Annotated in this window: 96 protein-coding genes (2 of these 96 running past the window's edge); 58 read left to right on the forward strand and 38 right to left on the reverse strand. The window is 59.4% G+C overall.

What is annotated here, in order from left to right; all coding sequences use genetic code 11:
- The 4 genes from ACUZ9P_RS03590 to aprB all read right to left on the reverse strand — a co-directional run.
- Positions 1 to 2,252: the 5' portion of an FAD-dependent oxidoreductase gene (locus ACUZ9P_RS03590; protein ID WP_298996188.1), read on the reverse strand. 13 nt of this gene lie to the left of the window's left edge; 2,252 of the gene's 2,265 nt are visible here — the first part of the coding sequence; it begins with the start codon at positions 2,250 to 2,252; the stop codon falls past the left edge of the window.
- Between the two features lie 5 nt (positions 2,253 to 2,257).
- Entirely contained in the window at positions 2,258 to 3,493 is a 1,236-nt protein-coding gene (locus tag ACUZ9P_RS03595) for a CoB--CoM heterodisulfide reductase iron-sulfur subunit A family protein (RefSeq protein WP_298996191.1), read from the reverse strand.
- A 365-nt stretch (positions 3,494 to 3,858) separates the two neighbouring features.
- On the reverse strand, positions 3,859 to 5,847 hold the full coding sequence (gene aprA, locus ACUZ9P_RS03600; protein WP_449248670.1) for an adenylyl-sulfate reductase subunit alpha: 1,989 nt from the start codon (positions 5,845 to 5,847) through the stop codon (positions 3,859 to 3,861).
- Between the two features lie 37 nt (positions 5,848 to 5,884).
- Entirely contained in the window at positions 5,885 to 6,373 is a 489-nt protein-coding gene (gene aprB, locus ACUZ9P_RS03605; protein ID WP_022658830.1) for an adenylyl-sulfate reductase subunit beta, read from the reverse strand.
- Between the two features lie 492 nt (positions 6,374 to 6,865).
- On the opposite strand from aprB, the gene ACUZ9P_RS03610 reads away from it, so the two are divergent.
- Positions 6,866 to 8,665, forward strand: coding sequence for a 3-phosphoshikimate 1-carboxyvinyltransferase (locus ACUZ9P_RS03610; RefSeq protein WP_449248671.1), 1,800 nt, complete (start codon positions 6,866 to 6,868; stop codon positions 8,663 to 8,665).
- A 306-nt stretch (positions 8,666 to 8,971) separates the two neighbouring features.
- Here the strand turns inward: ACUZ9P_RS03610 and ACUZ9P_RS03615 are convergent, their stop codons facing one another.
- Complete coding sequence (locus tag ACUZ9P_RS03615; RefSeq protein ID WP_298996197.1) at positions 8,972 to 9,409, reverse strand: MbtF; 438 nt, start codon at positions 9,407 to 9,409, stop codon at positions 8,972 to 8,974.
- A gap of 88 nt (positions 9,410 to 9,497) precedes the next feature.
- Here ACUZ9P_RS03615 and ACUZ9P_RS03620 point away from each other — a divergent pair, with 88 nt between their 5' ends.
- The 14 genes from ACUZ9P_RS03620 (at position 9,498) to ACUZ9P_RS03685 (ending at position 23,239) form a co-directional block, all read left to right on the forward strand.
- On the forward strand, positions 9,498 to 10,688 hold the full coding sequence (locus tag ACUZ9P_RS03620; protein ID WP_298996199.1) for a pyridoxal phosphate-dependent aminotransferase: 1,191 nt from the start codon (positions 9,498 to 9,500) through the stop codon (positions 10,686 to 10,688).
- Positions 10,689 to 10,738: 50 nt separating this feature from the next.
- Positions 10,739 to 11,158 carry a rhodanese-like domain-containing protein gene (locus ACUZ9P_RS03625; RefSeq protein WP_449248672.1) on the forward strand — a complete coding sequence of 140 codons (420 nt, stop codon included), beginning with the start codon at positions 10,739 to 10,741 and terminating at the stop codon, positions 11,156 to 11,158.
- Positions 11,159 to 11,407: 249 nt separating this feature from the next.
- Positions 11,408 to 12,898, forward strand: a complete 1,491-nt coding sequence (locus ACUZ9P_RS03630) for a flagellar hook protein FlgE (RefSeq protein WP_449248673.1) — start codon at positions 11,408 to 11,410, stop codon at positions 12,896 to 12,898.
- A gap of 254 nt (positions 12,899 to 13,152) precedes the next feature.
- A complete protein-coding gene (locus ACUZ9P_RS03635) occupies positions 13,153 to 14,034 on the forward strand; it encodes a shikimate dehydrogenase family protein (protein ID WP_449248674.1) in 882 nt (293 codons plus the stop codon).
- A gap of 24 nt (positions 14,035 to 14,058) precedes the next feature.
- The gene (gene aroQ / locus ACUZ9P_RS03640) at positions 14,059 to 14,511 is read left to right on the forward strand and encodes a type II 3-dehydroquinate dehydratase (RefSeq protein WP_298996207.1); all 453 of its coding nucleotides are present in this window, start codon (positions 14,059 to 14,061) and stop codon (positions 14,509 to 14,511) included.
- Between the two features lie 119 nt (positions 14,512 to 14,630).
- Positions 14,631 to 15,212, forward strand: coding sequence for a 4Fe-4S dicluster domain-containing protein (locus ACUZ9P_RS03645; RefSeq protein ID WP_298996209.1), 582 nt, complete (start codon positions 14,631 to 14,633; stop codon positions 15,210 to 15,212).
- Entirely contained in the window at positions 15,209 to 16,141 is a 933-nt protein-coding gene (locus tag ACUZ9P_RS03650; RefSeq protein WP_449248675.1) for a CoB--CoM heterodisulfide reductase iron-sulfur subunit B family protein, read from the forward strand. The genes ACUZ9P_RS03645 and ACUZ9P_RS03650 overlap by 4 nt, the downstream gene beginning before the upstream one ends.
- Positions 16,141 to 18,102, forward strand: a complete 1,962-nt coding sequence (locus ACUZ9P_RS03655; RefSeq protein ID WP_298996214.1) for a CoB--CoM heterodisulfide reductase iron-sulfur subunit A family protein — start codon at positions 16,141 to 16,143, stop codon at positions 18,100 to 18,102. The genes ACUZ9P_RS03650 and ACUZ9P_RS03655 overlap by 1 nt, the downstream gene beginning before the upstream one ends.
- Positions 18,090 to 19,538, forward strand: a complete 1,449-nt coding sequence (locus ACUZ9P_RS03660) for a hydrogenase iron-sulfur subunit (RefSeq protein WP_022658841.1) — start codon at positions 18,090 to 18,092, stop codon at positions 19,536 to 19,538. The genes ACUZ9P_RS03655 and ACUZ9P_RS03660 overlap by 13 nt, the downstream gene beginning before the upstream one ends.
- Positions 19,535 to 20,620: a 4Fe-4S dicluster domain-containing protein gene (locus ACUZ9P_RS03665; RefSeq protein ID WP_449248676.1), complete on the forward strand. Its 1,086-nt coding sequence runs from the start codon at positions 19,535 to 19,537 to the stop codon at positions 20,618 to 20,620. Before ACUZ9P_RS03660 ends, ACUZ9P_RS03665 begins: the two co-directional genes overlap by 4 nt.
- 176 nt (positions 20,621 to 20,796) lie before the next feature.
- A complete protein-coding gene (locus ACUZ9P_RS03670; protein WP_192112813.1) occupies positions 20,797 to 21,657 on the forward strand; it encodes an FAD/NAD(P)-binding protein in 861 nt (286 codons plus the stop codon).
- Positions 21,658 to 21,911: 254 nt separating this feature from the next.
- A complete protein-coding gene (locus ACUZ9P_RS03675) occupies positions 21,912 to 22,001 on the forward strand; it encodes a 4Fe-4S binding protein (RefSeq protein WP_449248677.1) in 90 nt (29 codons plus the stop codon).
- A 78-nt stretch (positions 22,002 to 22,079) separates the two neighbouring features.
- On the forward strand, positions 22,080 to 22,505 hold the full coding sequence (locus ACUZ9P_RS03680; RefSeq protein WP_449248678.1) for a hypothetical protein: 426 nt from the start codon (positions 22,080 to 22,082) through the stop codon (positions 22,503 to 22,505).
- 194 nt (positions 22,506 to 22,699) lie between these two features.
- Positions 22,700 to 23,239, forward strand: a complete 540-nt coding sequence (locus tag ACUZ9P_RS03685; RefSeq protein WP_449248679.1) for a hypothetical protein — start codon at positions 22,700 to 22,702, stop codon at positions 23,237 to 23,239.
- A gap of 132 nt (positions 23,240 to 23,371) precedes the next feature.
- On the opposite strand, the gene ACUZ9P_RS03690 is transcribed toward ACUZ9P_RS03685, so the two are convergent.
- Positions 23,372 to 24,307 carry an AEC family transporter gene (locus ACUZ9P_RS03690; RefSeq protein ID WP_298996221.1) on the reverse strand — a complete coding sequence of 312 codons (936 nt, stop codon included), beginning with the start codon at positions 24,305 to 24,307 and terminating at the stop codon, positions 23,372 to 23,374.
- A 117-nt stretch (positions 24,308 to 24,424) separates the two neighbouring features.
- The gene (gene ilvD / locus ACUZ9P_RS03695) at positions 24,425 to 26,110 is read right to left on the reverse strand and encodes a dihydroxy-acid dehydratase (RefSeq protein ID WP_449248680.1); all 1,686 of its coding nucleotides are present in this window, start codon (positions 26,108 to 26,110) and stop codon (positions 24,425 to 24,427) included.
- A 231-nt stretch (positions 26,111 to 26,341) separates the two neighbouring features.
- On the opposite strand from ilvD, the gene ACUZ9P_RS03700 reads away from it, so the two are divergent.
- Entirely contained in the window at positions 26,342 to 27,889 is a 1,548-nt protein-coding gene (locus tag ACUZ9P_RS03700) for a lipopolysaccharide biosynthesis protein (RefSeq protein ID WP_298996224.1), read from the forward strand.
- A gap of 93 nt (positions 27,890 to 27,982) precedes the next feature.
- Here the strand turns inward: ACUZ9P_RS03700 and proB are convergent, their stop codons facing one another.
- From proB to rplU, 4 genes are all read right to left on the reverse strand, one after another.
- Positions 27,983 to 29,227: a glutamate 5-kinase gene (gene proB / locus ACUZ9P_RS03705; RefSeq protein WP_449248681.1), complete on the reverse strand. Its 1,245-nt coding sequence runs from the start codon at positions 29,225 to 29,227 to the stop codon at positions 27,983 to 27,985.
- 17 nt (positions 29,228 to 29,244) lie between these two features.
- Positions 29,245 to 30,345 (reverse strand): GTPase ObgE, encoded by a 1,101-nt coding sequence (obgE, locus tag ACUZ9P_RS03710; RefSeq protein WP_449248682.1) that lies wholly within the window; start codon positions 30,343 to 30,345, stop codon positions 29,245 to 29,247.
- Positions 30,346 to 30,601: 256 nt separating this feature from the next.
- Positions 30,602 to 30,871, reverse strand: coding sequence for a 50S ribosomal protein L27 (rpmA, locus tag ACUZ9P_RS03715; protein ID WP_022658851.1), 270 nt, complete (start codon positions 30,869 to 30,871; stop codon positions 30,602 to 30,604).
- A gap of 132 nt (positions 30,872 to 31,003) precedes the next feature.
- Entirely contained in the window at positions 31,004 to 31,312 is a 309-nt protein-coding gene (rplU, locus tag ACUZ9P_RS03720) for a 50S ribosomal protein L21 (protein WP_027180826.1), read from the reverse strand.
- Between the two features lie 236 nt (positions 31,313 to 31,548).
- Here rplU and ACUZ9P_RS03725 point away from each other — a divergent pair, with 236 nt between their 5' ends.
- From ACUZ9P_RS03725 to ACUZ9P_RS03760, 8 genes are all read left to right on the forward strand, one after another.
- On the forward strand, positions 31,549 to 33,183 hold the full coding sequence (locus tag ACUZ9P_RS03725) for a class I SAM-dependent RNA methyltransferase (RefSeq protein WP_449248683.1): 1,635 nt from the start codon (positions 31,549 to 31,551) through the stop codon (positions 33,181 to 33,183).
- Between the two features lie 168 nt (positions 33,184 to 33,351).
- A complete protein-coding gene (locus ACUZ9P_RS03730; protein ID WP_449248684.1) occupies positions 33,352 to 33,744 on the forward strand; it encodes an AtpZ/AtpI family protein in 393 nt (130 codons plus the stop codon).
- Entirely contained in the window at positions 33,710 to 34,150 is a 441-nt protein-coding gene (locus ACUZ9P_RS03735; RefSeq protein WP_298996237.1) for a hypothetical protein, read from the forward strand. Before ACUZ9P_RS03730 ends, ACUZ9P_RS03735 begins: the two co-directional genes overlap by 35 nt.
- 158 nt (positions 34,151 to 34,308) lie before the next feature.
- On the forward strand, positions 34,309 to 35,013 hold the full coding sequence (gene atpB / locus ACUZ9P_RS03740) for a F0F1 ATP synthase subunit A (RefSeq protein WP_298996239.1): 705 nt from the start codon (positions 34,309 to 34,311) through the stop codon (positions 35,011 to 35,013).
- A 126-nt stretch (positions 35,014 to 35,139) separates the two neighbouring features.
- The gene (gene atpE, locus ACUZ9P_RS03745; protein WP_022658856.1) at positions 35,140 to 35,463 is read left to right on the forward strand and encodes an ATP synthase F0 subunit C; all 324 of its coding nucleotides are present in this window, start codon (positions 35,140 to 35,142) and stop codon (positions 35,461 to 35,463) included.
- Positions 35,464 to 36,139: 676 nt separating this feature from the next.
- A complete protein-coding gene (locus ACUZ9P_RS03750; protein WP_022658857.1) occupies positions 36,140 to 36,781 on the forward strand; it encodes a redox-sensing transcriptional repressor Rex in 642 nt (213 codons plus the stop codon).
- A gap of 6 nt (positions 36,782 to 36,787) precedes the next feature.
- A complete protein-coding gene (locus ACUZ9P_RS03755; protein WP_449248685.1) occupies positions 36,788 to 37,588 on the forward strand; it encodes an adenosylcobinamide-GDP ribazoletransferase in 801 nt (266 codons plus the stop codon).
- Positions 37,589 to 37,646: 58 nt separating this feature from the next.
- Positions 37,647 to 38,225, forward strand: a complete 579-nt coding sequence (locus tag ACUZ9P_RS03760; protein WP_449248686.1) for a nitroreductase family protein — start codon at positions 37,647 to 37,649, stop codon at positions 38,223 to 38,225.
- A gap of 83 nt (positions 38,226 to 38,308) precedes the next feature.
- Here ACUZ9P_RS03760 and ACUZ9P_RS03765 read toward each other — a convergent pair whose 3' ends face one another.
- The 3 genes from ACUZ9P_RS03765 to ACUZ9P_RS03775 form a co-directional block, all read right to left on the reverse strand.
- Positions 38,309 to 39,502 (reverse strand): glycosyltransferase family 2 protein, encoded by a 1,194-nt coding sequence (locus tag ACUZ9P_RS03765; RefSeq protein WP_449248687.1) that lies wholly within the window; start codon positions 39,500 to 39,502, stop codon positions 38,309 to 38,311.
- 17 nt (positions 39,503 to 39,519) lie between these two features.
- Positions 39,520 to 41,217 carry a cobyrinate a,c-diamide synthase gene (locus ACUZ9P_RS03770; RefSeq protein WP_449248688.1) on the reverse strand — a complete coding sequence of 566 codons (1,698 nt, stop codon included), beginning with the start codon at positions 41,215 to 41,217 and terminating at the stop codon, positions 39,520 to 39,522.
- Positions 41,218 to 41,421: 204 nt separating this feature from the next.
- Positions 41,422 to 42,699: an IMP cyclohydrolase gene (locus ACUZ9P_RS03775; protein ID WP_298996250.1), complete on the reverse strand. Its 1,278-nt coding sequence runs from the start codon at positions 42,697 to 42,699 to the stop codon at positions 41,422 to 41,424.
- A 446-nt stretch (positions 42,700 to 43,145) separates the two neighbouring features.
- On the opposite strand from ACUZ9P_RS03775, the gene ACUZ9P_RS03780 reads away from it, so the two are divergent.
- The 4 genes from ACUZ9P_RS03780 to ACUZ9P_RS03795 all read left to right on the forward strand — a co-directional run bounded on the left by ACUZ9P_RS03780 (position 43,146) and on the right by ACUZ9P_RS03795 (position 48,899).
- Positions 43,146 to 43,511, forward strand: a complete 366-nt coding sequence (locus ACUZ9P_RS03780) for a hypothetical protein (RefSeq protein WP_449248689.1) — start codon at positions 43,146 to 43,148, stop codon at positions 43,509 to 43,511.
- 202 nt (positions 43,512 to 43,713) lie between these two features.
- A complete protein-coding gene (locus tag ACUZ9P_RS03785) occupies positions 43,714 to 44,991 on the forward strand; it encodes an adenylosuccinate synthase (protein WP_449250232.1) in 1,278 nt (425 codons plus the stop codon).
- A gap of 23 nt (positions 44,992 to 45,014) precedes the next feature.
- Complete coding sequence (locus ACUZ9P_RS03790) at positions 45,015 to 45,920, forward strand: DNA polymerase III subunit delta' (protein ID WP_449248690.1); 906 nt, start codon at positions 45,015 to 45,017, stop codon at positions 45,918 to 45,920.
- Positions 45,921 to 46,055: 135 nt separating this feature from the next.
- A complete protein-coding gene (locus ACUZ9P_RS03795; RefSeq protein ID WP_449248691.1) occupies positions 46,056 to 48,899 on the forward strand; it encodes a transporter substrate-binding domain-containing diguanylate cyclase in 2,844 nt (947 codons plus the stop codon).
- Between the two features lie 238 nt (positions 48,900 to 49,137).
- Here the strand turns inward: ACUZ9P_RS03795 and ACUZ9P_RS03800 are convergent, their stop codons facing one another.
- The gene (locus tag ACUZ9P_RS03800) at positions 49,138 to 49,614 is read right to left on the reverse strand and encodes a hypothetical protein (protein WP_449248692.1); all 477 of its coding nucleotides are present in this window, start codon (positions 49,612 to 49,614) and stop codon (positions 49,138 to 49,140) included.
- A 259-nt stretch (positions 49,615 to 49,873) separates the two neighbouring features.
- On the opposite strand from ACUZ9P_RS03800, the gene ACUZ9P_RS03805 reads away from it, so the two are divergent.
- The 6 genes from ACUZ9P_RS03805 to ACUZ9P_RS03830 all read left to right on the forward strand — a co-directional run bounded on the left by ACUZ9P_RS03805 (position 49,874) and on the right by ACUZ9P_RS03830 (position 56,311).
- Positions 49,874 to 50,317: a DMT family transporter gene (locus ACUZ9P_RS03805; protein ID WP_298996260.1), complete on the forward strand. Its 444-nt coding sequence runs from the start codon at positions 49,874 to 49,876 to the stop codon at positions 50,315 to 50,317.
- 105 nt (positions 50,318 to 50,422) lie between these two features.
- Complete coding sequence (asnS, locus tag ACUZ9P_RS03810; protein WP_449248693.1) at positions 50,423 to 51,787, forward strand: asparagine--tRNA ligase; 1,365 nt, start codon at positions 50,423 to 50,425, stop codon at positions 51,785 to 51,787.
- 225 nt (positions 51,788 to 52,012) lie between these two features.
- Positions 52,013 to 53,059 (forward strand): aspartate-semialdehyde dehydrogenase, encoded by a 1,047-nt coding sequence (locus ACUZ9P_RS03815; protein WP_449248694.1) that lies wholly within the window; start codon positions 52,013 to 52,015, stop codon positions 53,057 to 53,059.
- 61 nt (positions 53,060 to 53,120) lie between these two features.
- Positions 53,121 to 54,071: an aminotransferase class IV gene (locus ACUZ9P_RS03820; protein WP_449248695.1), complete on the forward strand. Its 951-nt coding sequence runs from the start codon at positions 53,121 to 53,123 to the stop codon at positions 54,069 to 54,071.
- Positions 54,071 to 55,312 carry a glycosyltransferase gene (locus ACUZ9P_RS03825; RefSeq protein ID WP_449248696.1) on the forward strand — a complete coding sequence of 414 codons (1,242 nt, stop codon included), beginning with the start codon at positions 54,071 to 54,073 and terminating at the stop codon, positions 55,310 to 55,312. Before ACUZ9P_RS03820 ends, ACUZ9P_RS03825 begins: the two co-directional genes overlap by 1 nt.
- A gap of 90 nt (positions 55,313 to 55,402) precedes the next feature.
- Positions 55,403 to 56,311: an ATP-binding protein gene (locus ACUZ9P_RS03830; protein WP_298993815.1), complete on the forward strand. Its 909-nt coding sequence runs from the start codon at positions 55,403 to 55,405 to the stop codon at positions 56,309 to 56,311.
- Positions 56,312 to 56,376: 65 nt separating this feature from the next.
- Here ACUZ9P_RS03830 and fabF read toward each other — a convergent pair whose 3' ends face one another.
- Positions 56,377 to 57,609 (reverse strand): beta-ketoacyl-ACP synthase II, encoded by a 1,233-nt coding sequence (gene fabF / locus ACUZ9P_RS03835; RefSeq protein ID WP_449248697.1) that lies wholly within the window; start codon positions 57,607 to 57,609, stop codon positions 56,377 to 56,379.
- 85 nt (positions 57,610 to 57,694) lie between these two features.
- On the reverse strand, positions 57,695 to 58,123 hold the full coding sequence (locus ACUZ9P_RS03840) for a MarR family winged helix-turn-helix transcriptional regulator (RefSeq protein WP_449248698.1): 429 nt from the start codon (positions 58,121 to 58,123) through the stop codon (positions 57,695 to 57,697).
- Positions 58,124 to 58,287: 164 nt separating this feature from the next.
- Here ACUZ9P_RS03840 and feoB point away from each other — a divergent pair, with 164 nt between their 5' ends.
- Both feoB and ACUZ9P_RS03850 read left to right on the forward strand, forming a co-directional pair.
- Positions 58,288 to 60,600, forward strand: coding sequence for a ferrous iron transport protein B (feoB, locus tag ACUZ9P_RS03845; protein WP_449248699.1), 2,313 nt, complete (start codon positions 58,288 to 58,290; stop codon positions 60,598 to 60,600).
- Positions 60,597 to 61,781, forward strand: coding sequence for a diguanylate cyclase (locus ACUZ9P_RS03850; protein ID WP_449248700.1), 1,185 nt, complete (start codon positions 60,597 to 60,599; stop codon positions 61,779 to 61,781). Before feoB ends, ACUZ9P_RS03850 begins: the two co-directional genes overlap by 4 nt.
- A gap of 87 nt (positions 61,782 to 61,868) precedes the next feature.
- Here ACUZ9P_RS03850 and ACUZ9P_RS03855 read toward each other — a convergent pair whose 3' ends face one another.
- Both ACUZ9P_RS03855 and ACUZ9P_RS03860 read right to left on the reverse strand, forming a co-directional pair.
- Positions 61,869 to 63,062, reverse strand: coding sequence for a mandelate racemase/muconate lactonizing enzyme family protein (locus ACUZ9P_RS03855; RefSeq protein WP_449248701.1), 1,194 nt, complete (start codon positions 63,060 to 63,062; stop codon positions 61,869 to 61,871).
- A gap of 22 nt (positions 63,063 to 63,084) precedes the next feature.
- Complete coding sequence (locus tag ACUZ9P_RS03860) at positions 63,085 to 64,380, reverse strand: MFS transporter (protein WP_449248702.1); 1,296 nt, start codon at positions 64,378 to 64,380, stop codon at positions 63,085 to 63,087.
- A gap of 221 nt (positions 64,381 to 64,601) precedes the next feature.
- On the opposite strand from ACUZ9P_RS03860, the gene ACUZ9P_RS03865 reads away from it, so the two are divergent.
- Positions 64,602 to 65,552: a LysR family transcriptional regulator gene (locus ACUZ9P_RS03865; protein ID WP_449248703.1), complete on the forward strand. Its 951-nt coding sequence runs from the start codon at positions 64,602 to 64,604 to the stop codon at positions 65,550 to 65,552.
- Between the two features lie 100 nt (positions 65,553 to 65,652).
- Here the strand turns inward: ACUZ9P_RS03865 and ACUZ9P_RS03870 are convergent, their stop codons facing one another.
- Positions 65,653 to 65,904, reverse strand: a complete 252-nt coding sequence (locus ACUZ9P_RS03870; RefSeq protein ID WP_022658880.1) for a FeoA family protein — start codon at positions 65,902 to 65,904, stop codon at positions 65,653 to 65,655.
- 254 nt (positions 65,905 to 66,158) lie between these two features.
- On the opposite strand from ACUZ9P_RS03870, the gene ACUZ9P_RS03875 reads away from it, so the two are divergent.
- Positions 66,159 to 66,851, forward strand: coding sequence for an acyltransferase (locus ACUZ9P_RS03875; protein ID WP_449248704.1), 693 nt, complete (start codon positions 66,159 to 66,161; stop codon positions 66,849 to 66,851).
- Positions 66,852 to 66,862: 11 nt separating this feature from the next.
- Positions 66,863 to 70,105 (forward strand): DEAD/DEAH box helicase, encoded by a 3,243-nt coding sequence (locus tag ACUZ9P_RS03880; RefSeq protein ID WP_449248705.1) that lies wholly within the window; start codon positions 66,863 to 66,865, stop codon positions 70,103 to 70,105.
- A 74-nt stretch (positions 70,106 to 70,179) separates the two neighbouring features.
- On the opposite strand, the gene panB is transcribed toward ACUZ9P_RS03880, so the two are convergent.
- The 5 genes from panB to ACUZ9P_RS03905 form a co-directional block, all read right to left on the reverse strand.
- A complete protein-coding gene (gene panB / locus ACUZ9P_RS03885; protein WP_449248706.1) occupies positions 70,180 to 71,013 on the reverse strand; it encodes a 3-methyl-2-oxobutanoate hydroxymethyltransferase in 834 nt (277 codons plus the stop codon).
- On the reverse strand, positions 71,010 to 71,897 hold the full coding sequence (gene speB / locus ACUZ9P_RS03890; protein ID WP_449248707.1) for an agmatinase: 888 nt from the start codon (positions 71,895 to 71,897) through the stop codon (positions 71,010 to 71,012). Before speB ends, panB begins: the two co-directional genes overlap by 4 nt.
- 274 nt (positions 71,898 to 72,171) lie before the next feature.
- Complete coding sequence (locus ACUZ9P_RS03895) at positions 72,172 to 72,708, reverse strand: hypothetical protein (protein ID WP_449248708.1); 537 nt, start codon at positions 72,706 to 72,708, stop codon at positions 72,172 to 72,174.
- A gap of 10 nt (positions 72,709 to 72,718) precedes the next feature.
- Entirely contained in the window at positions 72,719 to 73,486 is a 768-nt protein-coding gene (locus ACUZ9P_RS03900; protein ID WP_449248709.1) for a class I SAM-dependent methyltransferase, read from the reverse strand.
- A 133-nt stretch (positions 73,487 to 73,619) separates the two neighbouring features.
- Positions 73,620 to 74,876, reverse strand: a complete 1,257-nt coding sequence (locus ACUZ9P_RS03905) for a multidrug effflux MFS transporter (protein WP_449248710.1) — start codon at positions 74,874 to 74,876, stop codon at positions 73,620 to 73,622.
- A 117-nt stretch (positions 74,877 to 74,993) separates the two neighbouring features.
- Between ACUZ9P_RS03905 and ACUZ9P_RS03910 the strand changes: the two genes are divergently transcribed.
- The 5 genes from ACUZ9P_RS03910 (at position 74,994) to ACUZ9P_RS03930 (ending at position 80,578) form a co-directional block, all read left to right on the forward strand.
- The gene (locus ACUZ9P_RS03910) at positions 74,994 to 77,324 is read left to right on the forward strand and encodes an ATP-dependent helicase (protein ID WP_449248711.1); all 2,331 of its coding nucleotides are present in this window, start codon (positions 74,994 to 74,996) and stop codon (positions 77,322 to 77,324) included.
- 1 nt (position 77,325) lies between these two features.
- Complete coding sequence (gene thiL, locus ACUZ9P_RS03915) at positions 77,326 to 78,393, forward strand: thiamine-phosphate kinase (RefSeq protein ID WP_449248712.1); 1,068 nt, start codon at positions 77,326 to 77,328, stop codon at positions 78,391 to 78,393.
- 33 nt (positions 78,394 to 78,426) lie between these two features.
- Positions 78,427 to 79,068 carry a class II aldolase/adducin family protein gene (locus ACUZ9P_RS03920; protein WP_449248713.1) on the forward strand — a complete coding sequence of 214 codons (642 nt, stop codon included), beginning with the start codon at positions 78,427 to 78,429 and terminating at the stop codon, positions 79,066 to 79,068.
- 140 nt (positions 79,069 to 79,208) lie between these two features.
- Positions 79,209 to 80,000: a DUF4198 domain-containing protein gene (locus tag ACUZ9P_RS03925; protein ID WP_449248714.1), complete on the forward strand. Its 792-nt coding sequence runs from the start codon at positions 79,209 to 79,211 to the stop codon at positions 79,998 to 80,000.
- An 89-nt stretch (positions 80,001 to 80,089) separates the two neighbouring features.
- Positions 80,090 to 80,578 carry a hypothetical protein gene (locus ACUZ9P_RS03930; RefSeq protein ID WP_449248715.1) on the forward strand — a complete coding sequence of 163 codons (489 nt, stop codon included), beginning with the start codon at positions 80,090 to 80,092 and terminating at the stop codon, positions 80,576 to 80,578.
- A gap of 80 nt (positions 80,579 to 80,658) precedes the next feature.
- On the opposite strand, the gene serS is transcribed toward ACUZ9P_RS03930, so the two are convergent.
- Positions 80,659 to 81,933 (reverse strand): serine--tRNA ligase, encoded by a 1,275-nt coding sequence (gene serS / locus ACUZ9P_RS03935; RefSeq protein ID WP_449248716.1) that lies wholly within the window; start codon positions 81,931 to 81,933, stop codon positions 80,659 to 80,661.
- A gap of 239 nt (positions 81,934 to 82,172) precedes the next feature.
- Between serS and ACUZ9P_RS03940 the strand changes: the two genes are divergently transcribed.
- The 4 genes from ACUZ9P_RS03940 (at position 82,173) to ACUZ9P_RS03955 (ending at position 86,189) form a co-directional block, all read left to right on the forward strand.
- Positions 82,173 to 82,757 carry a hypothetical protein gene (locus ACUZ9P_RS03940; RefSeq protein ID WP_022658895.1) on the forward strand — a complete coding sequence of 195 codons (585 nt, stop codon included), beginning with the start codon at positions 82,173 to 82,175 and terminating at the stop codon, positions 82,755 to 82,757.
- A 13-nt stretch (positions 82,758 to 82,770) separates the two neighbouring features.
- Positions 82,771 to 84,216: a hypothetical protein gene (locus ACUZ9P_RS03945; RefSeq protein ID WP_449248717.1), complete on the forward strand. Its 1,446-nt coding sequence runs from the start codon at positions 82,771 to 82,773 to the stop codon at positions 84,214 to 84,216.
- On the forward strand, positions 84,213 to 84,557 hold the full coding sequence (locus ACUZ9P_RS03950; protein ID WP_449248718.1) for a hypothetical protein: 345 nt from the start codon (positions 84,213 to 84,215) through the stop codon (positions 84,555 to 84,557). The genes ACUZ9P_RS03945 and ACUZ9P_RS03950 overlap by 4 nt, the downstream gene beginning before the upstream one ends.
- Before the next feature lie 369 nt (positions 84,558 to 84,926).
- Complete coding sequence (locus ACUZ9P_RS03955; RefSeq protein ID WP_449250233.1) at positions 84,927 to 86,189, forward strand: diguanylate cyclase; 1,263 nt, start codon at positions 84,927 to 84,929, stop codon at positions 86,187 to 86,189.
- Positions 86,190 to 86,271: 82 nt separating this feature from the next.
- On the opposite strand, the gene ACUZ9P_RS03960 is transcribed toward ACUZ9P_RS03955, so the two are convergent.
- The 4 genes from ACUZ9P_RS03960 to ACUZ9P_RS03975 form a co-directional block, all read right to left on the reverse strand.
- Positions 86,272 to 86,763, reverse strand: coding sequence for a hypothetical protein (locus ACUZ9P_RS03960; protein WP_449248719.1), 492 nt, complete (start codon positions 86,761 to 86,763; stop codon positions 86,272 to 86,274).
- 168 nt (positions 86,764 to 86,931) lie between these two features.
- Positions 86,932 to 87,996, reverse strand: coding sequence for a signal peptide peptidase SppA (gene sppA, locus ACUZ9P_RS03965; RefSeq protein WP_449248720.1), 1,065 nt, complete (start codon positions 87,994 to 87,996; stop codon positions 86,932 to 86,934).
- A 353-nt stretch (positions 87,997 to 88,349) separates the two neighbouring features.
- Positions 88,350 to 90,029 (reverse strand): AMP-binding protein, encoded by a 1,680-nt coding sequence (locus ACUZ9P_RS03970; RefSeq protein WP_449248721.1) that lies wholly within the window; start codon positions 90,027 to 90,029, stop codon positions 88,350 to 88,352.
- 108 nt (positions 90,030 to 90,137) lie between these two features.
- Positions 90,138 to 90,707 carry a helix-turn-helix domain-containing protein gene (locus ACUZ9P_RS03975; protein WP_240825337.1) on the reverse strand — a complete coding sequence of 190 codons (570 nt, stop codon included), beginning with the start codon at positions 90,705 to 90,707 and terminating at the stop codon, positions 90,138 to 90,140.
- Positions 90,708 to 90,882: 175 nt separating this feature from the next.
- Between ACUZ9P_RS03975 and hypF the strand changes: the two genes are divergently transcribed.
- A complete protein-coding gene (gene hypF / locus ACUZ9P_RS03980; RefSeq protein WP_449248722.1) occupies positions 90,883 to 93,384 on the forward strand; it encodes a carbamoyltransferase HypF in 2,502 nt (833 codons plus the stop codon).
- 52 nt (positions 93,385 to 93,436) lie between these two features.
- Here the strand turns inward: hypF and ACUZ9P_RS03985 are convergent, their stop codons facing one another.
- The gene (locus ACUZ9P_RS03985) at positions 93,437 to 94,828 is read right to left on the reverse strand and encodes an RsmB/NOP family class I SAM-dependent RNA methyltransferase (RefSeq protein ID WP_449248723.1); all 1,392 of its coding nucleotides are present in this window, start codon (positions 94,826 to 94,828) and stop codon (positions 93,437 to 93,439) included.
- A 218-nt stretch (positions 94,829 to 95,046) separates the two neighbouring features.
- On the opposite strand from ACUZ9P_RS03985, the gene ACUZ9P_RS03990 reads away from it, so the two are divergent.
- The 3 genes from ACUZ9P_RS03990 (at position 95,047) to purE (ending at position 98,758) form a co-directional block, all read left to right on the forward strand.
- Positions 95,047 to 96,726: an FG-GAP repeat domain-containing protein gene (locus ACUZ9P_RS03990; protein ID WP_449248724.1), complete on the forward strand. Its 1,680-nt coding sequence runs from the start codon at positions 95,047 to 95,049 to the stop codon at positions 96,724 to 96,726.
- Positions 96,727 to 96,912: 186 nt separating this feature from the next.
- A complete protein-coding gene (gene purD / locus ACUZ9P_RS03995; protein WP_449248725.1) occupies positions 96,913 to 98,199 on the forward strand; it encodes a phosphoribosylamine--glycine ligase in 1,287 nt (428 codons plus the stop codon).
- A 61-nt stretch (positions 98,200 to 98,260) separates the two neighbouring features.
- Positions 98,261 to 98,758: a 5-(carboxyamino)imidazole ribonucleotide mutase gene (purE, locus tag ACUZ9P_RS04000; protein WP_449248726.1), complete on the forward strand. Its 498-nt coding sequence runs from the start codon at positions 98,261 to 98,263 to the stop codon at positions 98,756 to 98,758.
- A 177-nt stretch (positions 98,759 to 98,935) separates the two neighbouring features.
- Here the strand turns inward: purE and ACUZ9P_RS04005 are convergent, their stop codons facing one another.
- The 6 genes from ACUZ9P_RS04005 to ACUZ9P_RS04030 form a co-directional block, all read right to left on the reverse strand.
- A complete protein-coding gene (locus ACUZ9P_RS04005; RefSeq protein ID WP_449248727.1) occupies positions 98,936 to 100,525 on the reverse strand; it encodes a histidine kinase N-terminal 7TM domain-containing protein in 1,590 nt (529 codons plus the stop codon).
- A 250-nt stretch (positions 100,526 to 100,775) separates the two neighbouring features.
- Positions 100,776 to 101,984, reverse strand: coding sequence for a saccharopine dehydrogenase family protein (locus ACUZ9P_RS04010; RefSeq protein WP_449248728.1), 1,209 nt, complete (start codon positions 101,982 to 101,984; stop codon positions 100,776 to 100,778).
- Positions 101,985 to 102,211: 227 nt separating this feature from the next.
- Positions 102,212 to 103,576, reverse strand: coding sequence for a histone deacetylase family protein (locus tag ACUZ9P_RS04015; RefSeq protein ID WP_449248729.1), 1,365 nt, complete (start codon positions 103,574 to 103,576; stop codon positions 102,212 to 102,214).
- Positions 103,569 to 103,904, reverse strand: coding sequence for a hypothetical protein (locus tag ACUZ9P_RS04020; RefSeq protein WP_449248730.1), 336 nt, complete (start codon positions 103,902 to 103,904; stop codon positions 103,569 to 103,571). The genes ACUZ9P_RS04015 and ACUZ9P_RS04020 overlap by 8 nt, the downstream gene beginning before the upstream one ends.
- A gap of 100 nt (positions 103,905 to 104,004) precedes the next feature.
- Positions 104,005 to 104,658: a dTMP kinase gene (tmk, locus tag ACUZ9P_RS04025; RefSeq protein ID WP_449248731.1), complete on the reverse strand. Its 654-nt coding sequence runs from the start codon at positions 104,656 to 104,658 to the stop codon at positions 104,005 to 104,007.
- Positions 104,634 to 105,665: a 3'-5' exoribonuclease YhaM family protein gene (locus ACUZ9P_RS04030; RefSeq protein ID WP_298993883.1), complete on the reverse strand. Its 1,032-nt coding sequence runs from the start codon at positions 105,663 to 105,665 to the stop codon at positions 104,634 to 104,636. The genes tmk and ACUZ9P_RS04030 overlap by 25 nt, the downstream gene beginning before the upstream one ends.
- Positions 105,666 to 105,822: 157 nt before the next feature.
- On the opposite strand from ACUZ9P_RS04030, the gene surE reads away from it, so the two are divergent.
- The 5 genes from surE (at position 105,823) to ACUZ9P_RS04055 (ending at position 111,750) form a co-directional block, all read left to right on the forward strand.
- Positions 105,823 to 106,584, forward strand: a complete 762-nt coding sequence (surE, locus tag ACUZ9P_RS04035; protein WP_449248732.1) for a 5'/3'-nucleotidase SurE — start codon at positions 105,823 to 105,825, stop codon at positions 106,582 to 106,584.
- Between the two features lie 287 nt (positions 106,585 to 106,871).
- Entirely contained in the window at positions 106,872 to 107,798 is a 927-nt protein-coding gene (fba, locus tag ACUZ9P_RS04040; protein WP_449248733.1) for a class II fructose-1,6-bisphosphate aldolase, read from the forward strand.
- Between the two features lie 26 nt (positions 107,799 to 107,824).
- Positions 107,825 to 108,826 (forward strand): type I glyceraldehyde-3-phosphate dehydrogenase, encoded by a 1,002-nt coding sequence (gene gap, locus ACUZ9P_RS04045; RefSeq protein WP_449248734.1) that lies wholly within the window; start codon positions 107,825 to 107,827, stop codon positions 108,824 to 108,826.
- A gap of 425 nt (positions 108,827 to 109,251) precedes the next feature.
- On the forward strand, positions 109,252 to 110,139 hold the full coding sequence (locus ACUZ9P_RS04050; RefSeq protein ID WP_449248735.1) for a flagellin N-terminal helical domain-containing protein: 888 nt from the start codon (positions 109,252 to 109,254) through the stop codon (positions 110,137 to 110,139).
- A gap of 723 nt (positions 110,140 to 110,862) precedes the next feature.
- Positions 110,863 to 111,750, forward strand: coding sequence for a flagellin N-terminal helical domain-containing protein (locus tag ACUZ9P_RS04055; RefSeq protein ID WP_449248736.1), 888 nt, complete (start codon positions 110,863 to 110,865; stop codon positions 111,748 to 111,750).
- Positions 111,751 to 111,873: 123 nt separating this feature from the next.
- Here ACUZ9P_RS04055 and rimO read toward each other — a convergent pair whose 3' ends face one another.
- Entirely contained in the window at positions 111,874 to 113,199 is a 1,326-nt protein-coding gene (rimO, locus tag ACUZ9P_RS04060) for a 30S ribosomal protein S12 methylthiotransferase RimO (protein ID WP_449248737.1), read from the reverse strand.
- Positions 113,200 to 113,372: 173 nt separating this feature from the next.
- Between rimO and ACUZ9P_RS04065 the strand changes: the two genes are divergently transcribed.
- A protein-coding gene (locus tag ACUZ9P_RS04065; RefSeq protein ID WP_449248738.1) for a putative bifunctional diguanylate cyclase/phosphodiesterase crosses the window boundary here: on the forward strand, positions 113,373 to 115,343 show its 5' portion. Its footprint extends 273 nt past the window's final position; the window shows 1,971 of its 2,244 coding nt (coding positions 1-1,971); it begins with the start codon at positions 113,373 to 113,375; its stop codon lies beyond the right edge, outside the window.

The raw sequence follows: 115,343 nt of genomic DNA on the forward strand, positions 1-115,343 counted from the left end.
AACGGGTTGGGGCCCATGGCCATGATGCGGTCAACAAAGCCGTCGATCAGGTCGGGTACCTTGTCGTATTCGTCAATGGCCACTTCAAGCTGTTCCACGCGTTCGGGCTGCACGCCAAGGCGGTTGAGCGTCTCGGCAATGTTTTCCTTGCGGCGGGAGCAGATTTCAGAGCCCTTCACAAAGTGGCACTGGTAGTCATCGCCATATTTGCAGCCCAGCAGCATAACGCCGTCGTAGCCCTTGCTCATGGCGTCAGACACCCAGATGGCGTTGACCGAGCCAAGGCAGCGCACCGGAATGATGCGGCAGTAGGGGCTCCAGGGCTTGTTGCGGGCACCGGCCATATCGAGCGCCGGGTAGGCGTCGTTTTCGCAGGCCAGAATCAGCACGCGGGGGCCGTCGGCTTTAAAGTCCTTGGGCACCTGCACTTCGCGGATCATGGAGCCGATCTGGTCGATATTGTAGTTGGCGAAGGAGATAACGCGTTCCGGGCAAGCGCCAAAGCAGGTGCCGCAGCGGCGGCAACGTGCCGGATTGGGCTTGGGCGTACCCTTTTCGTCGTCGTCCAGAGCGCCGAAGGGGCATTCTTCCGTGCAGCGCTTGCACTGGGTGCAACGCACAAAGTTGAACACGGGGTAGGAAAGGTCGCCCGAACGGGGATGCACGGCAACGCCGTGGCTGGCGGCTTCAATGCACTGCATGGCCTTGAGCACCGCGCCCTTGGCGTCTTCTTCGCAGGCGTCCATGGTCAGGGGCTGACGCACGCAACCCGCTGCGTACACGCCGGTGCGGCGCGTTTCGTAGGGGAAGCAGATGTAGTTGGAATCCGCAAAACCATCGAACAGGTTCAGATCCGGGAAGTCCGGGCCCTGGCGATAGTCAAAGCAGACAGTCACGTCCTTGGCCGTGGTGGGCACAAGGCCCGTGGGCAGCACAACCAGATCCACATCCAGATCAAAATCCATACCCAGCAGGGTATTTTTGCAGCTCACAACCATGTGGTCGCCAGCTTCGCGGATGTCGGTCACGTCGGCCTTGGTCATCATGACGCCCAGGCGATCCTGCATCTTCTTGTAGAAGCGTTCAAGAATGCCGGGAACGGTCATGTCCTTATAGAGGATAAAGGTCTGACAGGTGTCATTGGTCTTTTCGCAGACCGTATTGGCAAGGCGGAGCATGCCCACGCTGTTGACCGCGTTGGAATATGCAACATGGCGGAAGCTTTCGAGGTTGGCTTTTACAAAGCCTTTTTCTTCACCTTCCGCAGGCTTGGCAGCTTCGGCGGCTTCAGGAGCGGCTTCGGCTTCTTCAGCAGCCTTGCGCACGGCCTCTTCAGCCATGGTGGTGTCAAGCACAAAGGCTATGCGGCGGGCGTTCACCTGATCGGCCACCAGCATTTTGCCGAAGGTGGCGGCGTCCACAACCTTGGTACTCTGCCCAAGGCCCATGGAGGCAAGGTATTTCTGATCAAGGGGCACCCAGCCGGTTGCCAGCACCACAGCGCCCACTTCAATAGTCTGCGAGCCTGAGGGAGTGGCAAAAGTGGCCTTGAACTCGCCGGGCTGGCCTTCCAGCTTTTCCATGCGGGTATTCAAGTGCACAGTGATCTTGCTGTTGCCAAGCACCTTGCTCGCCTTGTCGGCCACGTTGGTGGGCTGCTTGTCCGTCCACGGGGAGGCCAAGGGCGAACCCATGGGGATGTTGTTGGCAGCGCCGCCGAGCTTTTCGGCCTTTTCAACGAGCACAACTTCATACCCGGTTTCGGCAGCTTCAGCAGCTGCGGTAAGGCCCGTCCAGCCGCCGCCGATCACGAGCACCCTCGGCACGCCGGTAATGGCGGCAGAATCGGGCACTTCGCTCTTTTGCAGTTTGACCACGCCCATGTTCACATAGTCGCGGGCCATGAGCGCCAGCAGTTCGGGCGCGCCGTTGGCCGTATCCACTGGAGTGTGGTCAGGATTTTTATAGGCCTGCACGCACTGTTCGCGCAGGTTTACGTGTTCCACCTGCACGGGCAGGCGGTAGATGTCCGCATCCACGCGGGGGGAAGCGCCGCACAGCAGCACGCCGTCCAGCCCCTGCGCTTCGATGTCGGCCTTGATTTCGCTCACGGCCAGGGCCAGCACAGGAACGACCTTGACTACGGGAACAAGACTGCCCCACTTCTGGCTCGTCTGTTCGGCCAGAGCGGTCAGATCAAGCCCGCCGCCAATGTTCTGCTGGTCAAAATAGACGCCAATTTTACCCGACATGCCGCCTACCTCCCTTTCACCGTTTGTACCGCCTTCAGGGCGGCGGCTGTGCCGGACTGCGCCGAGCGCATCACATCAAGGGGCATGCGCGCGCAACCAGCGGCGAAAATGCCGGCCTCTTCTCCGCCCGCAATAAAGCCGTCTTCGTCCAGCGGCAGGGGCAGGGGCGCGTTTTCGCCAGCCAGCGAGGGCTGCATGCCCGTGGCCAGCACAACAAGATCATAATCAAGGGTCATCTTTTCACCGCGCACGGCGTCTTCAGCCGTAATGCGCACCCTGTTGCCCTCAGCCTGCACGGCGTTGGCAACCTTGCCCTTGACGAACTTCACGTTGGGCAGCGCCTTGACCTTTTCCAGCACCTTCACATAACGGCCCGGGGCGCGCAGGTCGATGTAGTACACCGTGATCTGCGTGTCGGGATTCTGCTCTGCAATGTACAGGCACTGCTTGAGCGTGGCCATACAGCAGATGTAGGAGCAGTAGTTCAGGTGGTTCTGGTCGCGGGAACCAGCGCACTGCACAAAGGCAACCTGGTGGGGAGCACGGCCATCGGAAGGACGGACAATGCGGCCACCGGTGGGGCCAAAGGGCGAAGCAAGGCGTTCAAGCTGCATGTTGGACACGCAGTTTTTCACGTTGCCCGCGCCAAGGTTGGTCAGCTGGGTAACATCGTAGGGCTTCCAGCCTGTAGCAACGACCACAGCGCCGACATTGAGATCAAGCTCGCGCTGCGGTTCATTCACATCAAGGAACTTGGCCCCGGCAACCCGTGCGCTGTCAGACTTGGAAAGCGCATCAAGGTCGAGCGTGTAACGGCTGGGGAAGGCGAAAGGCATATCCTTGTGCAGGGCCTTGCGCGTGGCAAGACCAAGCTCGAATTCGCTTTCCACTTCGCCGGTCAGGCTGGAGGCCAGCAGGCTGAAATCGATGTTGTGCGGGGCGGTGTGACGGGGGCTGATGCGCACCTTCACCTTGTAATCGCCCTTTACACCCATAAACCCGACTACTTCGGCCTGGGTGAAAAATTTTATGCGCGGGTTGTTCCTGATGCGCTGGAACTGAATTTCCAAGCCGCAGGAGGGGGGACAAAGTTTGGGAAAATACTTATTGAGCTGAGCCACGCGCCCACCAAGCCAGGGCGACTTTTCGACGATAAAGACGTCGTGGCCCAGTTCCGCCGCTTCAATGGCGGCTGTGAGGCCTGCAAAGCCGCCGCCCACGACGAGAATGGCATTGGACATCCTGGATATCCTCCTGCGTTGTTGCATAGCGGCTGAAGAAGGAAAAGGACTCCCGCCGCGAAAAAAAAGGAGCGGCCCCGTGGCCGACCTCTGCGAGCGCCAGCGCACAAAACTGCCCGCACCACGCCCGCCGACAAAGGGGGCCTGCTGCCGGTCATCCCCTTGCCGAACATTTGCCTTGTGCTGCGCACCTATGCCCAAACAATCGGCACACCAACAGGCTGGCACGAAAAACCGCTCTTTTTCCGGCAGGGGCTGTCCCGCCGCCGGCACGCGTTTTTCGCCGCTGCATCCCTGGCAAAGCCAGAGCTTGCAGCAGAGGGGGCGGCCTTGCGGCCGCCCCCATTTGGCATCAGTGCCGCCGACTAGTCGGGGATGATCTGGTAGTAGGGCTTCTTGAAGATCTTGGTCTCGCCGGTGGCGGGATTGTACTTCGAGTTCACAAAGCACTTCCAAGCGTCGTCGTCCAGGCCCATGAAGTCCGCACGGTAGTAGAAGCCGGGGTAGCGGGATTCTTCACGGAAGGAGATGTGCTGCATGTGCAGACGCACCGTCCACAGACGATGGTAGTTTTCCCAGCAGCGCAGCAGTTCGTGCAGGTCACGAGCGGCCAGCTTGAAGGAGTCTTCTTCCATCATGGCGAGCAGGTTGAAGCCGGTGTCAAGCAGCGCCTTGGAGGTGGTGTAGTACGTGCTCACGCCACCGCCGTATTCGTCGGTGCACTTCACGAGACGCATCATGAAGTTCTTGGGCGTGATGTAGTTCGGGTTCACCACGGGGTCGGTCGAAGCGGCCTTGCCTTCTTCGAAGTTGTAGAAGGGACGGTAAACGGCCTTCTTCAGTTCTTCGGCGGTTTCAGCGAACTCAGGCTTGAAGTCCTTGTGATCAAGGCACCAGCGGACCATCTGCTTGCCAGCCATGCGGCCTTCAGCATGCGAACCGGAGGAGAACTTGTGGCCGGAAGCGCCCACGCCGTCGGCGCAGGTGAAGAGGCCTTCAACGGTGGTCATGCGGTTGTAGACCTTGCCGTTGGCAGCGTGCACTTTGTAGTCTTCGGGCACCCAAGCTTCGTCGGGACCGGAAACCCAGATGCCGCAGCAACCGGAGTGGGAGCCGAGCAGGTAGGGTTCGGTGGGCATGATTTCGGAACCACGTTCTTCAGGCGCGGTGTTGGTGCAGGCCCAAAGGTTGGCCTGGCCAACGCACATGTCGAGGAAGTCTTCCCAAGCTTCGGATTCAAGATCCTTCTGCTGTTCTTCGTTCAGGGTCGCGAAGGTGTTCTGCAGGGCGCTCTTGGTGTCCATGTAGATGGGGCCGCGGCCTTCGCGCATTTCACGAAGCATCATGTGGTTACGCAGGCAGGTCGGGATGACATGGCCCTTGGCGTAGCCGCGATCTTCGTAAGGCTTCAGCATGGCGCGGTTGGTGGCGCAATAATCTTCACCCTTGGAGTTGGTGGCTTTGGCCTTGAACAGGAGGAACCACGCACCCACGGGGCCGTAACCGTCCTTGAAGCGGGCGGGCACGAAGCGGTTTTCCATCATGGTCATTTCAGCGCCAACCTGAGCGCACATGGTGTAGGTAGAACCAGCGTTCCACACAGGATACCATGCACGGCCCATGCCTTCACCGGTGGAGCGGGGACGGTACACGTTAACGGCACCGCCAGCGGCCACCATGATGGTGTTGGCTTTGAAGATGTGCACTTCGTTGGCGCGCAGGTTGAAGCCCACGGCGCCGGCGATGCGGTTGGGGGTGTTCTTATCGAGAAGCAGCTTCACGATGAAGATACGTTCCATGATGCGGTCTTCACCCAAGGCATTCTTGGCAGCTTCGGCCACGATGCACTTGTAGGATTCACCGTTGATCATGATCTGCCAGCGGCCGGAACGCACAGGGGCATCGCCCTTGCGCAGACTCTTGCCAGCAGCCTTGGCGGCAGCGCCGTTCAGGTTGTGGCCGTCTTCGCCCTTGATCCAGCAGGGAAGGCCCCAATCTTCAAACAGATGCACGGAGTCGTCAACGTGACGGCCTACGTCGAAGATAAGGTCTTCGCGAACCAGGCCCATAAGGTCGGTGCGGACCATGCGGACGTAGTCGTCGGCGTCGTTTTCACCCAGGTAGGTGTTGATGGCGGAAAGACCCTGGGCCACGGCGCCGGAGCGCTCGAGGGTGGCTTTGTCAACCAGCATGATCTTCAGGCCGTGCTTGTCACCCCAGCGCACTGCTTCAAAAGCGGTGCCGCAGGAGCCCATGCCGCCGCCCACGATCAGCAGGTCAACAGCATGTTCCTTAACTTCAGGCTCGGCAATGGCCACACCCTTCGTCGCTTCCTTGACGGGAATCATTGGCATAATTGTTTCTCCTTATCGCACTAGCGGTTGCAATAGCCTAGCGGCCGTGTTCCATGCAGGTGAAGGTCTTGTTAGCGTCCTTAACATCGAACTTCTTGCCAAGGGCGGTCTTGGGAGCGACCAGGGCAGTTTCGGTGAACAGCAGTTCATCTTCGATGTTGGCGCCTTCGGGATGACCTTCAAAGGGCTTGATGGAACCTTCCGGCGTAGTGCGGATGGGGAACTTGAAGCGTTTCACGTTGCCATTGCGGAACTTGACGGTCCACATGATGGAGTCAGCCGAACGCATGGGGATACAGGTCCCGCCCATGGGGGCAAAGTCTGCATAGGGACGGGCCGTAATGGCGCCCTGGGGGCAGATTTTCACGCAGGAATAGCATTCCCAGCAGGCATCGGGTTCCTGGTTGTATGCCTTCATTTCCTCAGAATCAAGAATCATGAGGTCATTGGGGCAAATGTACATGCAGGCCGTCTTTTCGCCACCCTTGCAGCCGTCGCACTTGGACGGATCGACAAACGTCGGCATACGTATCCTCCAACTCTTTTAAAAGTGTTTCAGAAAAACCCGCCGGGTTCGGCGAGGCGCGCGGCAAATCCGTCACGCCGGGGTTAGCCGAGCGCCTCCACAACGAAGGTTGGGCGTATGGCTTGCGCAATTAGTAACAAGCACTTAGCCTTTGAGTCAACCCCCCTCTGCAAAAATTCGTGGAAACTTCACAGAGCCGTCATACGGATTTACAGCAAATTCAGAATGTTAACTGCCTTGTGAAAAAAAATCTCTTTCGCATTTTCGCCCCTCTTGCGTCACAACCATTTCAAAAGTCAACGGATCATGCCACGCAGGGCTGCCCAATGCGCAACCCTTGCAAGAGAAGTCATTTCAAGCTAACACGCTTGGGCAGATAAGGGAAGCCCCCGCGGCAAAACGAGCCATGAGTCGGCAACCTGTTGTTTTTTCAATGCTGCGCCACGGGCGGACCCCTCCTATCCAAATTTCATTATCAGTACAGGACAAGGCATGACCGACAATTCCAACGATTCCCGCGCTCCCCGCGATGCGCGCGAAGCACGGGGCCAACGCGCCCCGCGCGGCCCCCGTAATGGGCACGAAACCGGCGATTCGCGCGCCCGCAAGCCGTTGCGCGAAGTGGTTTGCGAGATCGACCGCGACATTTTGCGGCTGCTGCTCCGCCGCAATAATATTCTTGTCCGCATGCGCGGCGACAAACCCCGGCTCGACTCCACGGAAGAAAAAACCATCCGTGAATCGTGGGAAGCCTCGGTTTCCCACATCAGCCGCGATGCGCGCCTTTCGGGCCACTTTTTTTCGCTCATGCAGGAAGTGGAATTTCAGCCCCGTCCCGCCTCCGCACGCGCAGACGGCGCGGATGAGGGCGGCGAACTCGGCGGTGCAGCAACGCAGGAACCGCCGCGCACAGCCTTTAATCTTGCGCCGCCCGCCAAACACGTGCGCCTGCACATGCCTGCACCCCTGGCCTGCCGGGCCACGCGCGCGTGGCTGATGCTGGCCGCAGCCACGGGCCAGCCCCTGCATATCGCGCCCTGCCTCATGAATGATCCCATTGTTGACTGCGTCAAAATGCTCATTCAGGCAGGCGCCTCGATGACCCGCGAGGATGAAGGCGTTTCTGCCCGCCCGGCTGCTCCGCTTGGCGCGTCTGACAAGGTAATCCACACGGGCGACAGCGCCTGGAACTTCTTCATGCTGCTGGGGCACTATCTTGGCCGCCCCTCGCGCGCAAAGTTTACTGGCGATGCAAGCCTGAAACTGGCTGACTTTTCTTCTGTGCGGCACTTCCTGCCCACCTTGGGAGCGCGCCTCGTGCATGTGGTGCCCAAGAGCGATGGTCTGCCCGCACGCCTTGAGTGCTCCGGCATTCTGCCTGATTCCGTCAAACTGCCTGCCGATGTGCCCGCCGAACTGGCCGAGGGCATCCTGCTGGCGGCTCCCGGCTACGAAAGGGCAATCACCCTTGATCTTGGCTCGCATCCCGAGCACAGGCTCATTGTTGCCCGCATACTGCCCATACTGCGCGCAGCTGGTGCAGACGTGCAGGTGGAAGGCGCCAAAGTACGCGTCAATCCTGGCCCGCTCAGCCTGCCTGCCCAGCCTCAGGCTGGCATGGAGCCGGAACTGGCACTCTTTCTTCTGGCCCTGCCCCTGGCTCTGGGCGGCGAAGCCCTGCTTGGCGGCCAGTGGCCCGCCCTGCCCGCAGCTGAAGCTGGCTGGGATCTTTTGCAGCAGCTCGGCCTTGACCTGCGCTTCGAAGCGGGCAAAAACGGCGGCGAAGTCTGCGCAAGCGCCGCCGCGCCCCTGAAACAGTACGCAAAGGGTGATCTGCCTGCCGGATTCCCCGCTGCCTGGGCCCCGCTGCCGGTGGCTCTGGCCGCCTGTGCAGCCCTGCGCGGCGACAAGGCCGTTCTGCCCGCCCTGCCCTCTGGCACAGACCGCACAACGGTAGAAAGTTTTCTTTCTGCTGTCGGTCTGGATTTGGATGAAAACGGCAGATTGTGCAAAAAAGAACAATCTGGCCCGCGCACGGGCTGGAATGCCCCTGATCCGGTATGGGCAATGGCCCTTGCACTGGTTGCTTGTGCAAGCCCCCACCAGAAGCTGGGCAACCCCGGCATCATGACCGGGCTGTACCCGCCCTTCTGGGCGCTGTACAATACCCTGCCCGAACCGACAGTGCGCCGTTCGGCCGCGCCGGAAGCTCCGGCTGCCGCTCCCAGACGCCGCATTATCACAGGCGCAGTGGCTGTACCGCCGGAACTGAAAGACGAAGACGACTATTAGAAAAGAATAAACAACAGGCGCTGGCGGCGAGATATCGTCCCCAGCGCCTGTTGGCGTTTACGAGGGTAAGGGCAAGCATAAAGGCCTTGGGATGGGACAGAAGTCCTGCGGCAAGCCCCTGCCCTGCACCCTTGCAGTGCTGTGCGGGCCGCAGGCGGCCAGTGGGCCAGAAATTTTCTGTCCGGCAAAGTCTGGGGCAGGATAAAAAAATCCGCCCCGCGCAGCATATCTGCAACGGGACGGAAATTCCGTTTGAACAGCCATGCCCACGCCGCAATAGCGGACAAAAAAGCGTGGCTGGGAAGATTATTCCTGAGTAAAGCGGAACAGCCTCACGGAAAGGGGCTGCATGTTCTGCCGGTTCATGGCCGAAACAATAAAGGCATAGTTTCGGGACTGTCCGGCGGGCGGGCAGGGGCCACGATAGTGGCGCGTCAGGCCTCCCTCGGGGATAATGCCGCTGCCGTCGTTGTTCCACTCGCCACCGCCAAGGAACAGATCCTGGCCATCGCTGGTAAATTCCACCAGGCGCACGTCATAGTAATCGGTGCTGCCGGGGGTCTGTGCCACCTGAATTTCAGGCGATATCCGGGAACAGCGGTGAACTTCGCGCAAGGTAACGGTAACGGCCATGCCGTCCGGAATTTCCTGCGTCTCCTTGGAGGCGCAAGCGGGCAGCAGGGCTGCCGCGCACAGCACCGGGAAGAGCGCACGCCGGGCTTTGCCTAAAATTTCAAAACGCATCAGGGCCTCCAAATGACAATTGCTTTATGCGGCTTTTGGAAGCATAACCAATAGTCAGGTCGAATACAACAACCAGCGGGAGCAGTATATGTCCATTCTTGCAGACAGCGTTACGGGGTATCTGGAACACTCTTCGTGGATCCGCCGCATGTTCGAGGCCGGAGGCCAGCTCAAGGCCCGTTTTGGCGCGGACAACGTTTATGATTTCAGCCTGGGCAACCCCGACCTGCCAGCACCCCCCGCCGTTGTGGACGGCTTGCGTTCTTTCACCGAACACGCTGGCGAACCTTTTGCCTTTGGCTACATGCCCAACGGCGGCTTTGTCTGGGCGCGCGAAAAACTGGCCGCCCACCTCAGCAAGGAGCAGGGCGTGGCGCTTACCGCCAATGATGTGCTGTTGGGCTGCGGCGCTGCCGGCGTGCTCAACGCCTTTTTGCGCGCGGTCATCAATCCCGGCGAAGAAATGCTGGGCTTTGCCCCCTACTTCGTGGAATACGGCTTTTATGTAGCCAACCACGGCGGCACCTTCCGCGCTGTCATGAGCAAGGCCGACACCTTTGCGCCCGATCTTGCCGCGCTTGAAGAAGCCATCAGCCCCAAAACGCGCGTGGTGCTCATCAACTCGCCCAACAATCCCACCGGCGTGATTTACAGTCGCAAAGACCTCAAGGCGCTGACCGAACTGCTGGAAAACAAGAGTCAGGAATACGGCAAGCCCATCTGGCTGGTGGCCGATGAACCGTACCGCTTCCTTGCCTATGACGGTGCGGAAGTGCCTTCGGTGCTGCCGCTCTATCCTTACGCCGTGGTCATCAGCTCTTTTTCCAAAAATCTTTCGCTGCCTGGCGAACGCGTGGGCTTTGCCGCCGTTTCGCCCCTGCTGCACGAAAAGGCCGAGCTCATGGCCGCCCTCACGCTCACCAACCGAATTCTCGGCTTTGTGAACCCGCCCGTGGTGGGCCAACACATCATGGCCGCCGCCCTGGGCAGCCAGGTTGACCTGAACGTCTACGCCGCCCGCCGCAAGGCCATGGCCGAGGTGCTCAAAAACGCCGGATACGAATTCCAGATGCCCGCAGGCGCGTTCTACTTCTTCCCCAAGGCTCCCGGAGGGGATGATGTGGCCTTTGTGAACAGGCTGGTCGAAGAACGCGTGCTGGCTGTTCCCGGCTCCGGCTTTGGCTGCCCCGGTTACTTCCGCCTGGCATTCTGCGTGGGCGAAGAAGTGATCCGCAAGGCTGCCGACGGCTTTGCCAAGGCCCGCGCCTCCGTAAAATAACATCGCAGGCAGGCCCCCAGCCCGATCTCAAACCACTACAGGTAGCAGAAATGACGCAGACCCACTCCGCAACGCCATCGCGCGGCAGGCTTTATGGCCTGATGTCGGCGCTCGCATGCTTCCTCTTGCTTGCTGCCGTTCAGGTTTCCGCCAAGGATATCAGCGTGAAGGACGCCGCAACCCTGTTGCAGACCCCTCCTCAGGGGCTGACCATTGTTGACGTGCGCACCCCGGCTGAATTTCGCGAGGGGCACCTTGCAGGCGCAATCAACATGGACTTTTTCGGCGCATCCTTTGATTCGCAGATACTTGGCCTGCCCAAGGACAAGCCGGTGCTGCTCTATTGCCGCACGGGCAATCGCTCTGCCGGAGCCTACGACGCCATGGAAAAAGAAGGGATAACCAACATTCTCCACATGAATGAGGGCATCACGGGCTGGCAGAAACAAGGCCTGCCGCTGCAAAAATAGCGCGCCGCTGTAGCGCAAGCAGCGTTACCGCTGGCACGGATTCTGCTTCTATTCAGGGCGGAGAGGAAGATTTTTCCTCCCCGCCCTTTTTCTTTGCCTAAACATATGCGCGACTTACGCGCCGCAGGCAAGGCGCGCCGCGCACACGGGCGGCGCAACGGCATGCGTTTTCACAACAGAAACGTCTTGCTGTTTGGGGCATCGTTTCCGGGCAAGGGAAAATTATTCCCTCCCGACAGGAGGCAGAGCATGAACTCGTCATTGTTTATCGGCGCCACAGGCATGAAAACGTTGAGTAGCGGCATGAACGTTATCTCAAACAACATCGCCAATGTGAGCACCATCGGGTACAAGCAGCAAACCGCTCTGTTCTCTGACGTTTTTTACGCGCAGCAAGGGGCCATAGGCGACTGGTGGGATGCGCAGACCAATTCCAAGGTGGCCCTTGGGCAGGTAGGGCAGGGCGTACAGATGGACGCAGTGCTCACGCGGTACAAGCAGGGGGGGCTTGAGTCTACCAACACCGTTACCGATATGGCCATCAGCGGCAAAGGTTTCTTTCAGGTAACGGACAAAACCGGCGAGCAGTATTACACCCGCGCGGGCGACCTCCGGCCCGACAATCAGGGAGTTTGGCGCACACCTGCCGGCATGGCCCTTATGGGCTACAAATACGCGGAGGATGGCACCAAGGGCGGTCTGGCGCAGGTTACAGTTGACAGATTCGCCAAGATGCCCGCCAAGGCCACCACGGCTGTTGATATGCGCTTTAATGTGGGACAGTCCAAAGACACTTCCAGCGACCCCGCAAATCCCTATTTCAGCCTCATTGGTCAGTATAATGCCGCCAACGTGCCTCCCATGAACAGTTCCAGCTACGGCTACGGGCAGAGCATTACCCTGTATGGTGCCGACGGCACGGCCCACTCGGCCACAATCTATTTTGACGGCGCGCCTTCCACAACGCCCGGAACGACCGTGGAGTACCTCATTGCCTCGGATGCCGATGCCAAGGGCGGCAAGGCCCAGCCCCTGATGGCGGGCACCCTCAGCTTCAACGCTAACGGTGAACTCTCCGGCATGTCGGCATACACCCCCAGCACTGCGGGCAGCACAAACCTTGCGGACTGGAACGCGGCCACGCTCTCCAAGGACGGCACCCCCCAGATGACTGTCAACGGTGCGCCTGTCACAGTGAACCTGGGCATCACCGCCAAGAGCGGCTGGCAAAACAGCCCTGGCAATGCTGCCAGCGTGGGTACAGACCCCACGACACTGGCGAGTATGGGCAACGCCTATACCCGCGCTGCGGATGCCACAACCAACTACACATCTTCCTCTCCGGTGACGCGCACACGCACCCAGGATGGATACGCCGAAGGCACACTGAACAACATCAGCATCAGCGCCGATGGCACGGTGGTGGGTAAGTTTTCCAACAACAAGAGCATGAATCTCTGGCAGATTCCTGTATGCCGTTTCACCAGTGAAGACGGCCTGCGCCGCGAGGGCAACAACCTCTTTGCCGCCACAGAAGATTCCGGCAATATGGAGATGGGCGTTGCGGGTACGGAAAACTACGGCAAGATAAACGCGTACAACATTGAAAATTCCAACGTGGACATGTCCCAGGAAATGGTCAACATGATTGTCAACCAGCGCGGCTTTCAATCCAACAGCAAGGTTGTGACCACGGCAGATCAGATGTTGCAAAAGGCCATGGAACTCAAACGTTCATAGCAGGATGGGCGCAGACCCTTTCTTGGTATCATGATTTTCCGGCCCCGGCATAACCGGGGCCGTTTGTATTTCTGGCAGGATACTGATGCGAGTCAGATGCGCTCATATCATATGCAAACACTTTGATTATCCGGGCAATCCTTGCTCCGGAGCATTGCTCCGAACCTCCCCATAGGGTACAGTGTTGCCTCCAGATGTGGATCACCCTGTAAAGAAACACTTTTTTCGCACTTTCTCGCAGGAGAGCACCCCGCATGAGCGTCGCAGCACCTCCCACCAATGGTACCGCTCTCTATGGCGTCACCGGTTGGCCGCTGGCCCAGACACTTTCCCCCCTGTTGCACAATACGGGCTTCCGGACCCTGGGCATCAACGCACTGTACCAGAAATGGGAAGTGCCGCCCGAAAAACTGCCCGCCTTTGTGGAAAGTGTTCGCCTGCTTGATATTCGCGGCTGCTCCGTAACCATCCCGCACAAGGTTGGTCTTTTGCCCCTGCTGGACGAAGTCAGCCCCCTTGCCCGTCAGGTGGGCGCCGCCAATACCATTTACTGGAATGGCGACCGCCTTTGCGGCGAAAATACCGATGTGGCAGGATTCATGGCTCCGCTTGCAGATATGCCCCTTGACGGGGCGGACGTGCTGCTGCTGGGTGCGGGCGGCGCTGCCCGTGCCGTTGCCGCAGGCCTTGCATCGCCGGACAATGCAAAGCGCCCTGCCAGAATCTTTGTGGCCACGCCTTCCGATAAATCGCACCTGCCGCTGGCCGAAGAATTCGGCCTTACGCCTCTGCTATGGAGAGACCGGCACGAGCCTTCGGCCCTGCTGGTGGTCAACACCACCCCCCTTGGCATGCGCGGCAAGGCGGAAGATGACACCCCCTATGATTTTTCACTGGTTGCGCCACTTTCCGCAGAGGGCGCTGCCAAGGCAACACACATTGCCTATGATATTGTGTACAACCCCCTCGAAACCCGTTTTCTGCGCGAGGCCCGCGCTGCTGGCCGCCGCTGCATATCGGGGCTTGAAATGTTTTTTGGTCAGGGCGATGCGCAGTTCCGCCTCTGGACGGGGCAGGGCCTGCCGCCCGAATCACGCCGCGCCCTTGAAGCCGCCCTTGGGCAACAGCCCCAATAAACCGACAGGAAAAGCGAGACTTCCATGCGAATTCTGGTGCTGCACGGCGTCAATCTGAACATGTTTGGCAAGCGCGACCCCTCACAGTACGGCACGGCCACCCTGGCGGACATTGACGCGGCGCTGCAATCGCTTGCACAGGAGCTGGGCGCAACAGTGGAATGCTTTCAGACCAACCACGAGGGCCTGATGGTGGAGCGCATCCACCAAGCGCTTGGCGAGGGCGTTGACGCGGTGGTCATCAATGCGGGCGCATGGACGCACTACAGCTATGCCATTGCTGACGCCCTGGCCATTCTGCCTGTGCCTGTGGTGGAGGTTCACATGTCCAATGTTCACGCGCGCGAGGCATTCCGGCACCATTCTGTGCTGTCGCCAGTGTGTGCGGGCAGCGTGTGCGGATTCGGCGTTGAGAGTTATCTTCTCGGCCTGAGAGCCGCGCAATCGCTGGCGGCTAAAACCGCAAACAAAGCGTAGTAAAGACGCAGTATATAATTTGCTGGGGTGCGAGCCTAGATTTTTGACTTTTTCTGCTGTAGCGTTGTAGATAGTCTTGTCACAGCGGCACCCCATCAGCTTCTAACCAGAGAGTTCCCATGAACGAAGCCATTAACCTGAACCGCCTGCGCGACCCTGCCTTTACGGAGGAAGTGGACGCGCACAGCGGGCAAAAAGTGTCCACCTGCTATCAGTGCGGCAATTGTACTGCCGGCTGTCCCGCAGGGTTCGTTTACGACATGCAGGTCAACCAGATCATGCGGGCGGTACAGTTGGGCTTGAAGGACGCGGTACTTGATTCGCGCTCCATCTGGATGTGCCTGTCCTGTTCCACCTGTAGCCAGCGGTGTCCCAACAACATCGACGTGGCCGGAGTCATGGAGACCCTGCGCCACATGGCCCGCAAGGAAGGCCGCGTGGCCGTTCCCAAGGTGGAAAAATTCTGGTTTTCCTTCCTGGATACGGTGCGCGCCTTTGGCCGCACCCACGAAATCGGCACCATGGCGCTCTACATGATGCGCTCGCTCCGCGTGTTTACCGACGTTGACCTCGCGCCCGAAGCCCTCAAAAAGGGCAAGCTGGGGCTCAAGCCCCACATTCTGCCAGGCGGGGCAGGGCCGGTTACCCGTATCTTTACGCGCTACAAGGAACGCGCCAAGCGCGAGGGGGTGCGCCCATGAATTTTGCCTACTACCCCGGCTGCTCTGCCCGAGGTTCTTCAAAAGATTACGAAATGTCCACCCAGGCTGTGTGCAAAGCCCTGGACATGAGACTTGTGGATATTCCCGACTGGAACTGCTGCGGTTCTACCCCGGCCCATGCCGTGGATACGGAACTTTCCGCCGCCCTGTGCGTGCGCAATCTTGATATTGCCGCCCAGCAAAAGGCCGAAGTTCTGCTCACGCCTTGCCCCAGCTGCCTTTCCAACCTGCGCATGGCTGCCAAGCGCATGGAAAATCCCGCCTTCCGCAGCCGGGTTGACGAGCTGCTGGACGGCCCCTCGGCCAAGGAATTTCCGCCTGTCACCTCCGTCATGCAGGGCATTGCCGCGCAGATGGACATGGCAGCCATCGCCGCCCGCGTGCGCCAGAGCCTCAAGGGGCTCAAGCTTGTGGCCTACTACGGCTGCCTCATGAGCCGCCCGGCCGAAGTGATGAACTTTGGCGACCCGGAAAATCCCACGCTCATGGAAGAAATGATGTCGGCCTGTGGGGCGGAGATGCTTGATTTCCCGCTCAAGACCGCCTGTTGCGGCGCGTCCTTCGGTATCCCCGAACGCCCCATGACGGCCAAGAATTCGGGCCGCATCCTTGAGCTGGCAACCCGCCTTGGCGCAGATGCCATTTTGGTGGCCTGCCCGCTCTGCCAGATGAACCTTGACCTGCGCCAGGATCAGGCCAGCGCGGCCATGGACACCAAGTTCCGCATGCCGGTGCTCTACTTCACCCAGATGATGGGCATTGCCTTTGATCTGCCGGAAGAAGAACTGGGCCTGAACAAGCTGTGCGTCAGCCCCAACGGCCTTATCCGCAAACTGGGCGAGCTGCGCCGCGAGGAAGCGGCCAAACCCACAGAGCAGAAGGCCAAGGCCGCTGAAGGAGGCAGGTAATGAGAATAGGCGTCTTTATCTGCCATTGCGGCAGCAACATCGCCGGAACCGTCGATTGCGCCCAGGTGGCGGCCATTGCCCGCACCTACCCGGACGTGGTCTATGCCGACGACCCCATGTACACCTGCGCCGAACCGGGGCAGGCGGCCATTGAGGCAGCCATCCACGAGCACAAGCTCGACGGCGTGGTTGTGGCCTCCTGCTCGCCGCGCATGCACGAGCCCACCTTCCGCCGCACGGTGGAACGCGCGGGGCTGAACCGCTACATGCTTGAAATGGCCAATATCCGCGAGCATGTTTCGTGGATCGGCAAAGACATGGAAGCCAACACCAACAAGGCTGCCGAACTGGTGCAGCTTGCGGTGGAAAAGCTGCGCAACAACAGACCCCTGCTGGCCAAAAGCTTTGACGTCAACAAGCGCGTGCTTGTCATCGGCGGCGGCGTGGCGGGCATTCAGGCCGCGCTTGACTGTGCCGACGGCGGCATTCAGGTGGTGCTGGTGGAACGCGATGCGACCATCGGCGGCAAGATGGCAAAGCTGGACAAGACCTTCCCCACCGTTGACTGCTCGGCTTGTATTCTCGGCCCCAAAATGGTGGACGTGGCCCAGCACTCCAACATCACACTCTATGCCTATTCCGAAGTGGAAGACGTTTCGGGCTATGTGGGCAACTTTACGGTAAAAATTCGCAAGCGCACCACCTATGTGGACTGGAGCCTGTGCACGGGCTGCGGCGCATGCACAGAGAAATGCCCGGCCAAGAAAACGCCCGACACCTTCAATGAACTTACGGGCAACACCACGGCAATCACCATTGCCTTTCCGCAGGCCATCCCCAAGAAGGCCGTCATCAATCCGCAATTCTGCCGCCAGCTTCTCAAGGGCAAGTGCGGCGTGTGCGCCAAGGTGTGCCCCACAGGGGCCATCAAGTATGACATGGAAGATGAAGTCATTACCGAAGAAGTGGGCAGCATTGTTGCCGCCACCGGTTATGACCTCATGGACTGGACCGTGTACAAGGAATACGGCGGCGGCGCTTACCCCGACGTTATCACTTCCTTGCAATACGAGCGCCTGCTCTCCGCATCCGGCCCCACGGGCGGGCATGTGAAGCGCCCCTCTGACGGCAGGGAACCCAAGAACATCGTCTTTGTGCAGTGCGTCGGCTCGCGCGACAAATCCGTGGGCCGTCCCTACTGCTCGGGCTTCTGCTGCATGTACACGGCCAAGCAGGCCATTCTGACCAAGGATCACATTCCCGATTCCAAGTCCTTTGTCTTCTACATGGACATCCGCGCGCCAGGGAAGATGTACGACGAGTTTACCCGCCGCGCCATGGAAGAATACGGTACGGAATACATCCGTGGCCGCGTGTCGCAGATTTATCCCGATGGCAACGGCCAGATGACGGTCATGGGCGTGGATACCCTGCTGGGCCAGCCCGTGGAAATCAAGGCCGACCTGGTGGTGCTTGCCGTGGGCGTCGAGGCCAGCAAGGGCTCGCCCCAGCTGGCGGAAAAGCTGCGTATCTCCTACGACAGCTACGGCTTCTTCATGGAAAGCCACGTCAAGCTCAAGCCTGTGGAAACCAATACCGCCGGTGTGTATCTGGCGGGCGTATGCCAGGGGGTCAAGGACATTCCCGCCTCCGTGGCCCAGGGTTCCGCCGCTGCGGCCAAGGTGCTGGCGCTCTTCTCCAAGGACAAGCTTGAAAGCGACCCGCAGATCGCCCAGGTGGACATCCGCCGCTGCGTCAACTGCGGCAAGTGCATCCGCTGCTGCCCCTTCGGAGCCATCAAGGAAGTGGAAATCCGGGGCGAGGGCAAGGCTCAGGTCATCGAGACCGTGTGCCAGGGCTGCGGCCTGTGTACGTCCACCTGTCCGCAGGGGGCCATCCAGCTTTCACACGCTACTGACAACCAGATCCTTGCGGAGGTAAACGCCTTATGCCAGTGCTAAACGGCAAAGAACTGAGAATTGTAGGTTTTCTCTGCAACTGGTGTTCGTATGGCGGCGCGGATACTGCCGGTGTGGCCCGCGCCACCCAGCCCACAGACCTGCGCGTTATCCGTGTTCCCTGCTCGGGCCGTATTGACCCGCTGTTCATCGTCAAGGCGCTGCTCAACGGCGCGGACGGCGTGCTGGTTTCCGGCTGCCACCCGCGTGACTGCCACTACGCAGCAGGCAACTTTTATGCCCGCCGCCGCCTTGAGGTGCTTAAGCAGTTCCTGCCCGTGCTGGGCATTGACGAACGCCGCTTTGAATACACCTGGGTTTCAGCCTCCGAAGGCCAGCGCTGGCAGCAGGTGGTTACGGTCTTTACCGACCGCATCCACAAGCTCGGCCCCGCGCCCAAGCTGGAAGACCCGGAACCGTTGCTCAAAATCGCCGACATGGCGCTGACCTCCCTGCGCTCCCTTGGCACAGGGCAGAACGCCGCCCTTGCCGACCTGAAAGAAGCCATCAAGGCCAAACTGCCCGAGCTGGACTGCGTGCTTGGCTGGCAGCAGGGCTATGACGCCGCGCACACCGTGCCCCTGTTCATGAAGACCCCCGAGGACGTGGACAAGCTGGTGTGGGGGCCCTTTAACGTCAACAATCCCGCCGTGTACCTGCCCTCGTTCAAGGGCAAGAAGGTGGGCATTGTGGTCAAGGGCTGCGACTCACGCTCTGTTGTTGAGCTGCTTCAGGAAAACCTGATCCGCCGCGAAGATGTGACCATCTTTGCCCTGCCCTGCGAAGGCACGCTGGACATGGCCCGCGTCAATCAGGACCTGGGCCGCTACACCAAGATTGACGGCGTGACCTACGATGAGGCCGGTGTGACCATCACCGCCGACGGCAAGGATCACCGCTTCTGCATGACGGACTACGCCCAGGGCAAGTGCTACGGCTGCACCACGCCTTCGGCAGTGCTGGCCGACACCCTGCTTGGTCAGCCCGTCAAGGTGGACGGCGCGGCGGGCACCCCGCCGGAACTGGCCCTGCTCGATTCCATGACTCTGGACGAGCGGCTCGCCTTCTGGCGCGGCCAGATGGATCGCTGCCTGCGTTGTTACGCCTGCCGCAATGCCTGCCCCATGTGCGTGTGCCGCGACTACTGCGTGTCAGACAGCCGCGATCCGCACTGGATGACGCAGGAAGACAGCGCCAAGGAAAAACTCTTCTTCCAGACCATCCACGCCATGCATCTGGCTGGCCGCTGCACAGGCTGCGGCGAATGCCAGCGCGCCTGCCCCGTGGGCATTCCCATCCTGGCCCTGCGTCAGCAGATTGCCCGCGCTGTGGCCCAGCTTTTTGACGGCTACCAGCCCGGTCTCAATCCGGATGAAGTGCCACCCCTGCTGGGCTATGAAGTGGTTGAAAAGAACATTCATGAGAGGGACTGGAAATGAGCATGATCCGCTTTGTTACCCCTGACGGCTTGCCCGCGTTTCTTGCCTACCTCTCGCAGAATGGCCGCCGTGTGCTGGTGCCGGTAGAAAAGCCCGCCAACAAGCGCTCGGTTGTCTTTGAGCCGTGGCAGGAAGGCAAGCCCTTTACCATGGAAAAGGCCACCGTGCCCGCCAAGGAGGCCGTGCTGCCCCAGTGCGAAACCCTGGTGCGCTACAAAAAAACCAAGGATCCTGAAAACCTCGAGCGCGTCACCATGAGCCTGGACGACAAGCCCGAGGCTCAGCCCACCGTGGTTTTTGCCTGCCGTCCCTGCGACGCGCGGGGTTATGCGGTGCTTGACCGCCCCTACCTTAAAGGGCCTTACGCCGATCCTTACTACAAAGCGCGGCGCGACCAGCTCACGGTGGTTACGCTCACCTGCGGCAGCGGCTGCAACACATGCTTCTGCCACTGGGTTGGCGGCGGCCCCACCTCCCCCGAAGGCTCGGACGTGCTCATGACCGAGATCGAGGGAGGCTACGTGCTGCAAGCCATCACGCCCAAGGGCGAGGAACTGCTGGCCGCGTCTTCCCTCTCGGAAGGTGCCGATCTCTTTCCCAAGGCGGAAGCCGCCCGCAAGGAAGCCTGGGCCAGCCTCGTGCCTGCACCCAACATCAAGAACGCGCCCGAAAAAGTGGCTGCCCGCTTTAACGACACGCAGTTCTGGCAGGATCAGACCGACCGCTGCATTTCCTGCGGGGCCTGCACCTACTTTTGCCCCACCTGCTACTGCTTCACCATCACCGATGAAGGCGAAGGACTGAGCGAAAAAGGTGGCCGCCGTCTGCGCAGCTGGGACAACTGCATGTCCTCGCTGTTCACGCGGGAGGCCAGCGGTCACAACCCGCGCATGCTCAAGGCATTGCGCATGCGCAACCGCGTTTCGCACAAGTACTCCACCTATCCTGAAAACTGGGGTTCGTTCTCGTGCAGCGGCTGTGGTCGCTGCATCAGCAATTGCCCCGTCTGCGTGGACATCCGCTCCATCGTGCTGGCCGCCATCGAAGACGGCAACGATGACAAGAAGTCCACGGACAAGTAGGAGCAGACATGGCAACCAAAAAAACTACCGGCAAAGCTACTCCCAAGACTGCGCCCCAAAATACCGCCGCGCCTGAAAAGGCCGCTGCAAAGGCAGAACCCGCTGTGGATACCAAGCCAACTGCCGCCGCCAAGCCAGCCGCCAAGCCGGGCCTCAAGCCCGCGCCCGACGGCGGCATGCTGCGCGAAATCACGGCCCGTCCCATGATGCAGGGCAACCCCTACCTGCCCATGCCCGCCACCGTGGCCGAAGTCATACAGGAAACAGGCAACATCAAGACCCTGCGCGTGGTGCTGGACGATGATGCGGCCATGAAGTCCTTTCGCTACGAACCCGGCCAGGTGGGCCAGCTCTCCGTGTTCGGCGCTGGCGAATCCACCTTTGTCATCAACTCGCCGCCGTCGCAGAAGAACTACCTCCAGTTCTCCGTCATGCAGGCGGGCGAAGTGACCTCGGCCATCCACAGGCTCTCGCCCGGCGACAAGGTGGGCGTGCGCGCCCCTCTGGGTAATTACTTTCCCTATGCCGACTGGAAGGGCAAGGACATCTTCTTTGTGGGCGGCGGCATCGGCATGGCGCCTATCCGCACCATCATGCTGCACGTGCTGGAACACCGCGCCGATTTCGGCAAGGTGAGCCTGCTCTATGGCGCGCGTTCCCCGCGCGACATGGCCTTCAGCTATGAAACGGAAGACTGGCTGCGCCGCGATGATCTGGACTGCACCCTGTGCATCGACGCCCCCTTTGACGGCTGGCCGCACAAGGTGGGCCTGATCCCCAACGTGCTGCTGGAACTCAACCCCGATCCCAAAAACTGCGTGGCTGTGCTTTGCGGCCCGCCCATCATGATCAAGTTTACGGTGCAGGCCCTGCAAAAACTCAATTTTGCGCCTGAAAACATCGTGACCACGCTTGAAAAACGCATGAAGTGCGGCGTGGGCATCTGCGGGCGCTGCAACATCGGCGGCCGCTACGTCTGCGTGGACGGCCCCGTGTTCACCTGGCAGGAACTGCAGGATCTGCCGCCGGAACTGTAAGGCTGTTCTAGACGATGGAATAGTAAAAGGCCGTTTGCAAGTGCAAGCGGCCTTTCCTATTACAGGTTTGACTCTCAGAATAAATCGAAATCGAACTTGACATTTGATTTTATAAATATAAGAAAAGAGCTATAAATGAGGAGGGTTTTATGGCTCGTGTTATTATTGATATGTTTAAATGTCTCCAGTGTGGTAACTGCGAAGAGTGCCTTGTGGTTTGTCCACCGAAGGCTATTATTTGAAACGGGCCCAATATGGTTCCGTTTATAATTAATGCAAATTGTACTACATGTGGAGCCTGTATAACAGTTTGTCCTGTCAAGGCAATAAGCATTATTAATTGACCAGTTCCATTACAGATATCTATTTTAAAAGTTAACCCTCATTCTTGCTCATTTGTTTTACCATAATGAGGATACTTCATGCAAAAAATAGTTTTTTTCTTTGCAGTTATTTTTATGTTATCTTGCCCTGCACATGCCAAAAACGGTGACGATCCATGGTCACAGCTGATGTACAATATCATTTTTGACATTGGCGTTCAGAATCGCGGCGAATTTATGGAAATCATGAAGCATCTGATGAACGGCGAAAAAATGGAGAGCAGCATTACAGGTTCGCCCGACCAGCCTGACGGCTTTATTGATTATTGTACAAGTATCACGTTCAGGGATAAAGATACTAATGAGCTTGTATTCAACAGAATCTACGCAGGCTCATTCAAGAAGGATTTTACAGACATCACAAAAACACAGGCAGAACGCACTCCCTATGTTGATGTTATGGGAATGAAAAAATCTGCAGAAGAAACAATACGGGCGGATAAGAGTTTCCCGCCTTTGCAATAGACGTTATCTTTCCCACGCGGTATCATGCCTTGCTCCGTGCAGTTGCAACAACACTGCACCAGACCGGCAGCCCACTCCAGACCATCAAAAGCACCGAGCGTAGTGTTTTCCGTTTGCTACCGGAATCCGGCGGCAGTTGACAGGACGGGCGCAGTGGGTCAAGGAAGTACAACGCTTTCTTCAAGGGAGTATTCATGAAAAAGATGCTGATTCTCTGTTGCTTGATGCTTGGACTGCCCGTGGCTGTTCAGGCCGGCAACGACAAGATTGATCCGTCCACGTATATCTGCGCCGAATTCATCACTCAGCCCATGACCGATGGCGGCCAGCCACCCATATTTGAAGGCCTGCAAATTGACGGCTATGTGAGCGCCAAGATGGGCAACCCCATTGCAGATCCTGAAACCCTCGCCCCCATGCTGGGCCAGGCATATGCGGCATGCCAGGTTGACCCCACCAAAAAGGTCGCCGCCGCTTGGCAGGAAGCCCGCAAGACCTTTCCTGTCGATACAGAGAGCACATGGCGCGCGGACAAGACCCTGTGCAAGGATTACACCGCCAACCCAGACGACGGCAGCGGCTTTGTGATCTGGCTTGACGGCTACAACCGGGGCAAAAGCGGCAAACCAGCCTCAGTGCTTAACAGCGATGACACCCTCAAGGCCTACCTTGACGCTTGCAGCAAAAAGCCTGATTCCCTTATGCTGGACGTGCTGGCTGAAAGCGCCAAGTAGCTCGCCCCGCCACAAAAATTTGAAGGCCGCAGATTGCAAAATCTGCGGCCTTTGTTTTTGAGAAAAGGCAAAAAAAGGCATGCTGATTGAAATGCTACCTCCGCATGAAGGCGGCGCAATGCCTGGACTGCTCTAAAAAATAACCATGTAGAGCGGAATGGTGATCATGGAAAGCAATGTGGTCAGGCTGACGGCCTGCGCGCCAAATTCCGGGTCTGTGTGGTAGTGGGCGCTCAAAATAGCCGCCTGGGCCATCACCGGCAGGGATGCCTGGATAATAAAAACCTTGCCCATGAGCGCAGACACCGGAAAGAAATACAGCAGGCCAGTCATCACCAGCGGGCCAAGCATCATGCGCCCCATCGCCAGCAGAACCATATCCTTGCCGATCCTGATACTGCGCAATCCCATGTCGTAGATGGAAATACCAATAAAAATCATGGCCAGCGGCGTAGTGAGATTGCCCAGCGAGCGGGCAACGTTCTGCAAAAATTCGGGCAGTTCAACGCCCAGCATTGTCAGAATCAAGCCCGTAATAAAGCCCATGAAAGGCGGGGAAAACACCTGCCTGACCCGGGTATGCAAAGGGATTTTCCCTCTGTTTTCAGTAATATCGCATGTAATTGAGTAGACCCCCACAGTCCAGAAAAAAACCGTGCTGGCGGCATAGTACAGCAGCACATAGGGGATGGAACTTTCACCGAACAGGGCCAGATTAACGGGAATACCAATAAAAATGGTGTTCGAATTGGCTACACTGGCGCAGAAAAGGCCAAAATGCTGCCTTTTGATGCGTGCCAGCTTGGCAAGCACAATGGCCAGCGCAAAAGTGAGGGTCACCGAGCCCAACGGCAGCAGCGCCCCCTTTGCCAGCATGATCAGATCGTCCCGATGGAACGAGTGCATGATGGTGTACATGAGAAAGGGCGGCAGGGCGATCTGGGTGATCAGACGCGGCAGAACAATTCGGGTTTCCGCGCCAAACCAGTTGCGCGCCGCCAGCATGAACCCAACAAAACCTAACAGCATCAGCCCGAATACACCGCCCAGCGCATGCAAAAACGCCATATGCTTTTATCCTTTCAAAAAGCCCTTTCGCAATGTTGCGCTCAGGGGCCAGAAAACCCCCACAGGCCAGAAAACAACTCCGGCTCGTGGGGGCTTTGAATCATTTCGGCCAGTTACTTAGATTTCCTTGTAACGCCCGCCGTTGGCAGCCGAGCTGACCAGATAGGCATAACGCCGCAGCACAGGGTAGGGGCAATCCTTCTTGGGCACCACAAGGGCGGCGCGCCGCTTGGCAAGCTCGGCCTCGTCCACAAGCAGATCCAGCTTGCGGTTGGGAATGTCGATATGGATGGTATCGCCTTCGTGCACCAGAGCGATAACGCCGCCGTCCGCCGCTTCGGGCGAAATGTGCCCTATGGCCGCGCCATTGGTGCCGCCTGAGAAACGGCCGTCCGTCAGCAGGGCAACATCCTTGCCAAGACCCATGCCTGTGATGGCCGCCGTGGGCGAGAGCATTTCGCGCATGCCCGGGCCGCCGCGCGGGCCTTCGTAACGGATCACAACGCCGTCTCCGGCCTTGATCTTGCCGTCAAGAATGGCCTTCATGGCGTCTTCTTCGGACTCAAACACGCGGGCCGTGACGTCGCGGCACATCATTTCGGGGGCAACTGCGGACTGCTTGACCACAGCGCCCTCGGGGGCCAGGCTGCCGCGCAGAATGGCAATGCCGCCCTGCTTGGAATAGGGATTTTCAACACTGCGGATCACTTCAGGGTTCATGACGTGGGCGTTCATGTCCTTGAGGTTTTCGCCCACGGTCTTGCCCGTGGCGGTCATGCAGTCCTTGTTGATGAGGCCCAGCTTGTCCAGCTCGGTCATGACGGCAGGGATGCCGCCCGCGTTGTCCAGATCAACCATGTAATGCTTGCCCGCCGGGGAAAGCTTGCACAGATTGGGGCTCTTTTTGCTGACTTCGTCAAAAATTTCCAGGCCAAGCTTCAATCCGGCCTCGCCGAACACGGCGGGCAGGTGCAGCACGGTGTTGGTGGAACAGCCAAGGGCCATATCCACGGCCACGGCGTTAGCAATGGACTTGGGCGTTACGATATCCAGCGGGCGGATGTTCTTGTGCAGCAGATCCATAACCCGCATGCCAGCCTTTTTGGCAAGGCGGATGCGCGCGCCGCTCACAGCGGGGATGGTGCCGTTGCCGGGCAGGGCCACGCCAATGGTCTCAGACAGGCAGTTCATGGAATTGGCCGTAAACATGCCCGCGCAGGCGCCGCAGCCGGGACAGGCGCGTTCGGCCATGTATTCCAGCTCTTCTTCTGTCATGGCGCCGCTGCGCACCTTGCCCACGGCTTCAAACACGGTGATGAGATCGCCGCGCTTGCCGGGGCCGATGTCGCCGGGCAGCATGGGGCCGCCGGAAACCAGCACCGAAGGGATGTTCAGGCGCATCATGGCCATGAGCATACCGGGAACGCACTTGTCGCAGTTGGGAATGAACACCAGGGCGTCAAAGGCGTGACCGCGCGCCATAATTTCAATGGAATCCGCGATGAATTCACGCGAGGGCAGGGAAAAACGCATACCCTCATGGTTCATGGCCAGGCCGTCGCACACGGCAATAGCCGGGAACTGCAGCGGCGTACCGCCCGACATACGTACACCGGCCTTGACCGCATCGGCCAGGCTGTTCAGGTGCATATGCCCGGGAACGACCTCGCTGGCGGCGTTCACAATGCCTACCAGGGGGCGCTCCATTTCTTCTCTGGTGAGGCCCAGAGCATAGAGCAGGGAGCGGTGGGGGGCTTTTTCCAGCCCGGACTTCATTTTTTTGCTGCGTGCTTCATCATCCATGACGGTATCCTTATGGTATGAACAACAAACATTCCTTTTGCGCCCGCAATCGGAATGAGAATCGTACGGTAATTTTTTACGCCCGTAAACACGCCATAGCCGCCCCTGCCGCCCGGCCGAGCTGAATGCGCCGCAACCGGGCGTGTGGGAATCCCCTCGGCTGGGCAGGTATTTTTTCCGCGCGGGCCTCAGCCACTTGAGCGCGCCGCCGAAGTGAGCTAATTTCCTGGCATGCAAAGCTCTACCCCAACTTTGGCACGCCGCTACATATTCAAGCTCGTGGCCAATATCGCCTCCGTCCCGGTCTACCTTGTCATGGAGGCCATTCTGCCCCGCGCTCTCGGGCCGCAGATGTACGGCAATTACAGCTTTGCCACCAACCTCTTCCAGCAGCTTTCCGGCTTTCTGGATATGGGAACCTCCACCTGCTTTTACAATTCCCTTTCGCGCCGCCAGGCAGAGACCGGCCTCATCGGCTTTTACATGCGCGCCACAGCGGCGGTATTCGCCATTATTTTACTGGCCGCAGGTCTGCTGCAAATTCCTGCGGCTGGCGAGCTGCTCATGCCCGATGTGCCCCTGTGGCTTGCGCCGCTGGCAGCCCTGTGGGCTTTTCTGACATGGTGGGGCCGTGTACTGCGCTCCATGAACGATGCCGTGGGCGCGACTGTTTCTTCCGAAATGGTGCGCACCGTTGTGTCGCTGTTTACGGTGGGCTTGCTGGGGCTCATGTTCTGGGCCGACTGGCTGAACATTCACACGCTTTTTGCCCAGCAATACCTCATGCTCGGGGCAACGGCCCTTGGCTATTGGCTGGTTACGCGCACCTACTGGCGGCAGGCTGGCATTCCCCTGCACTTTCGGCTCACGCCTGAGCAGACGCGCGCCTATGGGCGGGAGTTTTTCAATTACAGCCACCCGCTGTTTGTGCAGGCCCTGCTCTCCTTTTTGCTCCTCACTGCCGAACGCTGGCTGCTGCAATGGTTTGACGGCAGCGTGGAACAAGGCTTTTTTGCCCTTTCCCAAAAAGTCAGCATGGCCTGCTTTCTTTTTGTTTCAGCCATGACGCCTCTGGTCATGCGCGAGCTTTCCATCGCCTGGGGGAACAACGACCGCGAGGCCATGGGCCGCTTGCTCACGCGGTTTGCCCCGCTGCTCTACGTGGTGGCTGCCTATTTTTCGTGCTTTACGCTGGCCGAAGGTTCCGCCCTGGTAAACTTTTTCGGCGGCGCGCAGTTTGCCGCTGCGACCCTGCCTGTGCAGATCATGGCGCTCTACCCCCTGCATCAGGCCTATGGGCAGCTTGCGGGATCGGTTTTTCACGCCACTGGCCGCACCAAGGTGCTGCGCAATATGGCGGCGCTGGAATGCATTTACGGTTTCAGCACGGCGTGGTTTCTGCTTGCGCCGCCGGAATATTTCGGCCTTGGCCTCGGTGCCGTAGGCCTGGCGATCAAAACCGTGTGCGTGCAGATCATCACGGTCAATGTGTATCTTTGGCTGGCCTCACGCTTTATTCCGCTCAAGTTCTGGCGCAATATTGCCCACCAGATATGGAGCCTCGCAATTTTGCTGCTGCTGGCCTTTGGCTGCCGCCAGCTTACGCTCTATCTTGGCATTGGTGATGTGGATTCCTTTCCTCGTTTTCTTGTTTCCGGCGTCATATACACCGCGGCCATCGGGCTGCTCTGCCTGGGCATGCCTGCTGTCATGGGCTTTTCACGGCAGGAACTGCGCGAAGTATTTATCCGGTTCAGCAAATCCAGGTCTCATGGCTAAAACTCAGCTGCACAAAATAGAAAGGCCGGTGACCCCGGCCATCTGATATGCATGATACAGACAAAAAAGGGCCGGAAATCCGGCCCGTTGTATTTACACTGCCGCATCAAGCAGCAGATTGTCCCTATGGATCACCTCAGGGTAGTGCGCATCGCCCAGAATGGCTGCGACCTCATGCCTTTTCAGGCCCATAATTTTTTTCAGATCTGAAGAGCTATAGTTGGTGAGGCCCACGCCGAGGCTTTGCCCTTCGTGCAGCACGCGCACCAGCCCGCCCTGCTGAAAGTTGCCTTCAACACGAAACACGCCGCCGGGCAGCAGGCTGCCGCCCTTGTGCAGCAGGGCCTTGGCCGCGCCTGCGTCCACATGCACGCTGCCCGCCGGATCAGACTGATAGGCCAGCCAGAATTTACGGCGCGGTATGGCATGCCGCGCCGGGCAAACCCATGTGCCGCCCGTAAATGGCTCGTGCCCCTGCGGAGCGGGGCAAATACCGCTGGCGGCAAAGGCCCGCGTGATGATCTCCGGCTCGCGCCCCGGCAAAATCAGCGTGGGTACGCCAATCTGCGCCGCGCGACGGGCTGCCAGCAGCTTGGAATACATGCCGCCCGTGCCTACGGAAGTCTTGCCGCCGCAAAGCTGCCCTAGGTCGAGGGCCGCCACATCATCGATGTGATCCATGATGGGGGCGTTGGGATCTTTTTGCGGATCGGCAGCCAGCACGCCCGATGCGGAAGTGAGATTGATGAAAAGATCAGCTCCGGTCAGATTGACCAGAAGGCTTGCAAGGCAGTCGTTATCGCCGAACTTCAGTTCGCTGATGGATACGGTGTCGTTTTCATTGACAATGGGCAGCACGCCCCATTCCAGCAGTTCGGCAAACGTATTGCGGGCATTGAGAAAGCGCTGACGGGCGCGCAGGTCATCGCGGGTCAGCAACACCTGAGCGGTGGGCATGCGGTGCGCAAAAAACACCTTGTCCCAACTCTGCATGAGCTGCCCCTGCCCCACTGCTGCCGCAGCCTGACGCGCCGCAAGGCCCGTGGTTTCAACCACATGCCCGCGCGTGGCAAGCGCGGCCCGCCCAGCGGCCACAGCGCCGGAAGAAACAAGCACCAGACGGCGCGGCTCCGCGCCCCCCGCGTTGCTGGATGCGGCATCGCCCGCAGGCAACAGGTTGCGCAGACGCGCCAACTGCCCGGCCAGATTCTCCAGCACGGGCATGCTCAGGCCCTGGGCATCGGTGAGTACGGCGCTGCCTACTTTGACGACCACCACCCGGGCCTGGGCAAGCACCCGTGCGCGTTCCTGCCGCCAGTCTTCCGTCGGCGCTGTCATATATGCTCCACAGACCGCTACTCGCGGGTATAGATCACTTCAATTTCGGGGAAGTCCTCTTCCTCATCACCGTCTGTATCGGCAAAATGCAGGATAGGCGCGTGGCTGGCGGTTTCATCGCGCATACGCCACAACTCTTCCACCAGAGGCTCAAGGTCGATGTTGTCCCGCGCGGAAATAAAAAAGATATTCCGGCCATCGGCTTTGGCCCTGTTTTTCAGCTCTTCCAGACGCTCGGGGCTGATGAGGTCGATCTTGTTGACCACCTCGATCTGCTGCCTCTCGCCCAGTTCTTCGTCAAAGCGGCACAGTTCCTCATTGATGAGGTTAAAGCCCGCCCAGGGGTCATCCTCGCCCACATCTTCCACGCTGAGAATATGCACAAGAAAACGTGTGCGCTCCACATGCTTGAGAAAACGCAGCCCAAGGCCCTGGCCTTCGTGCGCGCCCTCAATGAGGCCGGGGATGTCGGCAATGACCATGCGCCTGTCGGGATCCACTTCGTCGATCATCACGCCGAGATTGGGCGTGAGCGTGGTGAAGGGATAGGCCGCGATCTTGGGGCGCGCCGCCGACACCTGCGAAATAAAGGTGGATTTGCCCGCATTGGGCAAGCCCAGCAGACCGGCATCTGCCAGAATCTTCAGCTCAAGGCGCAGATTTTTTTCTTCACCCGGTTCACCGGGCTGACAAAACCGCGGTGCGCGCATGGTGGAAGACTTGAAATGTTCGTTGCCCTTGCCGCCGCGTCCGCCGCACGCAACAATAACTTCTGTTTCAGGATCGCTGAGGTCTGCCAGCAGTTCTTCCCCATCCGGGCCTTCAACAAAAACAAGCGTACCCACCGGCAGGTGCAGCACCATGTCTTCGCCCTTCTTGCCATCGCACTGGCTGCCTTCGCCGGGGCGACCATTGCGAGCCTCGTAAAGGCGCTTGAGGCGAAAGTCGTACAAAGACAGCAAACGGCCATCGGCTTTCAGCAGCACAGAACCGCCGTCACCACCGTTGCCGCCGTCCGGACCGCCGCGCGGCACAAATTTTTCGCGCCGAAAAGACAAACAACCGTGCCCGCCCTTACCGGCGCGCACCTGAATTCGAGCTTCATCTACAAATCGCATGGGATATCCTTGCGGTCAGTCCGCGCGGCTACGCCTGCAATGCTGGCGCTCGCCGTAATGTATATGGGGCTGCCGTTCCGAAAAACCGCGCAAATATTGCAGCAATGCTGGTCAGCGCCGCACGACAAACACCTGTTTGCCCCACGCTGCCTGCGTTTTCGGTCTGTGGCCTTGCGCCACACGTACCCCAGCACAAACACCGAGAGGGAAGAAGCCTCGCGGCCCCTTCCCTCATCGGCAAATTCCACGCGGCCGCTTAGTCGGCGGCCGCCTCCACATGCACTCGCGTGTGGACGCGACGCTTGCGGAGATACTTCTCAAAGCGCACAACGCCGGCCACTTTGGCGAACAGGGTAAAGTCCCTGCCCATGCCCACGTTCACACCGGGGTAAACGGTAGTGCCGAGCTGACGCACCAGAATATTGCCAGCCAGAACCTTCTGACCGCCAAAACGCTTTACGCCGCGGCGTTGGCCTTCACTGTCGCGACCGTTGCGCGAAGAGCCGCCTGCTTTCTTATGTGCCATGGTAGCCTCCCTGGGGCGCCGACCCTGTGGACCGGCGGGGCAAAGTAAATATCTTTCAACGCGCCCTGAACGAATGCAGAGCTATTGGCAGACCATGCCCGCGGCCTGCCGAACCTCGGCTAAAGCCGGGCTCTAGGCGTTGATGCTCTTAACGCGAATGGTGGTGTAATCCTGGCGATGACCGCGCATCTTGCGCGAGTCATTACGACGCCAGCGCTTGAACACCTTGATCTTTGGGCCGCGCCCGTGATCCACCACTTCCGCCATAACGGCGGCCCCGGCAAGATAGGGAGCGCCGACTTTGCATTCAGCACCGCCGACCATCAGCACCTTGTCCAAGGAAATTTCGCTTCCGGCCTGAACCGCAAGCTTTTCCACAACTACTTTAGAACCTTCTTCGACGCGGTACTGTTTTCCGCCGGTCTCGATAATCGCGTACATATCAACCTCCAAAAAGAGAAAGGCATATTTGCCCCACAGGCCGACAAATGTCAAGCTCGTTTTGCAGAAATTTTTGCAAAACTCGCTACAACAGTCCGCGACTTGCGCGAGTGGCGAGATTACACAACTTCATAGCAGGGAGCAATGTCTTTTTGCACCTGACAACGCGCCGCCCTCCACTTTCCTCTTAGAGCGGCACTTGCGCAGCCGCAAGCCTGCTGCTAACTGTGGGGCGCATGAACACCGCCCCCACCCAACTCACGCTCGACATCTCTGCCCTTTCCCACGATGGGCGGGGTATTGCGCGCCTCGCCCCCGAAAATGACCAAATCAGCAGAGGCACAGTCGTCTTTGTGGCAAACGCCCTGCCGGGCCAGCGTGTGCTTGCACATGTGTTGCGGCGCAAGTCTACTTTTATAGAAGCGGAAGCCGAGACTCTGCTCAGCCAGTCGCCGGACGCAGTCGATCCCATCTGCCCCCACCATGCCGAATGCGGCGGCTGCCCGCTGCAAACCATGCCCTATGCGCAGCAGCTTTACTGGAAGCGCACCCTGGCGGTGGACGCCCTCACGCGCATTGGCAAATTTGACCGCGACCAGATTGAATCGCTTTTGCCGCCCGTCACAGGTTCACCTGCGCTGACGCGGTTTCGCAATAAAATGGAATTTGCCTTCGGGCACGACATGGACAACAAGACCGATTTTAAACTTGGCCTGCGCCGCCGCAATGGCCGCGATGTGGCGGCCGTGCCACACTGCGCCCTCATGCCGCCCGAGGCGCTGCAAATAGTAAGCCTGGCAGGCAAACTGGCGGCGGAAAGCGGCTTTGCCGCCTACGCAGCGCCCGATGCACGACAGAGCCAGCCTATTCACCCCACGCACGGCCAGCAAAAGCAGGGACGCCGTGGCGGCTTTGCCCGGCGCGCTCCGCGAGATCACGCCATCCCGGTTCACGATGTCGCGGACAATGGGTTCTGGCGTTTTTTTGTGCTGCGGCGCGGCCTTGCGGCGGACATGCGCACACCGCGCTGGTGGGCCCTGTGCATCACAAGTCCTGGCGATGCCCCGCAGCGCGCTGCCGTGAGGATGCTCGGCAGGGAGGTTCTGGCGGCATTCCCCCAGTTGGCAGCATTTATCCATGAAGAACGCGCCACCGCCGATGCCTTTGCTTTTGGCGAAAAACGCGTGCAGACCCTGGACGAAACTGGCCGGGAAAATCCTGCAGCCGCACGGTTGTTTCTGCCTCTCGCCGGCATGAACTTTGCCCTCGATGCGTCTTCCTTCTTTCAGGTGAATACCGGCGGCGCGCAGGCACTTGCGCAGGCGGCACAGCGCATGCTTATGCCCGACAGCCCGGCGGAGAACCAACAGAACGCCCGCCCCCGAGGGCTACTTGATCTTTATTGTGGCGTTGGCGCACCGGGCCTGTTGCTGGCGCGCAACTATTCCGCCCTGCTGGGCCTGGAGCAGGACAGACGGGCCGTGAAGCTCGCCGCCATAAATGCCAAGGCCAATGACGTCAATTACTGCCAGTATGAGGCAGGGGATGCGGTGCACCACCTTGAGCGCCTTGCGCCTCTGGAACCTGCCAGCCGCTGGCAAGCAGCAGGCTTTGACGCATCAGCCAACGCCCCGCTGGCAGCGGATGCTCTGGCAGACCCGCCCAGGGCCGGGCTTTCACCCCGCGCGCTGGATGCGCTCATGCAGATCGCGCCAGACAGAGTCCTTTATATATCGTGCAACCCGGCGACGCTCGCGCGCGACGCCGCACAGCTGCGCAACAAGTATTCCCTGGAGCGGCTCGAAGCCGTTGACCTTTTTCCCCACACGCCGCACCTTGAGTGTCTGAGCCTCTGGCGCAGGCTCGACTGAGCAATAGGCAGACATTTTTTTGCAAATTCACGAGGCTCGATTTTTGGTATCAACAGCCAGTTTTCCGCGTCTGTGGCCCCTAAGGAATGCAGCGTAATCACAAGTTTCCGCCCAAAGTCATTGACGCGTCGGGTCGCCTGTGATAATTTGAACAGCGTTAAGGGGACCATGACGCTTACAGGTTCCAGCCACGTGCGCGGAGGCCTTATGTCGTTCAAGGATTTTCTTAAGCAGCAGCAAACCGGCATGGAAGCCATGGCCAGCACAGGGGTCATCGGTCTGCATCTGGTGAGCGGCCCCGCAGTGGGTTTTGCCATAGGCTACGGCATTGACCACTGGTTTGGCACCAGCCCATGGGGCAAGCTGATTTTTCTGTTCATCGGCATTGCGGCGGGTTTTTTGAACGTGTACCGCGACACTCAGGCCCTGCTACGCAAAATGGCGGCGCAGGACGCCCGCCGGAAAGGCCTTGTGCCGGAACAGCAAAGCGAAACGCCCCCAGCGGGGCAAGGCAAAACAAACAGCCGTGCGCAGACTGAAACAGATGATACACAGCCTTGACGCCTGGCTTTGGAGGCGCGGCATAGATCACCCGGCTATCCGTGTTTTGCTGCGTAACGAAATTTTGCTCGCCGCATGCAGTCTTTTGATCGGCGGGCTGGCCTTTACGGCCACACCCTGGTTTTTCTGGTTTGGAGTGGGCCTGACCATCATGGCCTGGACTTTTTGGGGATTGGCGCGCTTTTTTTTGCGCAAAGGCCTGGGGGATTACAGTACGGCCTTTTTACGCATAGTACTGGTGCGCTGGATGGGTCGGCTGGTTATAATCGGCGCGCTCCTTTATGTTTCGCTGATTGTGTATCAGGCTCCTGTTTTTGCCATAGTAGGCGGCATGGCCGCATCTGGAGCTTGCGCTCTGGCAAGCTATGCCCTGGCAGCGCGTGGACCGCGAAGCCGGGCAAATTAGCCGGAAAGCCCAACCGGGAAGGCATGATCGCCAGACCGGGGCAAAACAGCCGCACCACGACAGGGCAAAAGCCCAAGGCCGCAAATTTTGGGGAATGGCCCGCACGGGTCTAACATTAACGCCGCGCTTTGGCGCGTACTCACCAGGAGGCATGGCTCATGGCAGGTGGTTTGCCGCATCCGGTATTGCTCTCCACATTTATGGGCATGGACGAGATCGCCATCGGTGGAACGATGGTGGAATTCAAACATGTGTTCTACTCCTGGGTCTGTATGGCCATTCTGTTCACCGTAGCGTTGATCATGCGCCGTCGGCTGACTATGGTTCCCGGAGGTTTGCAAAACTTTTTCGAAGCCTTGGTGGATACCATCGAGAACTTCATCCTGGCCACCATGGGTGACCATGGACGCAAGTTCGTGGGCCTCCTGGCTGGCATGTTCATTTACATTTTTGGCATGAACCTCATGGGCCTTGTGCCTGGCTTTGACGCGCCTACAGCCAACCTCAACACCACCGTGTGCATGGCGGTGTTTGTGCTTGTGTTCTACAACGCCGTGGGGCTGATCCGCTGGAAGGCGCACTACATCCACCACTTCACCGGCCCCTCCAAGGTGCTCATTCCGCTCATGTTTCCGCTTGAAGTGGTTTCGCACCTTTCGCGCCCGGTTTCGCTTTCTCTCCGTCTTTTCGGCAACATCCGCGGTGAAGAAATCGTTATGGTGCTGTTCTTTGTAATGGCTCCCATACTCGGTACCCTGCCCATCTACGCCCTCTTCCTTTTGGGCAAGACCATGCAGGCTTTCGTGTTCTTCATGCTGACCATGTTCTACATCAAGGGCGCGCTTGAAGCACCCGAGCATTAGGCCGATGGCCACGGGCTGCCTGCGGCCCGCCGAATAAACATCGGCAAATTGCGGGACGTTACACACGACACATAATGGGGAATGGTCGATAACGACCCAACAATACAACAGTGCAAGGAGTGTCTCATGCGTAAGTTTCTGATGATCGCCCTGAACACCGTGGCCCTTCTCGGCATGGCCACCATGGCTTTTGCCGCCAACCAGCTCGATGCCTCGGCTCTGGGCTACACCTGCCTGGCCGCCGCTCTTGGCATCGGCATTGCCGCTTTCGGTTGCGGCATCGGCATGGGTCTTGGTCTGAAGGGCGCCTGCGAAGGCGTTGCCCGCAACCCTGACGTGAGCGGCAAGATCACCGGTACCATGATTCTGGCCTTCGCTTTCATCGAATCGCTGGCCATTTACGCCCTGGTTATCAGCTTCATCCTGCTGTACGCCAACCCCTACGCGTAAGTCCGGATCACATTGATTTGTAAAAAAGGCGGCCCTTGGGTCGCCTTTTTTATTTGCAACAGATCATATCTGCTACGTCTGTAACTATCGATTCGAATCCGATACTGCTTCCAACCAGCAATTTTTTGTAATCCAGGCTACCTGCAACAGTAAAAACCATGAAGACAAAACGTTGCCTCAGTCACAACACCTGGCAAGAAAAGTCGAGCAGTGTTGAGTACGCACTTCCACACGAATAGACTTGAGACATAGAGAAAGACCGTTACCTGCCATGCAGCAAATACCTTTCCTTGAGTCAGCATTCAGCAAGCTTCGTAAGATGCTTAACCTTTGTTAACTTTTATGGTATAGATTTTGTCCTACATAGCTTTTAGAGCCTAACGTACTGAAATAACAGATGGCGACCGTGCGCCGCGGTGTTAGCTGCAACTTGCTAAGTGGTGAAATAAATTTTATCAAAAAAGTCAGCAGGAAAAAGCCAAGGCACGGCTCCACCGCCCTTGATCCCAGCTGAACATTGCAGGCACAACGTTCTTCTTTTCCTGCTATTTAGCGAAGTTGCCTGCCATGCGCGCCATGTATTCACAAAGCTTGCGCCTGTGTGTATTTCTGCTATAAAATCAAATTCACAAAGTTTGTAACAACAAGACACGCTTGGCATCTCAGAAGGTACAACATGGTCAACCCACCCAAGAGCAAACACATCCCACGCGCGACTATCCAGCGCCTTGCCACATATGTTCAGGTGCTGGAAAATTTCGCACGTGACAGTGTCGAAGTCATTTCATCCAATCCCCTTGCAGAAGCCTGCGGCGTCAACGGCTCGCAGGTGCGCAAAGACCTTGCTTACTTCGGCGAATTCGGCATCCGTGGCGTTGGCTATCATGTCAAATCGCTCATTGCCGCCATCACCTCATCCTTGGGTGTTGACCGCGAATGGCGCATGGCGCTGATCGGCGTTGGCAACCTCGGCAAGGCCATCCTGAACCACGGCGAGTTTCGCTCTCGCGGATTCAACATTGTGGGCATTTTCGACTGCGATCCCTTCAAAATCGGCGAAATTGTCCACGGTCTTGAAGTGCACTGCACACGCGACCTCAAGGATATGGTGACTGATCTGAACATCGAGATCGGCATCATCACCACCCCGCCGGAGCGGGCGCAGAGGGCCGCACAGCACTTGATGGACGCAGGCATTACCTCCATTCTGAACTTTGCCCCCTCGCGCATCAAGGTGCCGGACAGAATCAACGTGGAGTACGTGGACTTTTTCCACCACCTCTATGCGCTGGCGTTCAACCATCCCCAGACACGGTAATCAAACGTGGCACTCACTTCTGTGACATCCTGGCCAGGGCGCTTTCATGACGCCCTGGCTTTTTTGACCCGGCTTGTACCACCCCGCCCCTGCTGCACCGCTGATTCGCTCAGCGCAGCCATGCCTTTTTTTGCCCCGGTGGGTCTGGTGCTCGGCGCATTTTGTACGGCAGCCGCCTTTCTTTGCCTTTGGCTATTTGAAGCGCCAGACGCTGGCTTTGCAGGCCGCTGCATTGTTGCCGCCCTGGCCGCCTGGGCCTGGATGCTTTGCGAAATATGGGCAACGCGTGGCCTGCACTGGGACGGATTATCAGACCTTGGCGATGCGGTGAGCAGCGGCGCCAGCGGCGAGCGCTTCTGGGCTGTACTGCGGGATAGCCGCCTTGGCGCTTTTGGGGCGCTGCATCTGCTTGTCGCCTTCAACGGATTGTGGCTGGCCCTCACATGGCACCTTTCCACCGGCCAGTGGATTGCCCCCCTGCTCGCGCCAGCCTGGGGCCGGGCAGCCTGCATCTGGCTGGCGGCATATACTGTGCCGCATGATGAACGCTCGCTCGGCGGTCTGGCCTGCGCTGGCTCAAGCCCGCAACTGGCCCGCTGGCAAGTTGTGCTGGCATCGGGCATGCTTGTGCTGGTTCTGCTTTTGGGCAGTTGCCCTTTCTGGCGCTTGCCCCTGCTGGCCTTTGGCCAATTTTTGCTGATCCACAGCATGATCGACACTACGCGGGAACACGGTGGAGTTTCCGGCGATTTTCTTGGCGCGTGCATTCAGTGGAGCCAGTTGTGGTTCCTGTTGGTAACAGTGTAAACTGAGTCTGCCTGACGCAAACGACCGGGTTTGCCCCGGAATAACCAAGGAGCCAGCTATGGATTTTAAAGCGCTCTCGGAAGCGGCCCGCACCTGCCGCCGCTTTTATGAAGACCAGCCGCTTGGCATGGCCGACCTGGAATGGCTTGTGGACTGCGCACGACTCGCCCCCTCCGCCAAAAACGGGCAGGAACTGCGCTTCATGCTTGTGAGCAACGGCGAAACCTGCCAGAAGCTGTTCGCTCTCACCCGCTGGGCAGGCGCGCTGAAAGATTGGGGCGGCCCGCACCCCGGTGATCGCCCCACAGGTTTTGTGGTCATTCTCATGCCCAAGACCGGCAAGGAACTGACCTGCATGGATGTGGGCATTGCGGCCCAGACCATCCAGCTTGCCGCTACCAGCCGAAACTGGGGCTGTTGCATGATCCAGTCTTTTGACCATCAGGCCGCTCCCTCCCTGCTGAACGTGCCGGAAGACATGAAAATCGCTCTGGTGCTGGGCCTTGGCGTTGCCAAGGAAAAGCGCGTGGTGGCCCCCATGCCCGAGGGCGGCGCAACAGCCTACTGGCGCGATGCCGAAGGCGTCCATTATGTGCCGAAGCGGAGTTTTGAAGACCTGATTGTTGCACGATTCTAGGTCATTATAGCCTGAATTGATGAAAAAATCGCGGCTGAGCTTGCCTCAGCCGCGATTTTTTATATTTTCAGAGCGTTTTCTGTTCAGCCAGCGTGCGCCACAAGCCACTGGCCGAGCAACTGGGCAAGAGCTGTATCGCCGTTGGCATAAGCCGCACGGCGCGCCTGCTGCACACGGGCCTTTGCCGTTGCCGGGTCGCACATGCCGCCCTCGAATACGGCCTGGGAATCAAGCTGCGACAACGCTTTGCACACCCTTGGGTCGGGCATGAGCCGCAGACATTCCATAAGCGTGCCTGTTGCGGCAACAAGGTCGCCCGCCTGCTCCTGATGCCGGGCCAGCAAGAGCCAGCCCTCAAGCCAAAGAGGTTCGACACGCAACAAAGCCTTGCAGGCTTCGCTGTTAAAGGGCTTGCCGCAGAACTCCGCACCTATGCGCTGCTGCTGTTTCTCGGGCAGCACCATCCAGGTATCGAGGTTTTCACCAATACACAGGTCGTATCCATCCAGTTTTGCCAGCACGTGTTCATCAGGGCGCACGGCTCCGCCTTTGCGCTGCATGAGCAGGGTGCAATTCTCCCTGTCATGGGCAAAGCGGCCCGGCGTCCGGCTGGTATGATGATAAATGACGCTGCGGCTCTCCACCCGCAGTTTCAGCCCCTGCGCACGCAGGGCAAAGCACAGATCAATGTCCTCAAATCCGTTGCGAAACCCTTCATGAAAGCCGCCGCAGGCTTCAAACTGCGCCTTGCGCAGCATGATGGCCGCGGCGGTGATGGCCTGCAAGGGGTGGGGCTTGCGCGCTGCGGCAAAGCTGCCGGGCAGGTGTTCGTAGAGGTGCCCCACCGCATTGAAGGGATTCACGTAGATGCCGCAGTGCTGCACGGTGCCGTCAGGATACAGCAACAACGGCCCTGCCGCGCCAATCCGGGGATCAGCCATGACCGCTCGCAAAGGCGGCAGCCAGTCAGGGGTAAGCGTGGTGTCGTTGTTGAGAAAAAACAGCAGATCGCCGCCCGCCGCATGAGCCCCGGCATTGCAGCCTCTGGCGAAACCCACATTTTCAGCCATGCGCACGGTCTTGAATGCCGTGCCGAACAGAGCCTCGCCCAAGGGTTCAAGTTCAAAAGCCGTGGCGTCTGTGGAGTGGTTGTCCACAACCACCACTTCCATGTTTTCTCCAGCGGAATGCTCGGCCAGCGAACGCAGGCAAGGCTCTGTCATGTCCCAGAGGTTCCAGACAGGAATAACCACAGAAACACGGCTTGCTTCCGACATTTCAGCACCTCCGGGCATCAGCGCCCCTGAGCAAAACGGGCGGCAGCCGCCACGAAATTGGGGGCCCAACAGGGGACTGCCGGGGCAAAAATATGCGTGTACGAAGCCCAGACATTCTGCCGCAACAGCCCGTCCAAAGCGGGCGCACTGGTCAGCTTGGCAGTTTCGCCTTTTTTCTGCCCGTCCGGCTCTGCCTCACGTCCCATGCCTTGCCCTTTGCGCAGGCGCAGGCCGTGCCGGGGCGCAGCGCCCTGCCAGCAGCAGCGCGAATAATGAAATTCGTGCCCCAGAATTTCCAGCCCTTTGGGGAAAAATGGATTTTCCTCCACCACTGTTCCGTGCACGTAGCCGAGGCCCTGTGGTTTGCCGCAAAACTGGGCAACAACGGGGAAGATATTGCTCATGGGCCAAAGCACGCCCTCGCGTTCTATGCCTTGCGCCAGCAACATAAAACCACCGCATTCTGCATAGATGGGCAGGCCAGCCCCAGCCCATGCGGCCAGGGTACGCAGGTGGGGCGAAGCGCTGAGGTCCGCAGCGCAGTCTTCGGGGAAGCCCCCGCCCAGGTAGAGGCCGTCTATTGCTCCAGCCTCGTCATGCGGCGGTTTTTCGCCGCGCAGTACGGGCCAGACACCGGAATGCGGCCCGACGATCTCAAGCCGCACCAGTTCCGCACCAGCACGCTCCAGGGCCTCAAGATTTTCTTCATAATAAAACCACAGGGCGCTGTCGCGCACATAGGCTATGCGCGGACGGCGGACTGGCATGGAGGCCCGTACAGCGGGCAACCTGCCGCCCGAATTTTCAGCCGAAGCGGGGGTGTCCGGTAGCGGCGCTTCCACAGAACTGAAACATTCCGCCGCCGCACCCGCTACCGCTTCTGTCGCTCCATTGGCAGCCCCAAACGGCTCCGCGTGCTCAGGCCAGGGATCGGCAATGGCGGCCGCACGAGCCGCAGCCATCACGGCGTCAAGATTGAGGTGTTCGGCCACAAAGCTGCCAAGCTTGTCGAGCACGGCTCGGGCCTCGGGTGAAAGTTCATCGCCGCAGGAGGCAATGCCCATGTGGCGCTCGGGCAGCGGGTTATCTTTCAGACGCGGCAAGGCCCCAAGCACTGCCACATCCGTATATTCCTCAATAACCTTGCGCAGCAGGGCCTCGTGCCGCGCCGTGCCCACCTGATTGAGCACCACGCCCGCAAACTGCAGCCCCGGCTCAAAGGTTGTCATGCCATGCACCAGTGCCGCTGCCGTGCGCGTCATCTTTGTGCAGTTGATGCTAAGGATGATGGGGCAGCCGAGCATGCGCGCCAGCTCCGCTGTGGAGCATGAGCCAGCCACGTCCATGCCGTCAAAAAGCCCCCGGTTGCCTTCAATCATGCCAAGCACTTCTGTTGCGCCGCTTTGCGCCTGTGTTTTGCGCATGGCGTGCGCAAACAGAGCCTTGAGGCGTTCCGGCTGGAGCATGTAGGGATCAAGATTGGTGGCGGGCCTTCCGGCGGCCATGGTCAGCCACGCGGCGTCAATGTAGTCCGGCCCTTTTTTGAAGGGCTTGACCGTATGCCCCTGCGCGGCAAGCGCGCGCGTGAGCCCCAGAGAGAGCAATGTTTTGCCGCCGCCGCCAGAAAGAGCCGATACGCACAGCCGGGGCATGGATGCCGCCGCTGAACCGCAGGTGGCTTGAGAGAGGTCGGATTGTGGCAAGGAGTGTTGCATGCGGCGACCCTGTGGAGCAGTGCTCTCAATGGTATTGCGCCCAATTAGTTTGCACAAGATATGGCGCAGTTCTTAGCCTCAAAGGCTTGCGGCCCGGCCGGAACGCGAAAATCCACGTTGACCGGGCCGGGCCGCGCACCTGACAGAGTCAGGGACAAAAGCCATTCATCACAGCGCAGTTTCGGGCACTGACTGCGCGCTGCCCTAGTGTTTGAAGGAGCGTTGACCCGTAAACACCATGGCGACCTGCGGCTTGGCCTCGTTGCAGGCCATAATCACTTCGGCATCGCGCATGGAGCCGCCGGGCTGGGCAATGGCCGCAACGCCCTGGGCCACCGCCACGTCCACCCCGTCACGGAAGGGGAAAAACCCGTCCGAAACAAGCGCAGACCCGGCCAACCCGCCGTGGGAGGCTTCGGTGCGGCTTTCAATATCCGCAAGCTTGGCGGCCATAGCCGCATCGGTGGTGGCTTTTTCCTTGAGTTCATAGAGCGACAGGCCGAGTTCGCGGAAGGCAAGCGTGTCTGCATACTTGGTATGCGCCTTGTGGATGGCGAGTTCCACGCAGCCCACGCGATCCTGTTCGCCCGTGCCGATGGCAAGGGTGGCACCATCGCGCACAAAAATGACGGAATTGGACGTAACCCCGGCTTCCACTGCCCAGGCAAAGCGCAGGTCGTCCAGTTCCTGCTTGCTGGGAGCGCGGGCGGCCACAGAAACGCCTTCCTTGGTGGTGGCGGTGGCGGGCAAAAAGTCCTTGGCTTCAAGAATGCGGTTCACAAAGGACTTCTGCACAATGATGCCGCCGTCAGCCAGGCTCTTGATATCCAGAAACGCCGAGCCGGTCAGTTCTTCAAGCCGCCCAAGGCCGGGTAGTTCCATGATGCGCAGATTCTTGCGGCCCTTGAGTATCTCCACGACGCCTTCTTCAAAGGCGGGAGCGGCAACCACTTCAAAATAGTTGGCGGCGACAATTTCCGCAGCTTCACGGGTAAAGGGACGGTTAACAACCACGGCCCCGCCAAAGGCGGCGATGCGGTCGCACCAGAAGGCCTTTTCAAGGGCCGCAGCAATGCCGTCATTGCTCCATGCCGCACCGCTGGGATTGTTGTGCTTCAGAATCACCGCCGCGGGGCGTTCGGTGAGGTACTGCAAAATATTGGCCCCGTTGTCCACGTCCGTGAGGTTGGTCTTGCCGGGGTGCTTGCCTGCCTGAATCATCTGGCTTTCGGTAAGCGCGGAAACAATGCCATTGCCGGGGCCGCGCCAGTTCAGACCGCCACACGTAATGGTGCCTTCCTTAAGAGCGTAGAGGGCTGCGGGCTGGTCGGGATTTTCGCCGTAGCGCAGGCCCTTCTCCTCGTTGTCCAGCGTCCAGGTGCGCTTTTGGTAGACGAGTTTTTCATCGCCCAGAATGATGGTCATGGTGTCAGGGAAAGCGTCCTTGTGGACGGTGCTGTACATGGACTTGAGATCCGACATGCTTGCCTCCAGATGTTCGCCGATCAAGTGAGGCATTCGCATACCATAAAACATGCCGGACAACCAGCCCCGATTCGCTGCTGACGGCGGTTGGGGCGGCCTGGAGGTTGCGGTTCGGCAAAGCCCATCGGCAGGAGGCAGGAGATTCCATCAGGCAAGGAAGGCGCACGGATGGCAAGGGGAGTGTACTTTTATGGTACTCGACCCGCTACAGCCGCCTGACGCCGCCTGACCAGCAGCTTGGCGGCAAACCTGCCCGGATTACAATGACTGGGCCGGAGCACGTTTGTTGTCAGGCAAGGAAGGCACACGGATGGCAAGGGGAGTGTACTCTTATGGTACTCGACCCGCTACAGCCGCCGCCTGACGGCAAACCTGCCCGGCCCTCGCCCGCGTTGACGAAATTTCATGCGCACACTACAGTACATCGTTACATGGGAGGTAATATGGAAAAGCTGCTTGTCAGGCTGGCCCAGCAATTGGACGCCATTGACGAAGCCTCGCTTATGTCGTTGTGGAGCAAGTATGCCACGACGGCCAGCCGCTTTGAACCCACCAAGCGGTGGGAGGAAGCTACGCTCGTATTTTCGCTGATTCAGGCCAAACGCTGGAAAAACCAGCTTTTTAACTATCATTGGGCCAGGCAGGCACAGCCGCTTGGCAAGGTGCCTGAAGGCGCGGTCAATCCCATGCCGGAATTTGAGCTTGAGGGGCCGGAGGCCGCCCCGGCGGCCAGCAAGTGCAGGGTGCTTGAATTTAAGCCCTCCAGATCGAGCGAAAGGGAACAGACTGACCCCAAGCCCGAAAGTTGACGCGCATGCAGGTTGGATGGCTCTGGATGGTCATTTGACTTGCAGTTGCATACGGGATACGTATCATCAAAGGCTTTGCGTCCCGCTTTAGCGGCAGTGGGGCCGTAGGGTAGATTCCCTTCGGTCGATCTGTCGCGTCCGGCGTATGAACGCGCCTTACATCACCCGCCGTTGCGCGGCGGCATTGCAGGCAGGTAACACCATGGCGAATACGGTCATCATCGGCGCTCAGTGGGGCGACGAGGGCAAGGGCAAGATTGTTGATATGCTGAGCGCCCAGAGCCGCGTTATCGTCCGCTTTCAGGGCGGCAACAACGCAGGGCACACCATCAAGGTGCAGGGCGAGGAAACCATTCTTCACCTTATCCCCTCCGGCATACTGCACGAAAACAAAATTTGCCTCATCGGCAACGGCGTTGTGCTCGACCCGCATGTGTTCCTGGAAGAAGTGGATCACCTTGCCGCCAGGGGCATTGACGTTTCGCCCGCGCGTCTTGGCATCAGCAAAAAGACCCATCTGATCATGCCGTATCACAAAAGCCTGGATCAGGCCCGTGAAGCCAAGCGCGCCGGACACAAGATCGGCACCACTGGCCGCGGCATCGGTCCTTGCTACGAAGACAAGGCCGCCCGGGTGGGCCTGCGCGCAGGCGACCTGACCGCCCCTGATCTTGTTCGCGCCAAGGTGGCCCACGCCCTGCAGGAAAAAAACGTTCTGCTGCGCGACCTCTACAAATTTGAACCTCTCGATGCAAATACCGTGAGTGAAGAGCTGCTGGCTCTTGCGCCCCGCCTTGTTCCCTACCTCACCGAGGTGGAAGAACGCATGCAGGAAGTGCAGGCCGAAGGCGGCGATATCCTTTTTGAAGGTGCTCAGGGCATCCACCTTGATATCGACCACGGCACATACCCCTTTGTGACCTCGTCCAATACGGTGGCGGGCAATGCATCGGCTGGCTGCGGCATTGCGCCCTCGGCCCTGAACCGCATTGTGGGCATCGTCAAAGCCTACACCACGCGCGTGGGTTCCGGTCCCTTCCCCACCGAACTGCTGGACGACACCGGCAGCTACCTGCGCACGCAGGGTCATGAATTCGGCGCCACCACGGGCCGTCCCCGCCGTTGCGGCTGGCTGGATGCCGTGGTGCTGCGCGAAAGCGTTCGCCTGAACGGGCTTACGGACATTGCCCTGACCAAGCTTGACGTGTTGCAGAACCTGCCGGTGCTGAAAATCTGCGTTGCCTACGAGTACAAGGGCAAACGCCTGAGCTACCTGCCGCAGGAAGAATGCTCCCTTGGCGGCGTAACGCCCATCTACGAAGAAATGCCCGGCTTTGAAGAAGACATCACCCAGTGCGCCAGCTATGAAGAGCTGCCCGCCACTGTGCGCGCCTATATCGCCCGCATTGAAGAGCTGACGGGCGTCAAGGTTTCGCTGGTTTCGGTGGGCGCTGACCGCCGCCAGACCATCGTGCGCTAGGAGGCGGAGCGGCCTTACAGGTCATGAATACCCTGCTGCCCGCCATAGCTGATGCCGCCTTTGACCGGCTGAAGAGCGTACTCGACAATCTGGGTGCGACTCCGCCGCAGGTATTGCTGCTTGAGGGCGGCAGCGAGGCCCAGCGCCTTGATACGGCACGTTACTGGGCCGCCCGCGTCAACTGCCCGCAGGCGGAAACATCGGGCGCTCCCTGCCTGACCTGCCCCGTGTGCATGCAGATTGCCGCTGGCGAGCATCTGGATCTGGCAGCGTATGACGGTCGCATAAGCAACCGTGAAGATGAAGAAACCCCTGGCCCTGTCCGTGCGTTCAACATGGAACGCGTGCGCGAACTCAAGGTTCGCCTGCGGGATGCTCCGCACGGACAGGGGCGCAGGGTTGTTATACTCATGGGGCTCAGCCTCACCCGCGACGAAGCTTCCAACGCCCTGCTCAAGGCCCTGGAAGAACCCTCGAGCACCACTGTCTTCATTCTGCTTGCCCCACAGCGCGAACAACTCTTGCCTACCCTGGTTTCCCGCTCATTCTGCCTCACTTTGCCGTGGCCTGACAGCCGCGCCGATGATGAAGACATGCGCCCCTGGGAAGGCGCCCTTGCGCAATTTCTTGTTCAGGGGCAAGGTTTTTTTGACCGTGTTGCTGCCAAGGGAGCCATCGACGCGGCAGGCGCAACCCGTTTGCTGCTGTGCTGCCAAAAGGCCATGAGCAGGATACTTTCAGACAGGCAAGACCCGGCGCGCCCGCTGGATGCGGCCTTGGAGGGACTGCGCGGCAAGGCCCGCGCGGTAGCCTGCCAATGGTTTGCCGAAGCCCAGGATGCCCTGAACTACGGAGTTACTCCGGCCAGGATCCTTGAGGCGCTGGCGGCACGACTTTTTGCCTTGCGGCGTATGGCGGATCAATCGTAACAGGCGTTTTGCGTCACTGGGTTTACGCATATGGGCAACAGGCATTTTTTCCTTCTTACGCTCCTGTTCTGCTTTGCCTTATTGTGCCCGCTGCAGATCACTGTCCATCCAGCTTTAGCTGATCAGCAGCGCACCGTGCGTGTGGCGCTCCCCCCCATTTCGCAGTTCAACCGCGTAGAAGATGGGCAGGTTGTGGGGTACATTCCCGACTATCTGACCCAGCTCACCCGCTATACGGGATGGAACATAGTTTACGTTGTTGAAAAAGACTGGGCCGCCTGCCTCGCCGCGCTGGATAAAGGCGAGGTCGACATCTGCACGCCCGCCCGGTATTCGGCTGAACGCGCCCGCCAGTATCTCTACTGCGCATACCCCGGCGGCACTTCCTATACGGCCATTCTGGCCCCCAATGATTCACCGGTTATTTACGATGATCTGGAAAGCCTCGCGCAATTACGCGTGGGGAGCATGGGCAACCCCATCTGGCTTAAGGATTTTGCTGACTTCATCAGGCAGCGCGGCGGCACAATGCCCACCATTGTGGAGTACCCGGGCAGGGAAGAGCTGCGGGAAGCCATGCATTCCGGCCAGGTGGACGCCATTCTGGAAACCGTACTCTCGTTGCGGAATGACGAAAAAATTCTTGCAAAGTGCAAGCTCACGCCTTTTTTCTACATAGGTTCACCCAAAAACCCCAAACTCATGCAGGAACTTGAGCAGGCCATGGTGCAGCTCAAGATGGAGCAGCCCGATCTGGAGTATCGCCTGGGGCGCATGTATCTTCCGCGCATGTTTCAGACGCCGCTTTCACGGGCGGAACTGACTTACATTGCCCAGCAGCCGCCCCTGCGCGTGGGCTATGATCCTGACCGCAAGCCCTATTCGTGGCAGGACCCTGTGACCGGGAACGCACGTGGCATCCTCCCGGACATCCTCCGGGATGCAGCAGCGCGCAGCGGTTTGCAGGTTACTTTTGAGCCCTATACTGTACACCCCGCAAATTTTACAGAGGCCTATACCCAGAACAAGCTGGATATGGCCTTTAGTTCGTTTCCCTCTTCAGCTCTTCAATCCCACAAGAATTTTCGCCTGACCGCGCCGCTGACGCGCAGCAGCCTGTATCTATACGCCAAGCCTGACGTAAAACTGGAACAAGAGACGTTATTTACACTGGCTGTACCGGCAAGCATCTATAATGCGGCAGAGTACGCCTCCCGCACGTTTCCCAATGCGGTAGTCAAACTTTTTTCTGATGAGGAAGCATGCCTGACTGCCACTGGCCGACGCGAAGCCAACGCCATTCTGGGCAATTCCATGGTTCTCAATAACCTTACGAGCTCCCCGCGTTTCAGCGAGTTCAACCCTGTCACCAGCTACAGCGATGTTGAAGAAGCGCGCCTGACCATCAGGCCGGGGCTGCCCGATATGTTGCTGGGCATTTTGAACAACCTTCTGCTGACCATTGATGAAAAGAGCCGAACCCAGATCATTTCCAGCAATATAGCAGCGGCAGCTACTTCTCCGACACTGGCGGATATTGTGTATGAAAACCGCTCGCTGCTGATGGTTGTAGCCGAGCTGATGCTCTTTGTTTCGGCTCTTGTTGCCTACGCCCTGCACCTTCGCCGCAAAACCCTGTCAAACCAGATGGCCAGCGAGCAGCGCCTTGCCCACATAGCCGACAACATCAACGGCGGCGTCATCAGCATATCTACACAGCTTCCCTTGCAGATTCTTGATGCCAACAACGGATTCTGGCAGTTGCTCGGCTACGAAGCCGACAAACCGCAGACTACCGCGTTTATTGATCTGCTGCATGCGGACGATGCAAAAAAGCTGCTGGACATGCTGGCAGACAAAAAAAACGGCCCTGTGACAAACACCACGGAACTGAGGCTGCGCCACAATGACGGCCAATGGCTGCCCCTGTTGTTGCGCGGCACATTTTCCGGCGATGAGAATGCTCACCGCTCCATTGATTGCGTGGTGGTGGACATCACCGAGCAAAAACGCATGCAGGAAGAGCTTGAGCAGGAAAAGGAGCGCTACCGGATTCTGCTTGAGCAGTCGCAGGACATTTTTTTCGATGTGGATACAGAAAAACGCCAGTTCCGCTGTTCGCCCAACTTTTTGCTGAAGTTCGGCAGGGAGGCCACGCCCCTCTTTAACGAAACCGGCCGCCCGAGCAACAGGCATATCATCCATCCTGAAGACCTGCCCGCCCTCAACGAACTGCGGCGGCGCATCCGCAGCGGCAACCCGACTGCTTTTGCAGTCATGCGCATCCCCACAGCCGAGGGGCGCTACATCTGGTGCCGAGTGCAGGCCACACGCATCAGCAAGCAAGACGCACCCTTACGCCTTGTAGGAAAAATTGTTGATATTGATGAAGAAGTGAGACGCCGTGCCGAGCTTGAGCGCCGCACCCAGCGCGACAGTTTGACTGATCTGCTGAACAAGACCGCCTTCCGCGATAAAATCTGCGCAGCCATGCCTGCAAAACCGCAGCAGGATAGAACTGATGCGCTCCTGTTCCTTGACCTGGATAATTTCAAGCTGATCAACGACACCTTTGGGCATGTCAGAGGCGATGCCGCTCTGCTCGAAGCCAGCGATGCCCTCAAACGCATCTTTCGCAACGCTGATGCAGTGGGCCGTTTCGGCGGCGATGAATTCTGCGTTTTTGTCAGGGACATCACGCGCGCGGCGCTCAAAGAACGGGCCGAGGCCCTGCTTTCAGAACTTCACAAATTTATTGAGCATGATGGACAGAGTGTAGAGATCACCACCAGCATAGGCATCTATCTCTTTGACGGCACCGAGGCGTCTTACGATGTGGCCTTGCACCGCGCGGACAATGCGCAGTATCTGGCAAAACAGGCTGGCAAGAACTGCTACCGCTTTTATGATGAAACCCCTGAAGCCTGGACAGACGAAACGGATACGGCCAAACAAATCAGCGAAGGCACGGCGACATAATCCCTGCAATGGACTTTTGGGGTGCATCTATTTTTCCACTATAAATAAAAAGGCTTCCCGCCACGTGGGAAGCCTTTTTATTTGCGCCACAAATTTTGGCGCGCGCGGGGTTGGAAGGAAGCTTGTTCGATTGGGCATTCACTCCCGGCTCTGGTTCGAGCCGTCAGGTCAGCCGATAAAATTTACCATTCTCAACGCTCGTCAACATTTTGCTGCAGCGCCAAGCATTGGACTTTTGTTACTTCCACAGACTGCTGTACTTGGCGGCTATACCGTCAGTACGCTCCACCAGTTTGTCCACCAGACCGTCCACATCTTCCACGCTCGCCGTGCCAAGATCCCGGGCCAGCAGGTAGCCAAGGTAACCACGGCCCTGCTTGAACACCCAGCATACCGAATACACAGAACCCACAGCGGGGCGACCGGTAAATTCAGGCTGCGTGCTCACCATGACGTAGAGCTTGGGGATGTCTTTTTCTTCATCATCATTGAGGGTGAACAGGCTGCTCTGGTTGAAGCGCTCCTTGAGCTTGGTGCCGAGGCGCGCGCCAATGCTGTCTGTTCCTTCCAGCGACACACTGACCGTGGTCACGCGGTCAACGGTCTTTTCGGGCTTGTCCTGCACGGGTTTGCCTGCCTGTGGGGTAGCCGCAAAGGCCGCGCCTGTGAGCGCCAGAATGCATATCAGGGTAAAAACGCCAAAAAATTTTTTCATGCCTATCCCTCAATTTCAGAATATACCCGCTGTCAGCGAATGCCGGGGCAAGGCCACCAGAACGCCCGCAGGAAACTGATTTATTCTTGACCTTGATTCATTCTATATAATCTTTAGAAAAAGGTGAAGCGGGTATTTTTTCATGCGCAAACTGGCAAAAATGTATATAGTCCGCGCCCTGACCCGATTTGCCTTGCCTGCCGCCATTTTGCCGCACTCAAGCCCATCGGGATAATGACACCGATCAAAGGATTTTTTTATGAAGCACATTCTTTTACTGCTGGCTTTCGGCGCCGGTTGCTGCCTCCCGGTGCAGGCGGGTATAAATACCTTGTTGCGGCGCTTTCTGGGCGAACCCATGCAGGCCGCGCTTGTTTCATTTGCTGTGGGTACGGTGGCACTGTGGGTGTACAGTCTGGCGGCACGGCACACATGGCCTTCCATTTCTCAGCTTTCCGCTGTTCCGTGGTGGATGTGGACAGGCGGTGTGCTTGGCGCAATTTTTGTGAGTTGCACCATCTTTCTTGCGCCCCGGCTGGGCGCTGCCACCATGACTGCCGTCATGCTGTCGGGCCAGTTGGTGGCCTCTGTGCTGCTTGACCATTATGCCCTTGTGGGCTTTCCCGAACACCCTGTTTCACCACTGCGCCTTGCGGGCATTGCCCTGCTTTTTGCGGGCGCGTGGCTTGTGCGGGTGTTTTAACACAAGCAGAACCCAGCACAGGGCCTTCACTGCGCGCGCCATCTTGAGCTGTGCCGCACTAAGGGCTACAGTATCCGCAAATTGCCGCATCACAAGGAACATGCCATGCAAAGAACCCTTATCATAGACGCCCTCGCAGCAACTGAAGCGCAAGCCTCCATCACCATTTGCGGCTGGATCCGCACCCGCCGCGATGCCAAGGAATTTTCTTTTGTGGAGGTCAACGACGGCTCCTGCCTCGGCAACCTGCAGTGCATTGTTGACGCGGGCACCCCCGCCCATGAGCAACTGGATCAGGCCGCCACGGGCGCAGCCATCAGCATTACGGGTGAGCTTGTGGCCTCGCCCGGCAAGGGGCAGCTGTGGGAAATCAGGGCGCAGAGCGTCACTGTTTTCGGTCTGGCTGATCCCGAAACTTTCCCTTTGCAGAAAAAACGCCATTCTGATGAATTTTTGCGCACAATTGCGCACCTGCGTTCCCGCACCAACAAATATGGCGCGGCCTTCCGCATCCGTTCCGAAGCGGGCCAGGCTGTGCATCAGTTTTTCCAGAGCCGCCGTTTTTCATGGGTGCATACCCCGGTGCTCACCGGGGCGGACTGCGAGGGCGCGGGCGAAATGTTCCGCGTCACCAGCCTTGAACCCGGCGACAAGGATGTGGCCGCCGATTTTTTTGGCCGCCAGTGCAATCTGACTGTTTCCGGTCAGCTTGAGGCCGAGGCCCTCGCCATGGGTCTTGGGCGCGTGTACACATTCGGCCCCACCTTCCGCGCCGAAAATTCCAATACGCCGCGCCACGCCGCCGAGTTCTGGATGATCGAGCCGGAAATGGCCTTTGCCGACCTGCAAGACCTCATGGAACTGGGCGAAAGCCTTACCCGTCATGTGATCGAACACGCCCTCGCCCACTGCGAATCCGACCTCAAACTCTTTGACAGCTTTGTGGACAAGGGTCTCATTGAACGCCTCAAGGGCATGGTGGCTGCGCCCTTTGCCCGCGTTTCGTACACGGAAGCCGTGGAAATTTTGCAAAAATGCGGCAAGGAATTTGCCTTCCCTGTTTCATTCGGCACGGACCTTCAAACCGAGCACGAACGCTATCTGGCTGAAGAGCATTTTAAAAAGCCTGTGGCTGTGTATGATTACCCCAAGGAAATCAAAGCATTCTACATGCGCCAGAACGACGACGGCAAAACCGTTGCCGCTATGGACATGCTGGTGCCGCGCATCGGCGAACTCATCGGCGGCTCGCAGCGCGAGGAGCGCCTTGACCGTCTGACCGACCGCATCAAGGAGCTCGGCCAGAATCCGGAAGATTACTGGTGGTACATGGATCTGCGCCGTTTCGGCACAGCGCCCCATGCCGGTTTCGGCCTTGGCTTCGAGCGTTTGCTCATGCTGCTGACCGGTATCACCAACATCCGCGACGTCATTGCCTTCCCCCGTACACCGGGCAATCTGGAATTCTAGAGCGATTCCGGCAGCCTCCCTTTTGGCCAGCCTGGTGCGAAAGCAGCGGGCTGGCTTTTTTCAATCCGCCAGTACCGCCAACCGCAAAAAGCGCAAAAAAGCCCGAGGCAGCGCCGTAGCGGGGCCGTCATGCCCTTCACATTTGCCTTTTTGCCGGGTATAGTACGCGCTCACCTTTTTGGAGGCATCGAGCCGCCGCCCATCGCCCAAGGAGAGCGAAATACCATGAGCAAGAAGCTGACTGTAGCCGTTGTAGGCGCCACAGGCGCCGTAGGCCGTGAAATGCTCAAGACCCTGCACGAAAGGGACTTTCCCGCCACCGAAATCCGCGCTTTTGCGTCCGCCCGTTCCGCGGGCACCAAGGTGCCGTATGGCGGCAAAGAGCTGACCGTGCAAGAGCTTAAAGAAGATGTCTTTGAGGGCATTGATTTGGCCATTTTTTCCGCCGGCGGCAGCACTTCGCAAAAATTTGCCCCGCATGCGGCCAAGGCTGGCTGCGTGGTGGTGGACAATTCCGCTGCATGGCGCATGGACGACCGCTGCCCCCTGGTGGTGCCGGAAGTCAACGCCCACGCCCTTGAAGGCCACAACGGCATCATTGCCAACCCCAACTGCTCCACCATCCAGATGCTGGTGGTGCTCAAGCCCCTGCACGACGCAGCCAAGATCAAGCGCGTTGTAGTTTCCACCTATCAGGCGGTTTCCGGCACAGGGCAGAAGGGTATTGAAGAACTGGAACGCCAGGTGCGCGACCTCTTTAATGGCCGCGAGACGGAATGCAATACCTATCCCTACCGCATTGCCTTCAACGCACTGCCGCACATCGATGTCTTCCTTGATAACGACTACACCAAGGAAGAAATGAAGATGGTTCATGAAACCGTCAAAATATTTGATGATCCTTCGGTCAAGGTTACGGCCACCTGTGTGCGCGTGCCGGTGTTTTACTGCCACGCCGAATCGGTGAACATTGAAACCGAAAAGAAGCTCACAGCCAAGGATGCCCGCGTCATGCTTTCGCAGGCTCCCGGCGTGCGTGTGGTCGATAATCCCCGCGAACTCATGTACCCCATGCCCTCCTACTGCGTGGGCGAAGATGAAACCTACGTGGGCCGCATCCGCGAGGACGAAACCATTGAAAATGGCCTGAACCTCTGGATTGTGGCCGACAACGTGCGCAAAGGCGCAGCCCTCAACGCCGTGCAGATCGGCGAAGAACTGATCAAGCGCGACCTGCTGCGCGTGACCGACAAAAACGTGTTCCTGAAGTAATTGCCTGCGGGCGCGCGGGTTTCGCAGACCCGCGCGTCCGCGCGCTTTGGAGGCCTTTGCGGTGCAAGCTGTAGACGCTGAAACATATCTCAAGGCCCTACTTTCCGCACCCCGGCCAGGGGCGGAGCAGGTTCTCGCTTTTTATGACCACCGGGTGGGGCATATCTGCACTGACCCGCGTCTTCTGCTGCTGCCCCTTGATGACCATATCTGCCATCGTGGCGACGGCCTTTTTGAAAGCATCAGTTTTCGCCAGCGCACAATTTTCGGGCTGGATGCGCATCTTGCCCGTCTGGTGGACGGCGCTGCGGCCCTTTCCATCACGCCGCCCTGCACTTGGGAAGCCCTGCGCCAACACATAATTGATGTGGCCCTTGCCGCAGGCGTGGACAATGGCGATCTGCGCGTTTTTCTGAGCCGCGGCCCCGGCGGATTCGGCATTTCGCCCGCCGAATGCCCGCAGGCTGGCCTGTACATTGTGGCCCTCAAAAAGGCCCTGCCCACAGCGGCTTTTTATGAAAAAGGCCTCACAGCATTTGCCAGCGCCATACCGCCCAAGCAGGAATATCTGGCCCGCATCAAGAATACCAACTACCTGCCCAATGTGTTCATGGCGATGGAAGCCCGCCAGAAGGGCATGGACGTGGCCGTGACCTTTGACGAAAATGGCATCATGGGCGAGGCCGCCGTGGCCAACGTGGGCCTTGTGGACGAGCAAGGCCGCCTGCTCTGCCCCGAAATCAGGCGTATTCTGCCCGGCACCACCCTGCTGGCCGCCATGGAAGTTGCCGCAGAACGCATGCCCGTCGTGCAGATGCCCATCCCCCGCGCAGCCATAGACAGCGCCAGTGAAATGCTGCTGTTCACCAGCTCCACCCTTTGCGTCGGCATCACCCATTTTGACGGCAAGCCCGTGGGCCATGGCGCGCATGCTGGCAAGCCCGGCCCAGTGGCCCTGTGGCTCAAGGATGTTCTTTTGGACTATATGTTGAAAAAAGGCGCGCCCCTCTGATGCGTGTTCTGCTTATTGCCCTGCAACAGACCACTGACGGCCCCGCCTCACCCGAAGAGCAACGCCACTGGACAGAAATGGGCGCACCCATGCGCCTTGCCCGGCTGGAAGAAGACCACGCGCTGGCCCTGGCCTGCGCCATGCGCGACGGCGGCAGGCTGGCCCCCATGCTGCTGTGCCAGAAGAATTCACGCTTACACCGCCGCGCCGCCGCGCTGAACCTGCCCATACTCACGGCAGGCGGGCCAATGGATTTCATGCGCCTGTGGCTCTGGCAGCGCAAGCACAAGCATTTGCTGGTGCAGACTTTCGGAGAAAGCGGCATGGCCATTGGCCGCCGGGTGCTGACCATGCGTCCCCCGTCCTCCACCCTTTTGAGCCATGCATTTCTGATGCGCGCACCGCGCCCGGAAGTCTGCTTTGGCAAGGGAATGCTGGCAGCCCACAAAATACTCTGCGGCTCCAGTTATGTGCGCGACCGCATTGCCAAAGCCAGCGGCATCACCGAGGGCAAAGCGGCGTGGCGCGGCCCCAAAAACCGCGCGCTGCCCCTGCCGGACGACACGCTCACACTGGCAGCGCCGGGCATGAGCATTGAAGGTTTCGAGCCTGCGCCCGAATACCCCGCAGACCCCGCAGAGGGCCAGCGTTTTGTTTTTTGCATGGGCGATGCCCTCACGCCCCGCTCGGGCGCGCATATTGTCATCCGGGCCATGGCCGCCATCTGGCAGCGCCGCGATTTGCCCGCATGGGAAGTACGCGCCGCCGGGGGTGGACCCCGCTTTCAGGAAGTACTGGACGAGGCGGAATCGCTGGGTGTGCAGTCGCGCCTGTGCCTGCTCAACGAGCAAAGCCTGCCGCACCTGCTGCGCACCTGCCATGCATGGATAGCGCCCGGCTCCGCGCCGGACGAACTGCCGGAAACACTCGGGGCTGGGCTGGCGGCTCAAACGCCCGTCATCTGTGGACAGAGCGCCCTGCATGAGCAGCGGCTTGCCGCCGCCCCCGATGCCGCCTGCATGTTTGAAGAAAACAATCCGCAGTCGCTGGCCGAATGCATGATAAACGTCATGACAGATGCTGGCCTGCGCCGCCGTATTGTGGAAGCGGGCAACGCATTGCGGCCTAGTCTGAGCCATGAATCCTTTGCCCTTGCAACCTGCACCTGGCACGAAGGCTGGTGCAGCCAGCTTGGCTGGCTTGAAAAAAACAGCCCGCCGCAAGCCCCAGTGCAGTCATAAACAGCCAGCTATCATCAGCGCGCACCGCGCCAGTGGCAGCAGCATGCCGCCTGAACGTGGGACAATACCGCAAACACATACAGGAACCGTATGAAATGTAAAATCTGCAAAGCCGAGGCCGTGGTGGCTCTGCGCAGCCACAACGCCGCCTTTTGCCCCGACTGTTACAAGGATTTTTTTGCCCGCCAAGTGGAACGCGGCATTGAAGGCCAAAAGCTGTTTACCCGCGATGAGCGTGTGCTGGTGGCCCTTTCTGGCGGCAAGGATTCGCTGGCGCTCATGCTTGAGCTCTCCCGTCAGGGATACAACGTAACCGGTCTGCACATTGATCTGGACATTCCGGTTTCTTCCGCTGCGGCGCGCGGTGTGGTTGAACGCTTCTGCGCCAAGCACGGCCTCAAGCTGATGGTCAAGGAAATGGCCGCAGAAGGCCTGTCCATTCCGCTGGTCAAAGAAAGGCTGCACCGACCCATCTGCTCGGCCTGCGGCAAGATCAAGCGTCATTTCTTCAACAAGGTCGCTCTGGACGAAGGCTTTGACGCCCTCGCAACCGGGCATAACCTGGACGATGAAGTGGCCCGTCTTTTCAGCAACACCCTGCGCTGGGATACCTCGTATCTTTCAGATCAGGGGCCACGGCTGGAGAGCGAACACGGCTTTTCGCGCAAGGTTAAGCCCTTGTGGCGGCTTTCGGAATTTGAAACGGCCAACTACGCCTTTCTTATGGGCATAGAAAACCACTACGCCCCCTGCCCGTACAGCCCCGGCGCGAGCTTCACCACGCTCAAGGGCCTGATGCAGAACCTCGAGGCCGCCATGCCTGGCCGCAAGCTGGATTTCTATCAGGGTTTTCTCGCGCGCGGGCGGCCCGTCTTTGCCCGCCGTGAGGCGGAGGAAGGCCTGGAGTTGGCCCCTTGCACGGAATGCGGCTATCCCACATCCTCCGGCGACCGTTGCGGCGTGTGCCGCATCCGCTCCGCCCTGCTTGACGAGGGCTAGAAAGAACATCACTTTGTGCAAAACGGCCCGGCATCTGCCGGGCCGTTTTGTGCGTTTACTACGGTCTATTCTTCATATTTCCTGAAGACGAGCGAAGCGTTATGCCCCCCAAAACCAAAAGAGTTGGAGAGCGCATAACGAGTGGACGTCTGCTCGGCCCGGTTGCAAATGTGCGGAACATCGCAGTCCGCATCGGGTGCATCCAGATTTATTGTCGGCGGCAACAGACCATGCCGCAAAGCCTCAAGAGTAATGATGGCTTCAATGCCGCCAGCCGCCCCAAACAGATGCCCTGTCATGGACTTAGTGGCGCTGACCTTTACCGTTTTAAGGCTGTCGCCAAAAACGCTCATGATTGCTGCGGCTTCAGATCGGTCGCCTTCCTTTGTTCCTGTGGCGTGGGCATTGATATAGCCAATTTCTGCCACGGAAGCGCCAGACTGGCGGATGGCGATTTCCATGGCCCGCGCTCCGCCCTGAAAGTCTGGCGATGTGATATGCCCCGCATCGCACGTTGCTCCGTACCCAACCACCTCGCCAAGGATTGTCGCCTCACGGCGGCGGGCATGTTCCTCTTCCTCCAGCAGCAACACAGCAGCGCCCTCAGCCATGACAAAGCCATCACGACCGCTGTCAAAAGGACGGCTGGCCTGTTCCGGCACATCGTTGCGGGTTGAAAGAGCCTTCATGCTGGAAAAACCCGCCAGCAAAAACGGTTGAATGCCCGCATCGCTTCCGCCTGCCAGCATCACATCCGCCTGCCCGTGGGCGATGCTCAAAAATGCCTCGCCGATGGCATTGTTAGCAGTGGCGCAAGCGGACACAGGCGCATAGTTCGCCCCTTTAAAGCCCGTCCTGATAGCGACCACGCCCGAAGCCATGTTGACGATCATCATGGGAATCATGAAAGGCGAAACCCGCCGTGCGCCCTTGGCCAGAAATGCCTCATGATTTTTCATGATCGTTTCTATGCCGCCGATGCCAGAACCCACATAAACCCCGGCGCGTTCCGGATCCCAATCGGCACCTTCCAGACCAGACATTTCAACGGCCTGCAAGGCAGCAACAACGGCAAACTGGATATATTTGTCGTATTTTCTTGCGTCCTTTGCGCAAAAATATGTCTCTGCCGAAAAATCGTCCACCTTCCCGGCGATCCTCACCGGGGATTCATCAAACGCCGAATCGTCCATATACCTGATGCCGGATTTTCCGGAACTGATGTTCTTCCACATGGTTTCAGAGTCGTTTCCTGAAGAAGAGATAACCCCAAAGCCTGTTACAACTACTTTACGCATGGCGTCTCCTGGCCTGTTAATTTATATGTATATACATGAATATAACTGCACAAAGCCCAAAAACTCGCAAAAATTGCAGCATGCGCTAGGCGCTGTCCTTTTCTGCAATCGCGGAAACCTTGAGCAACAGTCGCAGCAACTCCTGGACATCATCGTCCCCCAATTCTGAAATCATAAGCTGCTGCGCCTCTTCCCAATGAGGGTGAGCTTCTTTGAGGCTGTCTGCACCAAGGGCCGTCAACTGCATGATCTTTTTGCGGGAATCCGTCGGGCCTGGGGCACTCGCAACAAGCCCCATTTTTTCCAGCTTTTCCACATTTCTGGTCACTGTTGTCTGGTCAATGCCCAAAACCCGGCCAATCTCCGTTATCGAAGGCTCCTCCAGACCAGCAATAGCCCGCAGCAAACCATACTGGGTCATGCGCATTCCATTGCGCGCCAGAAACTTGCCATAAAGCTGGTTGAGTTGCCGATCCGCCTTTCGGATTTGGAGAAAGAGACAAGGCAGTTGCATGGGTGCTCCACATTTTCATGTATATACATATATTATTCGATGCCCGGCGCATGTCAATACCGGGTAAGGCGCTTGACTTCACTATAATTTGAAAATAGATTTCAATTCCATTCAAATTGAGCCACCCCGGCTGTTCCGGTGCGGCGATGACAGGAGCGCACAGCATGCCGGAATCCCTTTCCGCAACTGTCGGGGCGCGCGGCGGCAATGCCCGCACGCTCATCGGCGGTCTGGCCTATTCCCTGCGGCTTGCCATCGCGGGCAATCCCAACTGCGGCAAGACCACAGTTTTCAATGCCCTCACAGGCGCGCACCAGCATGTGGGCAACTACAGCGGCGTAACTGTTGAAAAGAAAGAAGGCTTTATCCGTCACGAAGGGCAGGAGATCATCCTTGTGGATCTGCCCGGCGCGTATTCGCTTTCCGCCTATTCGCAGGAGGAGGTGGTGGCGCGCAACGTGCTGCTGGGCGGCGCGGTGCAGGCGGTCATCAACGTTGTGGACGCGGGCATTCTGGAGCGAGGGCTGCTGCTTACGGCCCAGTTGCGCGAGATGGGCCTGCCTGTGGTCATTGCCTGCAACATGATGGACGAAGCCCGGGCGGCGGGCATCAGCATTGATTTTTTGCGCCTGTCGGAGCTAATAGGCGCCGTCGCCGTGCCCACTGTCGGCACCTCTGGCAATGGCCTGCGCGAGGCCCTTTCTGCGGCGCGCCAGGTTGCCCTTGATGCAGAAAACAGCAGCCTGCAGCCTTGCATTCCCGCAGCTTCACCCACCGAAAGCCACGGTTCTGCCCTGCACATAAGCTACGGCCCCCTGCTCGACCCCATACTGGAAACCATGGAAAAACGCATTGCGGCAAGCCAGGGCATGGCATCCTCGCCCTATGCCCACTGCGCGCCGCGCTGGCTGGCACTGAGCCTGCTTCAAAATGATGCGGAAGCCGTTGCGGCCTTGCAGACGGCGGATGCAGACCTTGCCGCAGACATGGCCCAGGTCTGCCGCTTTGTGCAGGAAGAACTGGGCAGCATTGGTCACGATGCGGAAGGCTTGATAGCAGATGGGCACAGCGCCTTTGTGCGCAGAGTTTCCGCCGCCTGCGTGGTCAAAACCGGCAAGCGCCACCGCCTCAGCCTCTCGGACAGGCTCGACCGCATACTGGCCCACGCAGTGTGGGGCGCGCTGATCATGCTTGGCGTGCTCTACGCCATGTTTCAGATCACCATTGTTCTTGGCTCCTACCCCCAGGGCTGGCTGGAGGGCGCGTTCAGCGCGCTGGCTGGCGCGGTGCGGGGCACACTGCCAGAAGGCCTGCTTTCCTCCCTGCTGGTGGACGGCGTGATCGCGGGCGTTGGCGGGGTGCTGAGTTTTGTGCCGCTGGTGCTTATCATGTTTGCGCTCATCGCCATTGTGGAAGACAGCGGCTACATGGCGCGCATGGCCTATATTGCCGACCGCGTGTTCCAGTTTTTCGGCCTGCACGGGGCATCGGTGATGCCCTATATCATTTCCGGCGGCATTGCGGGCGGCTGCGCCATCCCCGGCGTCATGGCCACCCGCACCATGCGCAGCCCCAAGGAAAAACTGGCAACCATGCTCACCCTGCCCTACATGGCCTGTGGGGCCAAACTGCCCGTGTATCTGCTGCTGGTGGGCACGTTTTTTCCGCACAATGCAGCCAACATGATGTTTGCCATCATCATGCTCTCGTGGGTGCTGGCCTTTTGCGTGGCTCTGCTGCTGCGCAAAACCGTCTTGCGCGGCGAAGCGACTCCCCTGGTCATGGAAATGCCGCCCTACCGCATGCCCACCGTGCGCGGCATCTGCATCCATTGCTGGGAGCGCACCTGGATGTACCTCAAAAAGGCGGGCACGGTGCTTGTGCCACTGTCCATGCTCATTTGGGCGGCCATGACCTTTCCGGCCCTTGATCCGCAAACGGCCCTGCCCTTTGAAAACGAAATCGCCCGCCTGAGCGCGGGACTTGAGCGAGAAGAACTGCCTGCGGAAGCACGCGCCAGTCAGGAAGAAGCCCTCGCAAAAATGCAGGAGAAACTGGATGCCGAGCGCCTGCGGCACACCCTTGCCGGGAGCCTTGGCACATGGTTTGAAGGCGCAACATCCTACGCGGGTTTCAGCTGGCGCACCGATGTGGCCCTTATCGGCGGCATTGCAGCCAAGGAGGCTATCATTTCCACACTGGGCACTGCCTACGCCCTTGGAGAGCAAGACCCGGAAGACCCGGCCTCTCTGGCGGAGCTGCTGCGCGCCGACCCAACGTGGAATCAGGGCACTGCCCTGGCTCTGCTTGTTTTTGTCATGCTCTACGCCCCCTGCTTTGTCACTCTGGTTGTCATCCGGCAGGAGTCGGGAAGCTGGAAGTGGGTGGCCTTTAGCATAGCCTTCAATACACTGCTGGCCTTTGGCATGGCCGTGGGCGTGTATCAGACGTACCGCTTTTTCTGGATGGACGCATGATGATCAGACGTACAGGGCGCGCACTCGGCATGGGCATACGCGCATATATTGCCTTGGGGCTCACGGTGATGGCCCTGCTTTTTACTGCCAGTTTTTTCTATTTTATGAGCATGGCGCGCGAGGTCAGCGTGTCCGGCACCCGTACATACGGGCTTTTCATGACGCTGGCCGAGAGCGACAAACTGACCGACAGCCGCAACATGGCACGCCTGCGAGGCGCAGAATCCGCACTGGCGGCCTTGCCCTCACTGACCGCGAGGCCAGCGGAGCCGGAGGCCAGCGCCGCGCTGACGGAGCTTTCCGCCGCCATAGCGGAACTGGCAACTGCACAGCCAGTAACTGACGACATGCTGCTGCAACTGCGCCGCACGGCTACGCTGGCGCACGAATTTGAAAACCGCCTGCTCGTGGGCTTTCTGCTGCTGGGCGCAGGGCTGGCCCTGTTGTTCGGCCTGCTGCGCCTGCATCTTGCGCGCCCGCTGCAAAGCATCATGGTCTTTCTCAACCAGTTGGGCACAGGTTCCGCCAGCCAGCCACCCAAACACAGTTTTATCACCGAATTGCGCAACATATCGGCTGCGCTCGAAAATCTTGGCACCTATCTGTCGCTCGCCACAGTGCGCTCGCAAAAACTGGCCTCCGAGCACGACCACTTTCAGAAAATGTCGCTGGTGGACGGCCTCACCGGCGTGGGCAACCGCCGCGCCTTTGACGACAAGCTGCATTCCCTGTGGCTTCATGCCCTGCAACATGGCACGCCGCTGGCGCTTATCATGCTGGATGTGGATACCTTCAAGCGCTACAATGACAGCCTGGGGCATCAGGCCGGGGATGAATGCCTGCGCCGCATTGCCGCCGCCATGAGCCGGGCGGCACGCGCTACGGATGTTTGCGCGCGCTACGGCGGGGAGGAGTTTGCCCTGCTGCTGCCCGGTGCGGACGATGCAACAGCGCAGGCCGTGGCCGCCCGTGTGCATGCCGAAGTGGCCCGGGAACAGTTGCCCCACCCCAGCTCGCCAGTGGGCGATATGGTGACGGTCAGCCTGGGAGTGAGCAGCCTCAAACCGCTGGAAGAGCAGAAGGAAGAAAGCCAGATGCTGGTGCGGCAGACAGATTCCGCCCTCTATGCCGCCAAGGCCTCAGGCCGCAACCGCACCTGCGTTTATGGGCAGGCTTCATAAGCATCCAAGAGGGTAGCCCGGCATGCAAAAAGCCGCCCGGATTCAATCCGGACGGCTTATATTCACTGTTCTGACAGAAAGTATAACTTACTTCACCGTTACAACCGTTGAAGCCGCAATAGTTTCCGGCGTCAGTTCCTGGCCAAGTCCGGGCAGTTCGGGCACGGAGTACATGCCCTTTTCAGGCATGTAGTTGTGCACGCAGGTTCTGGTGTTGGGCTCAAGCAGTGCGTAGCGGTGCAGCTCATGGATCATGAAGTTGGGAATAGCCGCCTCAATATGCAGGGCCGCAGCGGTCGATATGGGTCCGCCGCATACGTGGATCTGGACGGTCACATCATAGACGTGGGCCATGTCGCAAATTTTCTTTACCTCTGTGAGGCCACCGCAGGTGCAGATATCAGGCTGGATGACACTCAGCGAACCCTCTTCAAGGAAGGGACGGTAACCCCAGCGCCAGTAAATGCGCTCGCCAGCAGCGATGGGAATCGGCACATTGTCCGCAACCTTCTTCATCTGCTTGGGGTTCAGAGGCATGACGGGTTCTTCGTAGTACAACACGCCAAGTTCCGCGATCATGCGGCCAAACTGGATGGCCGCAGTGGTGGACGTAAAGGAGTGCATTTCAACAATGATATCCATATCCGGCCCAACCGCCTTACGCATGGCTGCAAGACGGTCATAGCCCCTGCGAAGTATCTTGTCGGGCAGCACGCCTGAAAGATCCTGCTGGTTCCAGTTGCCCTGCCCGTCCATGGCGAGTACGTCCACCTTAAGGGCATCATAGCCTTCTTCCTGGGCTATAAGCGCAGTTTCGGCATAGGCCTCGGGATCAACAAGCATGGCTTTGTCCTGCCCGGCCCCCCAGCCAAACTGCAACTGGCTGGCATAAGCTCGTATCTTGCTGCGAGTCTTACCGCCAAGTAGCTGATACAGGGGTACGCCAAGCGCTTTCCCCTTGATGTCCCACATGGCAAGGTCAAGGCCGCTCATGGCAGCGGAAAAAATACCGCCGCCGCCCTGCCCCCAAAATGTCTTGCGCAGCATCTTTTCCCAGATTGCTTCGTTGCACATGGGATCCATGCCAATGAGTATCTGGCCCAGATCTTTCGCCATGCCAAACCCGCCAGAAGCGCCCACGCCGTAAGCAAGGCCCACTTCACCGAAGCCGCTGATGCCTTCATCCGTATTAACTTTCACAACAACAGGGCGCCATTTGCTCGTAGCGGAACTGAAGTCATTGGCCACATCAATAATATCAATGCTCGTAATCTTCATCATTATTCTCCTGTAAACTGTGCCGCTAATAACGCTTGGCCGCAAGAATACCTGCCGCAATGGTCGCCGCCGCCCCTGTGAACACAAGGCAAAGCAGGCCGCTGCTGTACTGGCCGGTAGTGCTTATGAAAAATCCGATCATGGCGGGCGCAAGCGATGCAAGCCCGTTGGCAAGGCCATTCATTATGCCTGACGCCGTGGACATGGACGAGCCGGGAATCAACCCCTGCAGCAACGTCCAGGCCACCGGCGTTCCCATGGTGCAGAATGCCACAGCCAGAGACAGCAATACGGCCGAGAGGTATTTCTGCTCGGCGACTGCCCCCAGATAAACACAACAACCGGCAAAGAACATTGCTGCCATAAGAATTGGCGCGCTTCTGCCTATCTTGTCCGTCAAAAATCCGCACGACACCTTAAAAATAATGGAAAGCACAAAGGGCAGTGACGCCAGCCAGCCCATTTCGCTCCAGCTGAACCCTCTGGCTGTTTTAAGGTAGCTCGGCAACCAGGTTATCAGGCCCCAGTACATGCATTGGAGGCACAAATACCAAAAGACCAAAAGCCAGTACCGGTAATTGCCGATGAATCCCTTGAGACGCTGCCCCAGAGGCAACGCAACTTCCTTGGAAGCCGTAACTTCCTGTCCTGCTTCAATATGGGCCAGTTCTGCATTGTTGATGCTTTTATGCTGCCTCGGGGTATCCGCCGTATGCCGCCACAAAAGGTACAAAGGGATCAAGCCCACCACGAGGCAGAAATGGAAGTTGGCCCTCCAGCCGTGGTTTCCAATAAGATAAGCAAAAAACGGCATGGCCAGAGCTGGTGCGACAGATTGCCCGACAACCCAGGCGGCGTTGGCCCGCCCGCGCTCATGCCGGGGGAACCAGTTTTTTACAAAAACGCTTTGCAGCGGGTAGTACATGCCCTCGCCAACACCAAGCATAATCCGGCTGACGATGATGATCGCAAACGTCGAGGCAACGCCGCCCAGGAACAGAGAGGCCGTCCAAAGGCCAATGCAAAGCATCATGGATTTGCGCGGCCCCAGGTAGTCGCCTATGGGAGCCAGCAGCACGTTGGCCACACCGTATGCCGCCAGAAAAACAGACATCATCATGCCTATTTGCACTGGCGCACCCTTAATGCCCATTTCGAGCAGAAAGGGATCGTTGGCGGCCAGAACAGAAACGTTCACACGGTCAAGATATGCTATGAATATCCCGATAAACAGACAAAATACGATTATAAATCGTTTTTTTGTTTGCACTTCGCCTGTTTCTTTCGTTTCATTCACAGAAGAAACGATTTTTTCACCCATAGTATTCCTTCCTGACGTTTTTTATGACCCTGCAATGCGCATTTGCTGTAATCATACACAAAGTTAATAGTCTTTCAACTTCCACCACGAGCTACCGGTACTTCCCATATGGAATTTCCATTGTCACGACTATGCTGCGCAAATCCAGATTGGTAAAATTGTTTTTATTTGTGGATTAATAAGATAAAGTTATCGAAAGCGCTAACTGAAAGGAAAAACTCATGCAATTGACGCTGCGGCAAATTGAGGCATTTCTGACGGTTGCAAATCTCCGCAGCTTCACGGCTGCCGGGGCTTCCTTGCACATAACCCAAAGTGCCGTGAGCAACCTTATCAAGGATCTTGAGGCGCAGGTCGGCGTGCCGCTTTTTGACCGCACATCGCGTTTCGTCTCACTTTCCCCCGATGGGCGAGAGATGTACACGCTGGCCCAGAAGGCCTTTCACGAATTTTTGCTTATGGAAAAATACGCCGCAGATCTCAGCAGCCTGCGCGCGGGCAGGGTGCGCGTTGTGGGTGCCCCCCTCATTGCCTGCACACTGCTGCCGCTGCTGCTCGCACATTTCAAGAGAGCCCAACCCGCCATACGGGTCGAGCTGGTGGATCAGCCCATGGCTCTGGTGCAATCGAGTATACAGCAAGGGGATGCAGAGGTCGGCTTTGGCCCGGCCCGACTGACAGAAACAGACATTATCGCCCGCCATTTTTTTACCACCCCTGTGAGCATGCTCTCACGCCCGGATCACCCGCTGGCAGGAAGGCACAGCACATGGAACGAGGTAAAGAAGGTTCCGGTGGTTGCAGTGGGGAGAGAATCCGTGGGCTATATCGCCGCGGATGTGGGGACACAGCCGCCGTTTTCCATTGGCCATGTGGTCAATCAGATGCCTACGGCCTTTGCCTTGGCAGCAGCGGGGTGCGGCGTTGCGCTCGCGGGGCGCTTTTCACTGATGCTGGCACGGGGCTATGGCCTTGTGGCTACCCTCCTGCACGACCCGGTACTGTACCGGGAAATGCAGATGTACCTGCCTGCTGCCCGCAAACTCTCGGATGCTGCCGCCACCTTTGTGGATTTTGCCACGCAGTTTGTGAAAGATCACGATCCCAATACACTGGATTCAGCCACTGTTGCCGAACTGGCACCGCCGCTCAGTACACGCAGAGACGCCTGATCACAGGCGGCTGGCCTGCCTTTGCAGCATAAAAAAACGCCCTGCTGAAAAGCAGAGCGTCTGAACGCATACATGTAGGGCAAGCCTGAAAGCTAAAGTGCTAATTGTTTGCCGCAGCAGCGGGCTGCACCATGATGGCCCCGGCCTCCCTGCGGCGCAGGGCAATGGTTACTTCCGCGCAGCGCAAGGCCAGAGGGTCGCGCAGGGGCGCATAGCCCACCACAGAAACAGGCATGCCCGAACCCAGCCCCATGTCGCGGATGCGCCGCGCAAGCTCGCCCCTGGCATTGATGCTGACAATACGCGCCACCTCGCCCACCTTGAGGGACGTAAGAGGAATAACTGAATCCATTGCGCCTCCGGGCATCTTTTAAAAAATTGCCCATTTTAAAAATAACATTCATTTTCAATTTAACGATCATCCTGCCCAGCGTCAAGAAAATATGACCACAGCAATCTGCAGTGGTTGCGCCACACTCGGCACCTCGCGCGGCAGGCCTCATCCGCTCCACTCGACCATATGGCCCGACTCTGGCATGATGCCTTGCAGCGGGAGCGCCACTGGCCTCCACGCCGATTCCGGCACACGTCAACAACGGACAAGCCATGAGCATCCTGAAAAAAGTTCTGGAACGGGGCCTCACCCCGTCCAACGTCATAAGCTATTTGTGTTTGCAGATCATGCGCGTAAACGGCGCGCTCTGGGGCACGCTGCGCCTGCGGCTCAAGGCCTTTGCCCTGGGTGTACAGGTTGGCGCGGGCGTATCCGCCCACGGCCCTGTGGGTCTGCTGCGCTGGCCGGGCAGCCGCATGAGCATCGGCGCTGGCGCAAGCCTTATTTCTTCCTGGCGGCGGGCCACGGCTGCCGCGCTGGCACATCCCGTGCGGCTGCGCACCTTTGGCCCCGGAGCCAGCATTGAAATCGGCCCCGGCTGCCAGTTGAGCGGCACGTCCATCACCGCGCGCTCCAAGGTCATACGCCTTGGGCGTCAGGTCATGGTGGGCCCCAACTGCGTTGTGGTGGATTCCGACTTTCACGCCCACTGGCCGCCGGAAGCCCGCGCCACAGAACCCGGCATGGAAGGCGACCGCTCGGTAACTATTGGCGACTATGCGTGGATTGGCATGAACTGCCTTATCCTCAAGGGCGTAACCATTGGCGAAGGGGCCATCATCGGCGCTGGCAGCGTGGTCACGCGCGATGTGCCGCCCTTCTGCCTTGCCGCTGGCTCTCCCGCCCGCGTGCTGCGCAGCCTCCAGCCCGGCGAAAGCGCGCAACAGCCCGCCACTGCGGAATAGGTCGCCGCACGGTGTCTGTGGGGGAATATATTGCGGCGCTGCTGGCGTCGGAAAAGCTGGGCGCGCAGGTCACGTGCCACAAGCTCTTTCCGCCAGTGGAGCCATGCTACGCGCCCACGCGCCTGCCCTGGCCCGCGGCCATCAGCCGTGCCCTTGAGCAGCGCGGCATCAACGGGCTTTACAGCCATCAGGCCCTTGCCACAGACCACATCCGCGCCGGGCATTCCATTGTTGCGGCCACCCCCACGGCCAGCGGCAAAAGTCTTATCTACAACCTGCCCGTGCTCGACCGCTACCTGCGCGACCGCGATGCCCGCGCCCTGTATCTCTTCCCGCTCAAGGCTCTGGCGCAGGATCAGCTGGGCGCGTTCAACGCCCTGGTGGAGAGCTGGCCCAAGGAGGCCCGGCCCACCGCCGCCCTGTATGACGGCGACACCACCGACCATTTTCGCCGCAAAATCCGGCGCAATCCACCCACAGTGCTTATCAGCAATCCAGAGATGCTGCACCTCGGCATTCTCCCCCACCACGAGCAGTGGGCGGAATTTCTGGCGGGCCTGAGCCATGTGGTTGTGGACGAAGCCCATACCTACCGGGGCGTGTTTGGGGCGCACATGGCCCAGGTATTCCGGCGGCTCAACCGTATTGCCGGGCGCTACGGCGCGCGGCCCGTCTACGTGCTATGCACGGCCACCGTGGGCAATCCAGGCGAGCTGGCAGCGGCCCTGACCGGCACGGAGGCCCCCGCCGCCGCGCCTGCCCTTGCCGCAGGCCTGGATTCTCCGGCGCAGGTTCCGTCCTCTGCTCCTGCCGCCCGCATAACGGATGCGCCAGTGGTCATTGACCAGTCCGGCGCGCCGCAGGGGCCACGGCACTTTGTTTTTCTCAATCCGGAGCAAAGCCCCGCCACAGCCGCCATTGACCTGCTCAAGGCGGCGCTGGCCCGCAACCTGCGCACCATAGTCTACTGCCGCTCGCGGCGCATGACGGAACTTATCAGCCTGTGGGCCGGGCAATCGGGTGTATTTTCCGAGCGAATCTCCGCCTATCGGGCGGGCTTTCTGCCTGAAGAAAGGCGCGGCATCGAGGCCCGCATGGCCTCAGGCGAGCTGCTGGCCGTGGTCAGCACCAGCGCGCTGGAACTGGGCATAGACATTGGCGGGCTGGACGTGTGCATTCTTGTGGGCTACCCCGGCACGGTCATGGCCACCCTGCAACGCGGCGGGCGCGTGGGCCGCGCCCAACAGGAATCTGCCGTTATCATCGTGGCGGGCGAGGATGCGCTGGATCAGTATTTTGCCCGCAATCCTGAAGATTTTTTCAGCCGCCCTGCGGAAAAGGCCGTGGTCAACCCGGACAACGAAGTCATTTTGACTCGCCATCTGGAATGCGCGGCGGCAGAAATGCCCCTCACCCCCGGCGAAGCCATGCTGGCAAGCCCCGCAGCACGCGCCGCCGCCCGCGCGCTCAACGCCAAGGGGCTGTTGCTGCAGTCGGCGGACGGCACCCAACTGCTGGCCGCCCGCAAGCGGCCCCAGCGTCATGTGGATTTGCGCGGCACAGGGCAGACCTTCAGCATTGAAGATCAGGACGGTCAGATCATCGGCTCGGTGGATGGCTTTCGCGCATGGCAGGAGACGCACCCCGGCGCTGTTTACCTGCACCGGGGCCGCAGCTACGTGATCGAAGAAATGGACCCGGCCCGCGCCCGCATTGTGGCCAAGGCCGCCAAGGTTTCGTGGTTTACGCGCACACGCGGGCAAAAAAGCACCGACATTCTTGAAGAAGTCGAGCGCGCATCACTGGGCCGCGTGCTGGTCTGCCGTGGCCGCCTGCGCATTACCGACACCGTGACCGGGTATGAAAAGCGCTCCACATCGGGCAACCGCCTGCTCACCATCACGCCGCTTGCCGCGCCGCCGCAGGTTTTTGAAACCGAGGGCCTGTGGTACGTCATACCAGACAGCATCCGCGCCTCGCTGGAAGAACGCTTTCTGCACTACATGGGTTCCATCCATGCCCTTGAACATGCGGCCATTGGCCTGCTGCCCCTGCTCATCATGGCCGACCGCAACGACTTTGGCGGCATTTCCACCCCGCTGCATGCCCAAACCGGGCTGTCGGGCGTATTTATTTATGACGGCCTGCCGGGTGGGGCGGGCCTGACGCGGCAGGCCTTTCCCGATGCGCGGGGCCTGCTGGAAGCCACCTTCAAGGCTGTCGCCGCCTGTCCCTGCGAGGACGGCTGCCCCTCCTGCGTGCATTCGCCCAAGTGCGGCTCCGGCAACAGGCCCATCAGCAAAATCGGCGCGTTGGAACTGCTGCGCGAAATGTTGGCCCCCGGCACGGAAGGCGATGCCCTGTGCCGCGACCTGCGCATCAGCCCCGCCCCTGACAGGCTGGATATGGAATCGTTGGACGCAGCCTCTGCCCTGGCGGCAGCGCCCCGGCCTGCAGTTTCGGCTCTGGATTTCATCAATGAAGAAAGCCAGCCCGAAGCCGCGCACACTGCAATGGAGGAACAGTCCATGAGCAAAAAGCACTCCGCGCCGGACAATCAGAACAGTCTGTTCGGCGCTAACGGTCTTGCGCAATCCGGCCCCAGCGGCAGTGCCCCCGCGCCGCAGGGCGCGGCCAGCAGCGCACCGGGCGCTCGAGGGACAACTACCTTTGACGCCGCAGGCCTGTTGACGCACATTCCCGTGCCGCCGCCCAAAAATTTTGTGGTCTTTGACGTGGAAACCCGGCGCTCCGCTGCCGAAGTGGGCGGCTGGAACCGGGCCGACCGCATGGGCGTAAGCGTTGCCGTGGCCTATGACAGCAAGGCGGACGACTATTTCTCCTACCAGCAGGAGGAGCTGCCCGCCTTATTTGAGCGCCTGCGCGCGAGCGACCTTGTGGTGGGCTTCAACAGCCTGCGCTTTGACTACGCCGTGCTTTCGGCCTTTGCGCCCTTTGACCTGCACAAGCTGCCCAGCCTTGATCTTTTGCAGCGCGTGTACGAACGCCTGAACTACCGACTTCCGCTGGACAATCTGGGGCAGGCCACGCTGGGCGAACCCAAGAGCGCTGACGGCCTGCAAGCCCTGCAATGGTGGAAGGAGGGAAGGCTGGAAGATATCGCCACGTATTGCCGCAAGGATGTGGACATCACCCGCCGCCTTTATCTGCACGGTCTGGAGCAGGGCTTTTTGCTGTTCAGCAACAAGTCTGGCTCCCGTGTGCGCGTTCCTGTGGATTTTCACCGGCGTTGAGACTGCCAGCCGGAAAAAGCAAGACGCCCGCTATCGCGGGCGTCTTGCTTTCAAATCTCTGTAACAAGGCAAGGTTACTTCAATTTTTTCAGCGTCTTTTCCATACCTTCCGGCAGGGGATAGACGTGATCCTCGCCGGGGAACGCGCCCGCGCGCACTTCACGCGCATAGGCCTCCACCGCCGAGCGCAGGCTTGCGCCCACTTCGCCAAAGCGTTTGACGAAGCGCGGCAGGTGGCTCAGGGTCATGCCCGTCATATCCTGCCACACCAGCACCTGCCCATCGCAGCCAGCGCCCGCGCCAATGCCGATAACCGGGATGGACAGGGCCTGGGTCACGCGCTCGGCCAGGGGCGCGGGCACGCATTCCAGCACCAGGGCGAAAGCCCCGGCATCTTGCAGGGCGCGGGCATCGTCCAGCAGCTTCTGGCCTGCGGCCATGCTTTTGCCCTGCACCTTGAACCCGCCAAAAGCGTTCACAGATTGCGGCGTGAGGCCAAGATGCCCCATGACGGGAATGGAAGCCCGCGTCAGTGCCCGCACTTCTGGGGCAAATTCCGCGCCGCCTTCAAGCTTGACCGCCTGGGCACGGCCTTCAGTCATGAGCCGCCCGGCGTTGCGCACGGTATCTTCCACAGAAACGTGGTAGCTCATAAAGGGCATGTCGCAGACCACAAGGGCTTTTTGCGCACCGCGCGCCACGGCGGCGCAGTGGCGCACCATGTCGTCCACTGTGACGGAAAGCGTATCGGGATAACCCAGCATCACCATACCCAGCGAATCACCTACAAGCAGGGCATCCACCCCGGCCATGTCCATGACCCGTGCGGTGCTGTAATCATAAGCCGTCAACATGACGAGCTTTTCCTGCCCTTTGGCCTCACGGAAGGTAACTATGGTATTCTTCATGACTGAGCCTCCTTCTGATTGGCATCGTGGGCCAGCCCCATGATGAGGTGGGTAAGCTTGGCAGCCGTAAAGTCCGCATGGTGCAGGCCCTCAATGGGGGCCAGTTCCACCACGTCCAGCCCCACCACGCGGCGGCCCGCCACGCAGCGTTCCAGCATGTACTGGGCCTCGCGCCAGTTGATGCCGCCGGGCGAGGGCGTTCCGGTGGCTGGCATGATGGACGAATCAAGCCCGTCCACATCAAAGGTGATGTAAATATTTTTGGGGAAATCCTCGGGCAGGGGCAGCTCCGGCAGGCCCACGCGGGCAAGGAAGTAGGCGTCGTAATGGGTGACGTTGAACTTCTTGCGGATCTCGGCTTCTTCCCGGCAGAAATCGCGCACGGCAAACTGCGTGAGCGGCAGGCCGAGGTCGGCCACGGCGCGGTACATGACGCTGGCGTGTGAAAAGGGGCTGCCCTCATACTGGGGCCGCAGGTCGGCGTGGGCGTCAAACTGCACAACGCCAAAGGATTCGCCCGTTTTTTCAGCCTGCCGGGCCAATGCCCGCAAGGCTCCAAGCGTCACGGTATGCTCGCCGCCCAGCACCACAGGCACGGCCTCGCAGGCAATGGCATGGGCCACAGCGGCCTCTATGCGGTCAAGCGTGTCGGTTATGGGGCCAGCGCAGTCCACGGCCTGGGCGGTAAAAAAACCTGACTCGCCCGGTGCGAATCCGCATTCCCAGGCCTCAAGCTGGTGCGATGCGGCAAGCAGGGCCTGAGGGCCTTTGACCGTGCCGCTGCCATAAGAAACGCTCTGCTCCAGAGGGACGGGGATAATGTGAAACCCTGCCTGCTCCGGTGCTGACTGGGGATATTCAGAAGCCAGAAACTTATCTTGCATTTGTGATCCTGCCGTGATTTGACATAAAAAAACGGCCCGCTTGGGGAGGCAGGCCGTTTCGGTTGGAGGAGACTGTCAGCAAAAGAAAGGAAGGTACTTTCTAAGCTGCAATGGCCGTGCCATAAAAAACAGCATGCGAATAATCATCTAACATGTTGTTTTTTATTTGTAATTTATTACAGCCCCTCTGGCGATGCGTTAAAAATGTTTAACCCTACTTGCCTGTGCCCTGCCTGGAAGGCGCAAAACTGTACAAAATATTTTCTTGCACAGCCTACTGCACAGTGTCCTTGCTCGGCGCAACAGCCGCACCCTGCAAAGAAAGGGACAGCTTTTCGGCCAGTTCGCGCGCGGCGGGCGTATTGCGCCATTCGTCAAAGAGTTTCTGCCAGCCGCCAAAATCCACAAAGTTGCGGTCAAGCTGTTCTTCGTGCATCTGCACCCAGGCGTTGAAAAGCTGCATCTGCACCTGGAAGGTGGAGCTCTCAAAAATCATGGTCGCAGAATCGCGGGGCATGACCTGACCGTCCACATGGGCCAGCACAAAATTACAGACCGCGCGGCGGGAGGTTTCAAAGGTCACTTCCTGACCGTTCATTTCTTCTGCCAGGGGCAGCAGGCGCGGGAACAACTCGCTGATGCGCTCCATGGCCTTGACCGGCACTGCAATGAACAGGGCGGGCTGGCCGTCCGTGGCGGCAGGGGCATCGGGCTTTTCAGAGATGAAATAAAAACGCAGCCAGTTCTCGAACATGACGGCTTCCAGAACCCTGGCAACGCCATTCTGAAATTGTTCTTGAGCTTCGGGCATGGAGACTCCCTTAGTGTTTTACGGCCACGACCCGCAGCCGCCGATAATCAGCAATCCAACCGCCGTTATTCCACATGGATGCGCGCAGGGCATCCGCCACGGCGGCAAAAACCTTTTCCTGAGCCTCTGGGGCCACGCAATCCAGATCCTGGGCAAAAAACTGGGCCATCCAGCGAGCAAGGCCTTCTTCCCCGCCTTTGAGGGGGGTCGGCCTGTCGTATTCTTCCGCCAGCCGCACGGAAAACCCGTGCCAGCTCAGCAGGGACGCATATTCCTGCGCCGAGGGAAAATAAAAACGCTCGCAGTTCAGATGCGCCGGACCAATCCCCTCCCCTGCCAGCGCGGCCTGAAAGGCCGCCCCGAAGGCAGCGCGGATGCGCCCGATGTTGCCCTGCGCGCCAAATTCGCACACCAGCAGCCCGCCGGGGCGCAGTGCCCGCGCCATGACGGCAGTCAGCCGCTCCTGATCTTCTATCCAGTGCAGCGCGGCGTTGGAAAAGAGCGCGTCCACGCAGCCGTTCCACGGCATGTCGCAGGCGTCCATTACCAGAAATTCCACTCGCGGCAGACGCATTCTGGCCTGCACGATCATGTCGGGCGAGGCGTCAATGCCCACCACGCGGGCGGCTCTGGCGGTCAGCGCTTCGGTCAGAGTGCCCGTGCCGCAGCCAACGTCAACGACAAAACCCAGACCATCGGGCAGCAGCCCCAGCAGATTTTCACCGTAAGCCGCCACGAAATCGTGGTTCTGGTCGTAAAGACGGGCATCCCAATCCATGAATCCTGTTCTCCCTGCGCGGCGAAAAAAAGCGCAAGCGCCACTTGTTGTAAACATCAGACTACAGCGCGTCAATGCGGCGGGCTGATTTGCAGCAACAATGCCGCCCTCTCCCTGCCAGCAACGACCCGGCTCAGGCCTGTTTTTCCTGCACGGCGCGCTTTTGCATTTCACGGTTGCCCAACTGCCCAAGCACTGCGGCGGCCAGACCGGTAACGGCGCTCACCAGGCCCAGCGGCACGGCGGTATCCCCCCCGGCAAGCCCCACAAGGGGCGAGGTGCACGCGCCGAAAATAAAGACAGCCACGCCCAGAATGCCCGAGGCTGTTCCCGCGCCCACATTTTGCGCGCTGATGCCAAGGGTGAAGCTCGTGGGGAGCGTCATGCCCTGAAGGGCGATCATGAAAAACAATCCCACGAGCAGGGGCAAGGGCGAAGCTGGCGCAATCACCGTTACGGCCAGTACGCCAAGGCAGGCCGCGCAACGCAGTGTGTTGCCGATCTGCAGCAAACGGGCCTCGCCAAAGCGGCGCGCCAGCCGGGCCGTGGCAAGGGCGACAAACATGACGCTCAAGGCGTTGCAGCCAAAAATGACGCTGTAGCCCTGCGGCGAGATGCCGTACATGCCCTGCAGCACAAAGGGCGAGGCCGCCACGTAGCCGAAAAATCCGCCCATGGTGAAGCCCTGCACACCCACATAGCACATAAAGGGCTTTTGCCGCAAAAGCTCGCCCATGGCCTTCCAAGAGGCGCGCAAGCCGCCCTCGCGGCGCATGGTTTCCGGCAGGGTTTCGGGCAGACCCACAGCGCTCAGCACGATCAGCAGCACCCCAAAGCCCGTCAGAAAATAAAAAATCAGGGGCCAGCCGCTCAAGGACGCCAGCCAGCCGCCCAGAAGCGGCCCGGTAATGGGAGCAATGCCGTTGACCGCCATAAGCAGGCTCATGAAGTTGGTCAGCTCCGACCCGCGGAACAGATCACAGGCCATGGCGCGGGCCAGCACAATGCCCCCTGCCCCGCCAAGCCCCTGCGCAAAACGCAGGGCAATAAAGCTGTTGCCCGTTTTTGCCGCTGCGCAGCATATGGAAGCCAGCGTAAAGAAGATCAATGCCACGAACAACGGCTTGCGCCGCCCTGTGGAATCTGAAATGGGCCCCACAAACAATTGCCCGAGGGCCATGCCCAGCAGACAGGCCGTGATGGTCAACTGGGTTGTTGCCGTAGAAATGTTAAGGTCTGCGGCCAGCGCGGGCAGACTTGGCAGATAGGTATCGGTACACAGCGGACCAAAGGCGGCCATCATGCCCAGCAAGAGCGCCAGAAACAGCCTGCGGCGGCGTGGCAGCTTTGCGCCGGCACCCACAATATAATCATTTTCCGTAATGCGCATGCTTGTCCTTTTTCTTTTCTTTGCGCGATATTCGGGACGGGCGCGGGCAAAGTCAAGGGCGGGGAATGCCCCTGCGCGGCGCTGGTATGCGCTGCCGCCTTATGCTACCCTGCGCCTATGATTGATTACGCTCAAGCCCTTAACGAAGCCCAGTACGAGGCAGCCACCTGCGGCGACGGCCCGGTGCTGGTTGTGGCAGGCGCAGGCAGCGGCAAAACCCGCACCATCGTCTACCGTCTGGCATGGCTGGCAGAACACGGCGTCGAACCTGACGCCATGCTCCTGCTCACCTTTACCCGCAAGGCCGCGCATGAAATGCTGCACCGTGCGGGGCTGTTGCTCAATCAGGGGCTTGCGGGCGTGCAGGGCGGCACCTTCCACGCCTTTGGCTTTGGGGCGCTCCGGCGCTGGAAGCCCGCGTGGCTTGGCGACAGACCCTTTACAGTCATGGATTCCGCCGACATCAACGAGGCGGTCAAGCACTGCAAAGATCAGCTCAAACTGGGCAAGGGCGACAGGTCGTTTCCCAAAACCCAGAGCATTGTGGGGCTGCTGAGCAAGGCCCGCAACAAGGAACTGCCGCTGGACGAAGTGCTGCGGCGCGAGGCTTTTCATCTGCTGCCCCATGCCGACGGCCTGGCCCGGCTGGGCGATGCCTACAATGCCTACCGCCGCGACAAGGGCCTGCTGGATTACGATGATCTGCTGTTCGAGCTTGAGGCCCTGCTGCGCGAAAATCCGCTGGCAGCCGCCTCGCTGCGGCAGAGGTTCAGCCATATTCTCGTTGACGAGTATCAGGATACAAACCTGGTTCAGGCCCGCATTGTGCGCCTGCTGGCAGGGCCGATGGACGGCCCCCCAGGCAACGTCATGGCGGTGGGCGACGAAGCCCAGTCCATCTATGCTTTTCGCGGCGCCAACGTGCGCAACATATTGGACTTTCCCACGCTTTTTCCCGGCGCGCGCGTGGTGCGGCTGGAAGAAAACTACCGCTCCACCAAGCCTGTGCTGGATGTGGCCAACAACCTGCTCTCCCACGCTGCGGAATCCTTCCGCAAAAACCTGTTCACGCGCAAGGAAGGCGGCGACCCGGTACGACTTGTGACGCCGCTCAGCGACATGAGTCAGGCCAAGCTGGTGGTGCGCCGGGTTGAAGAACTGCTGGCGACCCATCTGCCGCACGAAATCGCGGTGCTTTTCCGCGCTGGCTTCCATTCCTACAATCTGGAAATGGCCCTCAATCAGGCGGGCATTGCCTTTCGTAAATACGGCGGGCTGCGCTATACCGAGGCCGCCCACGTCAAGGATGTTATTGCCTACGCGCGCCTGCTGCTCAACCCGCTCGACCTGCCCGCCTTTGCCCGTGTGGCGGCCCAGCACAGCGGCATTGGCCCCAAGACGGTGGAAAAACTCTATGCCGTGGCCCGCAGCGGCGATCAGAAATCCACAGAAAAAGCCTTTGCCAAGTATCCGGGTTTTCTGGAAGACATGCGCTTTGTCGACGACCTGCGCGCCCGGCCCATGCCGCCCTCGGGCACGCTGTCGTCCGTTCTTGAGCATTACCGCCCCCGCCTCGAGGCCCTTTACCCCGAAGACTGGCCCCGCCGCCAGCAGGGGCTGGAAGAAATCATCCAGATGGCCTCCGGTTACAGCGAGCTGGATCTTTTTGTGGCAGATCTGGCCCTTGAAGCGCCGGAAGACGATGACGCCGACAGCAACGAGGGCAAGATCACCCTTTCCACCGTACATTCGGCCAAGGGGCTGGAGTGGAACGCCGTTCTGATCATTGATCTGGTGGAAGACCGCTTTCCCTCGCGCCACGCGCTGGCCCGGCCAGAAGATTTTGAAGAAGAACGCCGCCTCATGTACGTGGCCTGCACCCGCGCGCGCCAGTGCCTTGACCTTTACGCCCCGGCCTCGCTCTACAACAGAGCGGAGCGCGGCAGTCAGCACGTGAGCCAGAGCCCCTTTGTGCGCGAGCTTGCGCCCGGCATGGTTGAAGAATGGATTGAAGGCTTCGGCGGCGTGCTTTCGCGCCGCAGCGTTGGCGGCGTGGGCTTTGGGCGCAAAACCGCCATGCCTTCAGCTGGCGGGCCTGGTGGAGCGCAGGGCTTTTCGGGCGGGCTTTTGCCGCGTCCGCAGCGCCCACCGAGCCACGATGCATACGACGACTGCCAGCTTGCGCCAGACGACGCGCCGGGGAATGCGCCAGCAAGCGGCTCGGGCAAGCAGACTTTTCCCTTTGCGACCCCCGCGTCCGCCCCTGCGGCGGCTCATGGAAGTTCAGGGACGCTGGCCGCAGCCGATGGCGATCTGTGCTACTGCCGCCACCGTATTTTCGGGCGGGGCAAGATCGTGCGCCATCTGCCGCCGGACAAGGTGCAGGTGAATTTCCCCGGCTTTGGCCTCAAGGTCATTCTGAGCGAATATCTGATTCTGGAGAGCTGATATGGTTCCGCCCCACGCATCCCCTGTTTCTCATGGCTCTCTTTCTGAAGACGGCATTCTGGCCTGTCTTGGCAGACATTTTCCGCAGACCGGGCCTTCCCTGCTGCTGGGCAGGGGCGACGACTGCGCCGTGCTGCGCGGCGGCAAGCCCCTTGCCGTGAGCAGCGACCTTTTTCTGGAAGACGTGCATTTTCGCCGCTCGTATTTTACCCCTGAAGAAACAGGCTACAAGGCGCTGGCCGTCAATGTGAGCGATCTTGCGGCCTGCGGGGCGCGGCCCGCGGCCTTTACCCTCTGCCTCGGCCTGCCCGGCTGGGTGGACGAACCGTGGCTGGACGCGTTTTTCTCAGGCATGGCCGGTCTTGCCAAGCAACACAACATGGTGCTGGCCGGAGGCGATCTTTCCGGCTGCGAGCGTCTGCATATTTCTGTGACAGTGTGGGGCGAACCCGCCGACCCCGGCACCTTTCTTGTGCGCGGTGGCAGCATGCCCGGCGATGTGCTCTTTGTAGTGGGACGTCTGGGCCTTGCCCGCGCGGGGCTCAAAGCCCTTGAAGCTCAGGGCCGCACGGCTCTGGAGCAGTGGCCCGCCGCCTGCGCGGCGCACCTGCACCCCGAGCCGCAGGTGGACGCTGGCCTCATGCTGGCGCGGGCAGGATTCAACGCCCGACCGCCTGCGCTCATGGATGTTTCTGACGGCATCATGCGCGATCTGCCCCGGTTGCTTGGCCTTACGGGCGAGTTGAGCGCTGCGGGTCAGGTCTCGCGCGGCAGCTTGGGGGCGGAAATTATGCTGGCCCGTGGGCAACTGCACCCCGAAGTAGTGAGCTATGCCGAAGCCCATGGCAAAAATCCCGTACACGAAGCCCTGCTTGGCGGCGAGGATTACGCCCTGCTTGGTTCGTGCGCGCCCGACATGCTACCCCCCCTGCATGCGGCCATACCGCGCCTTACAAGCATCGGCGTTGTGACCGCGGGCGGCGGTCTTGTGTGCAACAACGAACCGCTGGACACTCTGGCGGACATGCGCGGCTTTGACCACTTTGAGCACAAAGGGCAAGAGGCCTGACATGCACGCATGGCAAAACAAAGGAAACCCCGCATGAGCACCATCTCGCAGCGGTCAGAATCCGCGCCGCTTTCAGAAGATCAACCTTCCATTTCTTCTCAAATGGTTGAAGAATTCCGCGCTATCTGCCGCGATGCATGGAAGCAGGGCCTGCTGTCCGGCTGCAACGGCAACGCCAGCCGCAGGCTTGGCAGCAACGCACCAGGGCTTGTCTGCGTCACGCGCAGCGGCGCTGCCAAGGGCAGGCTGACCGCCGCCGACTGTTGCCTTATGGACATCGCCACAGGCGCTACCGTGTCAGGCGGGCCAGCGTCCACTGAATCGGGCATGCACCTTGCCATCTATCGCGCCCGCCCGGACTGTAATGCCATCCTGCACACCCACCCTCGCCGCCTGCTTGCTTTGAGCCTGCGGCTGGCGGGCAGACAGGAGGACTTTTTGCGCCTGCCCCTCTTTGAAGCCGAAGTGTGGCGTGCCAAGCTGGGCTTTGCCCCGGCCCTGCCCCCCGGCACCACCGAGCTGGCAGAGGCCGTAGCTCTGGCTGCCAGCGGCAAGGATGCCGTGTGGATGGCCGGGCATGGCCTGTGCTGCCTTGGGCGTACCCTGGCCGAAGCCCTGTGTCTGGCTGAAGAACTGGAGCATCTGGCCGCGCTGCAGATACTTGCCACGGTTTAGCGCAGGCATTGCAGCCGCACCTTTCAGCCCGCTTTTGGCGGGCTTTTTTGTTTCTTTTAGTGTTACAACTTGCAAAAACATATGCGCTATTGTAGCATTCAATAAAATTTCGTAACACAAAATCAAAGGAGCCCCCCACCATGCATATCCGTTCGCACTTCTGCGCTGCTCTGGCCCTTATGGGTCTCATGATTTCCAGCACTGCCGCCCTGGCCCACGAATTCATCCTCAAGCCCGACACGGCAACCCCTGCCGCCGGTCAGAAAACCCGCATGCAGGCGCAGGCAGCCCATGTGTTCATGGTCAGCGAAGAAGCCGAAAATCCCGCCAACGTGCGCCTGTACCTCTTGCAGGGCGACAAAAAAACCGACATCGCCCTTGCGGAAGACAAGGCGGTTGTTGCGCTGGTGGGCGACTTCACCCTCGCGCAGAACGGCCCCGCCATGCTGGTGGGCCACCGCCTGCCCCAGATATGGTGCGAAACAACGCAGGGTGAAATGGAAGGCAGCCGCGCCGCCCTTGAAGCCAAGGGCATGAAGGTCAAATCTTCCGGCAAGTATGAAAAATTCGCCAAGACTCTGCTCAATCCCGCCAGCAAGGATACCCTGTTCGGCAAGGCTCTTGGCCAGGATCTGGAACTTGTGCTGCTGACCAATCCCGCAGACATCAAGCCCGGCAGCCCCTTGAACGTGCAGGTGCTGCTGCGCGGCAAGCCCGTGCCCAATGCCACTGTGGGCCTGACCCACGATGCCTTCAGCAAGGAGCAGGACACTTACAAATCCAAGGCGCAGACCGATGCGCAGGGCAAGGCCTCCTTTACCATAGACAAGCCCGCCCTGTGGATGCTGCGCACCACTGTGGTGGAAAAGACCCCCGGCGCGGACGCTGACGAGCACCATCTGCGCGCCACCTATGTGTTCCCCGTAAAGTAGCCCCATATCCACACGCAGGTAGGCGGGGGAAGGTTAGCTTTCTCCCGCCTGATCGCATTCCCACACCTGCTTGAGGCAAGGATAGTTATATGCGCATTTTTCTTTTGGGGCGCTGCGCCGCCATCTGCCTTGCGGTTGCGCTGCTTCTGGCAGGCGCTTCGGCACAGGTTTCGGCCCATGCTCTGTATGCGGCAGATACCCGGCACGACGGCGTGGTGCTTGTGCAGTTTGCCTACTCCAGCGGTGAGCAGCCCACCTATGCCAAGGTGGAGGTGTACAGCCCCGCAGACGACAAGGTGGAATTTCAGAATGGCCGCACGGACGCGCAGGGGCGATTTGCCTTCATGCCTGATGCGCCGGGCCGCTGGCGTATCATCATGGCCGACAACATGGGGCACAGGGTTGAACACCCGGTGGAAATCAGCGCAGTTCAGGGTTCCACAGCCGCAGACAGCGGGCACGATGCAGGGCCGGGCGGCTTTGCCATGCCCTTGCGTATTCTGCTTGGCCTGAGCCTGATCGCCAACATGGCGCTGGCGGCAGCCGTGCTGCGGCGCAGAAAAAAATTTACGGTCTGATAGATTCAAAATTGTTTTTGACCGCAAAAAACGGGTGCCTCCTGATGGAAGCACCCGTTTTTAGATCTGGCAATGAGCGTTTATTTCGGCTCAATAACTTCCCTGCCGCCCATGTAGGGAACCAGCACCTTGGGCAGCACAAGGCTGCCGTCCTTTTGCTGACAGTTTTCAAGGATGGCGGCAATGGTGCGGCCCGTGGGCAGGCCGGAGCCGTTGAGCGTGTGCAGGAACATGGCCTTGCCGCCCTTGGGCTTGAAGCGGATATCGGCCCTGCGGGCCTGAAAATCCGTGCAATTGGAGCAGGACGAAATTTCGCGGAAGGTCTTTTGCGTGGGCAGCCACACTTCCACATCATAGGTCTTGGCAGAGCTGAAGCCCATGTCGCCCGTGCAGAGCGTGATGACGCGGTAGGGCAGTTCGAGCATTTCCAGCAGGTTGCAGGCATGACCGCGCATGATCTCAAGCTGGTTGAAGCTGTCGTCAGGATGGGCGAAACGCACCATCTCTACCTTGGTAAACTGGTGCATGCGGATAAGGCCGCGCGTATCCTTGCCCGCGCTGCCCGCCTCAGAGCGGAAGCAGGGCGTGGCCGCGCAATAGGCGCGGGGCAGATCGGCCTCGTCCAGCACTTCGCCAGCGTGCAGATTGGTCAGCGGCACTTCGGCAGTGGGGATCAGGTAGTATTCCCACTCGCGCAGCTTGAACAGGTCTTCCTCAAACTTGGGCAACTGGCCCGTGCCTGTCATGCTGGCGCGGTTGACCATGTAGGGCGGGCAGACCTCAATATAGTCTTCAGCCACTGTGTGCTGATCAAGAAAAAAGTTCACCAGTGCGCGTTCAAGGCGTGCCCCCCAGTTCAGGGACACCACAAAGCGGCTGCCAGTCAGGCGGGCGGCGCGCTCAAAATCAAGCCCGCCAAGGGCCACGCCCAGATCCCCATGCTCGCGCGGCTCAAAATCAAATTCACGCGGCGTGCCCCAGCGGCGCACCTCCACGTTTTCCGATTCGTCCTTACCCACTGGCACGGCGGCGTCAGGCAGGTTGGGTACGCGCATGAGCCAGGTTTCCACATCGGCCTTGGCCTGGGCGGTTTCAACGTCCAGTTCCTTGATACGGTCGGAAACGCCGCTCATTTCGGCCAGCAGGGCCGTGGCATCTTCGCCTGCGCGTTTTTTGGCGGCCACTTCGGCAGAGGCCGCGTTGCGGCGGCTCTTGAGGGTTTCCACCTCGGTCAGCAGGGCGCGGCGGCGGGCGTCCAGCGCCAGAAATTCATTAACATCCAGATCCGAATGCCTGTCGGTCAAAGCCTTGGTCAGCACTTCGGGCTGCTTTTGCACCAGTTTGAGGTCAATCATAGCCGCTCCTGAAAAAAACGCGCACCGCGCGGGATATAGCAAAATCTGCTCCACATGAGGATGGGGAGCGCAACAGACAGGCTGTAGCATGCTGGGCCGCTGCCTGCAAGGCGGCTGCATGCGGCCTGTATCTGACAATCCGGCACAGGCAGACCTGCAAACCTTGCAAAAGGCAAATTTTGCGTATACGTAGTAACGAGTATTCTGGAGATTTTCTATACAAGTTACGTGAGGCCGTCATGAAACATTTACGCATTGTTCTTTGTGTATCCCTGCTGGCGTTGCTTGCAGCCTGCGGGCCGAGCAACAATGTTCGACTCTTGCCGCCGCCCGCTCTGGACGCTTCGGTGCTTCCTTCTCCCAACGCACCCCGTGTGACCGTTGTGATGTTTGAAGACAAACGCATGGATCAGACCGTCATCGGCACCCGCCGCGACAGCAGCGCGTTTGTCACCACCGACAATGTCGCCCAGTGGATCAGCAAGGCTCTGGCCGATGAACTTGCGCGCAACGGCATGCAGGTTTCCTATTCCATCAGCGTGAACGAAGCGCGCAAGGGCAACCCCGACTTTATGGTCACTGGCCAGGTCGACGAAGCCAACATCCGCGAAACGTCCACCACCGACATGTCCACATCGCTGCGCGCAAACTACGTGCTTGCCAACCGGCAGGCGCGCATCCTGCGTGAATCGCTCAACGCGTCACAGTCGCGCACCGGCCTGCCCTCAGGCAGCGCTGCCGACAACCTGATGCTGGAAACTCTGCGCGACCTGGTCAAACCCATGGCGCACAAGATTGTCCAGACCATCGAGGCAAAAAAATAAGCCCATGCGGGCCTTGCGTACATTGTTTTCCAGCTTGCCCCTGGCGGCTCTGCTGGGAACTTTTGCCCTGCCGCCGGTCGTGCTGACCGGCGGTGCGGCATGCGCAGCAGAACACACGCCCGGCCCTCCGACGGCAGTCTCTGCCGCTGACAAACCAGCAACTGCGGGTAAGGGTAGCAACGGCAATACGGCTGACAACAACCCAGCCGAAAGCGCCAGCCCCTCGCCTCCCACGCCTGATCCGCTCTCGCCTTTGGAAAACGGCCCATCTGCTTCCAGACCAGGCCCCCTCCCCCTGCCATCGCCCGTTCTTCGCAGCGCACACTGCCCCGCTGCTCCACTGCCCCCGCATGCCCAAAGGCTGTGCGCGGAAGCCGCCGCCCTTCTGGATGCCCTGCACACTGCCGCAGCAGCCCTGCCCAACAGGCGCGACATCCGCATGGGCATTACCGATTTCAACGAATACACGGCGCTGGCCGCAGAACTGTACACCCCGCTGACAGAGGTTGACCATGCTGCCGCTGGTGGGGATTCCGGCGCGCAAAGCATCACAGTCACCTTGCTGGCCCGGCCCGATGCGGCAGAAACACTGCTGCGGCTGCTGCGCAATCCTGATGCCCTGAAAGTGCGGCGATTGCTGCTGGCAGACCTGATGGCCGCAACGGCAAACGCCCGGCAGGTCGCTCAGGAGGTTGCCACGGCCGATGCCCTGCCCGGAGCGGGCGGCTCTGGCGATGCAGGCCCCGGTTCTGGCGGTACGTGGTATATTGCCAAGGCGACACCGCCGGGGCAGTTGACCCAGCACCCTCCCATGCCGACCCCCGAGGGCATCGCCAGGGAGGCGGCGCAACAGCAGGCGAGGCAAAAAGCAGACGCCTTGGCAGACACACTTGCCGCTGCCATTGCGGCTCTGGATACCTTGCGCCTTTCACCCGAGGGTTGGCTGACCTCGGCAGAATCTCTGGCAGTCCTTGAAAAATCTGCCGTCAATCTGCCGCAGAGCGCCGCAACCCAGCTACTTCTGAGCGAGGCTCTTTTGCAGGCGGGCATGCCGCAGCGCAGTATCGCTTCCTGCACTGCCGCACTGGAGCTTGCCCCTGACCTTGGGCGCGCGCGGTACATCCGCGCACTGGCCCACTGGCGCTTGCAGCAACTGGCGCTTGCCGAAGATGACCTGAGCGCCGCGCTGGAAGCAACAACGGATACTTTTCCCCACACTTCGGATAAAGTCCGGCTTTTGCGGGCGCGCGGCGCGTTGCGCATGCTGCGCAGCAACGAACCCGGCATGTGTGATGATCTGGCCGCCGCCTGCGCTCTGGGCGACTGCGATGGCCTTGCCGCCGCCCGTGGGCAGCAGATGTGCCTTACATCTCCAAGGCAAGAGGGAGGCCAGCCCGCTGTTGATGCCGTCACGCCCCAACCGCCCGTCAAGGCTGGCGACACGGCCGAAAAACCATGAGCCGATCCCCTCTGCTTAAGGTTTACGGGCATGTGTATCCTGTAAACGATGATTTTTACGCGGCTCTGGAACAGGCCTGCGCCGGTGCCATGCCGGATGAAGATGACGTGCCTGTTCTTGAGCGTGACGGCGATATGGCCCGCATTTCCTTTGAAGGCATGTACTTTCCCGTGGATGAAGTACTGGCTGTGCTTGGGGAGCACCTATGCCCGGAACATAAGGGAAAACTCGACGTGCTTGATATGGAGGGCTGGCGGCTTAATCGCCACACCTTCAACTGCGGACGTATTGAAAGCCACAGTGCTCCGCTGAACAATGTTCTGGATTACTCCGGCCATTGATTTCAGAATTTTGCCCTGTCTACCTGAATTTCGTCATATTGCGCAGAGGCATTCCGCGCTTGCGCCGCTACTCGGAAATGTGATTTAATCACATTTTACTCTCGAATTTTCGCGCCAAAGAATTATGGTTTTCATATTTTTTTGTTTGCGCCCTCCCTTTGCTCCCATAATCACAACCATTGTGCCCGCCGGATATTTGGCATCTTCGATATTTCTTTGGCACTCGCCTTTCTGTCCGAAATCTCTGGCGAAATGCTTCCCTTCTATATATTCTGGCGTTGAAATCGACAGAGTCTTTGCCGCAGTTCCGCGCAGCAGGGACAATGCCCCTGAACCAGGCAGGGCGGCAAGGGAGGGGGAACCGTGTCGATGCAAAAAAACACCAAGGAATCATTTTGCTGGGGCATTGACCCTGATCTGGTCTATGTCCATGTGGATGCGGCAAAGGAGCGATTGCTGGAATTGCCAGTGGGATCACTCGCGGGCAAATCTCTGGTTCACTGCATGCACCCGGCTGACGCCGCCATGCTCCGCCGCGCCCTTGCTTCTACCGAGACCATGGCGCTCACAGGCTGCACCGTGCGCTATGTGTGTCCCAGAGGCACACACACGGTTACCAGCCTGAACATAAGGCCCCTGTACAGTGCCAGCGGCGCACTTCTTGGCCTTGAGGGCGAAGAACATAACATAGGCTCTGTAGATATGCGCGGAGATTTCGCGCCCATTTTTGAGGAGGTGTTTGCGCATGATTTCATGGCGCTCTGCATCGTCAACAGGGATGGGCAGCTGCTGGCGGTCAACGCGCAGTACGCCATTATTGCGAACAAGCCCGCCAACGCCCTGGTGCGTTCCCACATTCTTGAAGTGGGCATTCCTTCCGTTGACGTGGTGGACGAGGCTTTCAGGATACTCCCTTCTGGCGAAGCCATTGCCGAGCAGGAAATCATCTGGGACGGCAAGGACTACGTTATGGCCATCTACGCCCTGCCCGATGCCTGCGGCGAGATCCGCTCCATCTGTGTGTCGCTGCGCGACATAAGCCTGCGTAAGGGGCTGGAGCGCCGGCTGGAGGCCGCCAATCGCCAACTGGAAGAGATAAATCTCAAGGATTACCTGACAGGCGTGTTCAACCGCCGCCATTTTGATGAAGCCCTGCAAAGGGAAGTGGCGCGCCTTGCGCGGGAAGGCGGCGAGCTGTGCGTTGGCATGGTCGATGTGGACAAATTCAAGCTATACAACGATGCCTATGGGCACCTTGCCGGGGACGACTGCCTTGCCCGTGCGGCAAAGGCCATGAGCGGAGCGCTTTTCAGGCCGGGTGATGAGCTGTTCCGCTACGGCGGCGAAGAATTCGCCATCATCATGCCCCAGACAGGCAAGGAAAGCGCCACAATGGTTGCCGAGCGCGTGCGCGAAGCCATCAGCGCACTGCGCATCCCCCACTGCCAAAGCGCCCTTGGGCATGTGACCATCAGCATAGGCGTTGCGGCGCTCGATGCAGCCTGCGCCCAGTCAGGACACACGGCCTGCAAAAAACTCATCAGAGTAGCGGACAAAGCCCTGTACGTAGCTAAAAACAGCGGGCGCAACAAGGTCGCCTCAGCCGCATGCAGCATTGCTGAAAGCGATTAACGGTGCAAAAAAAGCCCCGCTGGTTTATCCGGCGGGGCTTTGCGGTTAAGGCAAGCTTGATAAAAGCGCGTCTGGCGCGGACTTATTCCCGCTCAAAAAGCGATTTCTGGATCAGTGCGTCCGCACGGTCATCGGCCCCGCGCAGGGAATCATACGCCTTTTGCAGGGCATCGGGCCAGTCCGCATCGCTCACATCGCTGATAAACAGCAGGGTCAGGTCGCCCTCAGTGGACACGTCCGCATGGGTCATAACCCTGCCGGACATGGCCTGGAACGTCCAGCCGCCGCCATCGTCAGCCTTTGAAGGCGCAGTGCCTTTAAGCCTGGCCGACTGCTTTTCGGCAAACTGTTTGGGCGTCAGATTGCCGGTTTCCGCCTTGGTAAAAATACCAATGGAAAAAAACGAATCCTGCCCGCAGGAAACGGTTACAATGCTTTCTTTTTCTGTTGCCGAGCACTTGGCGGGCAAGTCTATGCTGAAATGGTTAAATTTTTTTTCCGCAGCGGCAGCCGCCCCGCACAGGCCCGCCAACAGCACACAGGCCATCAATGAACCCAACAGCGCATATTTCATGGACAAGCTCCTTGAAATGTCCGCGCAGTGCGCGGTATTTTTCGGGCAGAAGTATCGCACAAGCAAGGGCGGCTGTCTAGAACAGCCGCCCGCAATACTCATAAAGGGCGAGTTTTGTTAGCTATTATTGTCAGAGCACATTAGCTCGCACTACAGATAACGCTGCCTCTAAAACTGATAAAGAAAGACCGGGCTGCTGGAAGAAAAGCTGCCCAGTGCGCTCAGGTCTACCCCAAGCATGGTTTTGAGGCTGCGCGGCAGCCAGCCGCCTTCCTTGGGCCGGGTCACAAGCTTGCGCTCCGCTGGTACGCCGCACTGCTCCGAAAGCCAGGCCAGAGCCGTCTGCTGCCCGCCCAGTTCGTCCACCAGTCCAAGCTGCACGGCCTCCCGCCCGGTAAAAATCTTGCCGCTGGCAAGCGCGGCGGCGCGGGCATGCTCCATATGCCGCCCATCGGCTACGATATCCACAAACTGCTGGTGCATGTCGTCCAGCACTTTTTTAAAATAGTCGCGCTGTTCGGTGCTCAGCGGGCGCATGTAGGAGCCTGCGTCTTTGTAGGGTGCTGTGGTTATGGTCTCTTGCCCTACGCCGATTTTGCCCATAAGTCCCTGTAACTGAGGGATGTCCATGCGCACGCCAATGGAACCTGTCACGGTAGAGGCATTGGCAAACACGCGCGACCCCGCCATGCTGACCATCAGCCCGCCCGAAGCAGCCAGGGAACCCATGCTGACAGCCACGGGCTTTTTGCGGGCCAGCTCGCGCACGGCGCTATAAATTTCCTGCGATGCCGCAGCGCCTCCGCCAGGCGAATCCACGCGCAGCAGCACACCCGCGATCATGGGATCGCGCTCCACCTTGCGTATCCACTCAAGGGCAGGTTCCGGGTCCATGATGGGGCCGGAAACAGACACGAGGGCTATGCGCTGGCCGCTCATGAGGCCGTTGCTGCCAAGGGCGGCGCCAAACACGCCGACACCTGCCAGCAAAAGCAGTATAAGCCCCCAAAAGACGACAGGATGCCGCTTGCGGAACGGACGACGCAGCAGATCCTTCCATACGGTTGCCGGTACCTGCGCCAGCGGGCAGGCGCAGGACTGTCCCCCAGATGGCGATGCGGATGACGCAGCGGATGAAGACGCGGGAGTAGCCGCAGGAATAGCAGCGGACGTGGCTTCAACATGACCAGCTTCGCTGGCGGCAGACATGGACAGGGGTTGATCTGTATTCAATGAAAATTCCTGATTGCTCATAACACGCTTTGACCTGATTGTAGTTGTGATGGGCCTTGGCCCGATGGTGGGAAAATTCGCAGGCTGGCGGCGCTATCGGCGGGGATGGCCGCATGGCCTGTTCAATGGCTTGAGAAATATTTTATGGCAAGGGGCTGGGCACACGGTTGGGCTGACGGCAGAGACCGGAGACTGGCGCGGAGCGGGATGTTCATGCAGGTTCGTGCGGCGCCAAACTATCTGCACGGTTCGTGGCGCGCATGACTGCCCAGGGGAGCCTGTACTTTTCAGGCACAGCCTGATGATCTGTTGCACTGGCGCGCCCCGCAAGGTGCAGGGCGCGCCTTTTATTCTCAGCGTTGCAAGGGTTCAGGCCAGGATTCTGCGGCCATTTCGCGCAGTTTGAACTTCTGGATCTTGCCGCTGGCAGTAAGCGGGAACCCTGTTATTGTTTTGATGTACTTGGGTATCTTGTACCACGACACCTTGCCGCGACAAAAATCACGCACATCTTCCGGCAGAATTTCCACACCGGGGCGGGGAATGATAAAGGCCGCGACCTCTTCGCCGTACTTGCGGCTGGGAACTGCCACTACCTGCACGTCCAGGACGCCCGGCATGCTCATAAGAAATTCCTCAACCTCACGCGGATAGATATTTTCGCCGCCACGGATAATCATATCCTTGATGCGGCCCGTCACGCGCAGGTACCCGTTTTCGTCCATAACGCCCAGATCGCCGGAATGCAACCAGCCCTCGGGGCTGATGGCCTTGGCCGTATCATCGGGCATATTGTAGTAGCCCTTCATGACATTGTAGCCGCGGCAGAGGATTTCGCCCACCTCGCCGCGCGGCAGTTCCTCGCAGGTATCGGGGTCGCCCACGCGCACTTCAATGCCGGGCATGGCGCAGCCCACAGTTTCGCAGCGCAACGCCAGGGGATCGTGAATGTCTGACTGGGTCATCACCGGCGAGCCCTCCGTAAGGCCGTAGCAGATGGTGATTTCCCTCATGTTCATGTCGTCCACCACGCGGCGCATGAGCGGCTCGGGGCAGACGGAGCCGGCCATGATGCCGGTGCGCAGGTGTGAAAGATCAAAGCGTTTGAACAGCGGATGCTCCAGCTCTGCCAGAAACATGGTGGGTACGCCGTACACGGCAGTGCAGCGCTCGCTGTCGAGCGCAGCCAGCACCTTGAGCGCGTTGAACGACTCGAGGATAACCATGGTCGCGCCGTGATTCACTGCGGCAGATACACCCAACACACAGCCAAAGCAATGGAACAGCGGCACAGGCAGACAGACCCTGTCTTCCGGGCCGAAATTCTGGTGGCGGCCAATCCAGTATCCGTTCAGGCCCACGCCCACGTGGGTCAGCATGACCCCGCGCGGAAAGCCCGTGGTGCCCGAGGTGTACTGCATGTTGATGACATCCCACGGCTGGAGCTGGGCCTGACGGGCGGCGTATTCCGCCTCGTCCACCATGACGGAAAGGGAGAGTATTTCCGGCACGGAGTACATACCCCGGTGCTTTTCCGCCCCCAGAAAGCACACGCGTTTGAGATGCGGCAGGTTCTTGCACGCAAGCCTGTCGCGCGACTGCAAACGCAGCTCCGGCGCAATGCGGTAGAGCGTGTCCAGATAGTCGTGGTCGCGCACGCTGTCGATAAGAAAAATATTCTCGCACTCAGAGTGGGTGAGCAGATAGCGCAGCTCGTGTTCACGATAATTGGTGTTTACCGTAATCAGTATCGCGCCGATTTTTGCCGTGGCGAATTGCAACGCCACCCAGTATGGCACGTTTGTAGCCCATACCGCGACCTTTTCGCCCTTCTGCACGCCAAGAGCCATCAAACCCTTGGCAAAATCGTCCACCAGAGCGCCAAATTCGCTCCAGGTCTGACGATAGTTGCGATCAGGGTATACCAATGCTTCATTATCGGGAAAGCGCGCCACTGTGTGGTCAAGCACCTGCCCCAACGTCCATTCGCGCAGTTCAAACTGCGCCTGACGCTCACGAACTTTTTCTTCCATGCATCCTCCCAAAGGCGTGTTGCGGCTGGTGCGCCACTGTTACGCGGTGTGCGGCCTGAAGGGCTTTGGGTCGCGCCTTAGTGCAGGCCAACAGAAAGTAAACATGCCCTAGGGATTGTAGGTCACAGCCAGAAATTCCACAGGCTCGTCGCCAGCTGCGCCCACGTAATGCGGCACAATGGAATTGTAGTAAATTGTTTCGCCGGGCTTGAGCACGCGGGTTTCGCGGCCATAGACCACAAGCAGCTCGCCCTTGAGCACGCAGATAAATTCCTCGCCCTGGTGCGAGGTGGTCTTGCGTTCACCGCTCTCGGGAAAAATGCGGATATGGAAGGGTTCCATGTTGCGGTCGTTCTTGCCCTTGGCCAGCGCATGATAGGTATAGCTGGGGCGGGGGACGCGCCCAGTGTGCAGCGCTTCATCGGCCTCGGCCTCGCCATTGATGCTGCTCACCACCGGGTCGCGCGAAAACTGGTCGTCCAGAAAAGTGCCAAGGCGCACGCCAAGAGCGCGGGCCACCTTTTGCAGGGGGCCGATGCAAGGATAGATGGCGTCTGACTCCAGCTTTTCAAGATAGTCTTCCGTAAGGCCCGTATTCTGGGAAAGAGTTTGCAGGTCAACTTCGCGTTCTTCGCGAAATCCACGGATGCGGGAACCAATGGTACGCACGGGGGGCATAGACGCTCCTGATTGCCGGATATGCCGGGTTGGATGCCGCTCTGGCAGGATGACGTGGCGGCAAGCAACCCACTAAATACCGAAAAGCCCGTGCGCTCGCAAGCAAACATGCGCTGTTGAGCGGTCATACAATACCCCTGCTGACACATTTTGCTCTTTGCGCTATGTTGAAGGCATGAGCAAACAACCGATGGTCAGAAGGGCCTTTGTGGCCTCCGGGCAAGTGCAGGGCGTGGGTTTTCGCCCCTTTGTCTACCGCCTCGCCGCCGAGGGCGGGCTCACAGGCACTGTGGGCAATACCTCTGAAGGCGTGCGTATGGAAATGCAGGGCGCAGAGGCGGAGGTGCAGCGCTTTGGCCGCCGCCTGCGCGCCGAACAGCCGCCGCTGGCACGGCTGACCAACGTGGACGAACACGACCTGCCTGTTGTGGAGGACGAAACAGCCTTCCGCATTGTTTCCAGCTCTGGTCAGGCCTCGCACAGCGTACTTGTAAGCCCGGATATGGGCGTATGCGCCGACTGCCTCGCCGACATGCGCGATCCGGTCAATCCGCGCTACCAGTACGCCTTTACCAACTGCACCAACTGCGGGCCGCGCTATACCATCACGCGCTCCATTCCCTACGACCGCGCCGTCACGTCCATGAGCTGTTTTCCGCTCTGCCCCCGGTGCAGCGCGGAATACGCCGACCCGGCAGACAGGCGCTTCCATGCTCAGCCCGTGGCCTGCCCCACGTGCGGGCCGCGCCTGTGGTTTGTGAATGCGGCTGCGGCCAGCAAGGGACAAACTGCGCCGACCGCAGAAAATCAGCAGCAAGCGCTGGAACAGGCCGTGCAGACCCTGCTCCACGGCGGGATTCTGGCGCTCAAAGGTCTGGGGGGCTTTCAACTGGCCTGCGATGCGCGTAATGCCCAAAGCCTGCAAGAGCTGCGGCGGCGCAAAACACGCCCGCACAAACCACTGGCCCTCATGGTTGGCGATCTGGCAACAGCCCGCGCCCTGTGCGACCTTACACCGGAACACGAGGCCCTGCTGCAAAGCCCGGAAAAACCCGTTGTTCTCTGCCCCCGCCGCAGCACGCCGCAACATGGCGCAGCCATTCAGAATGATGCCGCCTATTTGCCGCGCGAGGTAGCCCCTGATACTGGCAAGATCGGCATCATGCTGGCGTACACGCCCCTGCATGCCGTACTTTTTAGCCGCCTCGCAGAATGCACGGCTTTGCCGCCCGTGCTTGTCATGACCTCGGCCAACGCCGGGGGCGAGCCCATTTGCCTTGGCAACCGCGAGGCTCTGGCCCGGCTTGCCCATCTGGCGGACGCATGGCTGCTGCACGACCGGGATATTCTAGTGCGCGTTGACGACAGCGTGGTGACGCTCCAGCCGAGCCTGCCCGGTACGGATGCGCACGGCACGTCTGCGCCCGCAAGCCAGCTTGCGGAACCGCTGTTCTACCGCCGCGCCCGGGGCTATGTGCCGCGCCCGGTTTTTCTGCCCAAGGCGGAGCAAAACGCCCCTTGCGTGTTGGGAACCGGAGCAGAGCTCAAGGCCACCATTTGCCTGACGCGGGGGGCCGAGGCCTTTGTCGGCCAGCACATCGGTGACCTGGAGAATCCCGCCACTCTGAGTTTTTATGAGGAGGTGGCCGCGCATCTGGAAAAGCTGCTGGAGGTGCGGCCTGAGGCTCTGGTGTGCGATGCGCACCCCGATTTTCTTTCCACCCGCTATGCCGAGGCCCGCGCAGAGCGCGAAGGCCTGCCCTTGTGGCGCTTGCAACACCACGCTGCCCACGCATCTGCGGTTTTGGCCGAAAACAGCCACTACGGCCCGGCCCTGGCCCTCTGCCTTGACGGCACGGGCCTTGGCGATGATGGCACAGTCTGGGGTGGAGAACTCCTGTTCATGGAACTTGAACAGGCCCAGTGGCGCAGGGTGGGCCGTCTGGCCCCCTTTGCCTTGCCGGGCGGAGATGCGGCGGTGCGCCAACCCTGGCGCATTGCGCTGGCCCTGCGCAATCTGTGCGAGCAGGCGGAAATTCCTCTTTCGTCACGGCACAGCCCCTGGCTGCCGGAACAGACGCAGGCCGCAGCCGCAGTGACAGAAATGCTGCGGCGCGGCATCAACTGCCCGGCCACGACCAGTTGCGGACGCCTCTTTGATGCGGTGGCCGCGCAATTGGGACTGTGCCTTGATACAAGTTACGAGGGTCAGGCCGCCATCCGCCTTGAAGATGCCGCCAACCGGGCCAATGAGCATGTACGCGCGGCGCTGGAGGGCAAGGCGCGCGACAAGGACGTTGCCACATTGATCTGGCCCGTGGGTATTGCGCTTCAGCACGATTTACTGGAACTGGACAGCGCAGGCCTGTTTGCCCACGTTGCGCAGGCGCAGGCGCAGGGAATGGACGCCACAGAAGCTGCGGCGCGTTTTCACCTCAGCCTTGCGCGGGCGCTGGCAGGCATGGCGGGCCGTGCGGCCCGCAAACTGGGTGTGAACTGTGTGGGCCTCACCGGCGGCGTATTGCAGAATGCCACGCTGGCGCGGCTGCTGCCGCTGGCGCTGGCGGAGCAGGGCCTAACAGCCCTCACCCACCATGAACTGCCGCCCGGAGACGGCGGGCTTTCCCTCGGTCAGGCCGTGTGGGGCAGAAGGATGCTGGCAAGGGCGAAAAACTGATGCCTGCAAGGCGGAAAAGTCAGCAAGACAAACCTGCGGACAGAATCTGCACCTATTTGAATCCGGCTATGGCTCTGCCCTGCTTGAGAACAATACGCCCCAGCGGCAGATCGCGCCACCACAGGCCAGCCTCGCGTCCACTCAAACCTGTCTGGCGGCTTTGCCCGCTCAACAGGGCCGTGATATCGGCCACATCGTCCAGCACCAGGCTGGAGGCGGCATCCGGCGGCGACTGCATGAGTACGCGCAGGCGCGGCGCGGCATCCAGCGTTCCGCCGCTGAGCTTGCCCAGCAATGAACCCTGCCATACGCAACCGGGGGGCAAAAGAGCCGTGGCTTGAGGCGGCACAAAGCGTACATGCTCGCCATACAGCACCGCTCGCCCTGGGGGCAGCAGGTCAGGGTTGCAGGTGACGCCCACAAGGCTTTCCGGCGGCAACGGACTGCCCGAAGGACGTTCAACGGGCTTTCCCGCTGGGCCATCACCGCGATTACGCCCGATACGCCGTCCATTGCGCTGGCCCGCGCTCTGCATCCCGGAAGGAACGGTAGCAGACGTTTCAAAAACGGTTTTTTGCGGCTCAGACCCATTGTTTTCAAAGGGCAGAGCCGCCGCATTCGCATCGCCCGGTTTGCGGAAAAGGGCCACATAAAATCCCTGAGCCTGCGAGCGCGCGCCGTCCACGCGCAAGGTGCCTTCGCCGCCGGGCAGCTCCTCCCACACGAAACCGGGGATGGGATCAAGGTGTTCGCGCTCCAGCCCCAGCTCCTGCTCGGCAAAGCGCACCTGCGCCTCGTTTTCATCCACATTGGTCGTGCAGGTGGAATACACCAGCCGCCCGCCGGGACGCAGCAACGAGGCGGCGTGACGCAGCAGACGGCGTTGCAGCCCGGTGAGGCTGTCAAGCTTGTCGCCCTGCCAGAGCTTGAGCACCTGCGGGTGCTTTTCTGCGGTTCCCCAGCCAGAACAGGGCGGGTCAAGCAGAATTGCGTCCCACGAACCGGGGCGTAAAGGCAGAGCATCGCCGCTGTACGAACAGGTGGCGGCCTGTATCAGATTAAGCTGGTGCAGGTTGGCCCGCAGGGTGCCAAGGCGCGTGGGCGAAGGCTCGTTGCCGAGCACAAAACCATTGCGCCCCACAAGCTGGGCCAGAAAGCCCGTCTTGCTGCCAGGGCTTGCGCACATGTCGAGCACGGCGCTGCCAGCAGCGGGAGCCAGCGCCAGCGGCGGCAACATGGACGACCGATCCTGTATATAAATGTAGCCGAAAAATGCAGCCAGCGAACCGCCAAGCGGGCGCGGCTCGGCCACAAGGCGGCGGCACAGGGGAGAAAAAGGTTCCGGCTCAAAATCATACCCCTGAGCGCGCAGCAGGGCCTCCACTGCGGGCACCTGTTCCGGGGCGCATACCAGGCGGAAAGAACGGATAAGAGTTTTCGGCATGGCGGCATATTATTGACAGTACGCCCTTCCCGCAAGGAATTTATCTGTTGCGGCGCGCTCCACGGGCTCCTTGCGTCTTGCACGGCGCTGCAAGTGTGCGTATAGTGCGCCAGTGCGGACGTGCCGGGCTGCATTTGACAGTCGGTACCGGTTGACCGCCACAACGGCCCGTGGCCGTACTTTACCGGGTATTTGCGTGAATACTCAAGGAGAATGGAATGAAATTCGCCATGCGACTGACTTTTTCGGTCTGCCTGATGCTCGTCGCCGTTGCTGCGGGCGCTGCCAGCGCCGCCGCTAAAAGCGCTGTGGTATTGCCCTTTGTGGTCAATGCCCCCCAGAGCTACGCTTACCTTTCCAAGGCTGTTCAGGCTACCATTCAGGGACGCCTTGACCGCCCTGGCGTACTTGAAGCCCGTGCGGGACAGAACAAGGCCGCCAGCCAGGCAGAAGCCCAGCAGGCGCTCCGCTCTTCTGGGGCGGACAACGCCATCTGGGGCTCCGTGAGCGTCATGGGCAACGACTGCACCATTGTTATGAACAGCGTGGACAAAGCCGGCAAAACCTGGAGCAAAACCGCCCAGGCTCCTGTGAGCGAACTGACCACTTCTGTGCAGAACCTGACCTCGGCCCTGAGCCAGGAAGTGTTTGGTATTTCCTCCGCAATGCGCACCCCCGGCTCCACCGCCTCTGGTTCCCCGCGTGGCGCAACCGCCAATGGCGACATCGTCACCAACGAAACCGGTCAGCAGCAGGTGTACCTGAACCCGCAGTTCCGCTATCAGGGCGCCGGTGCTGAAGACGGCTCCCGCCTGCGCACCCAGCGCTTGGGTTACAACATGGTCGACATGGCCGTGGGCGACTTTAACGGCGATGGCAAGAATGAAATCGCCATCCTGAGCGATCACGATCTGCGCATCTACAGCTGGCCTGCCAACGGTCAGCTCAAGCTGATTGGCGAAACCGTGGTTTCGCGTTCCAACAACAACTTCTCCATGCGCGCCATCGACCTCAACCGCGACCGCAGCATGGCTCTTGTTGTGACCACCACCGAAGAATCGAGCAACCGCCCTTACTCCTTCATTTATAGCTTCAAGGGCAACAAGTTCACCACCATTGCCGACCGCATTCCTTACTATGTGAGCGTCATGCGTGTGCCCCCTACCTACAGCCCCACTCTCGTGGGTCAGGGCTGGGATTCGCTCAAGCTCTTTGCCCCCGGCGTACGCATCATGACCAAGCAGGACGGCAAGTTTACGCTTGGCACCCGTCTTGACCTGCCCACCGGCGCCACCGTGTTCAACTGCGTGTGGCTGCCCGCCGGCAAGAACGGCAAGGGTGAACAGCTTGTCATGCTGACCGACGACGAGCGCATCAAGCTCTTCCAGGGCCACGGCAACAGCCTGATTCACACCACCATGGAACGTTATTCCGGTTCTGCCACGGGCATGGATCACTACAAGGGCATGCCGGGCCTGGGCGTGGACAAAGCCTACCAGTTGCCCAGCAAGTACTACGCCCCCATGCGCCTCATCGCTGCCGACATCGGCAATACCGGCGACTACACGCTGCTGGTCAACAAGCCCATATCCACTGCGGCGCAGTTCTTTGACCGTTACCGCTTCTTCCCCCAGGGCGAAGTTCATGCCCTGTACTGGGACGGCGTGGGCCTTGGCCTCAAGTGGAAGACCCGCCGCATCCGTGGTTCTGTGGCAGAAATCGACCTGGCTGACGTGAACAACGATGGCATCCTTGATCTTGTGGTGGGCCTGAACACCTCGCCCGATCTCGGCATCGGCAGCCGCCAGTGCATGATTACCGCCTATCCTCTGGACGTTTCGGCCACCAACCCCAACGTGCCTGCGGACTTGAGCGACTTTGAAATAAGCCCCAACTAGCGGGGTAGACGGCCCTTCGCCAGCGCGAGGGGCCGTTTTTATCTGCGGCGCAGAGCTGCGGATATGGAGCAACGGCCTTGCCGCGGCTCTGGCAATAGCCAATTTAAAGCGGCAAAACCCACTGGGGTTTTGCCGCTTTATAACCAGCTTACTGAAACGGAAAAGTTTTTGGAGTAAGGAGACAGCATGCGCATCCTTGTGATCGGCTCCGGTGGCCGCGAACACGCCCTGGTTTGGAAAATTCTGCAAAGCCCCGAAGTCAGCGCCATTTTTGTCGCGCCCGGCAACGGCGGCACCAGCAGCGAAGGGGCCGTTAACGTGCCTGTGGCTGTGGACGACCTGGACGGGTTGCTGGCCTTTGCGCGCAAGGAGCACATTGACCTGGTGATTCCAGGCCCCGAACTGCCCCTGACGCTGGGCATTGTTGACCGCATGCGCGAAGCCGGCATTCCCAGCTTTGGGCCGGATGCCTATGGCGCACGCCTTGAGGGCAGCAAGGCCTTTGCCAAGGAAATCATGAACCGCGCCAAGGTGCCCACCGCCCACTGCGCCGTGTTCAGCGATGCGCAGGCAGCCCGCGACCACATCAACAAAGTGGGTGCTCCTCTGGTCATCAAGGCGGACGGCCTCGCTGCGGGCAAGGGCGTCATCATTGCCCAGACCGTGCAGGAAGCGCTGGACGCCATAGACGAAATCATGACCGAACGCGCCTTTGGCGATGCTGGCAACCTTGTGGTGGTGGAAGAATGCCTTGTGGGCGAGGAAGCCTCCTTCCTCTGCGTATGCGATGGCACCCGCGCTGTTCCCCTGCCCTCGGCTCAGGATCATAAGCGCGTATTTGATAATGATGAAGGCCCCAATACTGGTGGCATGGGCGCTTACAGCCCCGCCCCGGTGCTGCCCGACAGCATGCTTGAAGAAATGGCCGACCTCACGGTGCGGCCCATCCTGCGCGAACTTGCCAAGGACGGACATCCCTTTGTGGGCGTGCTGTACGCGGGTCTGATGATGACCGCCGACGGCCCCAAGGTGCTGGAATACAACGTACGCTTTGGCGACCCGGAATGTCAGCCCCTGCTCATGCGCCTTGACGGCGACCTGCCAGCCATCATGCTGGACGCCGTACGCGGCAAACTTGACCCGGTAAGCCTCGGGCAGACCAGCCAGACCGCGCTTGGCGTTGTGATCACCGCCAAGGGGTATCCCGGCTCCTACGCCAAGGGTTTGTCCATCGAAGGTATTGAAGACGCGGACAGCGTACCCGGCGTAAAGGTTTTTCACAGCGGCACGGCCGTTAAGGACGGGTCGCTCGTTTCCAACGGCGGGCGTGTTTTGTGCGTCACCGCGTTGGGCGACAGCCTGGCTGCCGCGCAAAAGGCCGCCTATGCCGGTGTGGCCAAGGTGCGCATGCAGGATGGTTTTCATCGCACCGATATTGGCGAAAAAGGCATCCGCCGTCTGACCGGAAAATAGCAACAAACTGATTTTGCAAGGATATTCCGGCGCTCTGCGCCGCACCACAGGAAGGAAGACTATGCCGCAAGTAGTCATTTTGATGGGGTCAAAGTCTGACGAAGAAAAGATCAGCCCCTGCGTAGACGTTCTGAAAAGCCTTGGCGTGAGCTGCGCTATCACCGTCAGTTCCGCGCATCGAACCCCTGAACGCACCGAAAAACTGGTGAGCCAGTACGAAGCCGAAGGCACGAGCGTGTTTATTTGCGCCGCAGGCATGGCCGCGCATCTGGCTGGAGCCGTTGCCGCCCGCACTACGCGCCCTGTAATTGGTATTCCTGTTTCCAGCGCCGCCCTGTGCGGTATGGACGCGCTTTTTGCCACTGTGCAGATGCCTCCCGGATTCCCGGTCGCCACCGTTGCCACCGACAAGGCTGGTGCACGTAATGCCGCATGGCTGGCCGCCCAGATTCTGGCCGTGTCCGACCCTGCGCTTAACGAACGCATTGCCGAAGCCCGCGCCAAAATGCGCGAAGAAGTGGAAAAAGCCGGGGACGAAATTAGCCGCAAATACGCCTAGCGTAGTAGCCTTGGCAACAGGGCTGGTTCTTGCGCTGTATTTTGTCCATTGCTTTGATTCGCAGTGGAAACCCACGGTGCGCACATCATAAAACCATAAATGCCCGCAAGTTAAACTTGCGGGCATTTATTTTATTGCCAGTTGTTGCTGAGGCAGCGAAACTGACAGGCAGATTGATTACACGGACGCCTCTGCACCGTACTCAAGGCCAACAGAGCACACCCTGTTGCGTCCCTCCTGCTTGGCGCGGTACAGGGCTGTATCTGCCGCCAGAATAAGGGCATCGCAGATTTGAGTGCTTTCCATGCCCTGTGGAGCGCCCGGTTCAAATACTGCGGCGGCAACGCCAACGCTAATTGTCACATTTATGGCAATGCCGTTGAATGACACCTCCATCATGGCCGCAACCTGCCGCAACCGCTCAGCGAGGGCCACGGTCTCGTCCTGCCCCATACCGGGCAGCAGCACAGAAAATTCCTCGCCGCCATAGCGACCAAGCAAGGCTTTGTGGCCAAGCGTGTCTTTCAGAGCTGACGTGACGCCGCGCAGGACTTTGTCGCCCGCCATATGCCCATATTCATCGTTGACGCGTTTGAAATGGTCGATGTCCAGCAGCATAAAACCGAGCTTGCCGCCAGCCTCCCGGCAGCGGTCAATCTCGCGCTGGAAGGCCTCCATAAAAAACCAGCGGCTGAACACCTGGGTCAGCGCGTCCTGCGATGCGATACGCTGCATTTTTTCAAGCAGTTCCTTGCTCTCGGTCATGTCGTACAAGGAGACAATGAGGCCGGAATCTTTTTCAGACGCGCCAACCCTGGCGCAGGAAACCTTGTAAAAACGCAGCCCACCCGCAACCGGCAGAGCAATCTCCATTTCCTCATTCTGCACAAGCGCCGCCACATCAAGGGAACTCTGTTCGGGGAACACATCCCTGACAGCCAGCCCCACGGCATCCTCTGACAGAGCCGGAAGAATGGACACGGCGCTGTCGTTGAAATCCACCACGCGCAGCTTGTCGTCCAGCACCAGCACGCTGGCGCTCATGGTCTTGAAAACCTTGTCGCGCGCTATGGGCACGAGGTCGAACATGCGCAGGCGGGACATGGCGAAGCCGCTCAGGGGCAGGGCCGCAGAGAGAATGAAGGGCTCAATGTCAATGCCGTAGGGCGCAAAGCCAAGAGTCTGCAAAAAATTGCCTATCCAGAGGCTCAACGCGCCAATAAAGATGGTTTTTGCCTGCCGCCTGCGATAGCCCGTTGCTTTGCCGTAGGAGAAGGCAAACAAAGCTAACCCGGCAAAGGCAACCAGCATCTTGTAAACAAAATCAACATAATACCACCAGCCTTTCTGCGTCACCGCCACAGGGAAGAGGCCGCTGGCATCTACTGCAAATGTTTTATAATGGAGATGGTGATACTCATTGGTGTAGAGCATCACAATAGTCGTCAGCGGCACCACAAACAGCAGGGCCATCACAGCCTTGCTCTTTATTGAATAGTTATTGTAATAAACGGCAAAAAGAAACCAGAACACTGCGATAAGCGGCGCCCCCAGGTATTCAATTTTTAAGGAAAGATAGATTGTTTCAGGCGTGCTTGATGCAAGCTCGAAAATGTACCCGACCGTGTACATGAAAATAGACATGAACAAAAACAAAAAGGCCGCATACCCGTTTGAGCGCGCTATTCTGGACGAATAGCAAACAGCATAGAGCATGCCCGCGCACGATATACTCAGAAAAAGAATACAGGCAGCTCTTATGATCACTGACTATGCCTTATACTATTCACCCTGTAAGCGCGCCAGCTGCAACTGGCATCACGTGGCGCAGCTGCGCATTCATAATGCTCTGCGGGAATGGGAAAATACAACCCCTCGCCCAGTATAACTTCACTCGTTCGTTTTTTACCCACATCCCCACAAGCTGACAAGCAGCGCGGCCCCGGCGGCAAACAAAGACTCCGGGCCTGCCTGAGCAGACACCGGAGTCTTTGCAACAATCAAACCAGATTGCTGACTAAAATTTGCCGGTCACGTCCAGGCACTGCCAGGGCAGACCGTACATATTGAGATCCTTCATGAAAGGATCTGGATCAAACTGTTCCATGTTCCACACGCCGGGCTTGCGCCACAAGCCCTGAGCCACCATCTTTGTACCGATCATGGCGGGCACGCCCGTAGTGTACGAAATGGCCTGGGAACCCACCTCTGCATAGCATTCTTCGTGGTCGCAGATGTTGTACACGTAGACGGTCTTTTCCTTTCCGTCCTTAACGCCGCGCATAAGGTCGCCAATGCAGGTCTTGCCCTTGGTCAGGGGGCCGAGGGAGGCCGGGTCGGGCAGCAGTTTGGCAAGGAACTGGATGGGCACAATGTCCTGCCCCTGAAATTTCACAGGGTCGATACGGGTCATGCCCACGTTGCCAAGCACCTTGAGGTGGTTGAGATAATTCTCTGAAAACGTCATCCAGAAGCGGGCGCGGCGGATACCCTTGAGGTTCTGCACCAGTGATTCCAGCTCTTCATGATACATGAGGAAGCATTTTTTGGAGCCGATGCCGTCAGGGAAATCAAAATTCATGGACCAGGACAGGGGGTCGGTTTCCACCCACTCGCCGCGTTCCCAGTACCGCCCGCGCGCCGTGACCTCGCGGATATTGATTTCAGGATTGAAGTTGGTGGCAAAGGGCTGGCCATGATCGCCCGCATTGCAGTCGATGATGTCGAGCACGTGCACTTCGTCCAGCTGATGCTTGAGCGCCCAGGCCGCGTACACGTTGGTGACGCCGGGGTCAAAGCCGGAACCGAGCAGGGCCGTCAGCCCCGCCTCGCGGAAGCGGTCCTGATAGGCCCACTGCCACTTGTATTCAAACTTGGCGGTGTCCAGCGGCTCGTAGTTGGCGGTGTCCACGTAATGCACGCCGCATTCAAGGCAGGCGTCCATAATGTGCAGATCCTGATACGGCAGGGCCACGTTGCAGACCACATCGGGCTTGACCTGCCGGATGAGGGAACACAGCTCGGGCACGTTGTCCGCGTCCACCTGAGCGGTGGCAACCTCGACGCCAAGGCGCGTCTTGACGCTCTGCGCAATGGCATCGCAGCGGGAAAGGGTGCGGCTTGCCAGCGTTACCTTTGAGAATCCGCCTTCCTTGAGTACCTGCGCACACTTGTGCACCACAACGCTGCCTACGCCGCCCGCGCCAATAATCAGAATATGAGACATGTTCCTTCTCCGTGGTGGAAGAGGTATACCACTGCGCGGCATGGCCGCGCCGCCATTTTCATATATTGCGCCCGTGGGCGCAGGGTTGCCGGGCCGCGTGACCCGAGCCGGAAAACATGATGCCCGCACGGCGTGACAAAGCCGTTACGTTACGCGCGGAATGGGCCTTATGGCCCAGGAAAGTTCCGGCGTCAACAGGTCGCGGTGCAAAAACCGTCAACTCTGCCTTATTTCTCACTTTTGGCCGCAGGGCCCGGATCTGCCGCATCGCCATCCAGCAGACGCACATGGGCGTAACGCCCGCTTTTGCGCGCCTGTGCGGCAAGCTCCAGCCCCTGGCTCCTGCACTGCGGGCAGGCGTGGCGCGGCACCAGTATGCACAGGGAGCGGGGCACCCGTTCCGAGGCGGTCTCAATGCGCCCCAGCCCCGAGCAATCGCTGCACAGCCGCCAGGCTTCCGTCTGCCCTTCGCGCAGGTTGTCCGTATCGTAAAAGATGTGCTTGCGGCGCACCCACCAGCCGTTTTCTTCCTCGCCTTCCGTGGGCTGCGCCGGGGGATGAAAATACACATCGCGGATCTGCGCGCACAATTTTGCTATGTATTCCCCCACTTGCGGCCGCTGACGCGTGGCTTCTGGCGTCCAGCCCGGCTCGCGGATATCCGAAGCGTCCAGCCCGGCCAAGGCAAGGCAGATGCCCAGGTTCACGTAGGGCAATGCCCCGCGTATGGAGTAGCCGCCTTCAAGTACGGCGATATGCGGTTGCAGGGCCGCATTGAGCGCCGCATAGCCCTGCGCCGAAAGCTTCATGTTGGCAAGGGGGTCAGTGAAGTGATTGTCCTGCCCGGCGGAATTGATGATCAGGTCAGGCTTGAAATCTTCCAGAATGGGCAACACCGCATGTTCTATGGCGTACAGATAGCCCTCGTCCGAGGTTTCGGGCGGCAGGGGTATATTGATGGTGCGCCCAAGCGCGCCGGGGCCGCCGCATTCCTGCGGGAAACCCGATCCGGGGTACAGGGTGCGCCCGTCCTGATGCAGCGAGATGAACAGGGTATGCGGGTCGTTCCAGAAGATATCCTGGCTACCGTCGCCGTGGTGCACATCCGTATCCACAATGGCGATGCGCAGGGGGCGGCCATCGGGACGGGGGTAGTGGTCGCGGATGTACTCCACCATGACGGCTTCGTTATTGATATTGCAGAAGCCACGGTTGCCGTGCACCACACGCATGGCGTGGTGGCCTGGAGGCCGCACCAGGGCAAAGGCACGCTGTTCGCGTCCCTCAAGCACCAGCCGGGCCGCGCGGATAGCCCCGCCCGCGGAAGCCAGATGCGAATCCGTACTCACCGCCGCAGCCGAAGGCAGGCAGAAGTGCGCGCGCTCAAGCTGGCCATGCGTGGCAAAGGCGGGGCGGTATTCCGTAATGCCGGGGATGTCGAACAGCCCTTCTTCTAGCAGCTGGTCGCGTGTATAGAGCAGACGCTCTTCCCGTTCCGGGTGTGTTGCAGAAATGGCCCAGTCAAAGGCAGGGAAAAACACCACGCCAAGACTGCGGGCCGCCACCAGGGGCGGCAGTGTTTTTTCAGTCATCACCTTCGCCAAGTTCTTCAAAAATATCTGCCCCGTAACGGGCATACGTCACCATACGGCCCATGTGCGCAAGGCCCATGCCGTAGGCCAGATTGCTTTCGGCCACGGCCATAAAAAGCACGCCTTCAGTATCATGCAGGGCAAAAAAGCCGCCAGCGCCGCCATCCTTGCGAAAAACGGCGCAGTGCAGCAAACCGGGATCGCCAATAACGTTGATAAGGGTGTAGCCCTTGGGCGGCTGACCCGGCAGATAGGCAAGTTCCTTGCCTTCACGGGAGGCAAAACGCACGCCCGCGCCTTCAACTTCAACTGTATAACATTCGTACATATATTCTCCTTGGTGGCGCCTGAAGCGCGCCAAAAGCCTGCATGGCAGGCTGAACCGGCAAAATTGCAAAGGCCCGAAAAGCGGCTCTCGCCGCAAAAAACTATTCCAATCCCCAACCGCGCTGCCGCAAGTGGAACTCAATGGCGGAACGGCACTGCAAAACCACGTCTTCCGGCGGCTGCGAGGCATCAATAATGGCAAAGCGCTCGGGTTCTTCCTCGGCCAGAACCCTGTAGCCCTGACGCACCCGCTCATGAAAATCAAGGCTCTCGGCGTCAAAACGGCCTTCTGAAACCACCAGACCTTCCAGGCGGTTGCGCTCGCCAGCGCGCATGAGGCCGCAACGCACCGGCAGATCCAGCAGCAGGGTCAGCTCCGGTTGCAGGCCGCCCGTGGCCGCCTGATTGAGCCTTTGCAGATATTCCGTATCAAGCCCGCGTCCGTGCCCCTGATAGGCCAGCGTGGAGTCGGTGTAACGGTCGCACAGCACGGTCTGCCCTGCTTCCAGCGCAGGCCGGATGATCTCCGCCACGTGCTGCGCCCTGTCGGCAAGAAACAGAAAAAGCTCCGCCCTGCTGGAGAGTTCGCGCGTGCGGGCATCAAGCAGTATGGAACGCAGGCTGCGCCCAAGCGCACAGCCCCCCGGCTCACGCGTACACAGGGGGTCGTGGCCATTTTCCTGCAAAAAACCCGCAAGATAGTTGATGGCCGTGGATTTGCCCGCGCCTTCTATACCTTCAAAAGAGATAAACATTCTTCTTTCACCGCTTTTTTGCGGGTTGCGGGGGCGGCTTTATCCGGCGTACGCGCGGCCCGGTGCACGGGTCGCCCCAGCGTAGCCTGCCAGGGTGTCCAGGCCTCGCCTTCGCCCTCTATCTGGGCAAACAGGCCACGGCACTGGGCCATCTTGGCGTCCAGGTTGTCGGCATAGTGCAGGGCCATGGCTTCCGGCGTATGCGGCACGCGCACCGCACCGAACTCCAGCTCGCCATGGTGGCTCAAGATCAGGTGTTTCAGATGCCGCTGCAACGGCTCTTCCAGACCGGATTTAGCCAGGTACGGCTCCAGCATTTCAATGCCCAGCATGAGGTGCCCCAGCAGGCGGCCCTCATCAGTGTAGTCATTGGCGATACCGCCAGAAAATTCGCGCAGTTTGCCAATATCGTGAAACAGCGCTCCCGCAAGAAAGGTCTGCCGGTCAAGTTCCGGATAATGGTCGGCAATGCGCCGACAGAGCTTGAATACGCTCAGGGTATGTTCAAGCAGCCCGCCCACATAGGCGTGGTGCACCCCCTTGGCCGCCGGACAGACCCGAAAGGCGGCGCGCATCTCGTCGTTGTTAAAAAATCCCTGCACCAGCTTGCGCCAGGGCGCGTGGACAAATTCCTTCTTGATGAGGTCAAGCAGTTCATCCAGCATCTCATCCAGCGGAAAGGGGCTGGCGGGCATAAGGGCCGCATGGTCCACAGCAGCGCATTCCTCATCGGAAAGAAAGCGCATCTGCTCCACCGTGAGCTGCACCTGATCGCGGTACAGCCCCGCGCGCCCTTCGGCCCACACAAGGGTTCCTGCCGCGATTTCGCTGAACTCCGCGCTCAGCGGATGCCATATCTTGGCTTCAAGGCTGCCGCTGGCGTCAGCCAGGGTAAGCCGCCAGTACGGGCCGTTGCGCGACTGTCCCTGCGCCGCCTGCGTAACCACGAATATGCCGCGCGCCTCCGAGGCGGGGCCAATCTCTTTGACGTAACAACCTTTTTCCATATATCGTTCCAGCGGCGCGCATCTGCGCCGGGCATATGCAGTTTTCCACGCGGGCATGGCCCCTGACGCGGAACTTCTAAAAATGGCAGGGCCGCGCAAAACACTGAAACCACGCGGGCCTTAGGCCGAATTTCCCTTCTTTCCGAGGTATTGTCAAATGGACGTTCTTCTGACCAACGATGACGGCATCCGCGCACGCGGCCTGCGCGCACTTTACGCCGCCCTGCTTGAAGCAGGGCATACCGTGCATGTGGTGGCCCCCATGACCCAGCAATCTGGCGTGGGCCACTCGCTGACCGTATTTGAACCTGTACGCGCCATGGATTTTGAAGAACCCCACTTCAAGGGTCTGGGTATTTACGGCACACCCACGGACTGCGTCAAACTGGCCCTCGGGCAACTCCTGCCCAAAAAGCCCGACATGGTCATTTCGGGCATCAACGCCGGGCCCAACGTTGGCCCGGACATTCTGTATTCCGGCACGGTGGGCGCTGCCACGGAGGCGGCCCACGAAGACCTGCCGAGCATCGCTGTTTCGCACGACTGCTACAAGGTCAAAAACGGCGACCTTCTGCCGCAGGCCCGACATCTGGTGGCGCTGGCCGAACGCATCGACTGGTCGCAGCTGGGCCGCCGCAGGGTGGTCAACGTCAACTATCCTGCCTGCCCGCTGGACGAGGTCAAAGGCATGCGCGTTTGCCCGCAAACCAGCGCCGTGTGGGTAAACACCTACTCGGAGCGCCTTGACCCGCGCGGCGCGCCCTACTGGTGGCTTGAGGGCGAAATTCCTGCGGAAACCATTGAACCGAATTCGGACAAAGACATGCTCAACCGGGGATACATTACCCTTACGCCCCTGCGCTTTGATTTTACCGATCAGGCTGGCCTGAACGCGCTGGCAGGCATGAAGCTCGGCTAGCGTGCGCACTGCCCCAAGGCCTTCGGCAACCTGCCGGAAACATAAGGGATCAGGCGAACCCTCTTGACGCCGCCGCCACATGTGGGCTACAGGCGCGCTCGGGCATACAAAATATGTTTTGCGTTTGCCCGGCCACTGCGCCCGCCGGAAGAACTGCAAAGTAAGCCCGTTTCCCGCGCGGCAGGCATTCCCCTTTACGGGGAATTGGTGTATGTGCAGACTTGTCATTTCCGGGCGACTTATGCTTTTTTGACCGTCCTTAATGCCAGACCCCTCTGGAGGAAATCATGCCTCTTATCAATCCCAAAGAAATGTTCGCTGCCGCCTATGCCGGCGGGTATGCCATTGGCGCGTTCAACGTCAACAACATGGAAATCATCCAGGGCATCATGAGCGCGGCCTCCGAGGAAAAATCGCCGGTCATCCTTCAGGTGTCTTCGGGCGCGCGCAAGTATGCCGGGCAGATATACATCATGAAGCTTGTGGAAGCGGCGCTTGCGCTTGACCCTTCCATTCCCGTGGTGGTGCACCTCGACCACGGCCCCAGTTTTGAAATGTGCCGCGACTGCATTGACGGCGGCTTCACTTCGGTCATGATTGATGGTTCGCACCTGTCGTTTGAAGAGAACATAGCCCTGACCAAGCAGGTGGTGGACTATGCCCACCCCCGGGGCGTATGGGTTGAGGCCGAGCTGGGCAAGCTGGCTGGCATTGAGGAACATGTGCAGTCTGCCGAACACGTCTACACCGACCCCGATGAAGCCGTGGAATTTGTAAACCGCACGGGCTGCGATTCGCTGGCCGTTGCCATCGGCACAAGCCACGGCGCGTACAAATTCAAGGGCGAAGCCAAACTTGATTTTGACCGTCTGGGCCGCATTGGCGACAAGCTGCCGAATTACCCCCTGGTGCTGCACGGCGCGTCCAGCGTACCGCAGGAATTTGTAAGTCAGTGCAACCAGTATGGCGGCCAGGTTGGCGGAGCCAAGGGCGTACCCGAAGACATGCTGCGCAAGGCTGCGGGCATGAATGTGTGCAAAATCAATGTGGATACGGACATCCGCCTGGCCGTCACCTCATCCATCCGTCAGTATCTTGCCGAACACCCCGACCAGTTTGACCCGCGCGCCTACCTCACCCCCGCTCGCGATGCCGTCAAAAACATGGTGGCCCACAAGATCCGCAATGTCATGGGATCTTCAAATAAAGCCTAATCCCTACGCCCCAAGGAGCGCGAATCATGCCCGTGAAAGTTGGAATGAACGGCTTTGGCCGCATTGGTCGGTATCTGCTGCGTCTTATGGCCGACGACAAAGAAATTCAGATCGCCGCCATCAACGCCCGTGCGGACAACGCCGCGCTGGCCTATCTTTTCAAGTATGATTCCACTTACGGAACCTTTCAGGGCACTGTTGATCACGATGAAAACGGCATCATCGTCAATGGCCGCCATATCACCGTTACCCGCTGCAAGGCTGGCGAATGGGAATGGGAACGCCTTGGCGTAACCCTGGCCGTGGAAACCACGGGCACCATCAAGGACAGGGAAGGCCTTGCCCAGCATCTGGCATGTGGCGCGAAAAAGGTTGTGATCTCCGCCCCCGGCAAGGATGTGGACGCCATGATTGTTATGGGCGTGAACCACGGCACTTATGATGGCGCAAAGCACAGCGTCATTTCTGCCGCGTCCTGCACCACAAACTGCCTGGCTCCTGCGGTCAAGGTGCTGCACGAAACCTTTGGCTTCCGCCATGGCCTCATGACCACCATCCACTCCTACACCATGAGCCAGCGCATCCTGGACGGCACCCACAAGGACTGGCGTCGCGGCCGCGCCGCAGCCGTGTCCATGGTGCCTTCAAGCACAGGCGCCGCCAAGGCTGTGGGGCAGGTCATGCCGGAACTGGAAGGCAAGCTCAACGGCATGTCGGTGCGTATTCCCACCTTTGACTGCTCGCTGGTCGACCTGACCTGTGAAGTGGAAAAAGCCTGTGATGCCGCCGCTGTCAATGCGGCCCTTCAGGCTGCCAGCAAGGGCGCTCTGGCCGGAAACATGGGCTATTCCGAAGAGCCGCTGGTATCCATTGACTACAAGGGCAGCACCTTCGGCGGCGTGGTGGATGCGCTTTCCACCCAGGTGCTTGACGGCACCATGGTCAAACTGCTCATCTGGTACGACAACGAATCCGGCTTCACCAACCAGTTGCTGCGCCTGCTTCGCATGGTGGGCAAGGACTGCTGATAAAGACCGCGCCTTGCCCTGCCGGGCAGGGATGGGCATGAATTACAAGCGCGGCGGGTTGCAATACCCGCCGCGCTCTGCTTTTGTTCGCCCGTTTTGACAGCCCCTGTCGCAGCGCATGCTTCACTCTGTCCCTTTTGGGCCTTTCTCAACCCCAGATTTGACGTGCGTGGCCCCAGGCAAATTCTGCTCACCACTCGCCAGCATGGGAAAATTTTTCCTCTTTTCTTTGCCACGCTTTAAGCATTGTCCAACAAAACTGGCTCTACGCAAGACTTTACAGGCATCTCACCTGAACGCGTCATTTGCGCCGAGCCCTAATACTTTTTGCCGTTGCGCCGATTAAGTGAACAAAAGGTGGTAGCACGCAAGGACGCGTCGGCATTTCGCGCCGCCTGTGACATACAGCATTCATGGAGGAATGTATGTATATCAATCATAATACCATGGCCTCGCAAGTAGGCAACAATCTGACCTCGCACTACAGCGACCTGAAAACCTCTACCTCGCGGCTGTCATCCGGCCTGCGCATCAATTCCGCTGCGGACGATTCCGCCGGTCTGGCCATTCGCGAACTCATGCGTACCGATATCGCCGCCCTGCAACAGGGCGTGCGTAACGCCAATGACGCCATTTCCCTCATTCAGACAGCCGACGGCGCCTTGGGCATCATCGATGAAAAGCTGACCCGCATGAAGGAACTGGCCGAACAGGCCGCCACCGGTACCTATGACTCCACCCAGCGCCTGATGATCGAATCGGAGTATCAGGCCATGGCTTCGGAAATTACCCGAATCGCCAACGCCACGGACTTCAACGGCATCCATCTGCTGGACGGCAACCTGTCGAGCGACACGCACACAGGCAGCACCATGTCCAGCACTGGCAAGCTGAAGGTACACTTTGGCACAGCCAACGATTCGGCGGAAGACTACTACTACATCCAGATCGGCACGAGTACTGCCTCTGCTCTTGGTGTAGGCAATCAGGCTGCCACCACTGCTGCCGGCAGATCGGTATCGACTCAGGAGGCGGCGCAGAAGGCTCTTGTGGCCATCACAAACGCCGTGGTCTCCAAGGACAAGATCCGGGCGCACCTGGGTGCGCTGCAAAACCGGCTGGAGAACACCATCTCCAACCTGAGCACGCAGGCCGAAAATCTGCAGGCGGCGGAATCCCGCATTTCTGACGTGGATGTGGCCACGGAAATGACGAAGTTCGTCCGCAACCAAATTCTTACCCAGTCGTCTGTGGCTATGCTCTCGCAGGCCAACAGCATGCCTAAGCTGGCCTTGAACCTGATTTCCGGTTAGCGGCAAAACCAGGTGGTGGAGGGCAATAGCCCAGGACCGGCCAAGAGGCTGGGGAGAGCTTTAAGGCCATAACCAACACGTTTCTGATGAAAGCCGGGTCGTACACGACCCGGCTTTTTTTACGCCCTGCTATCTTCTGAGCTTCGGGAAATACCGCACTGGCACAGCAGCAGCCGCAGTTTTTCAGCACGCACAGCCCTTCTTTTTCCCCATTTCCACTCTTGCGCGACAGCCTCTTGCGCGCCTGCCCCGTCAATATTTCTGCGCTTGTTCAAAAAACAATGCGATGTCCCACCTGTTTTGCCTTGGCTTTCCTTACGCAGGATAGCCGTGGGCAGGCAAAAAATATTTGCCGCATCAGCATACCCCAAAAATTCGCATCATAGAGATATTTGTATATTTTTTTCTGTGCGGGCCGCAGCATTTCGCCATTGGCGCACCAGCCGCCAGCTTATTGACGCATAAAGCTGCGATCTCTGGCATGAATCCTGCTGTAAACGGAGTGCAGGTTTTCAGGCAAATATTGCCTTCTCTGAAGCCACGAATCAGAAGGGCAACAGCGCCTGTCGTTTAAGGCTGCCAGCCCAGGTCGGCTCTGCCGATACCAGTCTGGCTTTTGGTAACTCTTTCCCCGCTCCTTGCGGGATGAACGGCGGCAGTCCGCATGGACGCGGGCGCGCATAGTGCGCCGCCGGGCAGACAGAACATTCATGGAGGAATGTCATGTATATCAATAACAACTCAATGGCTTCCAATGTTGCCAACAACTTGACCTCGCACTACAGCGACCTGAAGACTTCGACCCAGCGTCTGTCCACAGGCCTGCGCGTGAACTCCGCTGCTGACGATGCCGCCGGCCTCGCCATTCGCGAATTGATGCGTACGGATATCAAGGCGTTGCAACAGGGCGTGCGTAATGCCAACGATGCTATTTCCCTCATTCAGACCGCCGACGGCGCCCTGGGCATCATCGACGAAAAGCTGACCCGTATGAAGGAACTGGCAGAACAGGCTTCCACCGGCACCTATGACTCCACCCAGCGCTTGATGATCGAATCGGAGTACCAGGCCATGGCATCGGAAATTACCCGAATCGCCAACGCCACGGACTTCAACGGCATCCACCTGCTGGACGGCAATCTGTCCGGTGACACGCACGTGGGCAACACGATGACCTCCACCGGCAAGATGAAGGTCCACTTCGGTACTGCCAACGACTCGGCGGAAGACTATTACTACATCCAGATCGGCACGAGCACAGCCTCGGCCCTTGGTGTAGGCAATGAGACAACCACCGGACGAGCCGGTGCGACCATCTCCACCCAGGAAGCGGCGCAGAAGGCCCTTGTGGCCATCACCAACGCGGTGGTTTCCAAGGACAAGATCCGTGCACATCTGGGCGCGTTGCAAAACCGCCTGGAGAACACCGTCTCCAACCTTACCACTCAGGCTGAAAACTTGCAGGCGGCTGAATCCCGCATTTCCGACGTGGACGTGGCCACGGAAATGACGAAGTTTGTCCGCAACCAGATCCTCACCCAGTCGTCTGTGGCCATGCTCTCGCAGGCCAACAGCATGCCCAAGATGGCCATGCAGCTTATCCAGGGTTAACGCTGGTTGAGGGCGTGCTTTAGCACGTATCCCAAAATATCCCCGAAGGGTTCGCCCTTCGGGGATATTTTGCTGCGGAAACGTTTCTTCCGGAGGGGCCAGTATGGGCGCGCTAGCGCAGGCTCAGGCCAGCGCGGTCAGATCATAGTCCGTATTTTCCACTATATCGCATTCCACGAGCGCTCCGGGCGCAATGCCCGGCCCGCTCACATAGGTGATGCCGTCCACCTCCGGCGCCTGAAACCACACACGCCCGCTGTGCAGTCCCGGCCAGTCGGGATGCGGGGCATCCACCAGCACCTGCATACGGCTGCCCACCTGCGCGGAGAGCAGTTCGTTGCTGATGTCGGCCTGAATTTCCATAAGAGAATCCCTGCGCCACTGTTTGACCTCATCTGGCACCTGATCGGGCAATGTTGCCGCCACGGTGCCATCTTCTGCCTGATAGGCAAACACACCCACGTGCTGAAAACGGCTTTCTTCTACAAAACGGCACAGACTTTCAAAATGCTCTTCCGTTTCGCCAGGATAGCCAACAATAAAGGTCGTGCGCAAAGCCGCATGGGGCAGCACGGAGCGCACGGTATCCAGTACTCGCCGGGGGTCGCCCGCAAAAGGCCGGCCCATGCGCGACAGCACATCAGGGTGAGCGTGTTGCAGAGGAATATCCAGATAGGGCAGCAAAGGCGCGCCGCAATCTCTGATAAAGCGCAAAAGTTCCGGCGTCACGCCTGTGGGGTACAGGTAGAGCAGGCGCAGCCAGGCGAGGCCCTCGAGCCCCACCAGCTTTTCAAGCAGGCTGGGCAGGCCGTGCTTGAGCCCAAGATCAACACCCCAGGAGGTCAGATCCTGCGCCACAAGATCAAGCTCGCGCACGCCCTGGGCCAGCAGGGCCCTGGCTTCATCGGCAATATCGTCGGCGGTCAGCGATTTAAGGCCGCCCCTGATGGAAGGAATGGTGCAGAACGCGCACTTGTGCCTGCACCCCTCGCCCACCTTGAGCCATGCGTACGAAGGGCCGGTAGAAAGCAGTCTGCCGCCGGGGATACGGGTAGGAGGCTCGGGCAGGTTCAGGGCCGCTGCCAGCATGGCTGGCCAGCGCGGCAGATCACCCGTGGGCAGCCACACGTCCACTTCCGGCAGTTCCGCTGCCAGATCGGCAGCGCCATAACGCCCCACCATGCAGCCGCCTACAGCCAGCAGGGGCTTAACCTTGCACTTTTCAAGCCTCTGGATGGCGTCCACAACCGCGCGAACAGATTCACGCACGGCAGGGTCGATGAATCCGCAGGTATTGATGAAAACCAGACGCGCCTTGCCCATGTGTTCCACATGCTGCACGGCGACCCCAAGCGAACCGAGCAGGCGCTCACTGTCCACGCGGTTTTTGGGGCAGCCAAGGCTCAGCGACCATACTTTCAGGGAATTAGGAAAAATAGCTCGTGTCATGGGGGCACAATACAGAGGGGCGGGGCGCTTGTCATCATTGAGGCCAGTCCCCATTCTTCAAACCGGACGTGCCCAGACCGGCAAATTTGCAAAACGATAACACAGATGCTAGATCTTATCTGTTGTCTAACAGGCTAATACACAAATGTAATGCCGCACGGCGGAACATAAAAATGAAAAACGCGGACCCTGCAAACCTCAGCATATCGGCTACCCAATCCGGGGAAAAGCCGCCTGCGGAATCTCCTCAGGAGATTTGCCTTTCCCATGCCTTGCAGAGCGTCTACGGCGACATATTGCTTATAGATTTTGAGAGTGATACCTGCCGCGAACTGTACCACGGAGAAGGTCACTTTACGCGCATGCCTCTGGATCGGCCCCTTGCCGAAACGTTCAGACGCGAACTTGCCGAGAGGGTTCACCCCGACGATGCACAGCGTTTTGCGGCTTTTTTTTCTCAGGACAGCCTGCGACAGATGCTGGCGCAGACTCCCCTTTTTGCTGCGGAAGACATTCGCAAAAAAGCCCTCAACGGTTTGTACCGATGGGTGCGTATTATTGCCTTTCCTGCCCCCCAATACGGCGGGGAACAGACCTATATTGTCTGCACAGAAGACATTGAAAACCACAAGATTGCAGCCGATATTGCCCATGAGAACGAGATGCTGCGCCGGCAAAAGCTGGATGCCCTGCGTTACAAGGCAGTGGTGGACCACACCCGCACCCTGGTTTTTGAATGGAGCGGCACAGATCTTACCTACCTGAGCCAGAGGATTCCCGAACTGCTGGCGGGCGAATACGACGGGCGCAATCCCTTTGACGTGTGGCGTGAAGACGATGTTCTTTACGCGGGCGACATGGAGCCCTTTGACACCTGCCTGGCGCGCCTTGCCCTGGGCATCCGCTCTGGCGAAATGACCGTCAGGCTGCGCCGCCGCGACGGTCAGTACATCTGGTGCAAGATCACATACACCAAGCTTGACGACGGGGAGTCTGAAGAACGCTACATCGGCACTCTCAATGATGTTGACGCAGCCACGCGCACCGAGCAGGCCCTGCGCCTGCGCGCAGAGCACGACCCCCTCACAGGCGCTTTCAACACCCAGACATTTTTTGAAAAAATAGACAAGCTCATCAAAAACCGGCCCAATGAGCAGTACTGCGTATTGCGCTTTGACGTGGCCGGGTTCAAGGCCATCAACGAATCTTTTGGGCTTGAAGAGGGCAACCGCCTGCTGCGGGGCATTGCCCGCCTGATCCGCCAGCGCCTCATATCTGAAAAGGAAATCTTTGCCCGGCTCACCGCCGATGTTTTTGCCGTCTGCCTCACAGGCGGCACCGAACGGACGCTACAGTTCATCCAGAACCTTTCTCTGCGTCTGGATCACTATTCCGACACCTTTCGGGTCAAGCTGTTCTTTGGCATCTGCCCTGTGGAGAATTCCCGCACTCCGGCTCACATCCTGTGCGACTGGGCCTATCTGGCGCAGAAGACGGTCAAGGGCAGCGACATTGTCAATTTTGCCTTTTACGATGATGCCCTGCGCAAACGTCTGCATGATGAGAGCTACATCACTGACCAGATGTATGAAGCGCTGGAAAAAAACCAGTTCAAACTTTTTCTGCAACCCAAGGTCCAGATTTCCAGCGGGCGCATTGTGGGCGCGGAAGCGCTGGTGCGCTGGCAGCACCCCACAGACGGGCTTATCCTTCCCGGGCGTTTTATTCCTTTGTTTGAGCGCAACGGCTTTATTGTGCGGCTGGACTCGTACATCTGGGACCAGACCTGCCAGACCCTGCGTACATGGCTCGACAAGCAGTATGAACCCATGCCCATCTCTGTGAACATGTCGCGTCTGCATTTTAACGACGATGATTTGCCCAACAAGCTCGTCAGCCTCCTGAACAAGTACAATCTGCCCCGCCACATGCTTGAACTGGAACTGACCGAGAGTGCCTTTTTTGCCAATGAGCCAAGGCTGAAACGCCTTATGAACGAGCTACGGGCCGCGGGATTTGTTTTTTCCATGGACGATTTCGGCACAGGCTACTCATCGCTGAGTACATTGCGTGATCTGCCCTTCAATGTGGTCAAGCTTGACCGGGCCTTCATCAGCGACGGCACCACCAACAAGCGCGGCCAG

The sequence above is a fragment of the Desulfovibrio intestinivivus genome (assembly GCF_053570665.1).

Excerpts from the sequence above, each read along its gene's own strand:
- obgE (WP_449248682.1), bottom strand. The coding sequence starts at position 30,345 with ATGCGATTTGTAGATGAAGCTCGAATTCAGGTGCGCGCCGGTAAGGGC.
- ACUZ9P_RS03955 (WP_449250233.1), top strand. The coding sequence starts at position 84,927 with ATGCAAAAAAACACCAAGGAATCATTTTGCTGGGGCATTGACCCTGAT.
- ACUZ9P_RS03775 (WP_298996250.1), bottom strand. The coding sequence starts at position 42,699 with ATGTCGGATCTCAAGTCCATGTACAGCACCGTCCACAAGGACGCTTTC.
- panB (WP_449248706.1), bottom strand. The coding sequence starts at position 71,013 with ATGAAGAATACCATAGTTACCTTCCGTGAGGCCAAAGGGCAGGAAAAG.
- ACUZ9P_RS03825 (WP_449248696.1), top strand. The coding sequence starts at position 54,071 with ATGCGTGTTCTGCTTATTGCCCTGCAACAGACCACTGACGGCCCCGCC.
- ACUZ9P_RS03840 (WP_449248698.1), bottom strand. The coding sequence starts at position 58,123 with ATGCAACTGCCTTGTCTCTTTCTCCAAATCCGAAAGGCGGATCGGCAA.
- ACUZ9P_RS03785 (WP_449250232.1), top strand. The coding sequence starts at position 43,714 with ATGGCGAATACGGTCATCATCGGCGCTCAGTGGGGCGACGAGGGCAAG.
- purE (WP_449248726.1), top strand. The coding sequence starts at position 98,261 with ATGCCGCAAGTAGTCATTTTGATGGGGTCAAAGTCTGACGAAGAAAAG.
- ACUZ9P_RS03675 (WP_449248677.1), top strand. The coding sequence starts at position 21,912 with ATGGTTCCGTTTATAATTAATGCAAATTGTACTACATGTGGAGCCTGT.
- ACUZ9P_RS03960 (WP_449248719.1), bottom strand. The coding sequence starts at position 86,763 with ATGAAATATGCGCTGTTGGGTTCATTGATGGCCTGTGTGCTGTTGGCG.
- ACUZ9P_RS03875 (WP_449248704.1), top strand. The coding sequence starts at position 66,159 with ATGAGCATCCTGAAAAAAGTTCTGGAACGGGGCCTCACCCCGTCCAAC.
- ACUZ9P_RS03685 (WP_449248679.1), top strand. The coding sequence starts at position 22,700 with ATGAAAAAGATGCTGATTCTCTGTTGCTTGATGCTTGGACTGCCCGTG.
- ACUZ9P_RS03855 (WP_449248701.1), bottom strand. The coding sequence starts at position 63,062 with ATGATGAAGATTACGAGCATTGATATTATTGATGTGGCCAATGACTTC.
- ACUZ9P_RS03620 (WP_298996199.1), top strand. The coding sequence starts at position 9,498 with ATGTCCATTCTTGCAGACAGCGTTACGGGGTATCTGGAACACTCTTCG.
- ACUZ9P_RS04015 (WP_449248729.1), bottom strand. The coding sequence starts at position 103,576 with ATGACTGAAAAAACACTGCCGCCCCTGGTGGCGGCCCGCAGTCTTGGC.
- ACUZ9P_RS03895 (WP_449248708.1), bottom strand. The coding sequence starts at position 72,708 with ATGCCCGAAGCTCAAGAACAATTTCAGAATGGCGTTGCCAGGGTTCTG.
- ACUZ9P_RS03860 (WP_449248702.1), bottom strand. The coding sequence starts at position 64,380 with ATGGGTGAAAAAATCGTTTCTTCTGTGAATGAAACGAAAGAAACAGGC.
- ACUZ9P_RS03800 (WP_449248692.1), bottom strand. The coding sequence starts at position 49,614 with ATGAAAAAATTTTTTGGCGTTTTTACCCTGATATGCATTCTGGCGCTC.
- ACUZ9P_RS03750 (WP_022658857.1), top strand. The coding sequence starts at position 36,140 with ATGGTCAACCCACCCAAGAGCAAACACATCCCACGCGCGACTATCCAG.
- ACUZ9P_RS04010 (WP_449248728.1), bottom strand. The coding sequence starts at position 101,984 with ATGTCTCATATTCTGATTATTGGCGCGGGCGGCGTAGGCAGCGTTGTG.
- ACUZ9P_RS03920 (WP_449248713.1), top strand. The coding sequence starts at position 78,427 with ATGAGCACCATCTCGCAGCGGTCAGAATCCGCGCCGCTTTCAGAAGAT.
- ACUZ9P_RS03970 (WP_449248721.1), bottom strand. The coding sequence starts at position 90,029 with ATGGAAGAAAAAGTTCGTGAGCGTCAGGCGCAGTTTGAACTGCGCGAA.
- ACUZ9P_RS03910 (WP_449248711.1), top strand. The coding sequence starts at position 74,994 with ATGATTGATTACGCTCAAGCCCTTAACGAAGCCCAGTACGAGGCAGCC.
- ACUZ9P_RS03690 (WP_298996221.1), bottom strand. The coding sequence starts at position 24,307 with ATGGCGTTTTTGCATGCGCTGGGCGGTGTATTCGGGCTGATGCTGTTA.
- rplU (WP_027180826.1), bottom strand. The coding sequence starts at position 31,312 with ATGTACGCGATTATCGAGACCGGCGGAAAACAGTACCGCGTCGAAGAA.
- ilvD (WP_449248680.1), bottom strand. The coding sequence starts at position 26,110 with ATGGATGATGAAGCACGCAGCAAAAAAATGAAGTCCGGGCTGGAAAAA.
- aroQ (WP_298996207.1), top strand. The coding sequence starts at position 14,059 with ATGCGAATTCTGGTGCTGCACGGCGTCAATCTGAACATGTTTGGCAAG.
- ACUZ9P_RS03925 (WP_449248714.1), top strand. The coding sequence starts at position 79,209 with ATGCATATCCGTTCGCACTTCTGCGCTGCTCTGGCCCTTATGGGTCTC.
- ACUZ9P_RS03805 (WP_298996260.1), top strand. The coding sequence starts at position 49,874 with ATGAAGCACATTCTTTTACTGCTGGCTTTCGGCGCCGGTTGCTGCCTC.
- feoB (WP_449248699.1), top strand. The coding sequence starts at position 58,288 with ATGCCGGAATCCCTTTCCGCAACTGTCGGGGCGCGCGGCGGCAATGCC.
- speB (WP_449248707.1), bottom strand. The coding sequence starts at position 71,897 with ATGCAAGATAAGTTTCTGGCTTCTGAATATCCCCAGTCAGCACCGGAG.
- ACUZ9P_RS03765 (WP_449248687.1), bottom strand. The coding sequence starts at position 39,502 with ATGTCGGAAGCAAGCCGTGTTTCTGTGGTTATTCCTGTCTGGAACCTC.
- ACUZ9P_RS04055 (WP_449248736.1), top strand. The coding sequence starts at position 110,863 with ATGTATATCAATAACAACTCAATGGCTTCCAATGTTGCCAACAACTTG.
- ACUZ9P_RS03615 (WP_298996197.1), bottom strand. The coding sequence starts at position 9,409 with ATGCGTTTTGAAATTTTAGGCAAAGCCCGGCGTGCGCTCTTCCCGGTG.
- ACUZ9P_RS03725 (WP_449248683.1), top strand. The coding sequence starts at position 31,549 with ATGAACACCGCCCCCACCCAACTCACGCTCGACATCTCTGCCCTTTCC.
- ACUZ9P_RS03645 (WP_298996209.1), top strand. The coding sequence starts at position 14,631 with ATGAACGAAGCCATTAACCTGAACCGCCTGCGCGACCCTGCCTTTACG.
- aprB (WP_022658830.1), bottom strand. The coding sequence starts at position 6,373 with ATGCCGACGTTTGTCGATCCGTCCAAGTGCGACGGCTGCAAGGGTGGC.
- ACUZ9P_RS03930 (WP_449248715.1), top strand. The coding sequence starts at position 80,090 with ATGCGCATTTTTCTTTTGGGGCGCTGCGCCGCCATCTGCCTTGCGGTT.
- ACUZ9P_RS03950 (WP_449248718.1), top strand. The coding sequence starts at position 84,213 with ATGAGCCGATCCCCTCTGCTTAAGGTTTACGGGCATGTGTATCCTGTA.
- ACUZ9P_RS03780 (WP_449248689.1), top strand. The coding sequence starts at position 43,146 with ATGGAAAAGCTGCTTGTCAGGCTGGCCCAGCAATTGGACGCCATTGAC.
- ACUZ9P_RS03700 (WP_298996224.1), top strand. The coding sequence starts at position 26,342 with ATGCAAAGCTCTACCCCAACTTTGGCACGCCGCTACATATTCAAGCTC.
- ACUZ9P_RS03655 (WP_298996214.1), top strand. The coding sequence starts at position 16,141 with ATGAGAATAGGCGTCTTTATCTGCCATTGCGGCAGCAACATCGCCGGA.
- ACUZ9P_RS04050 (WP_449248735.1), top strand. The coding sequence starts at position 109,252 with ATGTATATCAATCATAATACCATGGCCTCGCAAGTAGGCAACAATCTG.
- atpB (WP_298996239.1), top strand. The coding sequence starts at position 34,309 with ATGGCAGGTGGTTTGCCGCATCCGGTATTGCTCTCCACATTTATGGGC.
- ACUZ9P_RS03660 (WP_022658841.1), top strand. The coding sequence starts at position 18,090 with ATGCCAGTGCTAAACGGCAAAGAACTGAGAATTGTAGGTTTTCTCTGC.
- aprA (WP_449248670.1), bottom strand. The coding sequence starts at position 5,847 with ATGCCAATGATTCCCGTCAAGGAAGCGACGAAGGGTGTGGCCATTGCC.
- ACUZ9P_RS03610 (WP_449248671.1), top strand. The coding sequence starts at position 6,866 with ATGACCGACAATTCCAACGATTCCCGCGCTCCCCGCGATGCGCGCGAA.
- rpmA (WP_022658851.1), bottom strand. The coding sequence starts at position 30,871 with ATGGCACATAAGAAAGCAGGCGGCTCTTCGCGCAACGGTCGCGACAGT.
- atpE (WP_022658856.1), top strand. The coding sequence starts at position 35,140 with ATGCGTAAGTTTCTGATGATCGCCCTGAACACCGTGGCCCTTCTCGGC.
- thiL (WP_449248712.1), top strand. The coding sequence starts at position 77,326 with ATGGTTCCGCCCCACGCATCCCCTGTTTCTCATGGCTCTCTTTCTGAA.
- ACUZ9P_RS03630 (WP_449248673.1), top strand. The coding sequence starts at position 11,408 with ATGAACTCGTCATTGTTTATCGGCGCCACAGGCATGAAAACGTTGAGT.
- ACUZ9P_RS03905 (WP_449248710.1), bottom strand. The coding sequence starts at position 74,876 with ATGCGCATTACGGAAAATGATTATATTGTGGGTGCCGGCGCAAAGCTG.
- fabF (WP_449248697.1), bottom strand. The coding sequence starts at position 57,609 with ATGCGTAAAGTAGTTGTAACAGGCTTTGGGGTTATCTCTTCTTCAGGA.
- ACUZ9P_RS04020 (WP_449248730.1), bottom strand. The coding sequence starts at position 103,904 with ATGTACGAATGTTATACAGTTGAAGTTGAAGGCGCGGGCGTGCGTTTT.
- ACUZ9P_RS03975 (WP_240825337.1), bottom strand. The coding sequence starts at position 90,707 with ATGCCCCCCGTGCGTACCATTGGTTCCCGCATCCGTGGATTTCGCGAA.
- ACUZ9P_RS03940 (WP_022658895.1), top strand. The coding sequence starts at position 82,173 with ATGAAACATTTACGCATTGTTCTTTGTGTATCCCTGCTGGCGTTGCTT.
- ACUZ9P_RS03670 (WP_192112813.1), top strand. The coding sequence starts at position 20,797 with ATGCTGCGCGAAATCACGGCCCGTCCCATGATGCAGGGCAACCCCTAC.
- ACUZ9P_RS03870 (WP_022658880.1), bottom strand. The coding sequence starts at position 65,904 with ATGGATTCAGTTATTCCTCTTACGTCCCTCAAGGTGGGCGAGGTGGCG.
- ACUZ9P_RS03850 (WP_449248700.1), top strand. The coding sequence starts at position 60,597 with ATGATGATCAGACGTACAGGGCGCGCACTCGGCATGGGCATACGCGCA.
- ACUZ9P_RS03680 (WP_449248678.1), top strand. The coding sequence starts at position 22,080 with ATGCAAAAAATAGTTTTTTTCTTTGCAGTTATTTTTATGTTATCTTGC.
- ACUZ9P_RS03665 (WP_449248676.1), top strand. The coding sequence starts at position 19,535 with ATGAGCATGATCCGCTTTGTTACCCCTGACGGCTTGCCCGCGTTTCTT.
- ACUZ9P_RS03730 (WP_449248684.1), top strand. The coding sequence starts at position 33,352 with ATGACGCTTACAGGTTCCAGCCACGTGCGCGGAGGCCTTATGTCGTTC.
- gap (WP_449248734.1), top strand. The coding sequence starts at position 107,825 with ATGCCCGTGAAAGTTGGAATGAACGGCTTTGGCCGCATTGGTCGGTAT.
- proB (WP_449248681.1), bottom strand. The coding sequence starts at position 29,227 with ATGACAGCGCCGACGGAAGACTGGCGGCAGGAACGCGCACGGGTGCTT.
- ACUZ9P_RS03790 (WP_449248690.1), top strand. The coding sequence starts at position 45,015 with ATGAATACCCTGCTGCCCGCCATAGCTGATGCCGCCTTTGACCGGCTG.
- rimO (WP_449248737.1), bottom strand. The coding sequence starts at position 113,199 with ATGACACGAGCTATTTTTCCTAATTCCCTGAAAGTATGGTCGCTGAGC.
- ACUZ9P_RS04030 (WP_298993883.1), bottom strand. The coding sequence starts at position 105,665 with ATGGAAAAAGGTTGTTACGTCAAAGAGATTGGCCCCGCCTCGGAGGCG.
- ACUZ9P_RS03865 (WP_449248703.1), top strand. The coding sequence starts at position 64,602 with ATGCAATTGACGCTGCGGCAAATTGAGGCATTTCTGACGGTTGCAAAT.
- purD (WP_449248725.1), top strand. The coding sequence starts at position 96,913 with ATGCGCATCCTTGTGATCGGCTCCGGTGGCCGCGAACACGCCCTGGTT.
- hypF (WP_449248722.1), top strand. The coding sequence starts at position 90,883 with ATGAGCAAACAACCGATGGTCAGAAGGGCCTTTGTGGCCTCCGGGCAA.
- ACUZ9P_RS03900 (WP_449248709.1), bottom strand. The coding sequence starts at position 73,486 with ATGGATTGGGATGCCCGTCTTTACGACCAGAACCACGATTTCGTGGCG.
- ACUZ9P_RS03770 (WP_449248688.1), bottom strand. The coding sequence starts at position 41,217 with ATGCAACACTCCTTGCCACAATCCGACCTCTCTCAAGCCACCTGCGGT.
- tmk (WP_449248731.1), bottom strand. The coding sequence starts at position 104,658 with ATGTTTATCTCTTTTGAAGGTATAGAAGGCGCGGGCAAATCCACGGCC.
- ACUZ9P_RS03650 (WP_449248675.1), top strand. The coding sequence starts at position 15,209 with ATGAATTTTGCCTACTACCCCGGCTGCTCTGCCCGAGGTTCTTCAAAA.
- ACUZ9P_RS03635 (WP_449248674.1), top strand. The coding sequence starts at position 13,153 with ATGAGCGTCGCAGCACCTCCCACCAATGGTACCGCTCTCTATGGCGTC.
- serS (WP_449248716.1), bottom strand. The coding sequence starts at position 81,933 with ATGATTGACCTCAAACTGGTGCAAAAGCAGCCCGAAGTGCTGACCAAG.
- ACUZ9P_RS03595 (WP_298996191.1), bottom strand. The coding sequence starts at position 3,493 with ATGTCCAATGCCATTCTCGTCGTGGGCGGCGGCTTTGCAGGCCTCACA.
- ACUZ9P_RS03985 (WP_449248723.1), bottom strand. The coding sequence starts at position 94,828 with ATGCCGAAAACTCTTATCCGTTCTTTCCGCCTGGTATGCGCCCCGGAA.
- ACUZ9P_RS03830 (WP_298993815.1), top strand. The coding sequence starts at position 55,403 with ATGAAATGTAAAATCTGCAAAGCCGAGGCCGTGGTGGCTCTGCGCAGC.
- ACUZ9P_RS03990 (WP_449248724.1), top strand. The coding sequence starts at position 95,047 with ATGAAATTCGCCATGCGACTGACTTTTTCGGTCTGCCTGATGCTCGTC.
- surE (WP_449248732.1), top strand. The coding sequence starts at position 105,823 with ATGGACGTTCTTCTGACCAACGATGACGGCATCCGCGCACGCGGCCTG.
- fba (WP_449248733.1), top strand. The coding sequence starts at position 106,872 with ATGCCTCTTATCAATCCCAAAGAAATGTTCGCTGCCGCCTATGCCGGC.
- ACUZ9P_RS03815 (WP_449248694.1), top strand. The coding sequence starts at position 52,013 with ATGAGCAAGAAGCTGACTGTAGCCGTTGTAGGCGCCACAGGCGCCGTA.
- asnS (WP_449248693.1), top strand. The coding sequence starts at position 50,423 with ATGCAAAGAACCCTTATCATAGACGCCCTCGCAGCAACTGAAGCGCAA.
- ACUZ9P_RS03760 (WP_449248686.1), top strand. The coding sequence starts at position 37,647 with ATGGATTTTAAAGCGCTCTCGGAAGCGGCCCGCACCTGCCGCCGCTTT.
- ACUZ9P_RS03625 (WP_449248672.1), top strand. The coding sequence starts at position 10,739 with ATGACGCAGACCCACTCCGCAACGCCATCGCGCGGCAGGCTTTATGGC.